The sequence below is a fragment of the Methylobacterium brachiatum genome, assembly GCF_900113845.1.
Lineage (GTDB): Bacteria > Pseudomonadota > Alphaproteobacteria > Rhizobiales > Beijerinckiaceae > Methylobacterium > Methylobacterium brachiatum.
This window is the reverse complement of sequence record NZ_FOQW01000018.1, coordinates 1-110,804: the sequence shown is the minus strand read 5'-3', so window position 1 is coordinate 110,804 and position 110,804 is coordinate 1. Positions and strand designations below refer to the sequence as shown.

Below are 110,804 nucleotides of genomic sequence, written 5' to 3'. Positions count from 1 at the left end.
CGCCGCGAATCCGCCGGCGAGTGATCGTTCCGGCTTTCCCGCGCGGGCTTCGGCCGGTGCGGGTTTGAGATGAGAGGCGCGGTCCTTCGGGGCCGCGCCTTTTTCGTGCGCCGGGTTCGACGGCGTGGAGCAAGAGCTTCGGCTTGCACCCGTTCGGCCGGTCTCCGTCGGTTGCGGCTGCGCAGCGACAGACGTCAGGCGGGTCGCCTGCGCGGCCTGCACGCCTCCACCGTGCGGGACGGTTGGAACGCCCGCCCCGCGCCCGCGTTCGCACCGCGACCTCACAGCGGGAAAGCATTCATGGCCAACGAAATGATCCACGACATCTTCAGCGGGCAGCCGAACCTCACCACCACCGAGCGGGCGGTGTCGGTGGCCCTCGGCCTCGGGATCGCCGCCGCGGCGGCGCAGCCCCGGCCGAACAAGATCCTCAGCCTGCTGGCGCTCGTCGTCGGCGTCGGCCTGGCGGTGCGCGGCGCCACCGGCCACTGCGCCGTGAAGGCGGCGGCGGATCACCTCTGAGGGATCGGCCGCCTCGGCCGGCCATCAACCCATAAAAAAGGGGCGCCCCGCGGGGCGCCCCTTCGCGTTCCGGTTGCCGGAACCGGATTAGATTGTCGTGCGGCGACGGCCGGCGATCATGCCGTAGATGAAGAGCACCACGACGGCGCCCACGACCGCGCCGATGAATCCTGCGCCCTGGTTGGGTCCGTACCAGCCGACAGCCTGGCCGATGAAGGTCGCCACGAAGGCGCCGACGATGCCCAGGATGGTCGTCAGGATGAAGCCCGACGGCTCATTCGGTCCGGGCATCAGGAACTTGGCGATGATTCCGGCGAGGAACCCGATGATGATGGTCCAGAGAATACCCATGACGAACCCCAAGGCGTGACAAGCGATGCCGTGTGAACGCACGGTGGCCGGCCACGGTTGCTCGCAACTGCACACGAGGGGGCGAATTTTCCTGCGGTTCCCGCGGCGCGTCGGCGCGCGGCCCTTTACGGCTGCCCCGGCGCCACGGCAGATACCGGCTTTCATCGGCCGGAGACTGGAATGACCATCGAACGGATTGAACCGGGATCGCGGATGTCGCAGGGCGCGATCCACGGCAACACCATCTACCTCGCCGGCCAGGTGGCGTCCGATCCGGTCGGCACCGGGGTCACGGCGCAGACCCAGAACATCCTGGAGCAGATCGACCGGTTGCTCGCCGGAGCGGGCAGCGACAAGGATCACATCCTGTCGGCCACCATCTATCTGGCCGATATCGGGCACTTCGCCGAGATGAACGCGGCCTGGGACGCCTGGGTGTCCAAGGAGCACCCGCCGGTGCGTGCCACCGTCGAGGCGCGGCTGTGCGATCCGCAATATCTGGTCGAGATCGTGGTCGTCGCCGCGAGGCAGGCATGAGCGGGGCCGGGACGGGCCGGGTCGAACGATCGGTCCGGCGCCCCGTCCCGGGCCGGCGCCGGTCCGCGTCGCGCGCGGGGGCCGGCTTTTCGCTGATCACGGGAATGCTGCTGGCCGCGCTCCTGAGCCTGGCTCTGCCCGCCCGGGCCGCTGAGGAGCGGGTCGTCAACATCTACAACTGGTCGGACTACATCGACCCGAAGGTGCTCGACGCCTTCACCCGGGAGACCGGGATCAAGGTCGTCTACGACACCTACGACAACAACGAGATCCTGGAGACCAAGCTGCTGGCCGGCCGATCCGGTTACGACATCGTCGTGCCGTCCGGCCCCTACCTGCAGCGGCTGATCCGCGCCGGCGCCTTCCTGCCGCTGGACAAATCCAAGCTGAAGAACCTCGGCAACCTCTGGCCTGAAATTTCCAGCCGGCTCGCCGTGTACGACCCCGGCAACACCTACGCGGTCGACTACATGTGGGGCACGACCGGCATCGGCTACAACGTCGCCGCCGTGCGCGAGCGGCTCGGCATCAACGCGGCGCTGAACTCCTGGACCGTGGTCCTCAATCCGGCTTCCGCGAACAAGCTCAAGGATTGCGGGATCATGATGCTCGACAGTCCCGAGGATCTGATCCCCAGCATGCTCCCGGTCTTCGGCGCGAAGGCCGATTCCAAGCGCTGGGACGACCTGACCCTCGTGACCGACGCCCTCTACAAGGTGCGCGGCAGCGTGCGGAAGTTCCACGCTTCGGAATACATCCAGGCGCTCGCCAACGGCGATATCTGCGTAGCGGTCGGCTATTCGGGCGACGTGATGCAGGCCAAGCGTCGGGCCGAGGAGGCCAAGAACGGGATCGAGATCGCCTACGTGGTGCCCAAGGAGGGCGCGCTCATGTGGTTCGACACCTTCGCGATCCCGAAGGATGCGGCCCATCCGGCCGAGGCCCTGGCCTTCATCGACTACATGCTGCGGCCCGAGGTGGCGGCGGCCAACACCAACTTCGTTGCCTATGCCAGCGGCAACCTCGCGGCGAAGAAGTTCGTGAAGCCCGAGATCCTGAGCAATCCCGGCATCTACCCGGACGAGGCGACGATGCAGCGCCTGGCGATCAACACGGCTTGGGACGACCGCACCCAGCGCTACGTCACCCGGCTCTGGACCCGGGTCCGCACCGGGCGGTGAACGTGGAAGGCCCGGCGCAGGTCGCTGCGCCGGGCCGTTGGGCACTCAGTTTTTCAGGTCTTCCGGCACCTTGCCGCCGTTCTCGGCGAGCTTCTTCATCACCTGCTTGTGCAGCCAGATGTTCATCGAAGCCGAGTCTTCCTTGTCGCCGGTATAGTGCAGCTCGTCGGCGAGCTGCTTGCGCGAGGCCAGGCCGGAATCCAGGCCGACCAGCTTCATCAGGTCGACGATGGAATGGCGCCAATCGAGCTTCTGCGGGGTCTTCTCGGCGAGGCTGGTGAGCACGGCCTCGACGTCCACGGCCTCGCCGCTGCCGCTGCCGCCCGCGCTGCCGGGGGCCGAGGCCGGGCTCGAGCCGGCCGAACCGCTCGAGGAGCCCGAGGTGGACGAGGGCGCGGCGTCCGCGGTGCCGCCGCCGAACGGGTGGAGGATCTTGCCGACGATGCTGCCGAGGAGGCTCATAGGTCCGCTCCGATAATCAAGGCCCGACCTGCGCGCCGGGCGGGCTGTCAACCGGTTGTCGGCCCGGGCGTTCCGCGATTCGCGCGCCGGCGCGTCGAAACCTAGCCGCGGGCGCCGTACAGCGCGATTCCCAGCAGGGACAGGCCGAGCACAAGACAGATCCCGCTCCACCGTTCGAGGACGGCCACACGCGCGGGGGCGCGCAGCGAAAGACCCGCCAGACCGACACTGCAGATTAAACAGCTCACACTCATCACGATAACCAGCACGGTCCTTATGATCCGAAATCGACTGAGTCAGCCATAATCTGATTTCGACGCTGTGAGATATCGAAGACCACGTAGCAAACGAAAAATTCACAGGCCTCTCACTGAGGATGGGCGATTAAGGGAGTCCCGTTCCGCATCTCGATTTGCGCGTTCCGGGTGAAATCAATCTTCCCGCGCCAGATCCGACCGTTAACGTGCTTAGTTATTGAGATTTGTCCCGCGTGGCATCGCCCGTTTGACGAATGGAGCCCGGTGCTGTCGCAGCCGGCCACGGCGGGCGGAGACGAGTCGACCGGCTTCCGAAGCGGGACCGACCTCCCGGCTACCGGCAATCGGCACTCAGCCGGCGCGCGACAGGGCGGCGATGAGGGCTGACCGCTCCTCCGCGAGCGAGCCGTGGAACACCGGACGACCGGCACGGTCGTACCAGTAGCGCGCATTGCCGGAATCGCCCTCGATCCGGTGCAGATGGGCGTGCACCCAGGCGGCGTCCGGCCCCGATGCGTCCTGGACCAGGGCATGCGCCCGCGCCCAGGTGGCGTCCGCGGCTTCGGTCGCATCCCTGGCCAGCCACCAGAGGGCGGCGAGCGGAGCGGGCCAGGCGTGTGGCGGCGCGCGCCCGGTCAGCGTCGCCGCGAAGTCGGACGGCAGGTTCTCGGTCATCGCGCCTTCTCCCTGAACCGCGACGGGTCAGCGTCCGGCCGCGCGCTCCGGCTGCCAGCGGCCGCGGCGCTGGCGGGCGGACCACGCGTAGCGGGCATCGCCGTCGAGGCGGTCGAGATGGTCCGAGAGCCGGTTGCGTTCAAGCCAGGCGAGCGCCGCCTCCAGCTCGGGCAGGGTCATGGTCGCGCGGCCCTTGCCGAGCACCCGCTTGAGCACCGCGTTGTAGCGATGCGCAAGGTTGCCGCCCCGGGGCACCCGCAGCGACGCCTCGTCCTCCACGGCCTGGCTCGCCACCGCCACGGCGAGCCGCTGGCGCAGGGTCCGCTCGGTGACCGACGGCGGCTCCGGCGCCGGCGCCACGGGGGCGGGCTCGGCGAGCCGCGGGCGCAGCAGGGCGTAGCGCAGCCCGATCGCGTTGCTCTCCAGCGGCGTGATCCCGCCGGGATCCTCGTCGCGCCACGGGGTCCGCTCCGGGACGATGGCGCTCGCCGGCCGCTCGCGCTTGGGCCGGACGCTGCTCCCCTGCTCGGTCTCCAGTTCCAGGCGGAACCGGGCGAAGAGCGGGTCGTCCGGATGGAAGACCAGCGCCTGCTGGTTGTCGTAGGGGCCGGCATGCGGATCGACCCTTGTGGCCCGGGCGAGCATCTGCTCGAGCCAGGGGCGGGAGCGGATATGCGTGAGGGCCGCCACCACGGCAACCTCGGGGGCATCGAGCCCCTCATAGGCCATCGCCACCGTCACCAGCACCGCCGGCTCCGCGGTCAGGCGGAACGCCGCCAGGGCCGCGTGGGCGTCGCCCTGGCCCGAGGTCGCCAGCCGGACGTCGCGCTCCCCCTGCTGGGCCGGCATCCAGCTCCGCAGGGTCGTCAGGTAGGTGCGGGCGCTCGCCTGATCCGGGGCCACCACGAGGAGCTTGCCGAGGCCCCGGGCCATCTGGCCGGGCGGCAGGCCGAGTTCGGACCGGCGCCGGGCGCGCAGGCGCTTCGTCGCGAAGAAGGATTCGCTCAGGAGATCCCGGGCGAAGCCCGTACGCAGGGCCGTGAACAGGGCCGGCCGGGTCGTGACCCGGACCGATCCGGCGCCCAGCCGGTGCGGCCCGACCCGGGGGCTGTCGCCGGCGATCCGCCCGCCTTCGAGCCAGCTCGCCTCGCCGTCGATCGCCCCGAACGTGACCGGCAGCACGGCCCGCTCGGCCAGCGCCTGCGACCGGGAATAGCCGATCACCGCCAGCCCCAGCGCATCGAGGTCGAGCTCCGGGCCGCGGCCGAGCGCCGCCGGCTTGTAGGGCAGGCCGAGGATGCGTCGGCCGTCGGCCCGCTCCAGGGTGCCGGACAGGAACAGGCCGATCTCGGCCGCCTCCATCACCGGCAACATCGCCCGGGACCACGCCCCCGCCTCGGCCTCCGCCTCCTCGGCAGAGGCCTCGTCCGCCCCCGGACGCCCCGGGACCGGCAGGTGATGGACCTCGTCGACGACCAGCAGGGTCCGGTGCGCCCGCGCCTCGGCGAGGTGTAGCGCCGGGGCGGCGGCCACGGCCTGATAGGTGGTGACGTAGCCGGCGAGCCCCCGGGCCGGATCGCGCTCGTTGTCGGCGGCGCGCACGCTCAGCGCATGGCCGAAAGCCGCGCGCCAGAGCGGATCGGCGAAGGCTTCCTCGGCCTGGAGGCGCAGGGAATCCCGCGGCACCACCCAGACCACGCGATCGACCCGGCCCGCCGCGATCAGCGTGTGCGCCGCGATCACCGGCAGCAGCGACTTGCCGCCGCCCGGCGTCACCGCCGCCAGGATTGTCCGGACATGCGCCGCCTGCCCGCTCGCCATGGCCGCCACGAGGGCCATCAACGTACGCTGGTGGGACCGCAGGGACGGGGCGGGACGGGTCAATGGCCGGCGAAGCAGGGCGACATGCCCGCACCGTGGCCGATCCCGATTCCTTTGTGAATCCCCCGGACCACCACGGTGTTCGTGTTTCTTTCGCGCAATCGGCGTGATTCGTTCGAATGCGGCGGCGCGATTGCCGCATTCTGCGCTCCGAAAGACCGCCTTCCGACGGTCGCGCCTGCGGATCGCTGCACGAGAAGCGTTGACACCCGGCCAGCCCCTCACCATAAGGGCGCCGCGGGCGACAAACCCGCCTTGGGGGAATGTCCCGAGCGGCAAAGGGGGCGGACTGTAAATCCGCTGCGTAAGCTTCGTAGGTTCGAGTCCTACTTCCCCCACCAAGTTTCCTGCCCCACCAAGTTTCCTGACCGATCCCGTCAGCCCTGCCCGATCAGCCCTGCTTAGCCAGGGCCGCCTCGATGCGCGCGGCGGCGGCGGCCGAGAACCCCTTCCCGGCGAGCCCCTGGCCCGCGGCGGCCTGCCCGGTGAGAGTGCGGCGCTTGCCCTCCGGCAGATGCGTCCTGCGCAAGGCATGCGCGTCGCGGTGGCTCGCATGGGTGATCGCGATGGCCAGCGCGTCGGCGGCGTCGGCCACGCGGAACTCCGCCTTCGGCAGGAGGAAGCGGACCATCGCCTGGATCTGCACCTTCTCGGCGTGACCGGAGCCCGCCACGGTCTTCTTGATCAGGTTGGCGGCGTATTCGAACACCGGCAGCCCGGCATTGGCCGGCACCACGAGCGCCATGGCCCGGGCATGGCCGAGCTTGAGCGTCGCCTGGGCGTCCTTGTTGACGAAGGTCTCCTCCACGGCGACCTCGTCGGGCTTCTGCGCCTCGACGATGCGGCCGATCCCCTCGAACAGCTCGCGCAGGCGGAGCGCCAGCGGCAGGTCGCCGTCCGAGGTGACGACGCCGCAATCGCCGTAGGTCAGCTTGCTGCCCTGCGCGGTGATAAGGCCCCAGCCGGTGCGGCGGAGCCCCGGGTCGATCCCCAGGATGCGGACGATGCTGCTCATGACGCTCCAGGGTTATGCTCGGGCCTCGTCGCGGTCCGGAGGCCGGCTGCCCTCGACGATCGGGCCGAGCGTGCCGTACGTATCGTGAACGCTCGGTTTCACCAAGGGACCGGAACCTGGGGAGCCCGACCATGCCCGCGCCAACGCCGATCAGCCGCTTCCCGGTCCCGAAGCTGTCCGAGATGCCCGACGACCTGCGCGCCCGCATCGCCCTCGTGCAGGAGAAGGCGGGCTTCGTGCCCAACATCTTCCTGGCGCTGGCGCACCGCCCGGACGAGTTCCGCGCCTTCATGGCCTATCACGACGCGCTGATGGACCGGCCCGGCGGTCTCACCAAGGCCGAGCGCGAGATGATCGTGGTCGCCACCAGCGCGGCCAACAACTGCCTCTACTGCGTGGTCGCCCATGGCGCGATCCTGCGGGTCCGGGCCAAGAACCCGCTCCTGGCCGACCAGGTCGCCGTCGTCTACGCCAAGGCCGACATCACCCCGCGCCAGCGCGCGATGCTGGCCTTCGCGCTGAAGGTGGCGAAGGAAGCCCATACCGTCGAGGCCGAGGATCACGCGGTGCTCGCGGGCCACGGCTTCAGCCCGGACGACGTCTGGGACATTACCGCGATCACCGCCCTGTTCGCCCTCTCGAACCGCCTGGCCAGCGTCGCCGAGCTGCGGCCGAACGACGAGTTCTACACGCTCGGGCGGTGAGGCCGCCTCACCCGCGCCGCCCGAGCAGGATGATCGCCGCCCCGGCCAGGCACACCAAACCCCCGGCGAGGTCCCACCGGTCGGGCCGCTGCCCCTCGGCGAGCCACAGCCACAGGATCGAGGCGGCGACGTAGACCCCGCCATAGGCCGCGAAGGCGCGTCCCGCCGCCGGGCTGTCCACCAGGGTCAGCAGGCCGGCGAACGCCGCTAGGGAGGCGAGGCCCGGAAGCGCCCACCAGGCCGACCGGCCGAGCCGGAGCCAGGCCCAGAACGCGAAGCATCCGGCGATCTCCGCGATCGCGGCACCGGCATAGGCGAGGAGCGTCATCGCGCGAGCTTGGCACGCGGATCGGCGCCGGGCGAGCCAGGGAAGATAAACCGGTTGAATATGCATCCTGGGAAGATCTGCCCCGGAAGTGCAAGATGCTCATGCGCGCAAGATCGGCTAAGACCGATCCCGATCGCCTCCGCGTGCTTCCCGGGCCCCGCTGCCCGATCCAACGCCCCCGGCCATGTCAGACTCGATCGAGACCGCCCGCCTCCAGGTCCTCCGCAGCTACGGCATCCTCGATACGCCGCGCGAGCCGGCCTTCGACGACATCGTCGCGCTGGCGACGCAGATCTGCGCGGTGCCGGTGGGGCTCGTCAGCCTCGTCGCGGCCGACCGGCAATGGTTCAAGGCCCGGCACGGCTTCCCCTCCTGCGAGACGCCCCTGAGCCAGTCGGTCTGTGCCCACGCACTGGGCGCCGCGGACGGGCTGCTGGTGATCCCCGACCTGACGGCCGACCCGCGCACCTGCGAGAACACCCTGGTGACCGGGCCACCGCATATCCGGTTCTATGCCGGCGCCGTGCTCCGGACCGAAGACGGTGTGTCGTTCGGGACCCTGTGCGTGATCGACACGGAGCCGCGGCCCGACGGCCTGAAGCCGGACCAGGCCTTTGCCCTCCGGGCGCTGGCGCAGCAGGTGATGGCGCAGCTCGAGCTGCGCCGGGCGGTCCGGGAGCGGGAGGCCGCCCTGGCGGCCGAGCGCCAGGCGCGCGACGCCCTGGCGATCTCCGAGGAGCGCTACCGGCTCTCGTCGCGGGCGACCACGGATTTGATCTGGGACTGGAACCCGCAGACCGGCCGGATCCATTGGGACGAGGGCCTGTCCGCGCTCTACGGCTACCGGCCGGCGGAGATCGAGCCGAGCACCGACTGGTGGTACGACCACATCCACCCGGAGGATGGCGACCGCGTCCGCCGCAGCGTCCGCGCCGCCATCGCGGACGCGTCGCTCCGCTGGAGCGAGCGGTACCGCTTCCGGCGGGCGGACGGCACCTACGCCACGGTGCTCAACCGTGCCATCATCGTCCGCACCGCCGACGGCACCGCCACCCGGATGACCGGCGTGATGCTCGACGCGACCCAGCAGGCCGAGGCCGACGCGCATCGGGAGATGCTGAGCCAGGAACTCAGCCACCGGCTGAAGAACACCCTGGCGATGGTCCAGGCGATCGCCTCGCAGACCCTGCGCGATGCGCCCGACGTCGCGTCCGCCCGCGACGCCCTGCTGCAGCGCCTGCTGGCGCTGGGCAAGGCGCACGACATCCTGCTCGCCGGCAATGCCGAGCGGGCCCGCATGGAGGCGGTGATCCGGGGCGCCCTGGCGCTCCATGACAATGCCCGCCCCGGCCGGCTGCGGATCGAGGGGCCGGCTCTCGATATCGGGCCGAAGGCGGCCCTCGCCCTGGCGCTGATGATCCACGAGCTGGCGACCAACGCGGCCAAGTTCGGCGCCCTCTCGGCCGCGGCGGGGCATGTCGGCGTCACCTGGGAGATCGAGGCCCTGGCCGACGGCCCGCAGCTCCGGCTGAGCTGGGCGGAATCCGGCGGTCCCTCGGTGGTGCCGCCCTCGCGCAAGGGGTTCGGCACCCGCCTGATCGAGCGCGCCTTCGCGGGCACCGTGGCCGGGGCGGTCGCCCTGGATTACCGGGAGACCGGGCTGCACTGCATCCTCACCGCGCCGCTGGCCGGGTTCCAGGGCAAGGACGGGATCCTGAACTGAGGTCGTGCCGTCGCGGCGCCTTGCTTCGAACGCTGCGGCGCGCATATTTTCAGCTATGTCCGTCGTCGCTGCCTTCGCACGCTCGTCGCCCGGAAGCCCCGCCGAGATCCGTGAATTGGATCTCGTGAGGCTCGCTGTTCCTGTACGAAGCGATGCAGGACAGGATGTGCCGGCCGGTGCCGTGGGGACGGTGGTTGGCATTTGGGCCGGCGGAAGCGGCTTCGAAGTCGAATTTTCCGAGCTGTTCGAGGCGCTGGCGACCGTTCGGTCGCGCGAAATCTCCGATCATCAGCCTTTCCACGGCTGATGCCCTACGGGCTTTGGCCGGCGGGTTTCGAGGTGGATCGGCGCAAGGTCTGCTTGTACCTCCTGAATTCCAATCACCCGCGCGGCGGCGCCAAGGCGAAATTCTTCATCGGCGTTGGCTTCTAACCCGACGAATTCTGGCATCTGCAGGATGCTTTATGCGGACACGCCGTCATGGCGAATTACCGTGGTATTACCGTCGCTCCGTTCGGTCTGCGGTACCTGTTCGAGGGACCGTTCGCGACCCCCAGAGGTGGTATGCGGAAGCTGTGGAGCGTCTGGCAGCTCGATACCGAGAATGCAGGTGCGGCCAAATTCGTCACGGCCATTCCGCTCTGATCACACAATCGCGTCCCGTCGACCGACACCCACGCTCGTACCGCTTGGCCTTTCCCGCCAGTACCAGCGCTGTAATGCGCCCCTCATCACGGCTGGCAACATTCCGGCCTAGCAGGTTCCCCGGTCGTTGTGCGGCGGGCGCTAACGCCGACCCGCGTTAAGCCCAAGACAACGAAAAAGCGGTCGAGTGGGGCCATGAGCGCGCGCGAGACGGCCGACGACCTGATCCTGATTCCGGGCGATTCGCGCCTGCGCGAGGCGGTCCATGCCTGGGCCGATGGCTTGGCGCGGGAGCGGCGGATGTCGCCCAACACCGTCGAGGCCTACAGCCGCGATGTGCGCCAGTTCCTGCTCCACCTCGCGTTGCGCCAGGGCACGCCGACCATCCCGATGCTGGTGGCCCTGAAGGTGCGCGACATCCGTGCCTTCATGGCCGCGCGCCGGGCCGACGAGGTGTCCGGCCGCTCGCTGATGCGCATGCTCGCCGGGTTGCGCTCGTTCGGGCGGTTCCTGGAGCGCGAGGGTTACGGCAGCGTCTCGGCGCTTGGCGGCGTGCGGGCGCCCAAGGTTCCGCGGCGTCTGCCCCGGCCGCTGCCCGTCGCCGCCGCGGTGGCGCTCACCGACACGGCCATCCGGGCCGGCGAGGAGCGCGAGCCCTGGGTGCTCGCCCGGGATGCCGCGGTCCTGGCCCTGCTCTACGGCGCCGGCCTGCGCATCTCCGAGGCCCTCGGCCTGACCCGCCGCGACGCGCCGCTTCCGGGCAGCGATCAGGTGACGGTGCTGGGCAAGGGCGGCAAGCAGCGGATGGTCCCGATCCTGCCGGTGGTCGCGCAGGCGGTGGCCGATTACGTGGCCGCTTGCCCGCTGCCGCTGCCGCCGGAGGGGCCGCTCTTTGTCGGTGCCCGCGGCGGCGCGCTGTCTCCGCGCATCATCCAGTACACCGTGGCCCGCGCCCGCGGCGCCCTCGGCCTGCCCGAGAGCGCGACCCCGCATGCCCTGCGGCACTCCTTCGCGACGCATCTGCTCGCCCGCCAGGGCGAGCTGCGCGCGATCCAGGAGCTGCTGGGCCACGCCTCCCTGTCGACGACGCAGCTCTACACCCAGGTCGATGCCGCCCGGCTCATGAGCGCCTATACGGCGGCGCATCCCCGCGCCGGCCGCTGAACTCGATTGGCCTATAGCAGTGATAAGGGTGGCTAATACGCGATTGTTGCGCTGAATATGTCTCGAAGCGTCTATTCGAGCGCACGTTTAAGGGCTTCGTCATGATCCGCGTCCATTCTCCTGATCGGGGAATTGGATCTGTCGGGGCGGTGCCATGGAGCTTGATGAGGCCAGGTCGCCCGCCCGTGTCGTGATCGCGGATTGCGATGCCGGGCGACGCGCCGCCCTCAAGGCAATCGTCCAACGCTTCGACCCAACGGCCGTGATCGCCGAGGCGACGTCGGGCCAGGCGCTGTGCGACAACCTTCTCCGGCAACGCCCCAGTCTCGCCTTCGTCGGGCTGCAGCTCGAGGACCTGAGCGGACCCGAGGCCGTCGCGGTGGCACGCCGGGCGGGGGCCGAGCCGCCCTGCCTCGTTCTGGTCGCCACCCGCGTGCTGGCGCATTGGCAGGAGATTGCCCAGAGCCTCGGCGCCTACGAGGTGCTGAAGACGCCGCTCAATCCGAGCCACATCGAGCAGCTCCTCCATGCCGATGCCCGCCGCCGGACCCCGACCCGGGCTTTGCTCGCCTGCTCGTCGGCAGCCGGGCGGACCGCGATCAGCCGGGTGGTGGCGCGCAGCGGCTTCGCGATCGAGCTCGAGGAGACCGATTGCGGCCGCCACGCCCTCAAGCAGCTGAAGCTCGGCGCCTACGACTTCGCGTTCATCGATGTGAAGCTTGGCGGCATCGACGGGATGGAGCTCGCCTGCCAGCTCCAACCGCTCGGCCTGGCGACACGGATCACTCTGCTGACCACCGCCGAACTGGAGCCGATCGCCCAGGCCGGGCGCTATTTCGGGGTGGACGCCGTTTTGCGGATGCCGTTCTACCCCCGCGACATCGACCTGGCGCTGCACAATGCCCTGGGCCTGCGCCGGCCGTATCTTCTGAACGCGCTCACCGCTTCGCCGGCGCCGAGCGCGCTCCTGCGGATCGCCGACCTGCCGAACGCCCGGCGCAAGATCGCTTGATCCCGCGCCGGGTCTTGCCGATCAAACGTGGATGGCGCGCTTGGACACGGCGAGCGCCGCTTCCTTGACCGCCTCGGTCAGGGTCGGGTGCGCGTGGCATGTGCGGGCGATGTCCTCGGAGGAGGCACCGAACTCCATCGCCACCGCGACCTCGGCGATCAGGTTGCCGGCATCCGCCCCGACGATGTGCACGCCGAGCACCCGGTCGGTCTGGGCATCGGCCAGCACCTTCACGAAGCCGTCCGTGGTGCCGTTCGCCTTGGCGCGGCCGTTGGCCGTGAACGGGAACTTGCCGGCATTGTAGGCGATGCCGTCCTTGGTCAGCTCCTCCTCGGTCTTGCCGACGGAAGCGACCTCCGGGAAGGTGTAGACCACGTTCGGGATCACCCCGTAATTGACGTGGCCCGACTGCCCGGCCAGCATCTCGGCGATCGCGACGCCTTCATCCTCGGCCTTGTGGGCGAGCATCGGCCCGGCGATCACGTCGCCGATCGCGTAGATGCCGGTGACGTTGGTGGCGTAGTGCGAATCCGTGAGGATCCGGCCCTTGTCGTCGCGCTGCACGCCGACCGTGTCGAGGCCGAGCCCCTCGGTGTAGGGCACCCGGCCGATCGCCACGAGGACCACATCCGCCTGCAGGATCTCCGCCTCTCCGCCCGCGGCCGGCTCCACGGTGACGTTCGCGCCCTTCTTGCCGACCTCGACGCCGGTCACCTTGGTGGACAGCTTGAACTGGATGCCCTGCTTGGTCAGGATCCGCTGGAACTGCTTGCCGACCTCGCCGTCCATGCCGGGCAGCACCCGGTCGAGATATTCCACGACGGTGACCTCGGCGCCGAGCCGGCGCCAGACCGAGCCGAGCTCCAGCCCGATCACGCCGGCACCGATCACCAGGAGCTTCTTCGGCACGCGGTCGAGCTCGAGCGCGCCCGTGGAGGACACCACCACCTTCTCGTCGATGGTGACGCCCGGCAGGCGCGTCACGTCCGACCCGGTGGCGATGACGATGCTCTTGGTCTCGAGCATCTGGTTGCCGCCATCCTCGGACACGACCTCGACCCGGCCGGCGCCCGCGATCTTGCCGGTGCCGTGGAAGGTGTCGACCTTGTTCTTCTTGAGCAGGAACTCGACGCCCTTTGTGTTGCCGGCCACGCCCTCGGCCTTAAAGCTCATCATCTTCTTGAGGTCGAGCTTAACGCCGCTGACCTCGATGCCGAGATCGGCGAAGTGCTTGTTCGCCTCCTCGAAGGCCTCGGAGGCGTGGAGCAGCGCCTTCGACGGGATGCAGCCGACATTGAGGCAGGTGCCGCCGTGGGTCGCGCGCTTCTCGACCACGGCTGTCCGCAGGCCGAGCTGTGCCGCGCGGATCGCGCAGACATAGCCGCCGGGGCCGGTGCCGATGACGACGAGATCGTAGGACATGGGAGTTCGCTTCCGGTCGGTCATGCCGCCTGGGGCGGTCGGAGAGAAGGGAGATGGAAAGGGTGGGGTCAGCGGCCGCCGCCGACGTCGAGGATGGCGCCCGTGGTGTAGGACGCCTCCTCCGAGATCAGCCACGCGATCGGCGCGGCGACCTCCTCGGCGGTGCCGGCGCGGCCCATCGGGACGCCGGGCCCGAGGCGCTCGACCCGGTCGGGCTCGCCGCCGCTGGCATGGATCTCGGTGGCGATGATGCCGGGCGCCACCGCGTTGACCCGGATGCCCTCCCCGGCGACCTCGCGGGCGAGCCCGATGGTCAGTGTATCGATCGCGCCCTTGGAGGCTGCGTAATCGACGAACTGGCCGGGTCCGCCGAGGCGGGCGGCCACCGAGGACAGGTTGACGATGGCGCCCCCTGCCCCGCCGCGCTTGGTCGACATGCGCCGCACCGCCTCCCGGGCGCACAGGAAGCTGCCGACGACATTGGTGTTCATCATCCGCAGGAGCCGGGCCGCGCTCATGTCGGCCACGTCCGATTTCAGGTCGACCACGCCGGCGTTGTTCACGAGCGCGGCGAGCCGACCGAGCCCGTCGGCGGCCTCGAACAGGGCGAGCACGTCGGCCTCGACGCCGACATCGCTGCGCACCGCCAGCGCCTTGCCGCCCTTGACGGTGATCGCATCCACCACCGCCTGGGCCGCGGCCGAATCGGAGACGTAGCTCAGGCAGATCGCGTAGCCGCGCTCCGCCAGGAGCAGCGACACCGCCCGCCCGATGCCGCGGCTGCCGCCGGTGACGATGGCGACGGAATCAGGCGACGTTGTCAAAGCTCGACTCCCATGGCTTCGCGCGACTGACCGTTGAGCGTTCGGCGGTCGATATAGGCCGGCAATCGCGTGTGCTCGTCGAGGATAGCGGTCGCGAGCTGGGCCTCGGTGAGGTTCTGCGCATCGGTAAGATCCGCGCCCCGCAGAATCGCCCCACTCAAGCGTGCATCGAGGAAATCCGAATTTCGGAACACAGCGCCGCTTGCATCGACGCGTGAAAGATCCGCGTGTCGCAAATCGGAATTGCTGAGGTCCGTGTGGCGAATGAAAGCGCCCTGAAGATTGACGACCGGGTGCATTCTAGGCTTCGCTTGATGAGTCATCAGCGGAAATCCTCATGCGCAGCGTTTCGATAACCGCCTTCACGTCGATGGGCGGCTCCGAATCCTCGTAGCGAGACCGCCGCTCGCGCAGATGCGCCTGCAGGAGTTCGAAGACCGGATCCGCGAGATCGGGAAAGTCGCGCCCGATCTCGCGAAGAACATAGATAGCCGCCAGCCGGACTTCGAGACGCTCGTCGCCCAGTTGCCCGGCCGCGCGGTTGAAGAGTTCCGTGACATGAGCACGGCGTGCCAATTCCGCCTGTGATGCGGCGGACCCAGCTTGCTTCATTTCCGGCGCAAGCTTTCGCCAAGCCAGCGCCGCGCCGACCAAGGCGGCTAGGGCCAGTCCCAGATTTCGAACGATCTCTGAGACGAAAACCCATGTTTGCATTCCGGCGAGTGACCGTCTCGATCACAGATCCAGCACGAGCCGGGCCGGATCCTCCAGGGCCTCCTTGACCCGCACCAGGAAAGTCACGGCCTCCTTACCGTCGACGATCCGGTGATCGTATGACAGCGCGAGGTACATCATCGGCCGCGCCTCGATCTTGCCGGCCCGGACCACCGGGCGCTCCTCGATGCGGTGCATGCCGAGGATGCCCGATTGCGGGGCGTTGAGGATCGGGGTCGACATCAGCGAGCCGTAGATGCCGCCGTTGGTGATCGTGAAGGTGCCGCCCTGCATGTCCTCGATGGACAGCTTGCCGTCGCGGGCCTTCTTGCCGAAGCCGGCGATGGTCTTCTCGATGCCGGCGATGGACAGGTCGTCGGCGTCGCGCACCACCGGCACGACCAGGCCCTTATCGGTGCCGACCGCGATGCCGATGTGGTAGTAGTTCTTGTAGACGAGGTCCTGCCCGTCGATCTCGGCATTGACCGCCGGCACGTCCTTGAGGGCGCCGATCACCGCCTTGGTGAAGAAGCCCATGAAGCCGAGCTTCGTGCCGTGCTTCTTCTCGAAGATGTCCTTGTACTGGCTGCGCAGGGCCATCACGGCCGACATGTCGACGTCGTTGAACGTCGTCAGCATCGCGGCGGTGTCCTGCGCGTCCTTGAGGCGGCGCGCGATGGTCTGGCGCAGCTTCGTCATGCGCACGCGCTCCTCGCGCGCGGCATCGTCCGGCGCCGAAGGCGCGCGCGGCAGGGTCGGGCGAGCCTCCTTGGCGGGGGCGGCGGCCGGGGCCGGGCCCTTCGCGATCGCGCCGAGCATGTCGCCCTTGGTGACGCGGCCGTCCTTGCCGGAGCCGTTGAGGCCGGCCGGGTCGAGACCGCTCTCTCGGGCGAGCTTGGCCACCGCCGGGCCGTTATCGCCGGTCGGGCGCTGCTGGGTCGCGGGGGCGCCCGCATCGCCGTGGTTGCCGTAGCCGGCGGAGGATTCCTGGGCCGGCGCCTCGGCCTTGGCGGACGGGGCGGCCTTGGGCGCCTCGCTGCGGCTCTCGGCCTTGGTCTCGGCAGCCTCCTTCGGGGCCTCCTTCGCGGCGGCCTTCTTGCCGCCGGCCGAAGCGCCGGCCTCGACGATCGAGCCGAGCAGCGCGCCGGGCTCGACGGTCTCGCCGTCCTTGGCCAGGATCTCGCCGAGCTGGCCGGCCGCCGGGGCGTTGACCTCCAGGGTGACCTTGTCGGTCTCGAGTTCGACGATCGGCTCGTCGGCCGCGACCGTGTCGCCGGGCTTCTTGAACCAGCGGCCGATGGTGGCCTCGGTCACGGATTCGCCGAGCGTCGGGACGAGGATGTCGGTAGCCATGGTCTTTCGCACTTCCGGATCGGTTGGGCCGTGCCGGACGGCCTGGAGATTGAGGGCGGCGGCCCGAGCGGGTCGCCGCCAGGTCTCGAAAACTCAGCGGGTCCTAGAGATCAGACCGCGAGCGCCTCGTTGAGGAACGCCTGGAGCTGGGCCTGGTGCTTCGACATCTGGCCCACGGCCGTGGATGCGGAGGCCGGGCGGCCGACGTAACGGGCGCGCTTCACCGCGGAGCCGGCCTGGCCGAGCACCCATTCCAGATAGGGCTCGACGAAGGACCAGGCGCCCATGTTCTTGGGCTCCTCCTGGCACCAGATGACGTCCGCGTTGCGGAACCGGCCCATCTCGGTGGCGAGCGCCTTGAGCGGGAACGGGTAGAGCTGCTCGACGCGCATCAGGTAGATGTCGTTGAGCCCGCGCTTCTCTCGCTCCTCCAGCAGGTCGTAATAGACCTTGCCGGAGCACAGCACGACGCGGCGGATCTTGTCGTCCCGCACCAGCTTGTTGGGGGCGCCCTCCTCCTCGGCATCGTCCCACAGGACGCGGTGGAAGGTGGATCCCTCGGCTAGGGCGTCGAGCGTCGAGACCGCCCGCTTGTGGCGCAGCAGCGATTTCGGCGTCATCAGCACCAGCGGCTTGCGGAAGTCCCGCTTCAGCTGCCGGCGCAGGATGTGGAAGTAGTTCGCCGGGGTGGTGACGTTGGCCACCTGCATGTTGTCCTCGGCGCAGGCCTGGAGGTAGCGCTCCAGGCGGGCGGAGGAATGCTCGGGACCCTGGCCCTCGTAGCCGTGCGGCAGCAGCAGCACGAGGCCGGACATGCGCAGCCACTTGCGCTCGCCGCTCGCGATGAACTGGTCGATCACCACCTGGGCGCCGTTGGCGAAGTCGCCGAACTGGGCTTCCCAGAGGACGAGGGCGTTCGGCTCGGCCAGGGAGTAGCCGTACTCGAAGCCGAGCACCGCCTCCTCGGAGAGCATCGAGTTGACGATCTCGATCGAGGCCTGGCCCTCGCGGATGGCGTTGAGCGGCGTGAAGCGCTGCTCGTTCTCCTGGTCGATCACCACCGCGTGGCGCTGCGAGAAGGTGCCGCGCTCGACATCCTGGCCGGAGAGCCGGACCCGGTTGCCGTCGAGCAGGGTCGCCCCGAAGGCCAGGGCCTCGGCGGTCGCCCAGTCGATCCCGGCGCCGGTCTCGACCGCCTTGGCGCGGTTGTCCATGAACCGCTGGATCGTGCGGTGCAGGTGGAAGCCCGGGGGCGCCTGGGTGATCTTGCGGCCGATCTCCTGCAGGGTCTCGGCCGGCACCGCGGTGCGGCCGCGGCGCGGATCGTCGACATCCTCATGCACCGCCTTGAAGCCGGCCCAGCGGCCGTCCAGCCAGTCGGCCTTGTTGGCCTTGTAGTTGGTGGCGACGTCGAGCTCGCTGTCGAGCATCTGGCGGAACTCGGCCTTGCGGGCGTCCAGCGCCTGCTGGTCGAGGGTACCGTTCTCGACGAGCTTGCGCCCGTAGGTCTCCAGCACCGACGGATGCTTGCGGATCCGCTGGTACATCTTCGGCTGGGTGAAGGCCGGCTCGTCGCCCTCGTTGTGGCCGAAGCGGCGGTAGCACAGCATGTCGATCACGACCGGCTTGCCGAACTTCTGCCGGTACTCGACCGCCACCTTGGCCGCGAAGGTCACGGCCTCGGGATCGTCGCCGTTGCAGTGGAAGATCGGCGCCTCGACCATCTTCGCCACGTCCGACGGATAGGGCGAGGAGCGCGAGAAGCGCGGATCGGTGGTGAAGCCGATCTGGTTGTTGATGATGAAGTGCACCGAGCCGCCGGTGCGGTGGCCCTTCAGGCCCGACAGGCCGAAGCACTCCGCGACCACGCCCTGGCCCGCGAAGGCGGCGTCGCCGTGGATCAGCAACGGCAGCACGGCGGCGCGCTGGATATGCGGCTTGGCCCATTGGTCCTGCTTGGCCCGGACCTTACCGAGCACGACCGGATCGACGATCTCGAGGTGGGACGGGTTGGCGGTGAGCGACAGGTGGACGTTGTTGCCGTCGAAGGCGCGGTCCGAGGAGGCGCCCAGGTGGTACTTCACGTCGCCCGAGCCCTCGACCTCGGCCGGCGAGGCGGAGCCGCCCTTGAACTCGTGGAAGACCGCCCGGAACGGCTTGGCCATCACGTTGGTGAGCACGTTGAGCCGGCCGCGATGGGCCATACCGAGCACGATCTCGCGCACGCCGAGCGCGCCGCCGCGCTTGATGATCTGCTCCAGCGCCGGGATCATCGCCTCGCTGCCGTCGAGGCCGAAGCGCTTGGTGCCGGTATACTTGAGATCCAGAAACTTCTCGAAGCCCTCGGCCTCGATCAGCTTGTTCAGGATGGCCCTGCGGCCTTCAGGAGTAAAAGAAATCTCCTTGTCCTTGCCCTCAATGCGCTCCTGGATCCACGCCTTCTCGGCCGGATCGGAGATATGCATGAACTCGACGCCGAGGGTCTGACAGTAGGTCCGCTCGAGGATGTCGACGATTTCGCGGATCGTCGCGAATTGAAGGCCGAGCACGTTGTCGAGGAAGATCGGGCGGTCCCAATCGGATTCCTCGGTGAAGCCGTAATGCTGCGGGTGCAGCTCCTCGTGGTCGCCGCGCGGGGCCAGCCCCAGCGGGTCGAGCTTGGCGTGCAGGTGGCCGCGCATGCGGTAGGAGCGGATCAGCATGATCGCCCGGACCGAATCCTTGGTCGCCTGCTCCACCGACACGCCGGTGGTGGCGGCGACGCTGTCGACCGGCTTGCCGGGCTTGGCCTCCTTGGCGTCCCGGGCGGCGATCCTGTCGCCGACCGCCTTCTCGAGGGCGCCCCAATTGCCATCGAGCGCCGAGACCAGCTCGCCGTTCAGCGGCACCGGCCAGTTGGGCTTCTCCCAGGACGCGCCCGCGGCGTTCTTCTCGACCAGGGTCTCGTCCTCGCCGAGCCCCTTGAAGAAGGTCTGCCATTCCGGATCGACCGAGGCCGGGTTGCGGGCGTAGGCCGCCTGCAATTCCTCGATGTAGGCGGCGTTGGCGCCGTAGAGGAACGAGGTTTCGAGAAGCGCTTCGTTCACGTCCTGGCGTGCCATGGTCCGTTCATCCTGTCGCGCGGGCAGGCTGGCTGCCCTTACGGCGACCCGCTCGCGGGGCGGATCGCCCTGAAAGTGATCCGGGGCGGTTCACCGCCCCGTCCCGGTCGATATGGGGGTCGCGGCCCTGCGCGGGCCGCGACGCAGGCGCGCGCCTCAGCCCTTGAGGACGTCGACGAGCGTCGAGCCGAGCCGGGCCGGCGACGGCGACACGCGGATGCCCGCGGCCTCCATGGCGGCGATCTTGTCCTCGGCGCCGCCCTTGCCGCCCGAGATGATCGCGCCGGCATGGCCCATGCGGCGGCCCGGAGGCGCCGTGCGGCCCGCGATGAAGCCGACCATCGGCTTCTTGCGCCCGCGCTTGGCCTCGTCCTTCAGGAACTGGGCGGCCTCCTCCTCGGCCGAGCCGCCGATCTCGCCGATCATCACGATCGACTCGGTCTTCGGGTCGGCCAGGAACAGCTCCAGCACGTCGATGAACTCGGTGCCCTTCACCGGGTCGCCGCCGATGCCCACGGCCGTGGTCTGGCCCAGACCGGCATTGGTGGTCTGGAACACCGCCTCGTAGGTCAGCGTGCCCGAGCGCGACACAATCCCGACCGAGCCCTGGCGGAAGATGTTGGCCGGCATGATGCCGATCTTCGACTGGCCGGCGGTGACGATGCCGGGGCAGTTCGGGCCGACGAGGCGCGACTTCGAGCCGGTGAGCGCCCGCTTCACCTTGACCATGTCGAGCACCGGAATGCCCTCGGTGATGCACACGATCAGCGGGATCTCGGCGGCGATCGCCTCGCAGATCGCGTCGGCGGCGCCGGGCGGCGGCACGTAGACCACCGAGGCGTCGGCGCCGGTGGCCTCGCGGGCCTCCGCCACCGTGTCGAAGACCGGCAGGCCGAGATGGGTCGAGCCGCCTTTGCCAGGGCTCGTGCCGCCGACCATCTTGGTCCCGTACGCGAGGGCCTGCTCGGAGTGGAAGGTCCCGTTCTTGCCGGTAAAGCCCTGGCAGATGACCTTGGTGTTCGCGTCGATCATCACCGACATGATCAGGCTCCCTTCACGGCGGCGACGATCTTCTGGGCGGCGTCGTCGAGGTCGTCCGCCGGGATCACGTTGAGGCCGGAGCCCCGGATGATGTCCTTGCCCTCTTCGACGTTGGTGCCTTCGAGGCGCACCACCAGCGGCACCTGCAGGCCCACCGCCTTGACGGCGGCGATGACGCCGCGGGCGATGACGTCGCACTTCATGATCCCGCCGAAGATGTTGACGAGGATCCCCTTCACCTGCGGGTCGGCGGTGATGATCTTGAACGCCGCCGTGACCTTCTCCTCGGAGGCGCCGCCGCCGACATCGAGGAAGTTGGCCGGGCTCTCGCCGTAGAGCTTGATGATGTCGAGCGTCGCCATGGCGAGGCCGGCGCCGTTGACCATGCAGCCGATCGTGCCGTCGAGCGCGATGTAGGCGAGGTCGTATTTGGACGCCTCGATCTCCTTGGCGTCCTCCTCGGTCTCATCCCGCAGCGCGACGATGTCGGCGTGCTTGTAGAGCGCGTTCGAGTCGAACGAGATCTTGGCGTCGAGGCACTTGAGATGGCCGTCGGCGGTGAGCACCAGCGGGTTGATCTCGAGCATGCTCATGTCCTTGGACACGAACGCGGTGTAGAGCTTCTCCGTCAGCGAGGCCGCTTCCTTGGCCTGGGCGCCGGTGAGCCCGAGGGCCTTGGCGACTGCGCGGCCGTGATGGGGCATCACGCCCGTGGCGGGATCGACCGGGATCGTGTGGATCTTCTCGGGCGTGTCGTGGGCGACCGCCTCGATATCCATGCCGCCCTCGGTGGAGACCACGAAGGCGACGCCGCCGGTGGCGCGGTCGACCAGCATCGAGAGGTAGAATTCCTCGGCGATCTGGGCGCCTTCCTCGATGTAGAGGCGGTTGACCTGCTTGCCGGCCGGCCCGGTCTGGATCGTCACCAGGGTCTGGCCGAGCATCTCGCTGGCGTACTGCTTCACCTCGTCGATGGACTTGGTGACCCGCACGCCGCCCTTCGCGCCCTGGGGGGCGTCCTTGAAGGTCCCCTTGCCGCGGCCGCCCGCGTGGATCTGGCTCTTCACGACCCAGACCGGGCCGCCGAGTTCCTTGGCGGCGGCCTCGGCCTCCGACGGGTCGAAGATCGCCACGCCGCGGGAGATCGGCAGGCCGAACTCCTTCAACACGGCCTTGGCCTGGTATTCATGGATGTTCATCGGGGCCTCTTGATGAGGAGCGAGAAGCAAGGAGCGGAGAGCGACGCGACGAGCCGCCTGTGGGGACCGTGACCGGCCCCCGCTTCGGCTGCAACCGCACCGCTCCGGGCCGTATCTTAGGCGAGGTTGCTGTCGACGCCCTTGCAGGCTTCGATCAGGCCGGTCACCGACGCGACGGACTTGTCGAACATCGCCTTCTCGGCCGGATCGAACGTGACTTCGAGGACGCGCTCCACGCCGCCGGAGCCGATGACGATCGGCACGCCGATGAACATGCCCTTCACGCCGTACTGGCCGTCCAGATAGGCGGCGCAGGGCAGGACCCGCTTCTTGTCGCGCAGGTAGCTCTCGGCCATCGCGATGGCGGAGGCGGCGGGCGCGTAGAAGGCCGAGCCGGTCTTGAGCAGGTTGACGATCTCGCCGCCGCCCTTGCGGGTGCGCTCGACCATGGCGTCGAGCTTCTCCTGGGTGGTCCAGCCGAGCTTGACCAGATCGGTCAGCGGCACGCCGGCCACCGTCGAGTAGCGCACCAGCGGGACCATGTCGTCGCCGTGGCCGCCGAGCACGAAGGCGGTGACGTCCTCGACCGAGACCTTGAACTCGTCGGCCAGGAAGTGGCGGAAGCGGGCCGAGTCGAGCACGCCGGCCATGCCGACGATCTTGTTGGTGGGCAGGCCCGAGAACTTCTGCAGGGCCCAGACCATCGCGTCGAGCGGGTTGGTGATGCAGATCACGAAGGCGTCCGGGGCGTAGCTCTTGATGCCCTCGCCCACCGCCTGCATGACCTTGAGGTTGATGCCGATCAGGTCGTCGCGGCTCATGCCGGGCTTGCGCGGCACGCCGGCGGTGACGATCACCACGTCGGCGCCCTTGATGGCGGAATAGTCGCTGGCGCCCGAATAGGTCGCGTCGAAGCCCTCGACCGGGGCGGCCTCGGCGATGTCGAGCGCCTTGCCCTGCGGCACGCCGTCGACGATGTCGAACAGCACCACGTCGCCGAGATCCTTCAGGCCAGCCAGGAGGGCCAGGGTGCCGCCGATCTGGCCGGCACCGATGAGCGCGATCTTGTTGCGAGCCATGTCGGATCAACCTCCGCTGCGTGTCGTCTTCGGTGGGATCGGCGAGGCGTCGGGACCGTCCGGTGGCCGGGTCCGACGCGGGATTCGCCGCTCTGGAATCTGCGCGGCTGTGTGACCGAAAAGCCTCGGCGCTTCAACCCGATGGCCGGTTGCAGCCGGGGTGGTTCGGCTCGCGCCGGCGCTCGCGCGGGGCAGGACACGGCGATGAAACATCAATGGCGGGAGGGTTTTAGGTGCGCCGCACTCTGGCTCGGCCGACCCGGAAAGCCGGGATGACACATCCGAAAGCTTGTCATTTCGCCGATTTCGGCCCGGTTCCACCCTGTGGATCGCGCCCTGATCGCAGGCGCTGAAACGCGAAAGGCCCGGACGCGATGTCCGGGCCTTGAGATGCATCAGCAGGCGCCGAGCCGCGCGCTTGCGGCGTCAGAGAATCCCGGAGCGGAGGACCCGCTGGATCGCGTGGATCACCGCGCCGAACCGGGCCTCGATCAGGTCGCGCGGGACTTCCGCATCGTGCTGGATCGCGAGCGGATGGGTGAAGCGATAGCTCGCATCGAAGATGTAGGCGATCGCCCGCTCCCGGTCCCGGGCGGAGAAGATCCCCGAGGTGATGCCTTCTTCGACCACGCGCTCCACCAGGCTGCGCAGGCGCACCCGGTGCCGTCGGGCGATGGGCCGGGCCGAGACCGTGGCGTCGAGATGGACGGCGAACAGGTTGGGCTCGTCGAACAAGGCGTCGCGCTGAACCGTCGCGAGAGCGGTGAGCAGCCGCTCGATCTTGTCGTCGGCCGGGTCGGGCGCGTCGGCGATGCCGGCGAGCCGCGCCTCGACCTCGCGCAGCCAGCGTCCGGCCACCGCGTCGAGGAGCGCGTCCTTCGACGGGAAATAGCGGTAGACGTTGGCATGCGTCATCCCGGCTTCCGCCGCGACGGCGACCACCGTCACGCGCTTGGGTCCGAGTCGGGACAGGTGCTCGGTGGCGATACCGAGCAACCGTACATCGGCTGCGACCGGCGCGCGGGGACGCGACGGGGCCGCCCCTTCGCCGGTGTCGCGAAGCGCGTCACTGGCATTCGTGTCTGTAGCAGGAATCTTGGACTTTGCGCTGAGCGCCTCTTCCTTAGCCCCGTCGGATTCTGGCTTAAGGAACGGAAGCGGAAGGCGGGAGGTGGACAGGTGGTAGGGCGAGACGGACCCCCATCATACCGGCGGAAGCGTCCCGGCGCTTCGCGTTGACGTTACGGCTTCCCCCCGGGAGCCCGTTGACCGAGCGGATTGGACCGCTTGCACAGGGTATGTGTCAGTTCGGCTTGAGAACGCAACAAAATTTTCTTGGTTATCACCGGTCCTAGAAGCGGTCCTTCCACGCACGCAGCGCAACAAACACCGCTTCCGGATCTGTGCCGGGCGCAAGATCCACTGACTTAGCCAGAGTCGGTAGGCTCGCACGCAGGAACGGATTGGTCGCGCGCTCATCGCCCATTGTCGAGGGAATCAGAAAACGACCTTCGGCCTTGGCCCGCTCGGCCTCGGCCTTGCGCGCCAACAGGTCGCGGTTGTCCGGTTCCGCCGCCAGGGCGAAGCGGGCATTGGACAGGACGTAATCGTGGCCGCTGAACACCCGCGTGGCGTCGGGCAGGTGTTCGAACCGCCGCAGGGACCGCCACAGGGTCTCGGGCGGGCTCTCCATCACCCGGCCGCAGCCGAGGGTGAACAGCGTGTCCCCCGAACAGACCAGGCCGGCCTCCTCGAACCAGTAGGTGACGTGGTCGGCGCAGTGGCCGGGGGTCTCCCAGACCTGGGCCGCGAGCCCGCCGACCTGCACGGTGTCGCCCTCGCCGACCGTCACATCCACGTCCGGGACCGCGTTGCCGGCCTTGGCCGGCGCCACCACCCGGGCCCCGGTGGCGCGCTTCACCGCCGGGATGCCCTCGACATGATCGCCGTGCCGGTGGGTAACCAGGATGTCGGTGAGGCGCCAGCCGGTCTCGTCCAGCGCCTTCAGGACCGGCCCGGCCTCCGGCACGTCGATCGCCGCGCAGGCGCCGCTGACGGGATCGCGAATCAGGACCCCGATATTGTCGCTGCGGCACAGGAAGGTTCGGATCTCGGTCTCGGCAGCCATCGGAGTCCCTCGTCAGGAGGCGCGAAGATTCGCAAGGCGCGGCGACGCGCGAAATCTGCTGCCGTGAACCGGCGGCGATCAAGCCCGGTTCCACCGCCGGAACATCCCGAGATGCTTGCCGCGGGCGGCGCGGCCCACCATTGAGTTAGGATCGTCGTCCCGGCCTCATTCTCCCGTTCCTCCATGCGTCTCGACGTCAACGGCCTGCGGGCCTTCTACGCCAGCCCCCTGGGGGCCGAGACGCACCGCGTCGTCGCCCGCGCCCTCCACGGGTTCCTGGGTTCGGTCTCGGGTCTGCGCGTCCTTGGGATCGGCTACGCGACGCCGTATCTCGGGCCGATCCACTGCATCGCCGAGCGGACCCTGGCCTTCATGCCGGCGACGCAAGGGGTGGTGAACTGGCCGGGCTCCGGCCGCTCCTGCACGGCGCTGGCCGACCCGACCATGATGCCGCTGCCCGAGGCCGCCATCGACCGGGTCGTGCTGGTCCACGCGCTGGAATCGGTCGAGAGCCCGACGGAGCTGCTGCAGGAGGTCTGGCGCACGCTGACGCCGGGTGGCCGCATGATCCTGGTCGTGCCGAACCGGCGCGGGGTCTGGGCCCGGCGCGAGGCGACGCCCTTCGGCCACGGCCAGCCCTACAGCCGGTCGCAGCTCGGCCGGCTGATGCGCGACACGCTGTTCTCGCCCGAGGGCTGGGCCGAGACCCTGTACATGCCGCCGGTGCGCTCGCGGCTGATGCTGCGCACGGGGCCGGCCTGGGAGCGGCTCGGCTCCGGGCTGGCGCTGCCCTTTGCCGGCCTGCACGTGGTCGACGCGACCAAGCAGCTCTACCGCCCGGTGGCGGTCCAGCAGGTCCGCCGCGCCCGCCGCCTGTCGCCGGCCCGGGTGCTGGTGCCGGCGCCCTCCCCGGGCTGATCCGGCCCAAGAGGCTGGCCGTTCCGGGCCGCTTGGTCTAGGCGGCGGCCCTGATGAGCATCGATTTCACAATCCAGCAGTTCCTGCTCGCCCTCTCGGGCCTGATCGCGATCGTGAACCCGATCGGCGGGGCCTTCATCTTCGCCCAGGTGACCAGCGCCTACAGCCATGCCGAGCGGGTGCTGCTGTCGCGCAAGATCGGGGTCTATGCCGCCCTGGTGATGCTCGGCGCCCTCTGGGCCGGAACGCCGATCCTCAACTTCTTCGGCGTGACCCTGGCGGCCCTGCGGATCGCCGGGGGGCTGGTGGTGATGTCCTCGGCCTGGAACCAGCTCAACCGGCCCGAGGCGCGCGAGGCGCGCAAGCAGGCGGAGGCGTCGGGCTCGAAGGATCGCGGCGCGACGACGCTGATCGAGACCGGCGGGGATCCGGCGCCGGCGCCGCTCGCCGAGATCGCGTTCTTCCCCCTGACCCTGCCGTTCACCACCGGGCCCGGCACCATCGCGGTGGCGATCACCCTGGGGTCGAACCGGCCGGCCGCCTACGCTGACCGGTTCGGCTTCTATATCGGCGTCACCCTGGCGGCCCTGGTCGTGGCCCTCGCGGTGGCGCTGATCTACGCCTCGGCCGACCGGGTCGTGGCGCTGATCGGCCCGGCCCGGGCCCGGGTGACCGGGCGCCTGTTCGCCTTCCTGCTGCTCTGCGTCGGCACCCAGATCCTGATCACCGGGCTGACCGACGTGTTCGCGCCGCTGGTCGCGGCGCGCTGAGCGCCCGTCAGATCACCGGCAGCGCCTGAATGCCGCCGAACAGGGCCGCGTGGCCGGCGTAGTAGAGGAAGAGGAACAGCGCCAGGGCGGCCCCGTACCAGGCCGGGGCCAGCACCACGTGCCGGGCGCGGACCGCCATGCGGACATCGTCGGCGGCGATGCCGATCAGCACGACGATGATCCCGGAATGGCCGATCGCGTCGACCTTGCCGAACTCGAACACCGCCGAGATGAAGATCGCGGCCAGGATGATCGCCGCGCAACGCCGGACCAGCGGGGTCCAGATCAGCGCGAAGGCCAGGGTGAACTCGATGACGCCGGCGGCCTGCATGAACAGCTCGGGGGTCGCGCCCAGCGTCATCTGCGGCTTGGCGGCGAGCAGCGGATCGGTCCATTGCGGGTAGGCCCACTTCTCGATCGACGCCCACATCAGCGTGATCGCGGCGGTCCAGCGGACGATGTCGAGCGGACGGAGGCCGAAGGGCGCCAGATCGAGGCCGCGGCAGATCAGGTAGACGGCCACGCCGAGGAAGATCGGGTAGTCGGCGAGGTGGAAGACGCCGTACTGCGCCGTGGCGAAGCTGAACAGGAACACGATCCCCAGGCCCGTGAGCGGCATGGTGCGGCGCCAGATCAGGCAGCCGGCGAGCGCCAGCTGGAACCACGGGATCCAGGCGACATCAGTCTTCAGCTCGGGGGTCAGGATGATGCCGCCGAGTTCCCAGAGCGAGACGAAGAAGAAGCCCAGGGTGGCCCGCACCAGCAGCTCGGTGTCGGTGCGGATCCGGGCGGTCACGCGATCGAGGGCGTTGAGCAGCGCGCCGCCGAGCGGCGTTCCCTCGGCCAGGCACCCGAACATCAGGCAGACCAGGGCGAGCACGGTCAGCCCCTCGAAATTCGCGCAGAGCACCTGTTCGAGGCCCTGCGGCTGCCCGGCGACATCGTAGGCACAAAACCACTTCACATGGGCCTGCGCCTCGCTCGTGGCCGCGAGGCTCGCCGCTCCCGCGGTGGCGAGGGCGTATCCGGTGGAGGTGCGCTTATTCTTGAATGCTGACATCGGAGCCTCGCCGGTGCCTGCCGACACCGTGGTTACCGGGCTATTTAGATAGCTTCATCAGCTCTTCGCCAATAGTTTGTTAACGAATATGAGTGGAAGGTTAACGCTGTGAATTGCACGTGCAACCTAGGCGATGGCCGGTTGCATCGCGGCAGGGACCCGGATCCGGGTCCGGACAGCCGCCCGCCGATCCCCACTCCGCTCAGCAGCATCCCAGGCGTGATGTCTTTGGACGTTGGCGCTGTCGCGGCGGCGTCCTTCCCCGTTCCGGATCGGCTGTTGCTGCACTGCGGTGTGAATTGAGGCGATTTCTGTTTGTCTTCGGCGTAGATACGGCGATTGAATTTGGTTCATAACGGCCATGTACTTGTAGATATGATGATTTTTTTGAAGCATTAGTTTGAAAAATTGCGAAAATTGTGCTGGAATGATTCTTCGGTTTTGGGATCATAACAGCGGATAAGCTGTCAACATCGGAACTTATAGGCTTGCCTTGCGCCGAGAGCTGGGCGAACTCTCTGTCCTGCGCGACGCCGCCCGGACGACGATCGGGCGCGGCCCCGCCGCGGCACCGGACCGGCAATGGAGTGCAAGGCGTGAAGTGGGCGAATATTCCCGGTCTCGACCTGCTCGGCTCGATGCCCCGGTTGGGCCTCAGGCGGCCGCGGCACGCGGCCTCCGCTTCAGCGCCCGACCGGGGACCGGCTGCTTGAGAGCGTCCTTCCTCCTGACGCGCACGGGCGGCGCCGGCCCGCGGTCGGCGCCGATATCCGGCCCATCCGCCACCGGGCCGGGCCCGGATCGACGACACGAACCCTGACACCCCCGCAGGACCGTCTCCGCGCGCCGCAGCCACGCCCGCGCGGACGCAGCCCTGCGCCATTCACCGCAAGGAGACTTCCATGACCGACGCCACGCAGCTCAAGGTTCCGGCCTGGTACACCCCGTCCGAGCTCCAGGACATCCAGCAGGATCTCCTCGGGTCGGGGAATTCGAAGGTCCTGATCCTGTGCCTCGGCGGCAAGGGCGGCGTCGGCAAGACGACCATCGCCCTGCAGATCGCCGATCTCTGCGCCGAGGTCGGCCCCGTCCTGGCGGTCGACACCGATCCGGCCAACCGGCACTTCCACACGGCGCTGATGCGCGAGACCGAGCCGGGCAGCCAGAACTTCGTGCCGCGCCGCCCGGGCGTCTCCTGCTTCCGGCAGCGCCTGCGCGCGGAGGATTCCACCGGCCGCGTCGACCCGACCCTGGTGCAGGACCTGATCGAGCGCGTGTCCGATGCCGCCGAGCGCTTCGTCGTGGTCGATTTCCCGGCGGGCGACACCGAGACGACCCGGCGCAGCACCGAGATCATCGTCGAGAGCTGCCGCGAGGATAAGATCCGCCTCTGCGTGGTCGTGGCCGCCGGCGCCGTCGATCCCACCGCCCTGGACGTGCTGCGGGAGCTCCGGCCGCTGCTGCTCGAATGCGACCGGGCTATCCTGGCCAAGAACACCGCCCAGGCGACCAACTTCGATTATCTGGAAGCCTCCGACGTGTTCCGTCAGCTGAAGGCGCAGCCGAACTTCCGCACCATCGAGATCGAGCGGATCGGCGAGCGCCTGATCGAGGCCCTGCGGATCCAGCACATGACCTGGCTGGAACTGGCGACCACCGCGCCGATGCGCCTGCGCGTCGAGGGACGGCGCCTGCGGCGCAACTTCCACACGGCCTGGCGCGAGGCCTTCCGTCCGTGAACAACCTCGAGCGGTTCTACCGGACGGTTCACGGCCGGGAACTCCTGCCCTGGGAGCGGCAGCTCGCCGTGCGCGTCGCGGCCGCTCTCAACACCACCACGGACGACGATTTCGTCGTCCACCTTCTGCTGCTGTACAACGCCACCCACGTCATCAGCGAGATGCACAACGAGCTGGTTGCCGCGAGAGACGCCCTCTCTCAAGGCAACCGGGAACTCGTCCACGACCTGTCCATCGAGGTTCGGCGCAACACCCGGACGATCTACGTGCTGCTCGGCGTGGTGGTGGCGAGCGTCCTCGGCAGCGTCTGGATCCTTCTCAGCCTGGCGAGCCTGTCCCACCAATACACGGTCGGCGAGGCCCGGTTCGCCGCCGCGCTCGAAGCCTGCGAGCGGCGCGTGACCGGAGCGCCCCAGCCAGGGCTCGCCCGCTGACGAGTGCGGTTGGGATAGAGTGAGGCCCTTCGCACAACGCCCGTTCGGCTGCCCGTCCGGCCGATGCAGCGGGCGTTGTGTGAGCGGCTCGGGAACCACGTTGACGCGGCTTTCCCATCCGCGCCCTTATCCTGAGGTGCCCTGCGATCGAAGACCGCCGGACGGCGAAGGAGCCTCCCGGGGATCGCGTGGCCAGCCGGAGGGCTCGCTTCGCTCCCACCTCAGCATGAAGGCGCGATCGGGATACCCGCCCGGCTTGGGCAGGCCACCCGGCCTTGCGCGCAGCCAAGCAGCCCAATGGTGCGTGGCATTCGCGGATTGGGGTGTCCCTGGATCATCCCTGCGCGCAATGCCCGTCCGGGTCGACCGTGCCGGCCGTTACGGCGCCGGGACCGCGGCGGTGAACGAGGCCGTGGTCAGGTCGCGGCTCCGCTCCGTCGCGAGGGTTCCCAGGAACGCCAGCAGGTCGGCCCGCTCCGTCGCGCTGAGATGGAGCGGCTTGATCGCCCGGGACCGGCTCGGGCGGTCGATGCCGCCGCGGTTGTAGAGATCGATCACCGCCTCCAGGGTCGGGGCCGAGCCGTCGTGCATGTAGGGCGCCCGGCGGCCGATCTCCCGGAGCGTCGGGGTCTTGAAGGCGTAGCGCAGGGCGACCGATGTCGGCTTGAACCGGCCGCGGCCGATGTCGGCCCCGGTGCCGACGCCGATATCGTGGAACGAATTGTCGGTGAACGACCAGCCGGAATGGCAGCTCGCGCAGTCGGCCCGGCCGTTGAACAGGTCGAACCCGCGCTTGGCCGATGCGCCAATGGCCGCCTCATCGCCGGCGATCCAGCGGTCGAACGGGGTCGTGCCGGCGACGATCAGGCGCTCGAAGGTCGCCAGCGCCGCTTCCAGCCGCTCACGGGTGATCGCCGGATCGTCGAAGGCGCTGGCGAAGGCGGAGGCGTAGCGCGCATCGGCGCTGAGCCGGGCCAGTGCGTCGGCCATCGGCAGGTTCATGTTGGACGGCGAGGTCATCGGCATCGCGGCGACGGATTCGAGGGTCGGGAACTTCCCGTCCCAGCCCATCGGGCCGTCCTGCCAGGCGACGTTGATCAGCGTCGGCGTGCGCAGGTCCATGTCGCCCTGCATGCGCGTCGCGGCGCGGGCGCGCCCGTCACCCCAGCCGAGGTCCGGCAGGTGGCAGGTGGCGCAGGTCCGGGTGCCATCGCCGGACAGGATCGGGTCGAAGAACAGCCGTCGGCCCAGCTCGGCCTTGGCGGCCGAGTACGGATTCTCGCTGGGGAACGGGATCTCGGCGGGCGGACGATAGGCCTCGCGCCAGCCGGCCCGGCGCGGATCGGCATCGCTGCCGAGCCCCGCCGCCACGCCGACCAATCCGAGGAGCACCGCGATCCCGGCGCCGACCTTCCAAGCCATCACCGACCTCACCGGCGAGCACTAGACCGGTATTCGTTGATGAGCGATGAATCCGGCGAGGAAGATCTGCGTCCACGAACGTATTGTCGGGTGCAGAGTGACGCACCCCAGGCATTTTCGTCGGCTCAATCTCTGGGCCGGCCGCTCACTCGATCCGGATGGAGACGCTGTCACTCGCGCCCGTTGCATCGAGAACCGAGATTCGCGCGAATCCGGCCCCGCCCGGAACCCACTCGGCCCGGCGCCGGGGCGTCTGTGCCACGGGCTGGCCGTCGACCAGCCAGGTCAGCGGCGGAACCCCGCCGAGCGCCTTCAGGGCGAGACCTTGGCCCGCCGTGTCGCGCTCGTCCCCGCGCTCGCCCGCGAGGCCCAGATCGATCCTTGCGCCGTCCGGGGGATAGGCGATCTTGAGCGCAGGGCCCTGCGTCTCCGCCCCGTCGCGATGCAGGCGCCGCAGCGGCGGCGGCAGGCCGCCGGCCTCGGCGACGCTCAGCACGTTGCGGGGCTGCGGGATCGGCTCGGGCTCGATCCCGAGCCGCGCGAAGGCGTCGAACAGGATCGGGGCGGCGGCCACCCGGCCGACGAGGCCCGGCACCGCCGCGCCGTCGGGCCGGCCGATCCAGGCCACCAAGGTGACGTGCCGGTCGAAGCCGGCGGCCCAGGCGTCGCGGTAGCCGAAGGAGGTGCCGGTCTTGTAGGCGATGCGGTTCGTCAGCGCGTTCTCCGGCGGCGGCGTCCCGCGCAGGATGTCGGCGACGTACCAGGCCGCCACCGGCTCGGTCACCCGGTGCTCCGGGCCGGTCCCGGCGGCGTCTCCGGCCCGGCGCAGGATGTCCGGCACCGACCCGCCGCGGGCCAGTCCCGCATAGAGCCGCGCGAGGTCGGTGAGCGTGATGCCCAGGCCGCCGAGCGCCACCGGCAGGCCCGGCGCCGCCTCGCGCGGGAGCTGGATTCCGGCGCCGGCCGCGCGCAGCCGGGCGATGAAGCGCGCCGGCCCGACCGCCTCCATCAGCGCCACCGCGGGCACGTTGAGCGAGAGCTGCAGGGCACGCCGGGCCGTGACCGTCCCCTGGAAGGTCAGGTCGAAATTCTCCGGTGCGTAGTTCGCCGAGAACCGGGCCGGGCGGTCCTCCAGCAGCGTCTCGGGATGGGCGAGGCCGTTCTCGAAGGCCAGCGCGTAGACGAAGGGCTTCAGGGCCGAGCCCGGCGAGCGCACGGCCAGGGTCATGTCGATCGCCCCGCGCCGGCTCGGGTCCAGGTAGCCGGCGCTGCCGACCTGGGCGAGGACGCGGCCGTCGCGGTTGTCGAGCACCACGATCGCCGCGGAGAGGGCCGGCCCGGCCGCGGCGGCGCGCTCGGCCGCGAGCGTCTCCAGCCGCGCCTGCAGCCGCCCGTCGATGGCGAGGCGGATCACCGGCGTCCCGGGCTCGGCCGCCACCGCCGCCTCGGCGGCGTGGGCTGCCAGCATCGGGAACGGCTGTCGCGCGGTCGGCACCGGCTCCGCCTTGGCGGCGGCGGCCTCGGCGGGGCTGAGGAGGCCCCGACTCGCAGCGAGGTCGAGCACCCGGTCGCGGGCGGCTCGGGCGCGGTCCGGGAACCGGTCGGGCCGGCGGGTCTCGGGGGATTGCGGCAGGGCGACCAGCAGGGCGGCCTGCGCCGTCGTCAGCCGCACCGGCTCCCGGCCGAAATAGGCGAGGCTCGCCGCCCGCACGCCTTCGAGCGGGCCGCCATAGGGGGCGAGCGCCAGGTAGAGGTCGAGCAGGGCCGCCTTGCCGAGCTGCCGCTCCAGCGCGACCGCCCGCACCATCTGCCGGAGCTTGGCCTCCAGCGAGCGCCCGTGGCGCGGCTCGACCAGGCGGGCGACCTGCATCGACAGGGTCGAGCCCCCCGACAGGATCCGCCCGTGCCCCAGCCATTGCGCTGCGGCCCGCAGAATCGCCGCCGGGTCGACCCCCGGATGGGATTCGAAGCGCCGGTCCTCGTAGGCGAGCAGCATCGCCCGGTAGCGCGGATCGACGGTCGCGGCCGTGACCGGCAGCCGCCAGCGGCCGTCCGCGGTGGCGAAGGGGCGCAGCAGCGTGTCGGACCGGTCGAGCACCACGGTGGAGCGCGCCGAGGCCGCCGCGAGGTCGAGGGGCGGCAGCGCCGCGGCGTAGCGCCAGACCATCCCGGCGCCGGCCGCCAGGAGCCCCAGCACGAGCGCCGCGATCGCCAGGCTCACCCTCGCGGCACGGCGCAGGCTGCGCCGGGGCGATGCGGCGGAGCTCGGATCAGGCCCGTGGTCCGGCACGCATCCTCCTGATCCTGAGTCCGCCAGCACGCACAGATTCACCGATCCGGCGGCGCGGGCAAGTCCCGGACGGACGGCTCAGCCGAGGCTGACGCCGCGCAAATCCGGGAAGGCCGGACGTACCGCCTGTCCCACCCGGATCGGGAACGGCACGATGTTGGACGCGGGAGCGGCGGGCTCGGTCTCGAGGATCTGCGGCGCGGCCTTGTGGGCCTTGCCGGGCTTCGTCCAGCGCGCGATCCGCTTGAAATAGGCCCGCCGGGTCAGCCAGATCGGAAATCGCCTGCCCTTGTGCATGTTCAACCCCTCGTCGACACGCGTTTGAATCGCGAAATCCAGTCCACGAACCTCGATCACTGAGGGATGATCGAATCATGACTGTATTCGTGATACGAGGGCATTGGGCCTGCGCCCGCATCCCCCGTTTGGGTGATGCGGGCCGGCCGGGTGGGACAGGCGGTCAGGCGGCGGCAATCTCCTTGGCCCGTTCCTGGGCCAGCTTGACGACGGAGACCTGGTCGACCTTGCCGGTGCCGAGCATCGGGATCGCGTCGAGCACCACCACCTCGGCGGGGATCGCCACGTCGGAGGCGCCGCGTCCCTTGGCGAAGCTCTGGAAGGCCGCGCGGGTCGCACCCTTCTCCTGCGTGAACAGCACCAGCCGCTCGCCCTTGCGCGGATCCGGCACGGCGGCGACCGCGCTCGGCTGGTTCGGCCAGAGTTCGGCGGCGAGGGCCTCGATGCTGGCGAGCGACACCATCTCGCCGGCGATCTTGGCGAAGCGCTTGGCCCGGCCCTTGATCGTCACGAAGCCCATGGCGTCGATCGCGACGATGTCGCCGGTGTCGTGCCAGCCATCCGGCGGCGGCTCCAGCACGCCGGGCTTCTCCGCCCGCAGGTAGCCCAGCATGATGTTGGGCCCCCGCAACGCGAGGCGGCCGCCCTCGTCGATCCCGGGCACCGGCTCCAGGCGGGTCTCGATCCCGGGCAGGATCCGCCCGACCGTGCCGAAGCGGTTGAACATCGGCGTGTTCAGCGCGACCACGGGCCCGCACTCGGTGACGCCGTAGCCCTCGAGGATCCGCAGCCCGAACTTCTCGCCCCAGGTCTTGCGGGTGGATTCCTTAACCGCCTCGGCGCCGGCCACGACGTAGCGGAGCGAGCGCAGATCGTAGGAATGCGCGGCCCGGGCGTAGCCGGACAGGAACGTGTCGGTGCCGAACAGGACCGTGCTGTTCGAGCCGTAGATCAGCTCCGGGACGATCCGGTAGTGCAGCGGCGACGGGTAGAGATAGACCGGCACGCCCGAGACCAGCGGCAGGACCAGCCCGGCGGTCAGCCCGAAGGCGTGGAACACCGGCAGGACGTTGAAGACCTTGTCGGTCGGGCCGAAATCGATCCGGGCGGCGACCTGGGCCACGTTGGCGAGCATGCAGCGGTTGGCCAGCACCACGCCCTTGGGCGTGCCCTCGCTGCCCGAGGTGAACAGGATTGCGGCCGGGTCCTCGCCCAGGCGCTTCACCAGGGGCTTCCGGCCCGCGAGCAGCGCCCGGATCTTGTCCGGCGTCGTGACGGTCGCGCGCAGGTCTTCCAAATAGACCAGCTCGACGGTCCCCTTGATCGCCTCGACGAGGGTTCCGAGCCGTCCCTTCTCGATGAAGGCCCGGGAAGTCAGGATCTTGTCGACCTGTGCCGCCCGGCAGGCGGAGAGGACGTTGGCCGCCCCGGCGGAGAAGTTGATCATCGCGGGCACCCGGCCCGCGGAAGCCAGGGCGAACAGGGTCACGGCCGCGCCGTTGGCGTTGGGCAGCATCACGCCGATCCGCCCGCCCTCGGGGGCGAGGGGCATCAGCTTGCGGCCGAGCACGTTCGCACCGGTCACGAGCCGGCTGTAGGTCAGGCGGCCGGTGACCGGGTCCTCGACCGCGGTGCGGCGCCAGCCGTGGCGCTCCCCGGCATCGATCAGCGCCGCCATCAGGCCGCGGTTCGTGTCGGCGGTGCGGAACAGCAGGTCCGACATGATGCCGTAGAGCGCCGCCCCGGCGGCCTGCCGGCGGGCCTTGCCGCGCAGCGCCGGGTCCACGGTGAGGCGGACCGGCGGCAGCACCGTCACGGTCACCTTCGGCCACCAGCGGCGGCGCACCTGCGAGCGGGACAGGCGCGAGAACGCCGTGCGCTCCAGCCCGTCGATCTTCACGGGCACCACCATGGCCCCCGACTTGTCGGCGATCAGCCCGGCGCCGTCATAGACCTTCATCAGGCTGCCGGTGACCGTGAGACGGCCTTCGGGAAAGATGATCAGCGTTTCGCCGCTCTTGACTGCGTTGATCAGAGTCCGCGTGGCGAGCGGCCGGGTCGGGTCGAGCGGCATCGCCTTGGTGACCCGCAGGAACGGCCGGACCCACCAGCGCTGCGCGATGCCGCTGTCGACCGCGAAGACCGGCTCCTGATCGAGCAGCGACAGGGCCAGCGGCGCGTCGAGGAACGAGACGTGGTTCAGCGCCAGGATGCAGTTCGGTCCGGCCGCCGCGACGTTGTCGAGGCCGCGCACCTCCAGCCGGTAGAAGGCCCGGAACAGGATCGACAGCGCGTCCCGGAACGGGCTGGTCGGCAGGGTCGCGAATACGAGGACGCCGACGACCAGGTTCAGCACCGCCACCAATGCGAGCAGGCTGGCGATCGACAGGTCCATGGCCTGCAGGCCCGCGAGCGCCAGGGTGCCGGCGACCATGAAGGCCGCGGTGACGACGTTGACCGCCCCGATGATGCGGGCGCGCATCGCCTTCTCGGTCCAGGCCTGCACGGCCGCGAAGGAGGGCACGATGTAGAGCCCGCCCGACACGGCCAGCCCGAGGAAGCCGATGGCGGTGCGCAGCCCGTCGCCGCTGCGCAGGAAGTCCAGCGGACCGATCGCCTCCGCGGGCGGCGGCGGCATGGACCCGATCGTCCAGGCGAGGTCGAGGCCGAACAGGCCCATCAGCACCGCCCCGACGGGCGTCGGCAGCAGCACGATCCGGCCGCTGGCGAGCCACGAGGCCAGCCCCGACCCCACGGCGATGCCGATGGAGAACAGAGCCAGCAGCACGGTGATCACCGTCTCGGTGCCGTTGAAGGCGTCGCGCACCAGAACCGGCAGGAGCGACAGCACCACCACGCCGACCAGCCAGAACCAGCTCACCGTCAGCGAGCCGCGCCACAGGCGCGTGTCGGCCCAGAGGTCGCGCAGCAGCGAGACGGTCGAGCGCGCCACGTTGCGGTCGACATGGAGGTCCGGCGCCCCCTCCCCGGTCGGCGGGATCATCCGGGCCGACAGCCAGCACAGAACCGCGAAGCCCATCACCAGGGCGCCGAAGACCAGGCCGGAGCCGCCCATCGCCGAGGCCGCGCCGGCCGCGATCGTGCCGAGCAGGATCGCCAGGAAGGTCGCGGCCTCGACCAGCGCGTTGCCGGCGGGCAGCTCCTCGCGGCGCAGGTGATCCGGCAGGATCCCGTACTTGATCGGGCCGAACAGCGCCGCGATCGTCCCGAACAGGCCGAGCGCCACGAACAGCACCGGCACCGAATGCAGCAGGAAGCCCAGCACCGCGGTGCCGGCGGCGAAGATCTCGGCGAATTTGAGCCGCCGGGCCATCAGCGCCTTGTCGTAGCGGTCGGCCCATTGCCCGCCCAGGCCCGACAGGATGAAGAACGGCCCGATGAACACCGCGCTCGCCAGGGTGACGAGCACGCCCGCATGCGCATAGGCCTGCCCGCCGATCCCGAACAGGATCAGGAATCCCAGCGCGTTCTTCAGGAAGTTGTCGTTGAACGCCGAGAAGAACTGGCACCAGAACAGAGGCGCGAAGCGCCGGGCACTCATCAGGGAACGGAACATGGCGATCTCTCGGTTCCGAACCTGACTGGCCCAGCCGATGCGTCGAGGTCAAATCGGACCTGCGTCGGGCGGCGGCTGCACGGTCGCAATGAACAGGTTTGCGCTTCATTCCGAAGACGGTGCGGGCGGCTCCGCGATATTAGTCCGTGCGTCTTTCCCGACGGCCGCCAGGATCGTTAGGTCGCATGCGGTGCTATCGAAAAAACGTGGCTGCCCCTCGCGGACCGTTCGGCAGGCGCCGTCATTGCGAGCGCAGCGAAGCAACCCAGGGCACCGCGCCATCCCCTGGAAGTGGCGCATCACTGGGTTGCTTCGCTGCGCTCGCAATGACGGTTCGGCGACTGCCAATCCGATCGGCGGACATCCCGATCGTCCTCTCGGCCTGAGGCGCACCTGCCGGTTCGGAAGAGTCCTTCGAGGCCTGCGCTTCGCTTCGCCGCCTCTGGATGCGGCACCCGAAATCGAACCGCCTCGCGTGCAGGAACACGGGTCGAACGGCTGCGGCCGATCAGGCGTCGACGCGCGCCGTCCCTCAAACCTTTCGGACTGCGCGCCCTTGGCCGCCGGCCATCCGGTTGATCTGGCGCTCGACGGCGTCCCGCAGGGATGCGCCGAGGTCGTAGGACCAGGCGATGTAGGCCGCGATCGTCGCGCTTACGACCATCACGGCGCTGGCCGCGCAGAGCGGCACCGCCAGCAGCAGGGTCAGGACCAGACCGACCGACATGCGCTCGCCGAGCGACGCTTGCGGCCAGGGATCGATCGGCAGGGACAAACGTCGTCCGTATCGCATGGCTGCGATCCTCGATGTCCGTGGCGCTTGAACTGTGTGCGACTACCGAGAACCAACAGCGCTCGGCGCCGGATGTTGCGCAAAGGGTTCCGAAAAGACCGGCGGCCGTGACGTTCCGGCACGGTGGTGCGGCGCAACCGGGGGCGGCCACACCCGTTGCCGCAGCGATTCGTCAACGATCGGGTGAGGACAGGATGGCGCGGGTTGCAGTCGTTACCGGAGGGACCGCCGGAATCGGGCTCGCGACCGCGCATCGCCTCGCCGCCGGCGGCTGGTCGGTGGCCGTCGTGGCGCGCGATCCCGGGCGGCTCGCCGCCGCCGAGCGGGCGCTCGCCGCCTACGGCCAGCCGGTCCTGGCGATCGCGGCCGACGTCGCCGACCCGCAGGCCGTGGACGCCGCCGCCGCGCGGATCGAGGCCGAGCTCGGACCGATCCGGGCCTGGGTGAACAACGCCATGTCCACCGTGGTGAGCCCCGCCGACGAGATCACCCCGGACGAGTACCGGCGGGTGACCGAGACCACCTATCTCAGCCAGGTCTACGGCACCCTCGCGGCGCTGCGTTACATGAAGCGGCGTAACCGCGGCGCGATCATCCAGGTCTCGTCCGGCCTCGCGATCCGGGCGGCGCCGCTCCAGGCGCCCTATTGCGCGGCCAAGTTCGCCGTCTCCGGCTTCACCGACGCCCTGCGCTGCGAGCTGCTCCACGACGACGTCGCCGTCAGCCTCAGTGTGGTCTACCTGCCGGCGGTGAACACCCCGCAATTCAACTGGGCGCGCAACCACACCGGTCACCGCCAATACGCCCCGGATCCGGTCTTCGACCCGCGGCTCTGCGCCGAGGCGATCGTCTACGCCGTCGAGCATCCGCGCCGGGAGGTCTGGGTCGGGCGCTCGTCGATGATGATGGCTGCCGCGCAGGCGCTCGCGCCCGCGCTGGCCGACCGCAAGGCCGCGTCGATGTGGTCCGCCCAGCTGTCCGACACGACGATCCCCGAGATGGACGGCAACCTCTACGATCCCGTGCCCGGCGAGGTCGGCATCGATGGGCGGTTCACCGACCGGATGAAGACCACGCGGGGCGAGTTCGTCACGAGCCGCACCCGCGACACGGTGGTCGGCGGCCTCGCCGGGCTGGCGCTGCTGGGGTTCGCCGCCGCGGCCGTGGCGGCCACCCGGCCCCGGCGGGCTGCGCTCCCGGACCGGACTCGCTAGACACGTCCTGGTTTCAAAAGGTCCGAGACCTTTTGCGGGTCCAGGGCGGAGCCCTGATCGTTCGGGGTTCCACCCCCGAACCCCGCCGAAGGGCTGCACTCTTTGGAAACCCGGGGCCATGCGCCAGGAGAGGTTCGAGACGATGCCCGGCTATCTGCCCTTCGCGGGCGCCCTGAAGCTGCCCGCCTATACCTGCGACAATTGTGGGTTCTGGCAGCGCCATTTCGAGGCGCCCCCGTCCTGCCCGATGTGCCTCGACGCTCGGCACGTGGTGCCCCAGGACGGCTGGCGGTTCCGCACCGCCCGGGAGGCGCAGGACGCCTTTCCCTGTCATTGGCAGGAGCTGGAACCCGGCGTCTGGCGGTTCTGGAACGAGCCGGTCTCCGGCATCGGCCCCTCCGCCTATCTGATCCGGACCGAGACCGGGAATATGGGGTTCGAGGGCTGCCCGGTCTTCAGCGAGGCCGCCCTCGACCAGATCGAGACGCTCGGCGGCATGCAGGTGCTCTCGGCCTCGCACCCGCATTCCTACGGCGCCCTAGTGCAGCTCCAGGACCGGTTCGACCCGGAATTGTGCCTGCCCGCGGCCGACTTCACCTGGAGCGCCGCTCTGCAGGTCAGCTGGCCCTACGACGACGTGCTGGAGCCCCTGCCCGGCCTGGAGCTGCACCGCACCGCCGGCCATTTCGACGGCCACGCCGTCCTGTTCGACCGCGCGCGCAAGATCTGCTTCTGCGGCGACGCCTTGAAGTTCGAGCTCGACCCCGCCGACCCGCGTCGGGCCACGACGATCTCGGCGCACAAGGCGTTCGTCCGGGGCGTGCCGCTGACGCCGAAGGAACTCGAACGCTACCGCCAGGTCTTCGCGCAATTCGAATTCGTTCAGACCTGGACGCCGTTCGAAGCGGCGAAGAATTGCGGCCGGCGCGAAGTTCTGGCGCTCCTCGACGCGCTTCTCGCCAGCCGCCCGCACGCCGCCCCGGTGCCCCTCGACAGCCTCCTGGCTCACGGCCGGTAGGGCGTTCAGGCCGCGCGCACCGTCGCGAGAAAGCGGGCGACCTCGGTGGTCAGGTGCTCGGATTGCCGCGACAGCACCGAGGCCGCCCCGAGAACCTGGCTCGCCGCCTTGCCGGTCTGCTCGGCGGCTTCAGCCACGTCGGTGATATGGCTGGTGACCTCGCCGGTGCCCGCCGCAGCCTGACCGACATTGCGCACGATCTCCTGGGTCGCGGCGCCCTGCTCTTCGACGGCTGCTGCGATCGAGGTTGCCACGCCGCTGATCTCCCGGATGCGCGCCGCGATACCGCCGATCGCCGTCACCGCCTGGCCGGTGGCGGCCTGGACTCGAGTGATCTGACCGGAAATCTCCTCGGTCGCCTTCGCGGTCTGTTCGGCGAGCGCCTTCACCTCGGAGGCCACCACCGCGAAGCCCCGGCCGGCATCGCCGGCGCGTGCCGCCTCGATCGTGGCGTTCAAAGCCAGCAGGTTGGTCTGCCCCGCGATCGACGAGATCAGGCCCACCACATCGCCGATGCGGGACACAGTGGTGCTCAGCTCCTGTACCAGGGCGCCGGTCTCCCCGACCTCGGCGACTGCACCCTGCGCGAGCTTGGCCGAGCCATCCACCTGCCGGCCGATCTCCTGCACCGACACGCCCAATTCTTCAGCGGCGGCCGCCACGGTGTTGACGTTGCTGGCGGCTTCCTCGGCCGCGGACGCGACGGTGATGGATTCGCTGGCCGTCTGCGTCGCGCTCGCGGTCATGGTCCGTGCGGTCGTCTGCAGCTCGGTGGCCGAGGACGAGACCTGGCCGACGATGCTGCCGATCGCAGCCTCGAAGCTGTCGGCCATCTGGTGCAAGCCGGTCTTGCGCTCGTTCGCGGCGGCCTGGCGTGCCTCGTCCGCCTCGACTTCCAGCGCCCGGGTGCGGTTCAGGTTATCCTTGAACACCTGAACCGCCGATGCCATCGTGCCGATCTCGTCGCTCCGCCCGGCCCCCGGCACAATCGTCTCCACGGCGCCGCCCGCGATCGCGTGCATGGCGCCCGAAAGGTCGAGGATCCCGCGAACGACGCGGCGATGGATGAGCCAGATGGCGGCGACCGAGACGGCAGTGGCCGCAAGTGCGACGGCCGCGAAGATGAGGAACGCATTCCGAGCGTCCCGAAACTCGAGCTCGGCATGGGAGACGACGGCCTTCATCATACTGGATGCCGTCTCGACCAGCGCGGTCAGGCCCTTGATCTGCTCACGCCGCCACGTCTCCAGATCCCGCTCGTTCGTCGGCATGCCGCCATCGGCGACCGTCCTGGCGATCTCGCTGCGCAGCCGATAGAACGGGCCCTCGAAGAACGCCTCGTTGGCCGCGCGGTAGGCGGCTTTGACCGAAGGGTCGACGTTGGGCAGGGTCATGATGCGGCCCACCATCCCCCAGGCGGTCGACGCCCGTATGCCGCTCGCACGGATCTCCTGGCGCTCGGCCTCCGTCGCGGCCCGGTGATTGACCACGACGTTGTAGATCGCCGCGCCTTCGTTGCCGCTATGCGTCCGTGCCAGCCACACGGCCGCGTTGCCGTCCAGCATCGTTCCCGTGCTCGGATCGAGAGTCCGGATCTCGCGCTCCAGCATCATGGACGATGCCTCCAGCGCCTTGACGATCTCCGGGCCGAGGTCGCGGAGCCGTTTGAGCATGGCGCCGTCGCGTGCCGCGATCGGAATATCGAAGGCCTTGTCGACCTCGGGGCGCATGCGTTTCCAGAGATCCATCAAACGGCCGATTTCCGCGCCGGATGCCTTGAAGTCATCGTTCGGGCTCGTGGACAGGGCCGCCAGGACCGCCGTGATGTTCTGGTCGAGATCCGGGCGAGCGCGGGTCGCGATGTCCCGATACTCGCGGTTCGACGACGGCTCGCCCATGAGGGCGACGTCGCCGTAGGCCCGTTCGAGCCGGAAGCGGATCAGGCTCGAGAACAGATTGCTGTCGATCGTCGCATTCGTCGCGACTGATTCGGCGGCGCTCCGTTTCCGGTTCTGACTGATCATCTCGAATGCCGAGATAGCAATTAGAGACGCGCTAAGCACTAGCGTAATGGCGATCAATATCGTCCGTATTGAGCTGCGAAACATTAGATTGGTCTCGATCTCAAGAATGCGTCGATCAGATCACGCGGAGATGCTTGATGTCAAGAACGGAAGAACTTCAAATGCTAACACTGACTGCCGTCTTGCGATGTGACGGCTGCGCAGGAATTTGACGTCCAGGACTTGTAGAATTGGACTCGATGACGTTGATTGGCGTCGTATCGAATATCGTGGACCGGCGATCGAACATCGTCGGCTTTCGTTGCCCACGCCGATTTTAGAGGGACAGCAGGCCTCGTGCGAGGGGATGCTGCAGCCCTTGCCGGTCATGCCGCCCCGCACGGTAACGGGGTCGTCCATCGCTCGGCGGCCTCCCGGCTCAGTCCTGGTAGAGCGGATCGTTCTCGAGCCGGATCGGCTGGCCGTGCGGCGTCGCCGCGGCGGCGCGCAGGAACGCCGCGGTGCGCGCCGCGACGCTCTCGGAGGCTGTAACCCCACGCTCGGACAGGATAGTTTCCAGCGTGGCGAGCGAGGCGGCGTAATCGGCCGCCCGCTCCGGCCCGTCCGTCGGCCGGATCTCCCGCCCGAGACAATCGGCCCATTCCGTCCAGGTGAACAGCCCGGCCTCCTGCAGGGAGACCACCAGGGCGAAGACCTGGGCCTCCCAGGGGGCCGCGAAGGCCTTGGGCGACGGCGTGCTCACGCCGGCTCCAGATAGGGTTCGAAGGCCGCCACCGTGACGATCCCGCCCGGGTCGCCGCTCGCGCCCCACAATTCCTGAGCGGTGAAGCTGACGGTGTACAACCAGGTCGGGTTCTCGCCCGCCTGGTACGCATTGGTATCGGGGTACACGAACGCGCCCTCGACGCGCTCGACCCGGCCTCGGCGCCCGCGGGCGTAGCGCGGCAGGCGGGTATGCCCGGTGGGATGGGCGTTCCGGGCCAGAACGATGTCGCCGACCGCGAAACGGGCGTGGGCGGCCGGCTCGCGGCTGCTCGGGAAGCCGGCGCGGAACCGGGCTTCCAGCCCGTCCCGGGCGAGCACCCGCGCCACCGGCCTGGCCGGCTCGGACGACCGGCCCGCCGCGATCTCGTCGGGCGTCGCGAGACCCGTGGCGGCGACCTGCTTCTCCAGGGCCGCCAGCCAGATTTCGTAGTAGCTCGACGCCAGATACTGCGCCGGCGGCAGCGACTCGCGGGTGGCGCGGCTGCCGTCGAGGTTCCAGGCACCGGTGAAGCCCATCGCCATCGCCATCGCGAAGACGCGGCGTTCCCAATCGGCGTGGAAGACCGGCTCGTCCGGCTCCGGCACCACGGGCCCGAAGCCGTGCGCGCCGCCGAGGTCCTGGGCTCCGTTCATACCGGCATCTCCGGCGGGGTCGGCGGGACCGTTCCGGGCAGGCCGGTGCCGATCATCGCGTCGCGGGTGACGAGGGCGGCCAGAGCCTCCTCGGAGAACCCCGCGGTGTTCGCGGGGCGCATCGGCAGGACCATGTAGCGGGTCTCGGCGGTGGAATCCCACACGGTGATCCGGGTGGTCTCCGGGATGGTGACCCCGAACTCGGCCAGGACGCCGCGGGGGTCGATCACCGCCCGGGCGCGGTAGGGCGGTGCCTTGTACCAGACCGGCGGCAGGCCGAGCACCGGCCAGGGGTAGCAGGAGCAGAGTGTGCACACGACGAGGTTGTGGGTCTCGGGGGTGTTGGCCACCACCACCATGTGCTCGCCGCCCCGGCCGCCGATGCCGAGTTCGGCGATCGCCGGGGTCGCGTCGGCGAGGAGCCGGGCCCGGTAATCGGGGTCGACCCAGGCCCGGGCCACGACCCGGGCGCCGGCATGCGGCCCGACCTTCGTCTCGTAGAGCTCGACCAGGGCGTCCAGAGCCGCGGGGTCGATATAGCCTTTCTCGGTCAGCAGGGATTCCAGCGCGCGGACCCGCGCCTCGACGGGCGAGAGATCGCTGCCGTGGGGATGGTCGTGTGCGTGGTCGTGGCTCATCCCGCTCTCCTCACGAACGATATTCTGCACCGATGCGGGATTGGGTGCCACACCCAGGAGTCGAACACCATTCATCGCGGCCGCGCCATCCTGCGTAAATTTCCCGATATTGCCGGGAGCGTTTGGCAATGGTTCAGGATTGCTCGGATACCCGGTTAGAGTCATTCCAGATAGCAAGTCAGGGGCCTCAGGGAACGCGCATGATCGATGATGGATCGAACCCGCCGGCCGGCCCCACGCCCGAGAGCGCCGCGCCCCGCTACGCCACGATCCTCGGTCAGCACCTCGCCCTGCCGATCCGCGACTATTTCCAGATCGTCGAGCAGGAGCCGCTCCCGGCCCAGCTCGCCGGCCTCGTGGAGCGGTTCGAAGCCGCCGTGGCAGCCCACGGCCAGGTCGTGGCGTTCGACTTCCGCAGCGACATCATCAAGGCGCTTCCGGCCCTGCGCACCTTCGCGCTGTCCCTGGTCGGCGATGTCAGCCGGGCCGACGACCTCGTGCAGGAGACCTTCGTGAAGGCCTGGGCCAACCAGGCGCGGTTCCGGCCCGGGACGAACTTCACCGCCTGGCTGTTCACGATCCTGCGCAACCAGTTCTACTCGGAGTTGCGCAAGAACCGGCGCGAGGTCGAGGATGTGGACGGCACCCATGCCAGCCAGATGACCAGCCTGTCCGACCAGGAGGATGCCAGCACGCTCAAGGTCGTGTGGAAGCAGCTCGGGACGCTCCCGGCCGCGCAGCGGCAGGCGCTGCTGCTGGTCGGCGCCGAGGGCCATACCTACGAGGAGGCCGCGACCAAGCTCGGCTGCCAGGTCGGCACCGTGAAGAGCCGGGTCAGCCGGGCGCGCTCCTCCCTCCTCGATACGCTGGGCGTGGTGGTGGCGGGGCAGGCCCCGGCGCCGTGACACGACGCCATCGCGCGCGTCCCTGAACGCGACCGGCCCGCGCCCGCGTCCCGGGTGGCGGTGGATCGATGCGCTGTGCCCCCGCTGCGAGAATGACGGTCAAGCGCAGCCTGCTGAGCCCTATGCAGTCCTGCCCTGGGCATCGCATCCGTCATCATCGACGCACGAGAGCAGCGCCCCGGCGGCGTGGGACCTGATCGAGCCCAGAGCTTTGGCGGTCGGTCTGGCCGCTCCGCGGAAACACCGCGCCGCCCCCGTCGTGTCGGGGCTGCCGGATCAGATCCGTCGTTCGCCCGCCCCTCCGCGGCTCTGCCGGACGCGGTACACCGCGACCATCGCGGCGGCCGCGACGCCGGCGAGGATCAGCGAGGGCCGGATGCCGGTCCGCGCGGAGGCCCGGCTCAGAGCGACTTCCAGCGCCCCGGCCGTGTTGACCGCACGCGGCACGACCTGCGTGTGAAGATAATGCTCGGGGGCTGACGGCCCGGAGGGCTTGTGCAGCATGTAATCGCGGCCGATAACCATGTTAACCTCTGTTATTGATGTATGTTGGGTGCGAATAAATTTCCGGGTCCGGGAATTCTTTTAGGAAACACCGGTCGATGGCAGGTGTTTCCCTGCCTTAGAGGTCCGGAGTTCACCTGTTGGAAAAGCCTACCTTTAAGCCGTACCGTCTGCCCTCCGGCGGATGGGGCTCGGCCTTCTCCGTCGGCAACATCCTGCGGCGTGAGGGCGTGCTGGCGAGCGTTCCGGTCGCGCTCACACGCCACAACAAGGTCGACGGCTACCAGTGCAACAGCTGCGCCTGGGTGAAGCCGGCGAGCCCCCTGCCCTTCGAGTTCTGCGAGAACGGGGTGAAAGCGGTGGCCTGGGAGCTGACGGCGCATCGATGCACGCCGGACTTCTTCGCCAAGCACACGGTGAGCGAACTCCTGGGCTGGGACGATTACCATCTCGAGCAGCCCGGCCGCCTGACCCACCCGCTCCGTTACGATGCCGCCAGCGACAAGTACGTGCCGGTCTCCTGGGGCCATGCGATCGAGGAGATCGCCCGCGAGCTGCGCGCCGTCGAGGACCGCAAGAAGGGCACGGTGTTCTACAGCTCCGGCCGCCTGTCGAACGAGGGGAGCTACCTCTACGGGCTGTTCGCCCGCCTCTACGGCAACAACAACCTGCCGGACTCGTCCAACATGTGCCACGAGACCACCTCGGTGGCGCTGCCGGCCAGCATCGGCCAGGGCATCGGCACGGTGGCGCTGGACGATTTCGGCAAGGCCGACTGCCTCCTGTTCTTCGGCCAGAACCCCGGCAGCAACGCGCCGCGCATGCTGCACCCGCTGCAGGAGGCGAGCCAGCGCGGCGTGCCGATCATCACCTACAACCCCCTCCGCGAGCGCGGGCTCGAGCGCTTCCTGAACCCGCAATCGCCCACCGAGATGCTGACCCGCAAGGAGACGCGGATCAGCTCGCAGTACCATCAGGTCAAGGCGGGCGGCGACCTCGCCGCGCTCGCCGGCATCTGCAAGGCGGTGCTGGCGCTCAACGACGCGTCGCTCGTGGCGGGCGGCGAGCCGGTTCTGGATGAGGCCTTCATCCAGGAGCACACCCACGGCTTCGACACCTTCCTCGCCTGGCTGGGGACTCAAGAGTGGGACGAGCTTGAGCGCCGCTCGGGGTTGCACCGGGCCGATATGGAATCCACCGCCAAGGTCTACAGCGTCTCGAAGGCGGTGATCGCCGTCTACGGCATGGGGCTGACCCAGCACCAGGCCGGCGTCGAGACCGTCCAGATGCTGGTGAACCTGCTGCTGATGCGCGGCAATATGGGCCGCGGCGGCGCCGGGATCTGCCCGGTCCGGGGCCATTCGAACGTCCAGGGTCAGCGCACGGTCGGCATCACCGAGAAGCCCGAGCTGTTCCCGCTCGACCGGCTCGGCGCGCAATTCGGCTTCGAGCCGCCGCGCGAGGCAGGCTACAACACGGTCGAGGCCTGCGAGGCGGTCCTCAAGGACGAGGTCCGCGCCTTCTTCATGCTGGGCGGCAACTTCGTCCGGGCGATCCCCGATCACGGCCAGATGGAGCCGGCCTGGCGGCGGATCCGCCTGACCGTCAACGTCATCACCAAGCTCAACCGCAGCGCGCTCCTGCCGGGGGAGATCAGCTACATCCTGCCGGTGATCGGCCGCCTGGAGATCGACGAGACCCAGGCGGGCCCGCAGGTGCTCTCGATGGAGGACACCTCGGCCTGCGTGCACGGCAATCGCGGCCTGCGCAAACCCGCCTCGCCCCATCTGATCAGCGAGATCCGGCTGATCTGCGAGCTCGCCCAGAAGGTGCTCGATCCCAACCCGCGGGTGCGTTGGGACGCGTACAAGCAGGACTATGCCGAGATCCGGAAGGAGATCGGCCATACGCTGCCGGATTCGTTCTGGGACTACGAGCGGCGCATGTGGGAGCCGGGCGGGTTCCAGCGCGACATGCCGGTCAAGCGCCGCGAATGGTGCACCGATACCGGCCGCGCCAACTTCGTCACGCCGAACGCGCTGGACGAGGATGCCGACATGCCGGCGATCGGGCACGACGTGCTGCGCCTCATGACCCTGCGCAGCAACGACCAGTTCAACACCACCGTCTACGGCTACGACGACCGGTTCCGGGGCATCAACAACACCCGCAAGGTCGTGCTGATGAACCGCTCGGACATCGACCGGCTGGGGCTCAAGATCGGCCAGGCGGTGACGCTCAAGACCGTCGCGCATGACGGCATCGACCGCCAGCTCGCGGGTTTGCTGGTCGTGGCCTACGACATCCCGATCGGCTGCATCGGCGGCTATTACCCGGAATGCAACGTCCTGATGCCGATCTGGCACTACGCCACCGGCAGCAAGACGCCGGCGGCCAAGATGATCCCGGTCACGATCCATGCGGAGAGCGACCGCGTGCTCGCGCCACAGCTGGAATACGCCGCCGGCTGAACCCCCCAAGCCTCAGACCGGCGGGCGGCGCCGATGCCAGTCGGTCGCCCGCTGGTAGGCCTGGCCGATCCGCAGGGCCATCGCCTCGTCGTAGCCCCGGCAGGTGATCTGCAGCGACAGGGGCAGCCCGGCGGCTGTGAACCCGTCGGGCAGCGCCAGGGCGCAGAGGTCGAGGAGGTTGCCGAAGCGGGTGAACCGCGACGGCAGATGCGCCTCGTCGACCTCGGCGAGCGCCACGGCGGCGGTCTCTGTGGTCGGCGTCAGCAGGGCGTCGATCCCCTCCAGGGCGGCGGCATAGGCGACCTTCATGGCGGCGCGGCGCTGGAGCGTGCCGAGATACTCCTGCGCCGAGACCTTCGCGCCGGCGAGGATCCGGGCGCGCACGGCGTCGCCGAGCTGCGAGCCCGGGTCCTCGGCCAGCGCGCCGTTGACGAAATAGGCCTCGGCGTTGGTGATCCCGCTCATCGCCACGCAGTCGCTGAACCGGAACGGCAGGGCGACGTCGACGATCTCGGCCCCCTGCTGGGCCAGGAGGTCGAGGGCCGCGTCGTAGGCCGCCAGCATGTCGGCGGCGACGCCCTCGCGCTCGGCATCCGGCATCCGCCCGAGGCGCAGGCCGCGCACGCCCCGGTTCAGGGTCGACCAGGGCGCGTCCGGGGCGATCCCCCGGGTCGTCGGGTCGAGCGGGTCGGGGCCGGAGATCGCCTCGTAGAGGAGCGCGGTATCCTCGACGGTCCGCGCCAGCGGGCCGGGCGTGTCCAGCGTCGTCGAGAGCGGCACGATCCCCCAGGTCGAGACGCGCCCGACCGTGACCTTCAGCCCGGTCAGCCCGCAGAAGGAGGCGGGCAGGCGCACCGAGCCGCCGGTATCGGTGCCGATGCCCCAGGGCGCCATCCGGGCCGCCACCGCGACCCCAGTGCCGCTGCTCGACCCGCCGGGCGTGCGCTGGGTCTCCGGATCCCAGGGGTTCCAGGGGGTGCCGAGATGCTGGTTGGTGCCCCAGCCGCCATAGGCGAACTCCACCGTGTGGGTCTTGCCCAGCACGATCATGCCCTGCGCGATCAGCCGCCGGGCGATGGTCGCGGTGCGCTCGGCCCGCCGCGCCCGGTGGGCGGCCGAGCCGCCCATGGTGATCCGGCCCTCCAGGTCGATCAGGTCCTTCAGCACCACCGGGACGCCGTGGAGCGGCCCGACCGCATGGCCGGCGCGGATCGCCCGGTCGGCGCCCTCGGCGGCCAGGCGCGCATCGGCGGCGAACACCTCCGTGAAGGCCTGGAGCTTCGGCTCCAGCTGCGTGACCCGGCCGAGCAGCGCGTCGACCGCGTCCACCGGCGAGAGTTTCCGCGATCCGATCGCCCGGGCGAGTTCGGCCGCGGAGGCGTCGACGAGTTCAAGATCAGCCATCGGGATCACTTCACGCTGACGAGGGTGAGGTCGACGAACCAGGATTGCGGGGAGACGAAGCCGTGGATCTTCTTCGACATCCCGCGCGGGTTGAGATCATGCACGATGAACAACCACGGCGGGTTGTCTACCAGCCGTTCGTGAGCGAGCGCCGTCTGCGCGTCGATCACCTTGGCATCGTCGGTCTCGGCCAGCGCCTTGAGGGCGGCGTCGAACGCGTCGTCCTTCCAGTTCGGGAAGTTGAAGCCGCCCGGCGGGAACCGGTCGCCCGCGAAGTAGCGCGCCATCACGCTCGGGTCGGACGAGGGCGAGGAGACGTTGAGCGCCATCGAGCCCTGGAGGCTCGGCGCGTCCGGCAGGGCCCGGCTCGAGTTCAGCAGCACCTGCCACTCGACCACGTTGAAGCTCAGCTCGACGTTGCAGGCCTGCTTCAGGTTCTCCTGCAGGTACTCGTTCATCGGCATCGGCAGCATCTGGCCCGAGCCCGAGGACGAGATCATCACCTTGAGGCTGAGCGGCTTCTTGTCCGAGTAGCCCGCCTCGGCCAGCAGCGCCTTGCCCTTGGCGGCGTCGAACCCGTAGCGGTTCTTCGGCGCGCCGAAATTCGGGTCCTTGTCGTTCAGCCAGCCCGAGGCCGGCTCGGCGGTGCCGTTGAGCAGCTCGACGATGGCGGCCCGGTCGACGCAGTAATTCAGCGCCTGGCGGACGCGCACGTCCTTCAGCGGGCTGTCCTTGGCGCCGATATTGAAGATGTACGGCCAGACATGCGGGTAGGAACCCGTGGTGATGGCAAAGCCCGCCTGTTTCAGGGACGGGATCGCGTCGGGCGCCGGCACCTCGATCCAGTCGACCTGCCCCGAGCGCAGGGCCGCGACCCGGGCATTCGCCTCCGGGATCGGCATCAGCCGGACCTTGTCGACCTTGGCCATCCGGCTCGGGTCCCAGTAGCCGTCGAACTTGGCGAGGTCGACCGATTCCCGCGGCGCGACCCGGGTGATCTTGAACGGCCCGGTGCCGGCGGCCGGCAACGAAGCCACCTTGGCCCAGTCGCGCCCGGCCTTCTCGAAGGATTGGGGCGAGGTGAACAGCAGGTAGACCACCATGTCGGGGAAGTACGACGCGACCTGCGTGGTCGTGATCTGCACGGTGGCGTCGTCGATCTTCCTGTAGCTCCCGACCAGCGGCGCCCGGGCCCGGGAGATGCCGGCCCCCTGCGGCTCGAATTGCGGGCTGTCGTTCTTGAAGTAGCGGTCGAGGTTCCAGATCACCGCGTCGGCGTTGAACGGGGTGCCGTCATGGAAGCTCACGCCCCGGCGCAGGTGGAAGGTCCAGATCGTCTTGTCGCTGGGGTCCTGCTCCCAGCGCTCGGCCAGGGCCGGGATGATGCCGGCGAGCTTGTCGGTGCTCTTCAGGTCCCATTGCACCAGCCCCTCGAAGATCGGGTAGCCGAGGAAGCGCATGCCCTCGAAGCCGTTATTGGGCATCCCCGTGGCCGTGGGGATGTCTGAGGCGGTCATGGCGATGCGAAGGACGCTCTCGGCATGGGCCGCGGGAGCCAGCGCCAGGGAACCGGCGAGGGAGTAGGCGAGCAGGCGGCGCAGTTTCATCGGATCCCGTTCGTCGACGTTGCGGGCCGCCACCGGCAAATCCCGCGCCAGATCGTGCGATAGTCCCGGCGTCCGATGACCGGCAGCGGCGCGTTTCGGCCCTTGCGCTCGGCGCGGGCTGCGCCACGATAATAATGAATGCGAGTCGCCGGCCGCACGAGCCGGACCGAGAGGGAGCCGCCCGTGACCGATGGGACGCCAACCACGATGAACGGGGCCGAGAGCCTCGTCCGGACCCTCGTCGCCGGCGGGGTCGAGGTCTGCTTCACCAATCCCGGCACGTCCGAGATGCATTTCGTGGCGGCGCTCGACCGGGTCGAGGGGATGCGCTGCGTGCTGTTCCTGTTCGAGGGCGGGGCCACCGGCGCCGCGGACGGCTATGCCCGCATGGCCGACAAGCCGGCCTCGACCCTGCTGCATCTCGGGCCCGGCCTCGCCAACGGGCTGGCCAACCTGCACAACGCCAAGAAGGCGCGCACCCCCGTCGTCAACATCGTCGGCGAGCACGCCACCTATCACCGCGAGTACAACGCGCCGCTGACCTCGGATATCGAGGGGCTGGCCCGCCCGATGTCGTCCTGGGTGCAGACCGGCATGAGCGCCGCCGAGATCGGATCCGACGGCGCCGCCGCCATCGCGGCCGCCCGCACGGCGCCGGGGCAGGTCGCGACCCTGATCCTGCCGGCCAACACCGCCTGGGACCCGGGCACGGGCGTCGCGCCGGTGCCGCCGATCCCCGAGCGGGCGCGAGCCGAGGATTCGGCGATCGCGGCCGCCGTGGCGGCGCTCGCCAGCGGCGAGCCGGTGCTGCTCCATCTCGGCGACCGGGCGGTGCAGGGCGAGGGCCGGGTGATCGCCGACCGGATCGCGCGCAAGACCGGCGCGACGCTGATGGCCATGACCTCGAACGCCCGGATCGACCGCGGCGCCGGCACGGTGCCGATCGAGCGCCTGCCCTACCCGATCGACCAGGCGATCGCGGCCCTGAAGGGCTTCCGCCACATCATCCTGATCGGCGCGACCCAGCCGGTCGGCTTCTTCGCCTATCCGGGCAAGCCGAGCCTGCTCGCCCCGGAAGGCTGCGCGACCATTACCCTCGCCACCCCCGAGGAGGACCAGATCGACGCGCTGGAGCGGCTGGCCGAGGCGGTCGCCGCCCCGCCGGCCGAGCCCATCGCGGCCGGGCCGCGGCCGAAGCTCCCCGCCTCCGGCCCCCTCGACCAGGACGCGATCGGTCAGGTCCTCGGGGCGCTGATCCCGGAGGGCGCGGTGATCTGCGACGAGTCGATCACCACGGGCCGCAACTTCTTCGCCCTGACTCGGGATGCGGCGCCGCATTCCTGGCTGCAGCTCAGCGGCGGCTCGATCGGGCTCGGCATCCCGATGGCCACCGGGGCGGCCATCGCCTGCCCCGGCCGCAAGGTGATCAATCTCCAGGCCGATGGCAGCGGGCTCTACACCGCCCAGGCCCTCTGGACCCAGGCCCGCGAGCGCCTCGACGTGGTGACGCTGATCTGGTCGAACCGCTCCTACGCGATCCTGCGGGCGGAGCTCGCCAATGTCGGCGCGCACAATCCCGGCCCGAAGGCGCTGGGCATGCTGAGCTTGGACAATCCGGCCATCGATTGGGTCAGCCTCGCCCGCGGTTTCGGCGTGGAGGGCCGCCGTGTCGAGACGCTGGAGGACTTCATCGCGGCGTTCCGGCACGGGCTGGACACACCCGGTCCGCACCTCATCGAAGTCGCCCTGTGAGCGAGGCAGCCTACGCGCTGCCCGGTCTCGAAGGCCCGGCCGAGATCCGCGTCGACCGCTGGGGCCTGGCCCATATCCGCGCCGCGACGGCGCTCGACGCGTTCCGGGTCCAGGGCTTCAACGCCGCCCGGGACCGGCTGTGGCAGCTCGACCTCTGGCGCAAGCGCGGCCTCGGCCTGCTGGCGGCGGATTTCGGGCCGGGCTACCTCGCGCAGGATCGCGCCGCGCGGCTGTTCCTGTATCGCGGGGACATGGCGGCCGAGTGGGCCGCCTACAGGCCGCAGGATACGCAGGCGATCGTCACCGCCTTCGTGGACGGGATCAACGCCTTCGTCGCGCTGACCGAGACGCGGCCGGACTTGCGGCCGCCGGAATTCGCCCTGACGGAGACGCGCCCGGCCCGGTGGCACCCGGAGGACGTCGTCCGGATCCGCAGCCACGGGCTCGTGCGCAACGTCCTGTCCGAGGTCGCCCGCGCCCGGGTGCTCGCCCGGGCCGAGACCCGCGAGGACGGGCTCGCCGCCGACGACCTGCGCAAGCGCATCAGCCCGCCGCATGATCCCGTGCTGCCAGATGGCCTCGACGCCGCCGACTGGCCGGACGACCTCCTCGACGATTTCCGTCTCGCCACCGCCCCGGTCGGGTTCACCCAAGAGCGGATGGCGGCCACGCGCGCGGAGGCCTGGGACTGGACCAAGGTCGACGCCCACGGCGCCGTCACGCGGGGCCCGCGTTCCGCCCCGAAGGAGCCGGTCGAGGGCTCGAACAACTGGGTGGTGGGGCCGGCCCGCACCGAGACCGGCCGCCCGATTCTGGCGAGCGACCCGCACCGGATCTACCTGCAGCCGTCGCTGCGCTACGCCGTCCATCTCACCGCCCCGGGCCTCGACGTGATCGGGGCGGGCGAGCCCGCCCTGCCGGGTATCTCCATCGGCCATAACGGCCATTCCGCCTTCAGCCTGACCATCGCGCCGATGGACCAGGAGGATCTTTTTGTTTGCGAGACCGATCCGGCCGATCCCGATCGGTACCGGTACGGCGACGGTTGGGAGCCGATCCAGCGCGTCACCGAAAGAATCCCGGTGCGCGGCGGGCCGGACGAGACCGTGGTGCTGGGCTTCACCCGGCACGGTCCGGTGCTCCGCGAGGCGGGTGGCCGGGCCTTCGCGCTGCGCACCGTCTGGTCCGAGCCGGGCGCTGCCGCCTATCTCGGCAGCCTCGCTTATCTCGGCGCCACGAGCCCGGAGGCGTTCGGCCAGGCCCTGCACCATTGGTCGGCGCCCTCGGTCAACCAACTCTACGCCGATGTGACCGGGCGGATCGCGTGGTTCATGGCCGGCAAAGCGCCGGTGCGGCCGGCCCATGACGGGTTGCTGCCGGTGCCCGGCGACGGCCGCCATGACTGGGTCGGGTTCCATGATCCGAGCGCCCTGCCCCGTCGCATCGACCCGCCGGAGGGCTACCTCGCCACCGCCAACGAGATGAACCTGCCGCCGGATTTTCCCGCCGAGGATTGCAAGCTCGGCTTCGAATGGGCGGAGCCCTGGCGCGCCCGGCGCATCCGCGCGGTGCTGGACGGCCAGAGCCGGCATACGCTGGACCAATCCCGCGCGCTCCAGGGCGACGATGTTTCGGAGCCGGCTCAGCGTCTCGCCGCCCTGGTGCGGGCGCTGCCCCAGGGGGCGGATGTGGACGTCGAGGCGGCCCGCACCCTGCTGACGCCGTTCGACGGGTCGCTGCACGAGGATTCAGCGGCGGCGGCCCTGATCGAGCTGTTCTGGGTCCGGCATCTGCGCCCGGCCCTGCTCGAAGCCCTCGTGCCCGATCCTGCAACGCGTCGCCTGCTGCCGCCCGGCGACACGCAGAGCCTGATCGAGCAGCTGGAATCTGGCCTCGATCCGGCCGCCCGCGACGCCTTGCTGACGGGGACGTTGGGCGCCGCCTTCCGGGAGTGCCGCACCCGGATGGGGCCGGATTCCGGGACCTGGTCCTGGGGCCGGATGCACCACGCCCTGTTCGCCCACCCGCTCTCGGCCCTGCGGTCGGATTCGGCCTGGGATGTCGGTCCCTTGGCCGTCGGGGGCGCCGCGGCATCAGTCATGCACGCGGAGTACCGGACCGACACGTTCCGGCTGACCCACGGCGCCTCGTTCCGCATGGTCGTGGATGTGGGCGACTGGGACCGATCGGTCTTCATCAACGTGCCGGGCCAGTCGGGGGACCCGGGCAGCCCGCATTACGCCGACCTGGCCCCGATCTGGGGGCGCCGGGACCATGTGCCGATGCTCTACGGCCGCGCCGCCGTCGAGGCGGCCACCGAGACGATCATCACGCTGAGCCCGGCCTCCGCCTGACCGGCGGCCGGCCGAAGACGAGGACCGAAAAACCTTGCAGATCTTCATCGCCGGACTGGCCACCGAGACCAACACCTTCGCACCGCTGCCCACCGGCCGCGCGGCCTTCCTGGCCGATTATGCCCGTCGCGACGGCACCAAGACGGCGCCCCGCCTCAGCAATATCGGTCTCAAGGCCTGGCGCGCGCTGGCCGAGGCGGACGGGCACAAGGTCGTCGAGAGCCTCTCGACCTTCGCGCAGCCGGGCGGGATCACCCTGCGCGCCGTCTACGAGGAGCTGCGCGACGCGCTGCTCGACGACCTCCGGGCCGCCATGCCGGTCGATGCCGTGCTGCTGTTCATGCACGGCGCCATGGTCGCCGAGGGCTATGACGATTGCGAGGGCGACACCCTGGAGCGGGTCCGCGCCATCGTCGGCCCGGACGCGACGATCGGCGTCGAGCTCGACCTGCACTGCCACCTCACCGAGGCGATGCGGCGGAGCGCCGACGTCATCGTGATCTACAAGGAATACCCCCACACCGACATCGTCGACCGCGCCCGCGACCTCTACCCGCTGGTGATGCGCACGGTCGCCAAGGACATCCGGCCCGTGATGGCCTATGCCGATTGCCGGATGATCAACATGTGGCGCACCACCCGCGAGCCGGTCGCGAGCTTCGTGCGCCGGATGGAGGCGCTGGAGGGGCGGGACGGCATCCTGTCGGTCTCCTTCGGGCACGGCTTCCCCTGGGGCGACGTTCCGGATGTCGGCGCGAAGATGCTGGTCGTTGCCGATGGCGACGCCGCCAAGGCCCAGGCCCTGGCGGACGACCTCGCCCGGGAGGTCTGGGCGATGCGCGAGGAGGCGGCGAGCCGCTGCGACAGCATCGATGCCGGCATCGACGCGGCTTTGGCCTCCGACGACCCGCGCCCGATGGTGCTGGCCGACTTCGCCGACAATGCCGGCGCCGGCGCGCCCTCCGACAACACCGCGATCCTGGCGCGTCTGGCCGAACGCGGCATCAGGGACGTGGCGCTCGGTCTGATCTGGGATCCCGGCGCGGTCGGGATCTGCCACGAGGCGGGGCTCGGCGCGACCTTCGTGCTGCGCATCGGCGGCAAGTGCGGCGTCACCTCGGGCGATCCGGTGGACCTGCGCATCACCGTGCGCGGCCTCTCGGAGGATCACAGCCAGGGCGGCCTCAGCGGCGGCCGCGCCCGGCTCGGACCCGCCGCCTGGGTCGAGGCCGACGGGATCCACGTGGTGCTGACCCATATCCGCCAGCAGGCCTTCGCGCCCGACGCCTTCACGGGATTGGGGCTGACCCTCGACGACAAGCGGATCGTGGTGGTGAAGTCGATGCAGCATTTCTACGCCGCCTTCGCGCCGATCGCGAGCGAGGTCCGCTACGTCGCGGCGCCGGGCGCGGTCCCGCCGGATTACGGCGCGATCCCCTACACCAAGCGCTCGGGCCGCTACTGGCCCAAGGTCGCCGATCCCTTCGCCGATCCCTTCGCCGAGTCTTCCGTCGAGAGCGCCCGATGATCCCGGACCTGCCGTTCGACGCGGAGTCCATCCTGGCGACGTTGCGCCCCTGGGTGGAATGCGAGAGCCCGACCCACGATGCCGCCGCGGTCAACCGCATGATGGGCCTGGCCGCCCGCGACCTCGCGGCCGCCGGGGCCGCGGTCGAGACCATTCCGGGGCGGATGGGCCTGAGCGATTGCGTGCGCGCGCGGTTCCCCCATCGGCACCGTGACCAGCCGGGCATCCTGGTGCTCGGGCATCTCGATACCGTGCATCCGGTCGGCACCCTGGCGAGCCTGCCCTGGCGGATCGAGGGCAACCGCGCCTACGGGCCGGGCATCCTCGACATGAAGGGCGGCAACGTGATCGCCCTCGCGGCGATCCGCGCCCTCACGGCCGCCGGCATCGAGACGCCTTTGCCGGTAACCGTCCTGTTCACCGGCGACGAGGAGGTCGGCAGCCCCTCGACCCGGGACCTGATCGAGGCCGAGGCCGCCCGCCACGCCTTTGTGCTGGTGCCCGAGCCCGGCCAAGCCGACAACGGCGTCGTCACCGGCCGCTACGCCATCGCGCGCTTCGACCTCGAAGCCGTCGGCCGCCCGAGCCATGCCGGCGCGGCGCCCCACGAGGGCCGCTCGGCGATCCGCGCCATGGCGCGCATGATCCTGGCGATCGACGGGCTGTCGGACGCGGATTGCACCTTCTCCACCGGGATCGTCTCGGGTGGGCAATGGGTCAATTGCGTCCCGACCCTGTGCCGCGGGCAGGCCCTGAGCATGGCCAAGCGCCAGGCCGATCTCGACCGCGGCGTCGAGCGGATGCTGGCCCTGTCGGGTGAGCAGGACGGCGTCCGCTTCGCCGTGACCCGGGGTGTCACCCGGCCGGTCTGGGAGCCCGATGCCGGCTGCATGGCTCTCTACGAGCAGGCGCGGACCTTGAGCGAGGCGCTCGGCCAGCCCCTGCCCCACCGCAGTGCCGGCGGCGGCTCGGACGGCAACTTCACCGGCGCCAACGGCATCCCGACGCTCGACGGCCTCGGGCCGCTCGGCCAGGGCTACCACACCCTCGACGAGCATGTGCTGATCGAGACGCTGCCTCAGCGGGCGCGGCTCTTCGCGGCCCTGCTCGCCGATCTCGGCGCGGCGGGCCGATCGTGAGCCCGGCCCCCGTGACGATCGCGGTTGCCGGTGCCACCGGCGATCTCGGCCTGCGGATCGTGCGGGCGCTCCGGCGTGAGGGCGCCAGCGTCACCGCCATCGTCCGCCCCGGGACGGATCAGGCCCGGCTCGGGCCGCTCACCGCCCTGGGCGCCCGCGTGGTCGAGGCCGGCCCCGGCCGTCCGGGCAGCTGGCAGGCCGCCTGCGCGGGGTCCGCCTGCGTGGTCTCGGCGTTGAACGGCTTGAGCGCCACCGTCATCGACGCGCAGACCGCACTCCTGGAAGGCGCCGTCCGGGCTGGCGTGCCGCGCTTCATCCCGTCCGATTTCTCGATCGACTACGCCAAGACCGCACCGGGCGGGAACCGCAACCTCGACCTGCGTCGGGCCTTTCAGGCGCGCCTCGATGCGGCGTCAATCCAGGCCACGTCGGTGCTCAACGGCGCGTTCATGGAGCTGCTCGACGGACAGGCCCCGCTGATCCTCCACCGCCCGCGCCGGGTTCTGTACTGGGGCCGTGCCGACCAGATCCTCGACTTCACGACCGAGGACGACACCGCCGCCTTCACGGCCCGGGCCGCCCTGGATCCCACGACCCCGCGCTGGCTGCGCATCGCCGGCGACAGCCTCAGCGCCCGCGATCTCGCCGATGCGGCGACCGCGGCGCGGGGCAGGCGCTACCGGACGCTGCGCGCCGGCGGGCTCGGTTCGCTGGGCTTGATGATCCGCGTCGCGCGGACCCTCGCCCCCGGCCGGGGCGCGGTGTTCCCGCCCTGGCAGGGCATGCAGTATCTGCGCGACATGTTCGAGGGCCGCGCCCGGCTCACGCCCCTCGACAATGACCGTTACCCGGACCTGCGCTGGACCCGGGTCCCGACCTTCCTAGCCCAGGCGGCCGAGGCGCACGGACACAGCTGAGATCAGGCCCGGCCCCAGCCCAGCGCCGCGATCGCCACGGCGCCGATCACGCCGCCGACCGTGCCGCCCCCGAAAAAGCCCGCCAGAGCCAGCAACGGCCCCGAGGAGGCCGTCAGCGCGCAGACCAGTGAACTTCCGACGCAGCCTGCGGTGGCGATCACGGACATGGGGACCTCGCACAACTAACAGTTGTATAAGCGAGGCCATTTCAATCTGGTTCCCCTCGGCCGACCGGCGTCGGCTCAGACGGGATCGACGGGCATTTCCGGCACGCCGGCCGCCTCGATCGCGGCGCCCGCCGCCAGGCACAGGTCTTCCCGGTACCGGGCGGCCACGAGCTGGACGCCGACGGGGGTCCGCCCGACGAGGCCGGTGGTGACGGTGAGCGCCGGCACACCGATCGGCGCCAGGCCCACCTGCAGCAGGTTCGCCTCGAAGGCGCGCTCGATCCCGGCCGTGCCGGTGCGGTCGAGCCCGTCCGGGAACGGCAGCTCTGCGGAGACCGGCACCAGCAGCACCGGATGCTCGGCGAGGAACAGCGACCATTCCCGGGCCAGCGTCGCCCGGCGGACGAGCGCCCTGGCGATGGCGTCCGGCGCCATCGCCTCCGCCCGCCCGCGGAAAGACTCGAGCAGATCGATGGCCGCCGGATCGCCCTCGCGGTCGGCCGCCGCCCGGGCCGCTTCGTAGCCGTCGCCCAGCCAGAGCTGCAGCTGCAGCGCGCTGGCCTCGCGGATCGGCGGCGTGTCGGCGATCTCCTCGACCGCCCAGCCGGCCTCGGTCAGCCGGCGCGCCGCCTCGCGCAATGCGGCCTCGACCTCCGGCACGACCGCGAGGCCCCCGGGCCGCACGCACAGGGCCGCCCGGCACGGTACCGCGGGACCGTCCAGCGGCGCCGGCACCCACCACGGGTCGCGCGGGTCGGCGGCCGCCATCGCGTGGAGGCCGAGACGCAGATCCGCGATGCTGCGGGCGAGCGGGCCCGACACCGCCATGAGCTGCGGCCCGATTCCGCGCTCGGGCGACGAGGCGTTCCAGGCCGGGATCCGGCCGAGGCTCGGACGCAGACCGTGCACGCCGCAGGCATAGGCCGGATAGCGCACCGAGCCGGCGATGTCGGTCCCGTGGGCGATCGCCCCGATCCCGGCGGCCACCGCGGCGCCCGCGCCCCCGGACGAGCCCCCGGGCGTCAGCGCCGGATCGCGCGGGTTCTTGGTCTCCCCGTGCAGCAGGTTGGTGGTGAACCACCGCAGCGAGAAGGCCGGCGTGTTGGTGCGCCCGAGCAGCACCGCCCCGGCCCGGCGCAGGTTGGCCACAACGGGGTTGTCGTCGGCCGCCACGAGGTCGCGCTGGAGGCGCAGCCCGTTCGTGGTCGCGAAGCCGCGCTGGTCGACATTGACCTTGATCGTCACGGGCACGCCGGCGAGCGGCCCCAGGGCGTCACCGCGGGCGCGGGCGGCATCGACCGCGTCGGCCTGCGCCAGCACCTCCTCGGGGCGATGCTCGACCACGGCGTTGATCCGGCCGTTGACCGCATCGAGCCGACCGAGGGCGGATTGCGCAACCTCCCGGGCCGAAACCTGGCCGGTGCGGATCAGGGCCGAGAGGTCGGTCGCGGTCAGACGCCAGAGCTGCATGAGAGGTCCCTTCGCCGAGCCCTGCGGGGGCGGGATTCGCTTTTGATTCGTGTCGCGCGGGGCCGCGGCACGGTCCGGCGTCACCTTATTCTGTATGCAACGGACCGGCCGCATTTTTAAGCACGCATCGATCGCGAGCGATGGCAACGGTTTCCCGCACTGCAGCAGAAGCCGCTAAGCATTTCGCCGTAGCCGACCCTTGCCAGACATAGATCGATTGATAACCTCGTCACTGTTCGCGCGTTCGACCGGCCAGACCAGCAGAAGGATCGCTCTCCTCCGACGAAGACAGGCAACCTCCAGCACAAGGCAGGCTTCCATGGCAGAGATGATTCGCGTCAAGCCGACTCACGACGGCACCTACACTGTCTATCGCGGGACTCTCGCGTTGATCAGCGGCCTGACCCGCCTTCAGGCCGAGCGCTACGAAGCCAGCATCAGCCAGCAGCAACGGGCCGAACTCGCCTCCGCGAGCAATTGAATCCCGCGCCGAGGCCGGCCCCCGAACGGGTGCGGCCGGCCTCGGAACGGACGGCGCTCAGGGACGCGGACGTCAGTCGAGGGCGATCGGTCCGAGGTCGCAGACGGTTCCGCCCGCATCGAGGCCCCGCCGTCGCGCAGTCACCGCGTAGCCGGCACCATTCCGAGTGATCTCGTAGAGCAGGTAGGAGGCGCGGCGTGCCGCCAGGCCGCCATGCCCGTCCGGCCGCGCCGATGCCGAGGGCGCGCCGATCACCGGCACGAAGCGTCCGTCCGGTCCCGGGACCAGGGCGCTGGTGGTGGTGTGGTTGTGGCCATGCAGGATCAGCTCGGCCCCGGCGCGCGCGATCATCGCCGTGAAGGCGGCGGCATCCTTGAGCTCGCGCCCCGATGACGCGCCCCCCGGCTGCGGCGGGTGGTGGATCATCACCACCCGGAACGGCTTTCCGGGCTCCGTGGCCAAGGCCCGCAGCAGGGATTCGGCGGCCGCGAGCTGCGGCGGGCCGAGCCGGCCGGTCGCCACGAAGGGCTTCGTCGGGATGGCGCTCGACAGGCCGACCAGCGCCACAGGCCCACGCCGCCGCAGATAGGGAAACCGGCCGGACGAGCCCGAATCGTCGCCGGTATAGCCGCTGCAGGCCGCCAGCAGGCCTTCCAGGGAGCCGCGGACATAGGCGTCGTGATTGCCGGGGACGAAGCTCACCGTCTCGGGCGAGCCCAGCGCTTCGAGGAATGTGCGCGCGGTCTCCCACTCGCTCGGCAGGCCGATGTTGCACAGGTCGCCCGTGCAGGCGACATGCGCGGCCCCCTGCTGCTTCAGATCCGCCACCAGGGTCTCGAGCACGGTCATGTCGTGGCTGCGCGACCGGCCCCGCCGCCAGTTGGCGTAGCCGGTGGCGCGCTTGCCGATGAGCTGGTGCAAACGCACGCGGCCCAGCGGGCCGACATGCGGGTCACTCAGATGGGCCAGGCGGAAGGTCAAGGCCGACGATCAACGCTCGAGAGGGGCAGGGACGCGCCCCGCATCGCGGTCGCGAGGCCCCGCGTCAAGCGCTGCCGATCAGCATCCCGGCGGCGAGCACCAGCGCGCCCCCGAGCATCACCTGCAGCGCCGCGCGCCAGAACGGCGTCGCCATGAAGCGCGTGCGGATCGCCGCGATCGCGACCAGCTCGACGATCACCACCAGGACGGCGAGGCTGGTGGCGAGGAGGAACGGATCCGGCCAGCCCGGCGGGAGCTGGTCCGGGATCGCGTAGGGCAACGTATGTCCGAGGCCGCCGAGCGTCGTCATCACGCCGCAGACCAGGCCACGCATCCAGGGATCCCCCCGCCCGGTGACGCTGCCGTCATCCGACAGCGCCTCCGTGAAGCCCATGCTGATGCCCGCCCCGACGGAGGCCGCGAGCCCGACCAGGAAGGTCGCGCCGTTATGGCCGGTGGCGAAGGCCGCCGCGAAGATCGGCGCCAGGGTCGAGACGGATCCGTCGATCAGGCCCGCAAGCCCGGGCTGCACATAGCGCAAGGCGAAGACACGCCGGGCTTCGGCGACCTCGGCCGCTGTATCGAGGGCTGCTGCCATGGGCTCGCACTCCTGTTTAGATGAATTCCAATCTATAGTTTGGAACGTATCTAAACAAGGAGGGTTCGATCTTTTGTTGGACGCGGGTCGAGCTTCCGCGGAGCGGGCGCACGACGAAGGGACGATTCGCTATCCCTGGCGGCGCGCGAGTTGCGTTGGCTCGGGCCAGGGGACTAGACCGTGGGCGGACGAATCCCCGCCCGGTCCGTTCGGGCTGCGCCGCTCCGGCTGCCACAAGCGTCTCATGAGTCTCGGCAAGCGCATCCTTCGCCATCCCGCCGTTCAGCGCGTCCTCGGGCGCCTGGCGGCCGGGTATCTGCGGCTCGTGCAGGCCACGAATCGCTTCGAAGTCCATGCCGATGCGGCCGGCCCCGGTGCCGCGGATGGGTGGATCGACGCGCAGGTGCCGCTCATCGCCGGGATGTGGCACGGGCAGCACATCATGATGCCGTTCATGCGCCGGCCGAGCGACCGGGTGGCCACGATCATCTCGAAGAGCCCGGACGGCAACATCAACACGATCGCGCTGGAGCACCTCGGCGTGCGGGTGATCCGGGCCTCCGGCGCCCGGGGCCGGGACCGGGCGACCGATACCCGCGCCAAGGGCGGGGCCGAGGGGTTGCGGGCGATGCTGCGGGCCCTCAAGGCCGGCGAGTCCGTCGCCTTCAGCGCGGACGTGCCGAAGGTCTCACGCCGCTGCGATGCCGGGATCCTGACGCTGGCACGCTTCTCGGGCCGGCCGATCGTCCCGGCCGCCGTGGTGACGAGCCGGCACCTGCGCTTCAAATCCTGGGACCGGGCCTGTCTCGGATTGCCGTTCGGGCGGGGCGCGGTTGTGCTGGGGGAGCCGATCTACGTCGCCCGCGATTGCGCCGGCGATGAGTTCGAGGCGCTGCGGCGGCGCCTCGAAGCCGAGATGAACCGGGTCCATGCCCGCGCCTACGCGCTGGTGGGACGTGCCGACCGCGCAGCGCTCTATCGCAGCACGCCGCCGGCCGCGGCCGTCGATCCGGTCGGAGAATCCGCGTGAAGCTCCCGTCCGTGACCCTGCCGTTGCAGGTCTACCGTGCCGGCCTGTGGGTCGGCGAGCCCGCTCTGGCCGGCCTCCTCGCCTGGCGTGCCCATCGCGGCAAGGAGGATCCGCTGCGGCTGCCCGAGCGGCGCGGCCTGCCCGGCCGGGCCCGCCCGGTCGGGCCGCTCGCCTGGATGCACGGCGCCAGCGTCGGCGAGGTCCTGTCGCTGATCGGTCTGGTGGAGGGCATGATCGCCCGGGGCTTCTCGGTGCTGGTGACCACCGGCACCCGCTCGGCCGCCGAGCTGATCCGGGGCCGCCTGCCGCCCGGGGCGGTGCACCAATACGTGCCGCTCGACGCGCCGCGCTGGGTCGCCCGGTTCCTCGCCCATTGGCAGCCGAACCTCGCCATCGTTGCCGAGTCGGAGATCTGGCCGAACACGATCCTGGAGCTGGACGCCCGCGAGATCCCGCTCATCCTGGTCAACGGCCGGATGTCGGAGCGGTCGTTCAAGGGCTGGGAGCGCTGCCCGCGCACCGCCAAGGCGCTGCTGTCGCGGATCGCGGTCTGCCTGACGCAGACCCAGGAGGACGGCGCGCGCTACGCCAAGCTCGGCGCGCCCCGGGTCAGCATCACCGGCAACCTGAAATTCGACGCCCAGGTCCCGCCGGTCGATCCGCAGCAACGCGCCTATCTGGAGGGCATGATCGCCGGCCGGCCGGTCTGGGTCGCGGCGAGCACCCATCCGGGCGAGGACAGCATGGTGGCCTACGCCCATGCGGTGCTGAAGGCGCAGTTTCCGAAGCTCTTGACGATCCTCGCCCCCCGCCATCCGAGCCGCGGCGCCGAAGCGGCCGAAGCCGCGGCGGCCTACAATCTGCGCAGCGCCAGACGCTCCAGCGGCGGTCGGCCCCATCCGTCCGTGGAGATCTACGTCGCCGACACGATCGGCGAGCTGGGCCTGTTCTACCGGCTCGCACCGCTGGCCTTCCTCGGCGGCTCGCTCGTCCCGCATGGCGGCCAGAACCCGATCGAGCCGGTCCGCCTCGACACCGCGATCTTGCACGGGCCGCACACGGACAATTTCGACGCGGTCTATCGCGCCCTCGACCGGGCCGGCGCCGCCCTGCCGGTCAAGGACGGCGTCGAGCTGGCCGCCATGGTCGGCGAAGTGCTGGGCGATCCGAGGCGTCTCGCCGGCATGGTCCAGGCCGGCCCGGGGGCGCTGCGGCCGTTCGAGGGGGCGGTCGGGCGCACGCTCGCGGTGCTCGAACCCTTCGTGGCGCAGATGAAGCTTCAGCGGCTCGACCGAGGCGATCTCGCGCGGCCGCTCGCGCGGGCCTGATGCGGCCACCGCGCTTCTGGGCGGCGGGGGCCGACCACCCGGCCGCGCGGTGCCTCGCACCCCTCGGCGCGGCCTACGGCGCGCTCACCGCCCGGCGCATGGATCGGCCCGGCGCCAGAGCCGGCTGCCCGGTCCTGTGCCTGGGAAACTTCACCCTCGGCGGGGCCGGCAAGACGCCCGCCGCGATCGCGGTCGCCGCCCTGCTCACGGAGCTCGGCCGGAAACCGGCCTTCCTGTCCCGGGGCTATGGCGGGCGTCTCGCCGGACCGGTCCGGGTCGATCCCGACGGTCATGCCGCCGCGGATGTCGGCGACGAGCCGCTGTTCCTCGCCCGCCACGCGCCGACAATCGTAGCCCGGGACCGCCCGGCCGGGGCGGCGCTGTGCCGGAGCCTCGGCGCCGACGTGATCGTCATGGATGACGGGCTGCAGAACCCGTCGCTCGCCAAGGATCTCGCCTGGGCGGTGGTCGATGGCGGCGGCGGCATCGGCAACGGCCGCCCGTTCCCGGCCGGTCCCCTGCGCGCGCCGCTCGCGCGGCAATGGCCCCATGTCGCGGGCCTGATCCTCGTCGGCGACGGCGCGCAAGGCGCGGGGGTTGCAGAAATCGCGGCGCGCCGCGGGGTGCCGGTCCATCGGGCGCAGCTGATCCCGGAGGGCGCCGGTTTCGCCGGCCGGCGCTGCCTGGCCTTCGCGGGGATCGGCCGGCCCGAAAAGTTTTTCGCGACCCTGCGCGGGACCGGCGCCGTGATCGCGGCCGAGCGGCCCTTCCCGGATCATCACCCCTATCGTGACGCGGATTTCGCCGCGCTCGCCGCGGAGGCGGCCCGGCTCGGTGCGGATCTCGTGACCACCGAGAAGGATGCCGTGCGGCTGCCCGCCGCCTTCGCGGCCCGGGTCGACGTGCTGCGCGTGCGCCTCGTGCCGGGTGATCCGGAGGCGCTGCGCCGCCAGATCCGGCAGGCGCTGCCAGAGGCTACGGACGTCCGGTTTCCTTGAGGCGTTTCATGATCGCCTCGGGCGACACGTAGGCTTCCTGCCGCGTGGCGCTCCAGTAGCGCAACCCGTCCAGCGGGATCGACTCGCCGGTGACCGCGCAGCGCACGAAGCTGCCCGGCTTGACCACCCGCATGGTGCCGTCCCCGTACTCGACGACCGCCTCGCCGTTCTGTCCACGCTCGTAGCGACCCAGCACATCCGCCTCCTGATCAAGCCCGCCTTCTACATCATCTCACGCGATCGGAGAATCAGGCGAGCATCGATGGGGTCCGGTCGGCGGCCAGCAGGGACCGGGCCGTGTCGGCGTCGATATGCATGCGCGCGATCAGCGCCTCGGCGCTGTCGAACCGCTCCTCGCCGCGGATGTAGCCGACGCATTCGACCGCGATCTCCCGCCCGTAGAGGTCGCCCGCGAAATCGAACAGGTAGACTTCCAGCAGCGGCGCGCCGTCGTCGAAGGTCGGGCGGCGCCCGTAGCTCGCGACCCCGTCGCGGATCTCGCCCGGCCCGAGGCGCACGCGCACCGCGTAGATACCGTGCGCCAGCCCGCAATCGGGCAGCATCACGTTGGCGGTCGGGAAGCCGAGCTGGCGCCCGCGCTTGTCGCCGTGGCGGACCTGGCCGAGGACGAACCAGCGATAGCCGAGCAGCGCGTTGGCCCGGGCGACGTCGCCCGAGGCCAGGGCCGCGCGGATCGCGCTCGACGAGACCGGCTCCGTCTCGCCCCCGAGGGCGACCGGCTCCACGATCCGGCAGCCGAGCCCCGCCTCGCGGCAGAGCTCCGCCAGGATTGCCGGCGTGCCTTCGCGGCCACGGCCGAAATGGAAATCGTGGCCGACCACGACCCCGGACAGGCCGAGCGAGCCCTTGAGGAACGCGAGCACGAAGGCGCGCGCGCTCGTGGCGGCCAGCGCGCCGTCGAAGCGACGCACGATCAGCCCGTCAAGGCCAAGACGGGCGAACACGATCTCCTTCGCGGCCAGCGAGGTCAGGCGGAACATCGGCGCGTCGGGTGCGAAATAGGCGCGCGGATGCGGCTCGAAGGTCAGCACCGCCGCCGGCCGGCCGGCCTCGCGCGCCGCCGCGCGCACGTTCTCGACCAGCACCCGGTGACCGCGATGGACGCCGTCGAAATTGCCGATCGCCGCGACCGCGCCGGACAGGGCGGGCGGGACCGGAGCGTCCGCGCCGCAAATCGTGAAGGGCCGCATGGCCGGTTCGTCGCCTGAGGCCATCGATTCGGGGTCGGAGACTCGGAAGGGTCGGATGGAAGCGCCTGAGCTGTCCGCGTCAGGCCCGACGCCGCCGGACCCTGCCGAAACCCGCCCGGAGGGTCAAGCGAAGCGACCGCGCTGCGACATTGCAGGAGCCGGCCGCGAATGACACACCTGCAGATTAACGGCTTCGCAATGCGCGTGCCCTATTTTAAATGCTGTGCAGCGCGGCTATTTTGCGGCGTTAGTGAAGCGTTCATCTTTCCGGGAGCCGCCGCGGCTTCCCGCCGGGCAATACGGAGCAGTTGGTCTATGGCTCTCGATCTGAGCATGCCGATCCTCGTTGTCGACGATTACCAGACGATGGTCCGAATCATTCGGAATCTACTGAAGCAACTCGGCTTCGAGGAGGTCGACGACGCGTCTGACGGTACGGCAGCACTGGCGCGGCTCAAGGACCGCAAGTACGGCCTGGTCATCTCCGACTGGAACATGGAGCCGATGACCGGCTACGAGCTCCTCCGGCACGTGCGGGCGGACGAGAACCTGCGGACCACGCCGTTCATCATGGTCACCGCCGAATCGAAGACTGAAAACGTCATCGCGGCCAAAAAGGCCGGCGTGAACAACTATATCGTGAAGCCCTTCAACGCGGCGACGCTCAAATCCAAGATCGAGGCCGTCTGCGGGAACTAATGAGTTCCCTGGCACGTCCCACGCGCCCTCCGGCGAAGCCCTCGGCACGCCGGAAGACGCCCAAGAGCGATGCCGCCGGCATCGATGGTCGCCGATCCCAGGAGGAGAGCATGGCTTCATCCGCCGCGCGCCAGCCCGATATGCGGTTCCGTGAGCCGCACGCCGTGATCTCCGAGTTGATCGAGATCGCGGATTACATCGCCCATCTGCGCGAGGAGATCGGCGCGCTCCGGGCGAACGAGATGAGCCGCGACCGGATCCCCATGGCCCATGAGGAGCTCGGCAGCGTCGTCGAGGCCACGGCCGGGGCGACCAATACGATCATGGAGGCCGCGGAGGCGATGCTGAGCCTCCCGGACGGGCCGGGCTACCGGGATGCGGTCGAGGAGCGAATCAACACGATCTTCGAGGCCTGCGCGTTCCAGGACATCACCGGCCAGCGCATCGCCAAGGTGGTCGAGGCCCTGCGGTTGTTCGAGCAGCGGCTCGCCCGCTTCGTGGGCGCCGTGAAGGCCCGCGATGCCACCTCCACCGATCCGGCGGAGCTGGCCCGCCGCGCCCGCGCCGAGAACCTGCTCCTCAACGGTCCCCAGGCCCTCGAGGAAACCCCGTCTCAGAACGACATCGACGCCCTCTTCGCCTGACCGGCTCCAGATCGGTCGACCGGCATTCGACGCGGGGCGCTCGGGCGGTATAGATCGCCGTCGGCAACCAGCGCCGAACGGTGGTTTCGAGGGAAGGTCCAGGCCAGGATCATGGTGGCGCGGCTCTGGTCCGATCTGACCACGGACGATCTGGCGCGGCGCGAAATGCGGCGCGCCGTTGCGGTGCTGCCGGTGGCCGCCATCGAGCAGCACGGCCCGCACCTGCCGCTCGGCACGGACGCGATCATCGCCGAGGGCTACCTCGCCCGCGTCCGCGCGCTGGTCCCTGACGACCTCGACGTTCTGCTGCTGCCGGTCCAGACCATCGGCAAATCCGACGAGCACGATGCCTTTCCGGGCACGCTCTCGCTCGATACCGGGACGGCCCTGGCGGCCTGGATCGGGATCGGCGCCGCGATCCGGCGCGCCGGGTGCCGCAAGCTGGTGATCGTCACGAGCCATGGCGGCAACAGCGCCCTGATCGATCTCGTGGCCGGCGACCTGCGGGCGCAGTACGGCCTCGTCGCGGTCACGACATCCTGGGCCCGGTTCGGCTATCCGGACGGACTGTTTCCCGCCGACGAGATCGCGTACGGCATCCATGCCGGCGGCGTCGAGACCGCTTTGATGCTGGCCCTGCGGCCGGATCTGGTGCGGACAGACCGGATCGCCGATTTCCCGCCGCGCAATCGCGCCATGGTCCGGGATTTCACCCATCTGCGCGCCGGCCGGCCCGCCGCTTTCGCCTGGAAGGCCGGCGACCTGCACCCCTCCGGAGCCATGGGCGACGCCCGCTTGGGCTCCGCGTCGGCCGGCCGGACCGCGCTTGATCACGGTGCCGCCGCCTTCGTCGAGCTGCTGCGGGACGTGGATCGGTTCGAGCTCGACGGATCCGATCGGGCGTAACCGGCGCCGGCATCCGGCCGAAAGATCGGTCACGCGCCGGCACTCTCCGCCGGTGTCGGGAGGCCCGGCCATGAAAAGCGTCGCGTTGATCTCCGCTGCCCTGATGCTCGCCGCCGTGCGCCCGGCCGTATCGCTGGAGCGCCCCGTCGTCGTCGAGCTGTTCACCTCGCAGAGCTGCTCGTCTTGCCCGCCCGCGGAGGCGCTGATCGGCCGGCTCGCCCATGAAGGTGCGGAGGTGCTGCCGCTGGCCTTCCACGTCACCTACTGGAACCATCTCGACTGGCGCGACCCCTATTCGCTGCCGGCCGCCACCGCCCGACAGAACGACTACGCCGCCCGGTTCGGCGGCCCGAGCTACACGCCACAGGCGGTGATCGACGGCCAGGCGGGCCTCGTCGGGTCGGACGAGGCCGCGCTGCGGTCGGCAATCGCGCAGGCGCGGAGCGCCGGGACGTCGGTCCCGGTGACGCTGGCGCGTGACGGCGGCCGCCTCACCGCCCGGGTCGGGGCGGGCCGCGGCGCCGGCCGGGTCCTGCTGATCGGCTTCGACCCGAGCCACACCAGCCGGGTCCTGCGCGGCGAGAATGCCGGGCGCACCCTCGAGCAGGCCAACGTCGTCCGGGCGATCCAGGATCTCGGCCCCTGGTCCGGCGCCGCCGCGACCGTCGAGGCCGCCGCGCCCGCCGGCGAGACGGCGGCCCTGCTTCTGCAGGCGGAGGATGGCCGCATCCTGGGCGCGGCCCGCCTCGACGAGCGCCCCGCCGCTGTCGCGGGGGGGCTGCGATGATGCTGTCCATGTCGGGTGGCTTGGCGGGTGGCTTGGCGGGGGGCGGATGGGTGCTGGCGCCGGACGCCAACCCCGGGCTAGACTCGATGCAGGCCGGGGAACGGATCGGCGGCGGGGCCCGCATGGCGCTCGAAGGGGAACTGGCCGCCATGATGGCGGCCGCGCAGGGTGGCGACGCGGCCGCGTATCGCGCCCTGCTGAAGGCCTGCCTGCCCGTCGTCTCGGCGATCGCCCGGGCGCAGGGCGTGCGCGGCGAGGCCGTGGACGACGTCGTCCAGGACACGCTGATGACCGTGCATCGGGCGCGCGCCAGCTACGATCCGGCACGGCCGTTCCTGCCGTGGCTGCGCGCCATCACCCAGCGCCGGGCGATCGACCGCCTGCGCCGGGCCGGCCGGCGGCCGCGGGAGGTTCACGACCCCCTCGCCTACGAGGCCGAGGCCGATCCCGGCCCCGAGCCCGGCCAGGGTCTCGAGGCGCGCGACCGCGCCGCCGCCCTGGCGCGCGCGGTCGCGTCCCTGCCGGACGGTCAGCGGCAGGCCGTGGAACATCTCGGCCTGCGCGAGCTGTCGCTGGACGAGACCGCCGCCCTCACCGGGCGCAGCAAGGGCGCCCTCAAGGTCAACCTGCACCGGGCCCTGAAGGCCCTGCGCGCCAACCTGATGCAGGAGCGGCGCTGATGGCCGATCTGGCCCGTCACGAGCGGCTCGTCGAGGAACTCGCCGGCAACCTGGAGCCGGTCCGGCCGCTGCCTTCTCCCGCTCTTCGCGCCGGTCTGTGGCTCGGCGCGGCCCTGCTCATCGGGCTGATCCTGGCGAGCCGGATCGACACCAGCGGCTTCATGCTGCGCATGGGCGTGCCGGATCTCGCCTGCGCGGCGCTGGGCGCGGCGCTGACCGCCGCGAGCGCGGCCTTCGCGGCTTTCGCGACCAGCGTGCCGGGCCGCTCCAAGCTCTGGGCGCTGCTGCCGCTGCCGCCGCTGGCCCTCTGGATCGGGGCGAGCGGGTTCGGCTGCCTGCGCGACTGGATCGCCCCCGGCACCGGCCAGCCGCATCCGGAAGAGGTCGCCGGCTGCTTCAGCTTCCTGGTCTGCGTCTCGGTGCCGCTCTCGGTGCTGATCGTCGTCATGCTGCGCCGCGCCTGCCCGCTCCGGCCGAACCTGACGGCGGCCCTGGGCGGCCTCGCCGCCGCGGCTGCGGCCGCGACGCTGCTGATGCCGTTCCATCCGCATGATGCCACCGCGGTGGATCTGCTGATCCACGCGGTCGCGGTCGTCGGGGTGATCGGGCTCAACGGCCTCGCGGGCGGCCGGCTGCTCGGCCGCCGGGCCGGGCTCGCCTGAGGATCACGGCGCGTCCGGATCCGCTCCCGGCCAGGCCACGATCCGGTCCGGAAGCTCGTCGTCCGAAAATTCCTCCTCGTTGCCGGCGAGCCGGCCCCGGATGGAGATGCCGGCCTCGTGCACGCTGGAGGCGCGGCCCGAGACCAGGGGATGCCACGGATAGAGCGGCTCGCCGTCCCGGATGAGGCGATAGGCGCAGGTCGGCGGCAGCCAGGGGATGGTGCGCACCGCCTCCGGGGTCAGGCGGACGCAATCGGGCACGCGCTTCTGGCGCCGGGCATAGTCGCGGCACCGGCAGGTCAGGCCGTCGAGCAGGGTGCAGCCGATATCGGTGTGGTGGACTTCGCCGGTCTCGTCGTCCTCGAGCTTGATCAGGCAGCAGCGACCGCACCCGTCGCACAGGCTCTCCCACTCGGACGGCGTCATGGCTTCGAGGGTCTTGGTCCGCCAGAACGGCTCGGCGACCCCGCGGCGCAGCGCCTCGAGCTTGGACATCGGTCAATCTCACGATCGGGAAGAGCGTGTCTCTGCCCGAGCCGACGCCGCGGGGCAAGCGGCCCGGCCTGCGGCGAATCACGAGACCGCGCAGAGCCTCGCCGACCGTTCCGGATCCTGCTAAGGAAGGGCACGCCGCGTGGTGTCTCGGCCGCGGGATCCTGGCCCGCGGCGCGGGCGCTCGATCCTTCGCCGCCAAGATCCGCCGCAGAGGCGCTCGACAAGCCGGGTCCGACAACGTGCGCCTGCCGACGCTCACCGAGATCAAGATCCGCATCGAGCGCGCCGCCCTGGCGTTCGATGCCTGGGTCAATGCCGGCCTGTACGACAGTGGGCGGTCCACCGGCGCGGCCTACGAGCGCTACCAGCGGGTCATGAGCCGGTTCGCGGTGCATGGCTGGAAGCGGTTCGCCCTCGACCTGACCAGCGAGGCCGTCACCCTCGGCGCCGGCGGCGCGGTGCTGCTGCTGGCCTTCGCGCAGCCCGCCTTCCAGCTGACCAGCGAGAACTGGCTGAAGCAGCAGGACCTCGCGGTGACCTTCCTCGACCGCTACGGCACGGAGGTCGGGCGGCGGGGCATCAAGCACGACGACTCGCTCAAGCTCGACGAGTTTCCCGACATCATGATCAAGGCGCTGGTCTCCACTGAGGACCGGCGCTTCTACGAGCATTGGGGCATCGACCCGATCGGCACCCTGCGGGCGCTGGTGAACAACTCGCGCGGCGGCGGCAACACCCAGGGCGGCTCCTCGATCACCCAGCAGCTCGCCAAGAATCTCTTTTTGACGAACGAGCGCTCGCTCGAAAGAAAAATCAACGAGGCGTTCCTGGCCCTGTGGCTGGAGAGCCACCTGACCAAGAACGAGATCCTGAAGCTCTATCTCGACCGGGCCTATATGGGCGGCGGCACCTTCGGCGCCGTGGCGGCGGCGGATTACTATTTCGGCAAGCCGCTCAAGGACATCAGCCTGGCCGAGGCGGCCATGCTGGCCGGCCTGTTCAAGGCGCCGACGAAATACGCGCCGCACGTCAACCTGCCCGCCGCCCGCGCCCGCGCGGCCGACGTGCTGCACAACATGGTCGAGGCCGGCTTCGTCACCGAGGGCCAGATCCAGACGGCGCTGCGCAACCCGGCCACGCCCGTTACCCGCACCCGGGACATCACCGCCGATTACTACCTCGATTGGGCCTTCGGCGAGATCAAGGGCATGGCCGATGCGGGCAAGCTCCGCAGCGACCGGGTGCTCACCGTGAAGACGCCCCTGGACCTCGCGATCCAGAAGCGGGCCGACGACGTGGTCGCCGACATCCTGCGCAAGTCCGGCGACGCCTTCGACGTGGACGAGGCCGCCATGGTCATCCTCGACCCGGACGGGGCGTTGCGCGCCATGGTCGGCGGCGCCGATTACGGCGAGAGCCAGTTCAACCGCGCCACCGACGCGCTGCGTCAGCCCGGCTCCTCATTCAAGCCCTACGTGTATTCCGCCGCCCTCGCCTCGGGCCTCTACAAGCCCGAGACCGTGGTGGTCGATAGCCCGGTCTGCATCGGCAATTGGTGCCCGCAGAATTACGGCCGGTCCTATGCCGGCCGGGTGCCGATGTGGCTCGCGGTGGCGAAGTCGATCAACACGATCCCGATCAAGATCTCGATCGCGCTCGGCAAGGCCATGGGCATCAGCCACGAGGCCCGGGCCGCCAAGGCCGGCCGCGCCAAGATCATCGAGACCGCCCACCGGATGGGCATCACCTCGAACCTGATCGACACCGTCTCGATGCCGATCGGCTCGGACGAGGTGACGGTGATCGACCAGGCGGCCGGCTACGCGGTGTTCGCCAATGGCGGCTTCAAGGCCAAGCCGTATGCGGCCATGGAGGTGAAGAACTCGTCGGGCGAGGTGATCTACCGCCACGCCGACGAGCCGCCGGATCGGGTTCTGTCGCCCCAGGTGGTGGCCGACATGAACTTCATGCTCAACAAGGTCGTCGAGGAGGGCACCGGCAAGCGCGCACAGCTGGAAGGCGTGAAGGTCGCCGGCAAGTCGGGCACCACCAATGCCTACCGGGATGCCTGGTTCGTCGGCTACACCGGCAATTACGTCGGCGCGGTCTGGTTCGGGAACGACGACCACACCTCGACCAACAAGCTCACCGGCGGCTCGCTCCCGGCGCAGCTCTGGCACGACGTGATGGAGCCGGCCCATCAGGGGATCGAGATCAAGGGCCTGCCCGGCCTGAAGGACAATCCCCGCGCCGCCCAGCAGCAGGCGTCCGGCGGGCCCACCGCCCCGCTCGACCCCAATGCCAGCGCCTACGGCAAGCTCTCGCGCCGCTCCTTCGAGGTGATCGGCGGGCTCAACGGCCTGTTCCGCACGGTCGAGCGCGCCCCCGCCGGCGAGGCGCGGCCGGATGCCGGCGGCGCCGACAAGGCCACGCAGAAGACCGACCGGAAACCGGGCGACCGGGCCGCGGCCCCCTCGGCGCAGCCGCGGGAGGTGGCCGAGGGCACCCGATCCGTCGGCGGCCGCATCGAGCTGCGGTGATCCGATGAGGCTCGCGATTCCCGGAGGCCCCGGCCGCAGCGCCGCGGCCGGAGACGATCGACCCGCGTCGAAGGTCCGGTCCCTCGGCGGCGCCGGCCGCTTCCTCGCCCATCTCTGGCGCAAGAGCTCGGTCGCCGGCCTGGCCGTCTATGCGCTAGGGCTCGGCGGGGTGCTCGGCCTCGCCAGCGCCGACTGGGCGACCCGCGGCGGCTACCCGTTCGGCGGCGTTCAGGTCGGCGCCTGGACGGCGTGGCCCAAGGCCGGGGCGGCCAATGCCGATCCCTATACGCGGGCGGTCAACGCCCGCCGGGGCGAGATCCCCCTGGCGGTGGGTGAGGGCCTGCTGCTGACCGCTTCGGTGGACGACCAGGGCCAGGCGCTCGACGCCACCTGCAGCTACCGCGTCGGCGGCGGCACGCCCCCGGCCCGGGCCTGGACCCTCACGGTCGCCGGTCGCGGCCCGCGTGATCCCGGCCGCCCGGCCGTGCGTGAGGGCTTCACCTCGACCGAGGTGCTGCGTGGGGCCGACGGGCGGTTCTCGGTGGTGCTCGCCCCCGACGTCCAACCCGGCAACTGGCTGCCGAGCCCGCGCGACAGCGGCCCGGTGCGTCTGGCGCTGCGGCTCTACGATACCCCGGTTGCCGCCAGCGTCGGCTCGCTCGATCGGGATTCGGTGCCGGCCATCACCCGCCTGGGATGCGCCTCGTGAGCCTGCGCTTCGTCTACGCCACGCTGATCGGCCTGGTGCTCGCCGGGATCGTGCACATCGCCGCGGTGCTGGCGATCCCGGTCCTGTCCGAGAAGGATGCCGTCTCGCGCGCCCGGACCAGCGAGAATCTGGACCACCCGCAGCCGATCTACACCATCGCCACCGGTGACGAGCCCTCCCCGCCCGAGGCGTGGCTGCCGATCCCGGACCCGGCCGTGGCGGTGGGCGTCTGCGCCTACGATCTCGCCGACGGGCCGATGCGCGTCTCCGCGCGAACCGGGCCGCTGTCGCTGTCGCTCGCGGCCCATGCCCGCCGCGGCGCCTTCTACGCAGTGACCGACCAGGCCGCGGTGCGTGGCGCCCTCGACCTCGTGATCCTTACCCGCGCCCAGTACGACGAGGCGCTGGCCGACGACGACGAGAACGATCCGAGCCGCGACGTGCGCATCGTCGCGCCGGACAATCGGGGCTTCGTGGTCGTCCGGGTGATCGCGGGTCTGCCGAGCCAGCGGCCCGGTGCCAACGCCGCGGTCCAGTCCGTCTCCTGCACCACCGACACGCCGACGGACGAGCCCGCCGGCAAGGACGCCAGCGGCAAGCCTGCGGGGCGGTAACGCCGGCTCCGGTCAGTCTTTGACGACGAGCGGCGGAGCCGCGGCGACCGGCGCGATGGCGGCTTCGAGGCCGCAGCGGGCTGCGGCATCCGCCGGGAGCAGCGGCTGGAGGAGGTTGCGGCGGGCGGCGAGCATGGCGATGGCGCGCTCGGCCGAGACCGATTCCTTGGCCGGGGCCGCGGCGAAGAGGTGCTCCAGGGCGTAGCGGTAGCGGGCGAGCCGCAGGCCGCTCTCGATCCGCACCCAGGCGATCAGGCACCGGTTCTCGGCGACATGCTGCGCGGCCTGGCGGATGTCGGCATTGTCCAGGGTCTTGGCGAAGGGCAGGCTGCGCAGCCGCGCGGCATCCGCGTCGATCACCCGCGCGGCGAGCGCCGTGAAGATCGGGATCAGCCGGCCATCGGCCGTGGCGTCGTCGGCGAGCTGGCGGTAGCGGGAGACCGGCGAGCGCGATGCTTCCGCGGTCAGGGTGTCGTAATAGGCGCCGACCTCGTCGAACCGCCAGGTCGGCGTCGCGTGCGCGCTGGCCAGTCCGAGCAGCGCATCGTGGAAGGCCGAGAAGGTGCTGGCCGGCTGCACGAACCGCCAGGCGCGGTCGCGCAGGGCCTGCTCGTCGTCGGTGAGGCCGGAATCGAGGATCAGGCGGCCGCGATCCCGCGCCGAGAAGCTGCCCGTGGTGTCGATCAGCCCGTTCCAGACCCCGGTCCGGGGCCGGCCGAAATCACCGCTCTGCGTGCAGGCGGCGAGCAGCGCCAGCACCGCTCCGGCGGGCAGGAGGGCGGAGGCCCGGCGGCCGCGGTTCACGCGCCGGCCTGCATCCGGTGGGACATTCGGCCGTGGGCGGTCCGGAACAGGCATGATCAAACCGTCGGAAACGTCGCGCGGCCGGGCCGGTCGACCGTCTGGGGCGGGCTCAGGAGGCGAGGCGCTCGTAGCGCACGCCGAGGAAGAACAGGATCTCGCCGCGCTGCTCGTCGGCGCGCGGCAGGCGGCGCGTCCGGCGCGCCTCGGTACCGGGAAACGGGATCAGGAGCGCGGACGCATCCCGGGGCGCGTCGCGCATCGGGTCGTTGGCGGGCACCGGCGCATGAATCTCGCGGATCACCTGCGGTTTGAAAGGGGTCATGGTCTCCGGCTCCTGTCGGCGGCTCGAGCGGCAGCGCCCGGGCCCTGCAGAGGGGGTCGGCAAGGGCTACAGAAACCATTCAGCATGACGTGGTTAACGGAGTCTTGCCGGCCATGGGGCGTATGTGGCGCGCGATTTGCGACGCCGTTTCCGCCCATGGCGGGCGTTTCCTCCCTTTGACTGAGGCCCTGTCCGATCGCGGACGGGGCCTTCTTCTTGTCGGCTGTCTGGTGACGCCCCCGATGCGGCTCCGGTGCCACACCGGGGCGGGGCGGTGGCGCGGCGTTCCGCGCGGGGAACCCATGCGGAGCTGCGGCGCTTGCCTACCGCCCTGCGCGACCGATATGCCGGGCCCAAGCGGACGGGAGACCGCCGCATCGATTTTCCGCGCGATCGAGATTTGAGGACACCGCTGAATGCGACTCGTTCCGGAACGCACCCTGCACGCCTACCGTCGTCGTAGCCTCGCTGCGGCCGCCCTCGCCCTCGTCACGCTCGCCGCAGGACCGGCCTACGCCCAGCGCGAGGACCAGGGGCTGCAGCTCGGCTGCGCCAACGACTATTTCCGACTCTGCGCCGGCGTCGATCCGAACAGCCAGGACGCGGACAAGTGCATGATGCGCAACCGCAAGCGCCTCTCGCCCGAGTGCCGCTCGGCGATCGGCGATTACGACAAGCGCACCGGCAGCAAGTCGCTGTCCGACGATTGAGAACGCCTCCGGTCGAGACAGGCGCCGCAGGCGAAGGGCATTTTCGATGGGCTTGACCGTCGCCGTCCAGATGGACCCGATCCAGAATATCCGGATCGCCGGGGACACCACCTTCGCGCTGCTGCTCGAGGCGCAGCGGCGCGGGCACAGCCTCGTCTATTACACGCCCGACCGGCTCTCGATGCAGGGCCGGCGGGTCACCGCCCGGGTCGAGCGGCTGACGGTCCAGGACGTCGAGGGCGCGCATTTCACCCTCACGCCGCCGGAGCGGATCGACCTCGCCGAGGCGGACGTGGTGCTTATGCGCCAGGATCCGCCCTTCGACATGGCCTACATCACGGCCACCCACATGCTGCAGCGGATCCACCCGGAGACGCTGGTGGTCAACGATCCCTTCGAGGTGCGCAACGCGCCCGAGAAGCTGTTCGTGCTCGACTTCCCCGAATTGATGCCGCCGACCCTGATCAGCCGCGACAAGGCGGAGATTGAGGCGTTCCGGCTGGAGCACGGCACGGTGGCGATGAAGCCGCTGCACGGGCACGGGGGCGCGGCCGTCTTCAAGGTCACCGAGACGGACCCGAATTTCGGCTCGATGTTCGACCTGTTCGCCACCACCTTCCGGGAGGCCTGGGTGATCCAGCGCTATCTCGACCGGGTGACCGAGGGCGACAAGCGCATCATCCTCGTCGACGGCGTGGCGATGGGCGCGGTCAACCGCGTACCGGCGGCCAACGACATCCGCTCGAACATGGTCCGCGGCGGCGCCGCCTCGGCCTCCGAGCTGACCGAGCGCGAGCGCGAGATCTGCGCGACGATCGGACCGGAGCTGGCCCGGCGCGGCCTGATCCTGGTGGGGATCGACGTGATCGACGGTCACCTGACCGAGATCAACGTCACCTCCCCCACGGGCATCCGGGCGATCCAGCGGCTCGGCGGGCCCGACCTGTCCGTGTCGGTGTGGGACGCGATCGAGGCCCGGGTCGCGGCGCGCAAGGGCATATGAACTGGGTTTTTCGCACCGTCTTTATCTATGTGCGGTGACGCGTCGCGTTATGATCTCTGGGACAGATAGTCTATTCTTTTCTGTTTCAAAGTTTCTAGCGCATCGCGTAAGCGGCGTATCGTTTCGCTGAGCGGATCCTTTTCCATGGCATCGTAATCGATGATTGTTTCGGGTTTCTCCATGGGAGGAAGGGCGTCGAACTCATGCTGAGTCATTGCCGTGGATGTCTTGTCGATGCGCCCGCCAAAGAAATCCGCGATTGCATTCGCTCTAAACTGCGCAATCGATGGGCCGGAGCGAAGGCTTTTCTCTTGACCCGATAGCGAGCTAAGGAACTCCTGGATGCGTGTTCCCAACGCACCTCCTTCGGTTTGCAACACCCCTTGATTGTCGATGGTCGCAATGACCTTGCCGCCTGAGGAAACGGTTGCGAATGTCTTCAGCCGTGGATCGTTCGAAAGATCCGGTAAGATTTGTTCCGAGTGCTCTGACTTCAGTATCGACTCGTTCGCGGATATGAGGTCGTTATAAAAATTAACAAAAAACTGAAATTTGTCTTCTGGTAGCGCCCAGACATCAATGGTTTTGATGTCTTTCAAATCCCAGACAAGAACGTCCGATATTTTGCCTTGAAATTTTACCGTCGCCGGGTATGGGCGGATCTCGACTGAGTTTTGAAGGCTGCTGATTTTCTTGGCTCCGATGTCGAAAGCCCCTTTTTCGACATCGCGGCGCTCGTCCTGAATTGTCGGCTTGATTCGATCGGCCGTTCCATCAGTAGCAGGGCGGCGCATCGGCAAATTGGCCATCGATTTTGCGTCAATCGTTGTCATGGCAGTGTCTATTCCAGAATTGGAGATATAAATAGGTCGTATAAATTTGACGGCGTTGGCCAAAACTATACACATCTCGGTCTGCAATGCAACGCATCTGGCCAAATGTAATACTATTAATTACATAATTGATCGAGTATCAAGTAAAGAATGATGTAGTATCCCTACATTATGGAGGTCGTGATTCGATTCGGGAATAAGCGACCGATAAACCGATATTATCTCATCGTTTTGATGTTTGTCTCATCAGTTCAAGGGCATGGATTTTTGAAACGGTTGGCCCTCTGACGCTGCGGCCCCTCAGTGGTCTCGATCTCTCTCAGCGGCGATCTCATTGCGACTGAAGCCCGGGTCGCGGCGCGCAAGGGCGTTTGAGCGCTACGTCTCGGCTTTCGGCGTCGCGTTGAGTTCGGCCCAGTCGAACTCCTCCTCCAGCAGAAAGTAGGCGTCGTCGCCGATCCGGCCCTGGCGGCGCAGGGTCAGGACCGCGTTGCGGGCGGCCTCCACCGAGCGGCGGCGGGCCGCGTCCGAGGGCAGGCTCTCGGGGGCCAGGCCCTCCTCATGGGCCTCGGCCTCTTCGAGCGCCGAGCGGAACTCGGCGCGCAGGGAATCGATCGCCGGCTCGTCGCCGGCTTCCGACAGGCTGTCGAGGGCGGCCTTGTAGGCGGCCGCGCGCGCCCAGCCCACCTCCCGCCCGACCGGATCGTCGTCCTCGAGCTTCAGATGTGCGAGCAGCGGGCGCAGGGTCAGGCCCTGGACGATCAGCGTGCCGAGCACCGTGAAGAAGGCGGTGAACACCACGAGGTCCCGGTGCGGGAACTCCATCGGCAGAGCCAGGGCGGCGGCGACCGTGACGATGCCGCGCATCCCGGCCCAGGACAGAGCGAGCCCCGGCCCGTATTTCGCCCGTTCGCCCGCCTGACGCAGGCCGAGCCCCTTGAGGCCGGTCGTGGGCAGGACCCAGGCCAGACGCGTCACCACCACGGTGGCGAAGATCGCGGCGGCCAGGAACATGGCCTGCCAGGCATCCGCACCGGTCAGCCGGTCCTGGATCGGGTCGATCTGGATGCCGATCAGGATGAAGGCCAGGACGTTGAGCACGAACACGGCCGTGTCCCACACCGCGTAGGAGATCACCCGGGTGCGCGGCGCCGTGATTCCGGGCGCCCGCCGGGCGACCGTGACCGCGAAGGTCACGATGGTCAGCACCCCCGACATCTCCAGCTTTTCGGCGGCGAGCCAGATCCCGAAGGCGGCGACGAACTGCATCACGATCGTGCTCGCCGGGTCGGTGACCCGGCGGGTCAGGGCGACGAAGGCCAGACCGAGGGCGGGCCCGGCCACTAGGCTCGCCACCACGCCGATCAGGAAGGCGGGGGCCACCTCGGCTGGGTGGAAGCCGTCGGACATCGCGGCCGCCACCGCCAGCCGGTAGATGATCAGCGAGGCGGCATCGTTGAGCAGGCTCTCGCCGCGCAGGATCGTGGCGAGCCTATGCGGCATCGGCGCGTGTTTCAGCACCGCGAGAGCCGCCACGGCATCGGGCGGCGCGACCACGGCGCCGAGCACGATGCAGGCGGCGATCGGCATGTCGGGCACGATCAGGTGGGCCACGAACGCGACGGCGAGCGTCGTCACCGCCACCGCGCCGACGGCCAGCCCGAACACCGCGCGCCAGTTCTCCTTCATGTCCCGCACGGAGGCGTCGAAGCCGGCATCGAGCAGGACGGGGGCGAGGAACAGCGCCAGCGCCAGTTCGGGGTCGAGCCGCAGGTTCGGGACGCCGGGCACGAAGGCGAGGCCGACCCCGCCCAAGGCGAGGAACGCCGGGTACGGCGCACCCAGCCGCCGCGCCAGCGCAGCCAACAGGACGGCGCCGAACAGGACGCCGACAACCCACTCGAAGATCACCATAAGTCTGAAAGAGGGCGCGCACCGCGACCGTTCCAGAGTTAGGCCTGAGAGCCCCTCACAAAACTCCCGCCGCACCGTCGCGTGCGAAGGGAGGGGTCCCGGGAACCTGGAGTTTTGTGAGGGGCTCTCAGTACTGCACGGTCGCGCGCACGCCGAGCACCGCCGCGTTGCGCAGCCGGCGACCGTCCGGGCCGGCCACGCCGGCGCCCGGATGGAAGACGTACTGGATATCGGGCTGCACCGTGAAGCCCGGAACCACCACGGCCTGGTAGGTCGCCTCCAGGACCGTCTCGGCCCGGCGCCGCGGCATCGGGATGCCGGTATAGACAATCGTGTCGCGGTCGGCCCGCCGGGCGTCGTCGCTGATCCGGGCATGGGCGAGGCTCACCCCGACCGTGTCGTCGTCGCGGCCTTCGAACAGGCCTTTGTAGGCCAGGCCGGTATCGACATAGGCGTCGACCAGGCTCGATCGGGTCGGCGAGTAGGCGGCGCGCACGAAGAAGCCGAGGCCCTCGTCGTCCTTGCCGGATTCCCGGTACAGGGTCTGGTCGTAGATCGCGTAGAGGCCGGCATTGCCCCGCAGGGGGCGGCCGATGCCGCTGGCGTTCGGGTCGGCCAGCGGCACGCCGGTGATGTCGAAGCGCAGGCTGTCGAACCGGCCGAAATGCTGCCAGCCGCCGAGGGTGATGTCGCCGGGCAGGCCCTTGGCCTCCGGCTCGATGTTGTACGCGTAGGTCGCCTCGGCGACGATCAGGGCCGGATCGTTGGTGCGGAAATTCGTGCCGGTGCGGTTGAGCCGCTGCGCTTCCGGATCCTGGCCCGGACGGTTCGCCCCGGCCGGATCGCCGTCATAGAGCCCGACTTGGAGCGAGAAGCCGTTGCCCGGCGCGTATTTGGCCCGGATCGCGGGGGCCGAGAGCGGATAGGCCGGGCCGCCGCTCGGCAGGTCGAGCCCGGTGATCGCCGGCCAGCCGAAGGTCGAATTCACGAACAGGGTCGCGGTCTGGCTGACGAAGAATTCCGTGTCGGCGGCCTGCTGGCCGATCCGCAGGCCGAGCTGCCCGTCCATCAGGCTCTGGTCGAACCACAGGACGTAGAGGCGGCTCGACGGCAGCGCCTCGATGACGCTCGTGGTCAGAAGGTCGCCGACATAGTAGCGCGACAGGCCGGTGCCGTGGATGAAATAGGCGTTGGCGTGGATGGTCGCGCCCTCCCAGCCCGCAAGCCGGTCGAGATCGAGGTTGAGCCGCAGGTTCAGGCGATCCTCGACGATCGCGCCCTGCCGGATTCCGCCGGTCGGGTTGCCCAGCACGTCGGCGATGTAGGTCAGGCTGTACTCGATGCCGCGCGCCTTCAGCGCCGGGCGGATGCCGAGGGGATCGCCGAGCGGCCCGAGCGAGGGCTCGATCGACCGGACATAGCCGCCGGAAGCCTGGCTGGTGCTTTCCGGCTGCGAGACCGAGATGCGCGGATCGGCGCCCGCGCCCTCGTGGATGGTGCGGACATGCTGCTGGGCCGCGGCGGGTGCGGCGACGAGGGCGAGCCCGACCGTGAGCCGGGGCAGGAGCTTGAGCGACATCAAACGCTTCCGCGCGACAGGCGCCCGTCGTCCTAGCATGGGACGGCCCCCATGGAGCGCGGCACCTTGCGGCGGCCGCGCTCTTGCCTAACGCTGCGACCGGAACACCACAGGACCCCCGATGACCGAGACTCCCGTCTTCTCCGACAGCGCCGTCGCCGCCCCCCATCACCTGGCCGCCTCGGCCGGCCGGACCGTGCTGGCCCAGGGCGGCAACGCCATCGAGGCGATGGTCGCGATGGCGGCCTCGATCGCCGTGGTCTACCCGCACATGAACAGCATCGGCGGCGACGGTTTCTGGCTGGTGCGCGAGCGCGGCGGCCGGGTGCGCGGCATCGAGGCCTGCGGGCCGGCCGGGCGCCTCGCCACGATCCAGCGCTACCGCGAGAAGGGCTACGACGCGATCCCGTCCCGCGGCCCCGACGCGATGGTCACGGTGGCCGGCGCCATCGGCGGCTGGAACCTGGCGCTGGCGCTGTCCAAGGCGCTCGGCGGCCGCCTGCCGCTGGACGTGCTGCTCGCCGACGCGATCAAGCAGGCCCGCGACGGCGTCCCGGTCTCGCCGAGCGAGGAGCGCTACAAGCCGCAACCCGGCGACACCCTGCACGAGGCCCCGAACTTCGCCGCGACCTTCCTGAAGGACGGCAAGCCCTATCAAGCGGGCGAGATCCGGACGCTACCGGCGCTCGGGGCGACCCTGGAGCAACTCGCCCATGCCGGCCTCGACGATTTCTACCGGGGCGATATCGGCCACGAGATCGGCGCCGACCTGGAACGCCTCGGCGCGCCGGTGACCCGGGCCGACCTCGAAGCCTACCGGCCGGCCGAGCGCGCCCCCCTGGCCCTGCGCCGGCGCGACGCCACGCTGTTCAACTTCCCGCCCCCGACCCAGGGGTTGGCAGCGTTGATCATCCTGGGACTGTTCGACCGGCTGAATATCGCCGCCCCGGAGAGCCTCGCGCATTACCACGGGCTGATCGAGGCGACGAAGCGCGCCTTCGCGATCCGCGACCGGGTGGTCACCGATTTCGGACGCCTGCGCCACGACCCGGCCGATTTCCTGGCGCCGGCCTTCCTCGCCACGGAAGCCGCGCGGATCGACATGAAGCGCGCCGCCTCGGTGCCCCTGCGCGATTCCCCCGGCGACACGGTCTGGATGGGGGCGATCGACCGGGACGGGCTGGCCGTCTCCTACATCCAGTCGGTCTACTGGGAATACGGCTCCGGGGTGGTGCTGCCGCGGACCGGGATCGACTGGCTCAACCGCGGCGTCTCGTTCTCCCTGGACCCGAACGCCGTGAACCCGCTGGAGCCGGGCCGGCGCCCGTTCCACACCCTGATCCCGGCGCTGGCCGCCTTCGACGACGGCCGGGTGATGGCCTACGGCGCGATGGGCGGCGACGGCCAGCCGCAATTCCAGGCCCAGATCTTCTGCCGCTACGCCGATTACGGCGTCTCGGTCGCCGACGCGGTCGATGCGCCGCGGCTGCTCTACGGCCGCACTTGGGGAGCGCCGTCGCTCAGCGTGAAGGTCGAGGACCGGTTCGACCCGGCGATCCTGTCGGCTTTGGAGCGCATGGGCCACCAGATCGAGCCGGTCGGCGTGCCCTACAGCGACACGCTGGGCCATGCCGGCATGCTCGTCCGCCGCGCCCGGGACGGGCGGATCGAGGCAATGCACGACCCCCGCTCGGACGGCGGCGCGCTGGGTTTCTGAGGGTGCATCACCGTTGTCCGAAAGCCGGCAACCGGCCTTCGGGATGATGCTCCAAGGACGCCGCTCAGCCCGCCTGGACCAGCCAGCAGGCGGCGCGCAGGCGCACGGTGCCGCCCTCCGCATGCGGCGTCAGGGCCGCGGTGACGGCGGCCTCGGCCTGGGCGCGCAAATCGGGCTCGGCCTCGCGGACGAGATGCGCGGTCGGCCCGAGATTGAGCGCCACATGCGCCGCGGCCTGCGCCGCCTCGGCATCGGTGGCGCCCCGGCCGAGCACCACGTCGCGGTCGACCGCATCGCAGGCCACGGTCCCGAAGCCGGCGCCGCGCAGCAGGGCGACCAGCGGATCGGCCGCGGCGAAGCGGAACGGCCCGGGCGTGTCCGGCTGCGGGGGCGGCGGGATCTCCGGCAGGAGCGGCAGCACCGCCTCGCGGGGCACGGTCACCCAGAGGTTTTCGGGGAGCGCCCGCCAGCACAGGAAGGTCAGCCGGCCCCCGGGGTGCAGCATCCGCCGGATATTGGCGAAGGCCCGGGCCGAGTCCGGAAAGAACATCACCCCGAACCGCGACAGGGCCTGCCCGTAGGCGCCGAGATCCGCGCGCTCGACATCCGCTTCGACGAACCGGATCGGCGCCGCACCGGTCTCCGCCTCGGCGCGGCTTCGGGCCACCGCCAGCAGCGGCGCCGAGATGTCCGCCCCGGTCACGGCGCCCTCGGGCCCGACCCGGCGGGCGGCCTCGAGACTCGTGGCGCCCGAGCCGCAGCCGATATCGAGCACGGACTCGCCGCTGCGCAGAGCGGCGCGGGCGAACAGGGCCTCGGTCAGCGGCGCGAACACCGCATCGAGCACCGCCTGGTTGCGGGCCCAGCGCGCGCCGACCTCGCCATTCCAGTACTCGGCCTGGGTGATGCCGCCGGCCATCGCCGTCCTCCCCTCAGGCCGTCGTGGCCGCGACCGACAATTCGGGCTTGTGGTTCAGGGTCTGGAAGACGACGCAGTAGCGCTCGGTGAGCTTCAGCAATTGCGCGAGTTTGTCCTCCGGCGCGTCGGTGTCCAAAGTGAAGAACAGCCGAATGCTGCGGAAGCCCACCGGCGCTTCCTTATCGACGCCGAGCGTTCCGCGAAAGTCGAGGTCGCCCTCGGCGCTCACCGTGCCGGAGCGCAGCGGGATCTCCAGCGCGGTCGCCACCGCCTTGAGGGTGACGCCCGCGCAGGCGACCAGGGCTTCGAGCAGCATGTCGCCGGAGCAGAGTTCCAGCCCGGACCCGCCTGTGGCCGGGTGCAGCCCGGCTTCCGCGATGGCGCGGCCGGTCTCCACCTTGCAGGCGATCTTGGTGTCGTCGAGCGTACCCCGGGCCTTCAGGGTGATGACCGCCGCATCCGGCGTGGCGCGGTACTGATCCTTGATCGGAGCCTGGAGGGCTCGCAAAGCGGTGGCGTCCATGGGGCGTCGTCCTCTCGGTGTCCCGGGCTCCTCTTGGGCGGGAGCGTCCCGGATGACGTATAGGGGGGCCGCTCAGGGACGGGAAGCGCGGCCCGTCAGCGCCGCCACCGCGTCGGCGAGGGCGTCGACCTGCGCCTCCGCGTGGGCCGCCGAGAACGCCACCCGCAGCCGCGCGGTCCCGGCCGGCACGGTCGGCGGCCGGATCGCCACCACGAGGAAGCCGTCGGCCTCGAGCGCCGCGGAGATGTCGAGGGCCGCCTGCGCGTCGCCGACCAGAACCGGCACCACGGCGCTCTCGGCCTCGGGCAGGCCCAGGCGGGCGGTGAAGCGCCGGGCGAGCGCCAGCGGCCGGGCCCGGCGCGCCGGCTCCGCCTCCAGGATCACCACGGCTTCGAGCGCCGCCGCCGCCGAGGCCGGGGGCAGGCCGGTGGTGTAGACGAAGCTCCGGGCGCGGCTGGTCATCAGGTCGATCACCGGCCGCGACGCGCAGAGATAGCCGCCATAGGAGCCGAGCGCCTTCGACAGGGTGCCCATCTCCAGCGGTGCCCGCGGCCCGTCCTCGACCACGCCGATCCCGTGGGCGTCGTCGACCAGCGTCCAGGCGTCGAAATCCTCGGCGACGCCCAGGAGATCCCCGAGCGGGGCCCGGTCGCCGTCCATGCTGAACACCCGCTCGGTCAGGACCAGGGCGCGGGCGTGGTGCGGGCGGTGCTCCGCCAGCTTTGCCGAGAGGTCGGCCGGATCGTTGTGGCGGAAGGTCAGGACCTTGGCCCCGGACAGCCGCGCCCCGGCCCACATGCAGGCATGGGACAGCTCATCCAGCACCACGAGGTCGCCGCGCCCGGCCAGCGCCGGGGTGATGCCGAGATTGGCGAGATAGCCGCTGCCGAACACCAGGGCGGCCTCGGCGCCCTTGTGCTGCGCCAGCCGCGCCTCCAGCGCCCCGAGCACCGGATGGTCGCCGGTGACCAGCCGCGACCCGCCCGCCCCCGCGCCATAGGTCGCGACCGCCTCCTGAGCGGCGGCGATGACCCGCGGGTGATGCGACAGGCCGAGGTAGTCGTTGCACGAGAACGACACGAGCGCCCTGCCCCGCCGCGCCGCCGCGGCTCCGGTGCCCCGCTCGGTCGGCGTGAGCCGCCGCCGCAGGCTGCCGGCCTCCAAGGCGTCGAGTTTGGTGCGGGCGAAGGTGTCGAGGCTGTCCATCGGGTGGGTGATGGGGCCGCGGGGGTGGTGGATGTCAAGGTGGCGGCCAGTACCGAGCGGTCTTGATCCCTCTAGGGGCGGTCGGGCTGACCCGACGTCGTCCGGTGTCCCTCGCCGGCCCCGAGCGGCTTCTGCACGCGGTTCCCCGGCCCCATCGTCGCCGAAAGGTAGATGAACAGGCCCGCTGCGAGAGCAAGCACCGGCCCGAGGGCCATGAGGTAAAGGTCGCCCCAGCTCATTCCCGCAGGCTCCCGAGCAGTGGTCGTGCTGTCAGACGTGGGATGCTGCCGACGGCAAGCCAAGCGACAGCAAACAGCGTCGCCCTGAGCGCGCCGCGGGCGCCGGGAACCCCGAGCGAGACGGCGGCCAGCGGCGTGATGAAACCAGCCGCGATCGATGCGATCGCCGTCCCGTTCAGCGCCGTGGCCGACAGCTTCGTGCAATCGTTATGGATAAGGCTCATCGTCGGTCGTGCGGATGGGAATCAGCATCTTCACCGGTGAACGGTACCGGTTCCGCGCCGTCCGCGCGCTCTGCCGCGGGCCCGCTTGACCACCCCCGCCCGGCCCCCCATCCCTCATCCATGACGTTCGACCTATCCCGAAAGAACCTCTGGCGGCCCTACACGCAGATGCGGCTGGCGCCGCCGCCCCTGGAGGCGGTGGCGACGCGGGGCAGCCGCATCGTGCTGGCGGATGGCCGCGAATTGGTGGACGGTATCGCCTCCTGGTGGACGGCGGTGCATGGCTACAACCATCCGCACATCGCCCGGGCAGTGGCCGACCAGTTGGCCAGGATGCCCCACGTGATGTTCGGCGGGCTGACCCATGCTCCGGCCGAGCGCCTGGCGACGCGGCTCGCCGCGCTGCTGCCGGGGGATCTCGACCACGTCTTCTTCACCGATTCGGGCTCGGTCGCCGTCGAGGTCGCGCTGAAGATGGCGGCCCAGATGTGGCTCAACCGCGGGGTGAGCGGGCGGACCAGGGTCCTGGCCTTCCGGGGCGGCTATCACGGCGACACGATGGGCGCGATGTCGGTCTGCGATCCCGAGGAGGGCATGCATCGCCGCTTCGGCGCCTACCTGCCCAGCCAGGTTTTCTGTGACTTGCCGCGCAGCCAAGCCGAGACCGAGGCGCTCGATTCGGCCCTCGCCGCCCATCGCGAGACGCTGGCCGCCGTGATCGTCGAGCCTCTGGTCCAGGGCGCGGGCGGCATGATCCTGCACCCGCCGGAGGTGCTGGCCACGGTCGCGCGCCTCGCCCGCCGCCACGGCCTGCCGCTGATCGCCGACGAGATCTTCACCGGGTTCGGCCGCACCGGCAGCCTGTTCGCCTGCCAGCAGGCCGGGATCGTGCCGGACATCATGTGCCTGTCGAAGGCCCTCACCGGCGGCACGATGGCGCTCGCCGCCACGGTCGCCCGGACGGAGGTATTCGAGGCGTTCTGGTCCGAGGATCCGGCGGCGGCGCTGATGCACGGCCCGACCTTCATGGCCAATCCGCTCGCCTGCGCGGCAGCCAATGCCAGCCTCGACCTGTTCGAGTCCGAACCGCGCCTCGATCAGGCCGGCGCCATCGCGCGCCGCCTGACGGAGGGGCTGGCCGAGCTCAAGGGCCTGCCCGGGATCGCCGATATCCGGGCTCTCGGCGCCATCGGGGCGGTGCAGTTCACGACAACGCCCGACCTCGCCGCGCTGAAGGCGGCCTTCCTCGCGCGGGACGTCTGGGTGCGGCCGTTCGGCGACATCGTCTATCTCACCCCCGCCCTGACCATCCCGGAGGCGGATCTCGACCGGCTGATCGCAGCGCTCGTCGCCGTCATCCCCGGGCAGGCTGCGGCTTTGTCCTGACGACATCGGCCTGACGATCCCGGGCGGTGCCGCCGCGACGGCCTGCAACCTGGAACCGTTTCTGCCGTTGGGCTCACGACGGACAATGCGTGCGGTGGCCCCCGCGGCCGGACGCTGCCGGAGGGAGTGCACAGTGGCGAGCGAGCAGACGGTTTCGGGCGGCGATCGGCCGGTGATCCTCCTCGTCGAGGACGAGGCGCTGACGATCATGGACCTCGGGGACGTGCTCGAGGATGGTGGCTACGACACGGTGCAATGCGCCTCCGCCGAGCGGGCGCTCAGCATTCTTCAGGCGCGCCCGGACATCTGCGGGCTCGTGACGGACGTGCAGCTGTCGGGGAAGACCGACGGGTTCGATCTGGCGAGCGCGGTGGCCGAGGCCCGTCCGCAACTGCCGATTCTGATCGTGTCGGGCCGGGCCGCTCCCGATCCGGCCCGGATGCCGGCCCATGCCGACTTCATCGCCCGCCCCTGCACGGGCGAGGACATCCTGGACCGCCTGAAACGCCTGATGTCCTGCTGAGACGGGCGCTTATCCATCCCCGTCATCGCAGCGTCACCGGCCCGCGCCACAGGATCCCGGGCGGCCGTGTGATGGGGGTGGATCGTGCAGCTTCAGGATGGTCCGGCGGCCGCCGGCATAGATGCGGGCGCTCCGGTGGGCGACAAGCAGAAACGCGATCGTGAGATCAAGGATGCGGGCGCCTCGGAAGGGTCGTCCAAGAAGATGCGGCCGCCCGGCGTGCGCAGCGTCGGCTGGGCCCTGGTCCAGGCCGCGCGCCTGCACCGCGCCCGCACCGGCGACCGGCTGGCGAAGCTCGGCCTGTTCGCCGGGCAGGAACAGGTGGTGCAGGCGCTCGCCGCGGCCGGCACCATGACGATGGGCGATCTGGCCGCCCTCCTGCGGGTACGCCCGCCCACCGCCTCCAAGACGGTCACCCGGCTGGCGGCTCTGGGCATCGTCGAGCGCCGGGCCGAATCGGGCGACGGGCGCGTGGTCCGGGTTCAGCTCACCGAGGCCGGCCTGGCCAAGGCCGAGGCGATCGAGCGGATCCAGGAGGAGGTCGAGGCCGAGTTGCTCGACCATCTCGACAAGACCGACCGGCGTCGCCTGCGCAAGCTCCTGCGCAAGGCCGCCCGCGGTCTCGCCGAGGCGGCCGGCGCTTCCGGCCAGATCACCGAGGTCGATGCCGAGATCGAGGCCGAGGACGAGGCCGAGGCGATCGCGGTCTGAGGCGACGCGTCAGGCCGCGCGCCGCCAGGCCGGGAACGGGTCCGGCAGGTGGCGATAGGCTTCGGGGTCGAAGGCCGCATCCTCGCCGGTCTCGACCAGGCAGGCATCCAGGGCGGCGGTGAGGGCCTCCTTGTCCATGCCGGTGCCGATGAAGACCAGTTCCTGGCGGCGGTCGCCCCAGACCTCGCTCCAGACCGTGTCGAGGCGCTGCCGGAACTCGGGCGCCTCCGGCCAGCGCCGGCGCGGCACGGCCGACCACCAGAACCCCATCGCGGAGACCCGCGCCACGGCGCCCGCCAGCGAGAAATCCCCGACCCAATCCGGCCGCGTCGCCAGCCAAAAATGTCCCTTGGCCCGAATCAGGCCCGGCCAGGTCGCGTTGACGAAGGCGTTGAACCGCTCCGGATCGAACGGCCGCCGGGCGCGGTAGACGAAGGATGAGATCCCGTATTCCTCGGTCTCCGGCACGTGGTCGTGGGCGCCGTAGAGCTCCTTGAACCAGAGCGGGTGGGCCTGCGCCTTGTCCTCATCGAACAGCCCGGTATCGAGGATCGCGTCCAGCGGCGCGCGCCCGTGATCGGTCTCCAGGATGCGGGCATCGGCGTTCAGGCCGCGCACCACCGAGCGGACCAGGGCGAGGTGCTCGGCCGAGACGTCCCGGGCCTTGTTGATCACCACCACGTCGGCGAACTCGATCTGCTCCACCAGCAGGTCGACCAGGGTGCGGGTATCCTCGGCCCCGGCGGTCTCGCCGCGCTCGCGCAGGAAGGCGGCCGAGCCGTAATCCTTCAGCAGGTTCACCGCGTCGACAACGGTGACCATGGTGTCGAGGCGGGCGACGTCCGAGAGCGAGCGGCCGGCCTCGTCCCGGAACGCGAAGGTCGAGGCGATCGGCAGCGGCTCGGCGATGCCGGTGCCCTCGATCAGCAGGTAGTCGAACCGCCCCGCCTCCGATAGGCGGCGGACCTCGTCGAGCAGGTCGTCCCGCAGGGTGCAGCAGATGCAGCCGTTGGTCATCTCGACCAGCGTTTCGTCGGTCCGGGACAGGTCGGCGCCGCCGGCCCGCACGAGGTCGGCGTCGATGTTCACCTCGCTCATGTCGTTGACGATCACGGCGACCCGGCGGCCGTCGCGGTTGTTCAGGACATGATTGAGCAGGGTCGTCTTGCCGGCCCCCAGGAAGCCGGAGAGGACGGTGACGGGAAGGCGAAGGTCAGGCTGTGTCATGCCCCCAAGAAAAACGTTATAACGTTACAAAGTCAACGTTGCGGCGGGCGACGCGCGGGCAGCGCTCAGACCGAGTGTTGTAACAATGTAACGTTTCCGGGCGAACGCGACGGCGTGCGTGATCGGCGCTTGCTTCCGTTCCTCGCGGAGCGTGAATGAAACGATATAACACTGTGTGAGTCTCGATGACCCCGACCTTCCGCCACGCCGTCCTGGCCGGCACGATCCTGTCGGCGCCCCTCTCCGCCGGCCTGTTCGCCGCTCCGGCGCAGGCGCAGAAGGCCGTCGCCCTCGACGAGATCAGCGTCACCAGCCCCAGCCCGATCCAGGCCACCAAGCCCGTCGCGGCGCCCGCGGCACCGCTGCAGACCGGCATCCTGCCGGTGGCGACCAACACGTTCTCGCCCGTCACCGTGGTGACGCAGGACCAGATCGCCCGCGACCAGCCCCGGACCCTGGGCGACGCGTTGTTCGACCGGCCCGGCATCTCGTCCACCACCTACGCGCCGGGCGCGGCCTCGCGGCCGATCATCCGCGGCCTCGACAATGCCCGGGTGCGCATCCAGGAGAACGGCATCGTCAACGGCGGCGTCTCGGATCTCGGCGAGGACCACGCGGTCCCGGTGAACCCGCTGGTCGCCGACCGGATCGAGGTGATCCGCGGCCCCGCGACCCTGCGCTACGGCTCCGGTGCCATCGGCGGCGTGGTCTCGGCCGACAACAACCGGGTGCCGACCTTCATCCCGGCGAACGGCGTCCAGGGGCAGGTCACCACCGGCTTCTCCAGCGTCGATAACGGTCGGCTCGGCGCCGCGACCGTGGATGCCGGCGGCGACGGCATCGCGGTCCATGCCGACGGGTTCAGGACCGCCAACGACAGCTACGCGATCCCCGGGGGGATCCAGCGCAACTCCTACAATGAGTCCCAGGGCGGCGCGGTCGGCATCTCGGCGATCGGCGACCGCGGCTTCGTCGGCATCTCGTTCAGCCATTACGACGCGATCTACGCGATCCCGGGCGGCACCGCCGAGCAGGACCGCACCCGCCTCACCCCCAACCAGGACCGGGTCCTGTCGCGGGGCGAGTACCGACCGCTCGACGGGCCGTTCGAGGTGATCCGCTACTGGGCGGGCTACTCGGTCTACCGCCACAACGAGGTCGGGATCGGCGAGGATGGGATCGAGGGCGTCCAGGCGATCTTCAAGAACCGCGAGGCGGAGGGGCGCCTGGAGCTCCAGCACGTCCCGGTCGAGACCCCGTTCGGCGTGCTGACCGGCGCGCTCGGCTTCCAGTCGGACCGGCGGGTGATCAACACGCAGCTCGAATCGTTCCTGCCCAAGACCGAGTCCCGGGCCAACGCGGTCTACCTGTTCGAGGAGCTGGAGCTGCGCCCCGGCACGCGGCTTCAGGCGGCCGGGCGCTACGAGGTCGACCGGCTGTCCAGCACGGCGGCGCAATTCCCGACGGATTTCACCCCGGTCGACGGGCTCGACCCGCTCCAATACGCCCGGACCCGGCGCTTCGCCCCGAAGAGCGCCAGCATCGGCGCCCTCCAGGACCTGCCCTTCGGCTTCGTGGCGAGCCTCAACGGCTCCTATGTCGAGCGCGGACCCACCGGCTACGAGCTGTTCTCGCAGGGGCCGCACGACGCCACCGCGACCTTCGAGATCGGCAATCCGGACCTCAAGAAGGAGCGCGCCCGCACGGTCGAGGCCAGCATCCGCCGGGCCGAGGGCCCGCTGCGCCTCGACGCCACCGGCTACTACACGCGCTATACCGGCTTCATCTACCGCAACTTCACCGGGCTGGCCTGCGACGACGATTTCGCCTCCTGCGGCAGTGGCACCGAGAACCGGCAGGTCGTCTACCAGCAGCAGAACGCCACCTTCTACGGCGCCGAGATCATCGGCCAGTACGACGTCCTGCCGGTGGGCAACGGCTTTGCCGGCATCGAGGCGCAGTTCGACTTCGTGCGCGCCCAGTTCGACAACGGCACCAACGTGCCGCGCATCCCGCCCTACCGGCTCGGCGGCGGCGTCTACCTGCGGGCGGACGGTTGGTTCGCCCGGGTGAACCTGCTCCACGCCTTCGACCACCAGGCGACCGCCCTGTTCGAGACGCCGACCCCGGGCTACGACGACCTGCGCGCCGAGCTGAGCTACACGAAGCTGGTCGATCCGACAGTCTACGGGGCGAGCGCGATCACCCTCGGGGTGCAGGGCCGCAACCTGCTCGACGCCGATATCCGCAACTCGACCTCGTTCAAGAAGGACGAGATCCTGTTGCCGGGCCGGAACGTGCGGTTGTTCCTGACGGCGCGGTTCTAGGGACGGGCCTGGGCAGCGGGCGCACCGGACACGCGTCTCACGCGACGGCCGGTGCGCCGCTCCGTCATTGCGAGCGCGGCGAAGCAACCCAGGGCAGCGCGCGATCCCCGAAGGTGGCGCATCGCGGGGTCACTTCGCTGCGCTCGTGATGACGGTGGGGGATGAGCTGGTGGCGGCCTCCGATGAACGGCCGGACGATGCTCCATGCTTCGGAGGCGGTGAACCCGGGCGGTCGCGCGGCTATCATCGCGCCGTCCCGATGGCCGGGCCGGACGAGACCTGAATGGCGAGCGCACCTGCACCGATCCGCGTCGGCCTGATCGGCTACGGCTATGCCGGCAAGACCTTCCACGCCCCGCTGATCCGGGCGGTTCCGGCGCTCGAACTCCGGGTGGTCGGCTCGCGCGACCCGGCCAAGGTCCGGGCCGACCTGCCCGGTATGACCGTCATCGCCGAGCCCGCCGCGGTCGCGGCGTCGGACGACGTCGATCTCGTGGTGATCGCATCGCCAAATGACACCCACGCGCCCCTGGCCCGGCTGGCCCTGCAAGCCGGCAAGCACGTGATCGTCGACAAGCCCTTCACCCTCGACCTCGCCGAGGCACGGGACCTGGTGGCGCTGGCACGGCGCCGGGGCCGGATGCTGTCCGTGTTCCACAACCGGCGCTGGGACAGCGACTATCTCACCGTCCGGGCAGCCATCGCGGAGGGTCGCGTCGGCAAGGTCCGGCACGTCGAGTCGCATTTCGACCGGTTCCGCCCGCAGGTCCGCGACCGCTGGCGGGAAGGGGCCGGCCCCGGCGGCGGCATCTGGTACGATCTCGGGCCCCATCTCGTGGATCAGGCGCTCCAGCTGTTCGGCCTGCCCGACCGGATCACCGCGAACCTGGCGCGGCTGCGCCAGGGCGCCCTGTCGGATGACTGGGCCCATGTGGTGCTCGACTACCCGGACCTGCGCGTTGTCCTGCAGGCCAGCATGCTGGTCGCCGGCGGATCGCCCCGCTTCCTCGTCCACGGCGAGGCCGGCAGCCTCGTCAAGCAGCGCCTCGACATCCAGGAGCAGCAACTCCTGGCCGGCCTCGCTCCGGGGGCGCCGGGTTGGGGGGAGGATCCGGACGGGATCGCCATCCATGACGGCACCGGCGCCGTGACGCACGCGCCTGCCGTGGCCGGGGATCAGCGGCACTACTACGCGGGCGTCGCCCGGCAAGTCGCGCAAGGCGCCATCGACCACACCGCCGCCCTCGAGGCGCTTCAGGTGATGGCCTGCATCGAGGCGGCGCTGATCTCTGCGCGGACGGGGACGTCCGTGGCGCCCCCGCTCACGCCGGAGGAGCGGGATCCGTCGGGGCTCGCGGGGGACGGCGCGGCTTCGCCCCACGCGTGAGAACGCTGTCGCGCGCCTCCGCTCACCGAGCCCGCGTCGAGAAACTCCGGCCCACCCTTCTCCAGCCCGCGACGAGGCCGGTGAGCGCGATCCCGGCGGCGAGCAGGTTCAGGAGCCATTGCGCGGCGTCGTGCAGAGCGGGGCGGCCGGTCAGGATCGGCAGGTCGAGGCGGTGGAGGGCGTCGAACAGCCAGCGGTTGATGCGGCCCGACCGGTCGAGGCGCTGGAGGATCGTGCCGTCGCGCGGGTCGATGTGGAGCCAGGTGGCGGCCGGGTCGTCGAAGCGCAGGCGCAGGACCGGCAGGGGCCGCGGGTCCACCCCGTGCGGGTACCAGTAGGAATCGTAGGCTTCGAGCTGCCGGGCCGCGCGGAGGTGTCCCGCGGGGATCGCCGCGATGGCGGCTTCCGCCAGGGTGGCCACGTCAGGGCCGGTGCCACCGTCCGAGGCGACGGTGCGCAGGCCGTCCGGCGCCTCGGCGACCAGCCACCAGCGGCCGCCGAGGGCGGTGAACCGCACGGCCCGGGCGTCCGGTCCGGCGAGATCGGGCAGCCGACCGGCATCGACGCCGATGGCGCCGGGCGTCCCGGCATAGGCGGCCCTCAGCTCAGGCTGCGGGGCGCTCGACGTGAACCAGCGGTTCGGGTTCATGGAGATCCAGCCGCTCACGATGAACGTCCCGAGCCCCAGCCCGCCCGCGAGGCCGAACAGGTGGTGCCAGCGCGCCAGCCTGCGATAGGGCGTCACGGCGCCCCTGGCGTAGCGACGGCGCAGGCGCAGGCGCCAGATCCCGATGGCGAGGCCGCTGAGCGCCCCGAGGGCGGCGAGCCCCGAGAGCCAGAGCAGGACCGTGCGCCACAGCTCCGCCCGGGCCCGCAAAGGCGTCAGGTAGATCCAGTGCGGCACCGAGCCGAGCCAGTTCCAGGCGCGCTCGAACCGGGTCGTGTCGAGGGCGATCTCGCCGGTGACCTGCGAGACGTAGAGCTCGGTCCCTGCGGGATCGCCGAGGGCGACCTTGTGGAACGGCCGGAGCGGGTCGTAGCGGGCGGTGACGGTCCACTGGTCCCGCTCCACCGGCTCGACGCGGGCGCCCGGCCGGTCCCCGGCGGCGAGCCGCAGGGCCGCCTCCGCGTCGACCGGGCCGAGCCGCGTGCCAGTCCGGCCCGAGACCGTCGCCCGCGACCCGTCGCGGCCGGTGATCCGGTAGACCGGCTCAACGCCGCGCATCTTCAGGGAAAACGCGGCCGGCACGCCTGCGACGCCGCCGGTCGCGAGCGCCGCATCCGGCGCGACCGCGACCTGGTCCCAGGCGACCGGCGCCAGGCGCGCGAGGCGTTCAGGCGGCGTGAGCGCCGGGAACGGCACGTAGAGCATCACAAGCCCGGAGCCGATCCACAGGACGAAGAACAGGGCCGTGGCGATCCCGGCCCAGCGGTGGAACAGGAGCAGCCAGCGGCGGGCCGCCTTACCGGCCCAGCGCCTCACCAGGTCACCGTGTAGGCGAGCTCCACCGAGCGCGGCCGGCCCAGCAGCCAGTTGGTGCCGACGCCGTTCACGGCGTTGCCGCTGATCGCGTAGACCTTGTCGAACAGGTTGTAGACCCGCAGGCTCAGGCGCGAATCCACCGTCACCTGATGGTCGAGGACGAGGTTGACCAGGTTGTAGGCCGGGCGCCGGGCCGTGTTGGAGAAGTCGCTGTAGACCTGGCCGACGTTCTGGAGCCCGACCCGGGCGGTCCAGTCCCGGGAGACGTCCCAGGTGAGCCAGAGATTGGCGACCCGCTCGGGTACGTCGATCGGCTGGTTGCCGGCATACGAGACGGTGGCGCCGTTCACGCTCTGGTCGAAGGCGTCGTATTGCGCGTGCAGCAGCGCGAGGTTGCCGTCGAGCCGCCAGCCCGGGGCGAAGTGCCAGCCCAGCGCCAGCTCGAAGCCTTGCGAGGATTGGCTCCCGACCTGGGTCGACAGGGTCGGCTGGCCCGGCACGGCCGAGATCAGGTTGTCCTTGACGATCCGGTAGCCGGCCACCGTCCATTCGAGGGCGCCGTCGAAGGCGAGCCCCTTGGCGCCGATCTCGACCTGCGTGCCGGTGGCGAGCTGGAACCCGGCCAGCGACTGATTGAGCGTGATGAGGCTGTTCACCGGGTCGGTGGCGAAGCTGTACTGCGCGTAGAGCGCGCTGTCCGGCGTCGGGTTGTAGACCAGGCCGAACCGGTAACCGAGCGCGCGGTAGGTCTTCTCGAACTGCGATCCGGTCTGCAGGTCCTCGCGCTGGAGCGTCGGCACGTCGAGGCGCATGCCGGTGAGGAACGAGAGCTTGTCCGACAGGATCACCCGGTCCTCGGCGAAGACCGAGGCCTGGCTGGTCTGCGTGGCGTAGGCCGGCCGCGCCCGCCCGTTCTGCGGGAAGAAGCCCGGATCGTAGCCGGTCAGCGGCACGCTGGTGGTCTGGTCGAAATAGAAATTGTTCGTGTGGCGGAAATCGATGTGGTTCACGTCGAACCCGACCGCGAACGCGTTCGGCAGGCCGAACAGGCTGCCCTTGACGCTGGCGTCGAGGCGATTCCCGACCTGTTCCTGGCTGTGATAGATCTCGAGGTAATCGCCGCGATCGACCCGTCCCGTCCCGCGGTTGTAGATGTACTGCTCGACATCGAGCCAGTGCCGCCGGCTGGTGAGCCGATAGGCGGTGTTGCGCACGGTGATGTCGGCCGAGGGCGTCCACTCGGTCTTGAACTGGGTCCAGTTATCCGCCCAGGTGATCTTCGCGTCGCGGACGTTGTAGTTGTTGAACCGGATCAGGTCCGGGATTCTGCCTTCGACCAGGGGCGTGCCCCAGTAGCGCGCCGGCTCCTGGTAGCCGAGATCGTGGCTCACCGTGAAGGCGAGGTCCGGGCTCGGCTGGAACAGCAGGGCGGCCGAGACCGCGAGGTTGCGGAAATCGCCCTCCGGCCGGATCCAGCCGTCGGCGCGGTTACCGCTGACGTTCAGGCGATACGCGAAGGTCTCGCCGAATTCCTCCCGGCCGAGCGCCCCGCCCGAATCCAGTGCGAGCCGCGCGACGCCGTCGGTGCCGATCACCGCGCGGGCCGTGTTGATCGGCACGAAGACCGGCTTCTTGGGCACGACGTTGATGACCCCGCCGATGGCGCCGTCGCCGTAGAGCACCGAGGACGGCCCGCGCAGCACCTCGATGCGCTCGACGTTCCAGGTGTCGAACGGGAACGTCACCGTGTTGGCGCCGACATAGAAGCGGGTGCCGTCGTAGAGCTGCTGAATCGAGTTCGGCCCCGCGAAACCGCGGGACGTGAACGCGCCGTTGCCGTTGCCCGGCGCCGCGATCGTGGTGATGCCGGTGGCGTCCTGGGTCACCGCCTCGGCGATCGTATCCTGGCCGCGCAGCCGCGCGGTCTCGCCGGACACGATGTCGACGCTCGCGGGCGTCTCCAGCGGCGTCAGGCCGAGCCGGCTCGCGGTCCGGTCGGGGGTGCCCAGGTTCAGCCCGGTCGGGGCGGCCCGGGTCAGGCTGACCCCGCCCTCCCCCTCGACGGAGAGCTGGTCGAGGGCGACGCTCTCCTGGGACGCGGCCGGGCTCGCCAGGAGGGTGAGGAGGGCTCCGCAGAGCGGCGCGCGCCGGCTGCGGAGAGGATTTTTCGGTCGGGACATAGCGTGCGTGAATCCGTGCGCGGCGGCCGCCGGCCCGGATGTCCTATAAGCAATGTTATAACATTGCTATCCGTGGTGGCCGGGCCTCGCGCGCGTCGAGCGCAAGGGCTCGGGCGGAGGATCGGGCCGCGCGGAGACGCGGCCGGGATCGGCACGACAAGGGAGGGCATCGGGAACCGGGACGCGGGCGCGCTTGCTGTGGCACGTCACCGCGAACGAGGCCTCGCCATCCGTGCTCACGCACGGGCGTCTCGACACCCGCCAGGACACCCCGCCCGGCGCGTTTCGCGTGTGACCACGGCTGACGGCAGGTCTCCTGGCTCGCGGGTCGCCGCCCTCGCACCGTCTTCCCGGGCCGAAACCCAGTGACGTGGTGGTGAAGGGCTCACCGCTTACAGTTGCGGGGACAGCCGCGGCATCGGGGCAGGCCCCTCACCGCGTTCCCTTTTGATCCCCGAGGGGAACCGTCGGTGATCAGCTTGGCCGTGTGCCGCTGGGACGTCAAGCGTCTGGGTATCTTCGGTTGTGGGCGGGTCCCTTCCGCACCGGCCTGGACGACCGGCTGCACGTCAGGGGCATTGGCGGGCTCGCCGGGCGCGGACGTAATTGCAAGTCTTTTTGCAACTCGGCTTTGTATCGATGGGTAATATTATCAGTCATTCACCCCATGTATTGCAGAAAATGAAACACTTACGAGAAAAATTTCTCGATGATTTGCTCGATATTGAGCATCATCACAGGTTACATAGGGTCGTTGTCGGTGGAACCACTGGTGATCTGCCGCGTATATCGGCCAAGCTGATGAAAGGGGGAGGTAATAAGATCGTCTCACGGGACGTACGAGACATCTCTATAAACCGATGGTCTAGAGCTGACGTAGACAAGGGGGGCGCGATGAGTATCACGTATCAACTGGAAAATCCTGGTCATCCCGGCGGGTTCGTGCGGCGCAATATTTTGGAGGCGCGCAACCTGACCGTCATGGCCGCGGCCAGCTTGCTCGGCGTGACCCGTCAGGCGCTGTCCGACTTCCTCAACGAGAAGACGGCACTCACGGCGGATCTGGCCCTGCGCATCGAGACGGTGTTCGGGTGCAGCATGGAAACGCTGATGGAGCTGCAGACCCGCTTCGAGATCGCCAACGCGCGCAAGCACCAGGCCGAGATCCAGAGCGAACTCGCGGCCGCGCCGCGGGTCCAGGATCCGGCCGATCGGCCCGAACCGATCGTCAAGCGCGCATACGCGATCGGGTGAGATTCGTCCTCGGCGGCGCGGATAACCTGGCCTGAGCCGCAGGGACGATCCCAGTTTCGACGGCGGGCACGCTGCGCGTCGGCCGGGATGTCGAAACGCGCCACCCCATGAAATCTGCGCCGCGCTGGGCCGGACAGTCCGACACGGCGCCGCGCAGCTTGGCGCTCTGGAGGCCAGTGCAGGCCGTTGCGCCCCTCGGCGGCGCGGAATACCGAACCCCATGCATGTCTGGCGCCCCCCTTCGGAGATCCGCGTGAAGGCGCTCGGCCTGCCCTGGCGGGGAGGCCGGCTGCTCGTCGCCGAGGTCTATACCGATGACGGGCGCCTCAAGGGCGTGCGCCCCCTCGGGGGCAGCGTCGGGTTCGGCGAGCCGGCGGAGGCGGCGCTCGTGCGGGAGTTCCGGGAAGAGCTCGGCCTCACCGTGCGGGTTCTCGGTGCCCCGTTCGTGATGGAGAACCTGTACACACACGAGGGCAGTCCGGGGCACGAGGTGCTGTTCCTGTTCCCGGTCGCCCTGCCGCCGAGCGCGCTGGATACGCAGGAGCGGGTGGTCTTCCACGAGGATTGCGGCACGCCCTGCATCGCCCGCTGGTGCGATCTGGAGGAACTGGATCGCGCGGGCGGGCCGGATCTGTACCCGGTCGGGCTCAAGGCGCGGCTTCTCGCCGAGGGGCGGCCGTAGCCGCGAATGCGCGTCCTCGGTTCCGGCCCTGTCGGGGCCCGGAAGCCGCTGCTAGGCTGTGCGGCGTGATCACCCGCGCCGGGGCCGCGTCCGTGCCATCGACCATCGCCGCGTCCGCCCTCGACCTTATTGGCCGCACGCCCCTGATCGCCCTCGACCGGGTCCATCCCGGACCGGGCCGCATCCTGGCGAAAGCCGAGTTCATGCAGCCCGGCGGAAGCGTCAAGGACAGGGCGGCCCGCGCGATCCTGCGCGCCGCCCGGGCGGATGGGCGGCTCGCCCCGGCCGCCCCGGTCGTGGAGATGTCGAGCGGCAATATGGGGACCGGCCTGGCCGTGGCCTGCGCCACGCTGGGTCACCCGCTGGTCGTCACCCTGTCGGCCGGGAACAGCCCGCAGCGGGCGCGGATGCTGGAGGCGCTCGGGGCGGAGGTCGTGCTGGTCCCGCAGGTCGACGGGGTGCCGGGACAGGTGACCGGGGCCGATGTCGCGGCCGCCGCCGAGGCGGCGCGGCACGCCGCCCGGGAGCGCGGCGGTTTCTACGTCGACCAGTTTCACGCCCCGGAAGGCGTCGCGATCCACCGGGATACGACCGGCCCGGAGATCTGGGCGCAATGCGGCGGGCGGATCGAGGCCTGGGTCGCGTCGGTGGGAACGGGTGCGACCTTCCTCGGGGTCGCGGCGGCGCTCCGGGCGCGCAACCCACATGTCCTCTGTGCGGCGGTGGAGCCCGAGGGCTGCCGGCCATTGGCGGGCGAGCCCGTCGCCAAGCCGCGCCATGTCCTGCAGGGGACGGGCTACGGCAGCGTGCCGCCGCATTGGGATCCCGGGCTCATGGATCTGGCCCTCGCGGTGTCCGACGACGAGGCCGCGCGCTGGCGCCGGTTGCTGGCGACGCGGGAGGGCCTGCATGTCGGCTACTCGGCGGCCGCCAATGTCTGCGCCGCCGCATCCCTGCTCGCCTCGGGCCGCCTGCCGGCGGACGCGGTCGCCGTCACGGTACTGTGCGACACCGGTCTCAAGTACTGACGGTTGTGGCGCCGGCCACCACCGCCTTTGCCGCTGCGCCCCCGCGATGCTAGAGCCGGGCGACCCCATCGGTCCGGGTCCTCCGCGACGCCGCGGCCGATGCGCCCGGACGTTCCGTCCGAAGCGGAGACGGGTGCTGGCGGAATCATGACGACACGACCACCCCCACGCGGCGGCCCGAAGGGGCGCAAGCCCCCGGCCGGTAAGTTTCAGCCGTATGGCGAGCGCGCCCGCACCGGCCCGCGCACCAGCGCCCGCGACGCCGCCGAGCGCGCCGCCCGCAACCGCGGCGACGATGCCGGCGCGCGCGATCCCTGGACCGCGGCGGGCACGCCCCACGCCGTCGCCGCGGCCGCGGCGGCTGCCGCCCAGCCGAAGCCCCGGCCGGCCCGGGACGAGCGCAAGGATGCGCCGCCCCCGCGCAAGGCGCCGCCGCGGCCCGGCCCCAGGCCGGCTGCGAAGGCGCAGGCCAGATCCGTCGAGTCGCGGCCCGAGCCCTCGGCGCCGCCGGCCGGCCCGACCCGGCGCGAGCAGCGCGCCGCCGCCTCCGCGACCCTCGCCTCCGGTGTGCAGACCCTGACGGTCGAACCGGACGAGGCGGGCATGCGCATCGACCGCTTCCTCACCGCGCGCTTTCCGCTCCTGCCCTTCACCCGGGTCCAGAGCATCGTCCGCAAGGGCGAGCTGCGGGTCGACGGCAAGCGCGCCAAGCCGAACGACCGGCTGGAGCCGGGCATGAGCGTGCGCGTCCCGCCGCTGCGCCTCGACCAGCCGACCGAGCGGCCGCGCAGCGCCGCCCGGGAGCAGGACGATGCCGAGTTCATCCGCTCGCTGATCCTCTACGAGGACGCCGACATGATGATCCTCAACAAGCCCTTCGGCCTCGCGGTCCAGGGCGGGTCGGGCACGGTCCGCCACGTCGACGGGCTGCTCGCGGCGCTGACCGGGCCGGACGGCCAGAAGCCCCGTCTCGTCCACCGGCTCGACAAGGATACGGCCGGCTGCCTGATCATCGCCAAGACGCGGCTGGCCGCCGCGACGCTCGCCAAGAGCTTCCGCTCGCGGGCGGCGCGAAAGATCTACTGGGCGCTCACCGCGGGCGTGCCGCGGGTGCGGCAGGGGCGGGTCTCGACCTACCTCGCCAAGGACGAGCCGACCGATGCCGACGCGCGCATGCGGGTCGCCAAGCACGGCGACGAGGGCGCGAGCCACGCGCTCACCTATTACGCCATGGTCGATCAGGCCGCCCAGAAGCTCTCCTGGCTGTCGTTCAAGCCGGTCACCGGGCGGACCCACCAGCTGCGCGCCCACGCGGCCCATATCGGCCACCCGATCGTCGGCGACCCGAAATACTTCTCGGTGGAGAACTGGGAGCTGCCCGGCGGCATCCAGAACCGGCTGCACCTGCTCGCCCGCCGTATCGTGATCCCGCATCCGCGCACCGGCCGGCCGGTGGATGTCAGCGCGCCGCTGCCGCCGCACATGGCCCAGAGCTGGAACCTCCTGGGCTTCGACGCCTCCCGCTACGACCCGATCGTCGAGGCGCCGGAGAGCTGAGCCCGGAGCCACGGCACGACGGCCTCCGCCAGGGCGTCGGGGGCCTCCATCGGCAGCATGTGGCCGGAGCCGTCGATCACCGTCAGGGCGGCGCCCGGAATGCCGGCCTGCAGTTCCCGCGCCTCGTCGAGGCTGCGCAGGCCGTCCTGGGCGGCGGCCACCACCCGGGTCGGGCAGGCGATCGCGCCGAGCCGGTCCAGGTCGCTGGTACGGGCCTCACCGGCCTGGCGCAGGAACACGTCGCCGCCGAGCCGGTCGCCCATCGCGCGGATACGGGCGATCAGCGCCGCGTCGCCGGCCCGGTCGGGATGGACCGAGCCGAGGATCGCGGCCCGGCTGAGCCCCGAAAATCCCCGGCGGCGGACGTTCTCCACGGCCGCCGCCTTCCGCCTCGCCTGGGCCGGGGTGTCGGCCCGGGCCGAGGTGGCGATCAGCACGAGCGCCCGGACCCGCTCCGGCGCGAGCCGCGCGATCTCCCGCGCCACGTAGCCGCCCATGGAGAAGCCGATCAGCGCGAATCGCTCGGGCGCCGCCGCGGCGACCCGCCGTGCCATGGCGTCGATGCCGGAATCCCGGGTGAGGTCGCCGTGCAGGACCGGGCCGAGCGGCGCGAGGCGCGGCAGCATGTCCGCCCAGAGGTCGGGATCGGTCATGAAGCCGGGGAGCAGGACGAGGGTCATGGGGCTCTCACGCGTGCCGGCCCCAATATCCCGGTGCAGCGCCGCCCGCGGCCCATAGGTCGCGCGTCCGCCACGCCTTGGCAATCGGCCGACTCGCCTCATATGCTGATCCGTGACCCGCCGTTCCGCCGCGGGGCCGATTTCCCGCGGTTCGAGACCCTGACGCATGAAGCTCGCGACGTTGGCCTGCCTCGCCGCCCTCTGCCTCGTCGGGCCGGCGGCCTATGCCGCGCCGGGCGAGGCGGCCAAGCCGGCCGCGCCGGCGAACCCGGCACCGCCATCCAACGCGCCCCGGCAGACCCAGCCGGCACCGGCCACGCCCGCCCCGGCCCAGACCGCCCCCGCCGCCGAGGCGCCCCAGCAGCCCGCCCCCTCCCCCGCACCGTCGAACGCCCAGCCTCAAGCCGCCCAACGGCCGGCCTCGAGCGCCCGGGCCGAGCGCCGGCGGCGGTCCTACGCGGCCTGCAACCGCGCCTCGCACCAGCGCGGGCTGCGCGGCGGCAAGCGCCGGCGGTTCCTGATCCGCTGCCGCCTCGGCTACGAGCGTACGCATGGCCAGCCGGCGCAGCCGAGCGCCGGCCAGCCGGTGCAGCCGGGCCGCAAGCCGTGACCGGCCGCGCCGCGCCGGGCGCGCCCGGGCGATGAAGCTGATCGTCTTCGACGTCGATGGCACGCTGGTCGACAGCCAGCACCTGATCGTGGCGGCCCAGGGCCTCGCCTTCGCGGAGAACGGCCTGCCGGCCCCGGGCCGGCGCGAGGCGCTCTCGGTGGTCGGCCTGTCGCTGCCGCAGGCGTTCCGCCGCCTCGTGGGCGAGGACGGGCCGATCGTCGAACTCTCGGAGAGCTACAAGCAGGCCTACAACCGCCTGCGGGTCGATCCCGCCTACGAGGAGCCGCTGTTCCCGGGCATGGGCGAGTTGCTGGCGCGGCTGCATGCCCGCGAGGACGTGCTGATCGGCCTCGCCACCGGCAAGTCCCGGCGCGGCGTCGACCGCCTGATCGCGCATCACGGCTGGGCCGACTGGTTCGTGACCACGCAGAGCGCGGACGACGCGCCGTCGAAGCCCGATCCGACCATGCTGCTCCAGGCGATGGCCGAGGCCGGCTGTGCCCCCGAGGCGACCGTCATGGTCGGCGACACCACCTTCGACATTGGCATGGGCGTGTCGGCCGGGGCCGTCGCCGTGGGGGTCGGCTGGGGCTATCACCCGGCCGGCGCCCTCTACGGGGCGGGCGCCGTCACGGTGGTGTCGAGCGCGGGCGCGCTGGAAGGACTGCTGTCCGGGGGGGAGCCGCCGGGCCTGCCCGCTGCGCCGTCATCGCGGGAGTAGCGCAGCGACCCTGGGAATCGCACCGCTCGGAGAACGCGCCCCATCCTGTGTCGCTCCGCGCGCGATAACGGTGCGACTTCCGACGAGGCTCGCCGACGAGCCCGAAAGCTCCTATCTGGCATCCATGAGCGATGTGACGAACGAGTGGCTCGGCGAACCGGGCGACGGGGAGCGACCCGATCCGGTGCGGGCGGCCCGCGGCCATGCCAAGCCCGCCCTCCCACGGCGGTTCTACACGGAGGCCGGCTTTGCCGAGGGCCCGGACGGGTTCCGGCTGACCCTCGACGGCCGTCCGGCGAACACCCCCGCCCGCAACCCGCTGAGCCTGCCGACCCGGGCGCTCGCCGAGAAGGTCGCGGCCGAATGGGCGGCCCAGGACACGGTGATCGATCCGGCCAGGATGCCGCTGACCCGGCTGGCCAATACCAGCATCGACGGCGTCGCCCCCCGGCACGCCGCCGTGGTGGAGGATCTCTCCGCCTATGCCGGCACCGATCTGCTTGCCTATCGCGCCGGGGATCCGGAGCGGCTGGTCTCGGCCCAGGCCGCGTCCTGGGACCCGATCCTCGACTGGGCGCGGGAGACGTTCGGGGCCCGGATCATCCTCAGCGAGGGCGTGATGCATGTGGAGCAGCCGCCCGATACCGTGCGGGCTTTGTCCGACGCGGTCGCCGCGGTCGAGAGCCCGTTTCGGCTGGCCGGCCTGCACACGCTGACCACGCTGACCGGCTCGCTGCTGATCGCGCTCGCGGTCCTGCGCGGCCGCCTCAGCCCGGCCGAGGCCTGGGACGCGGCCCATGTCGACGAGACCTACCAGGCGGCAATCTGGGGCAGCGACGCCGAGGCCGAGGCGCGGCTGGCGATTCGCCGGACGGAATTCGAGGCCGCGGCCGAGCTGATCGCCAGCGTCTGACCATTCCGCTGTGCTCGCCTGGCAGGGTGGATTGCGCAGATGCGCTTGCGCAACATGCCCGGACTCGCTGTCGCGAGGCCGCGTAGCCGGCTGACATGCCGCGAGGATTGACTTAGGGTCGGGCTATTCCAGTCGTCGGATCATCCATGCGCGCCGATCCTTGCCATGACAGTCGTTTCACCGGCGAATTGGCCGCGCTTCTTGCCACCAAGCAGTCTTCCGACGATGAGGCGGCGCGCGAGGCTTTGTTCGCGGCCCTGTCGCGGCTGGAACGTCAGGCGCTGATCGCCGGCGCCGCGGATTCGACCCTGGAGAAGATCGCCGAGGCCCGGTTCCTGGTCGGGATCCTGCGCGACTCGATGCGCCCGTCGCGGATCGCGCCGCTGCGCAGCCTGCTGCGGCTGGCGGCGGAGCCGCGCCGGCTCGCGGAAGCCGATCCGGTCTGAGGCGCCAACCTCCTACCGCGCCGGCTGGGCCAGCGCCGCCCGCACCTTCCCCTCCAGCGAGGCCGGCTTCGCCGACGGCGCGAACCGGGCGATCACCTGACCGTTCCGGCCGACCAGGAACTTGGTGAAGTTCCACTTGATCGCCTTCGTGCCGAACAGGCCCGAGCGGGCCTGTTTGAGGTGGTCGAACAGCGGTTCGGCCTCCGGGCCGTTCACCGCCACCTTGCCGAGCACCGGGAAGCTGACGTCGTAGGTCAGCGAGCAGAACTTGGCGATCTCGGCGGCGTCCCCCGGCTCCTGCGCGCCGAACTGGTTGCAGGGGAAGCCCAGGACCGTCAGGCCCGCGTCGCGATGCGCCCGCCACAGCGTCTCCAGCCCGGCATATTGCGGGGTGAAGCCGCAGCGCGAGGCCGTGTTCACGATGAGCAGCACCTCGCCGCGATGCTGCGCGAGGGGGTACGGGCTCCCGTCGGCCGCGGGAACGGTGAAATCGTGGATCGTCGTCATGCGCGATCACTCGGGCAAACAGGCGATGGCCGCAAGGGTGTTACGCGGCTTTGACCTTCTGCACGTCGAAGCTCGGACCCTGCGGGGTCATCCGGTCGTGCGAGACGATCCGCTCGTCCGGCGCGACCACCCCGAGGCTGACGTCCCGGTCCGGCAGGACCACCGTGGTGGTCTTGTTGACGTGCACGAGCACGTGGCGGCGCAGGGGCACGGAGGCCGCCGCCCAGCGCTTGAGCTGGCCGTAATAGGGCTCCCGGCGCCAGACATTCGCCTGGCCGGGATCGACCTGCACGTTCATGTTGCGCGACAGCGGGTCGAGGGTGAGCACCATCTTGGCGCGGTCGGGCTTCCATTCCGGCCCGAGCCAGCTCTCGGTCATCCAGAGGCAGTGGAACGCCCGGCAATGGTCGGGGCGCGTCGCGTGGATCGCGCAGCCCTGGCCGGCCTTGGTGTGGCGGCACCACTGGCCCGCCACGCTCTCCACCGCCGGCACGTCGTAGACCTTGCAGCACAGGGTGCAGGCGCCGCAGGCGCGCCCGGGGGCCGGCTGCGCCACGAAGGTTTCGGGCGCCAGGACGGGCGAGGGACCGGAAGTAAGCATGAATCGTGCGTCGCGCGGGTCAAACACGGGGGCATGCATCCGGGATGAGCCGGGCGCAGGGCCGCGGGACTACCTGCACGGGCATCGGGTCGGTAGTGTGGCGGATCCCCTGGGCATGAGGACGGTGCGAACGATGCTCTCGAATCTCGCGACCCGCGACGTCGAAACCCTGCTCCACCCCTACACCAACCTGTCGACCCACCGGCATACCGGCCCGCTGGTGCTGGAGCGCGGCGAGGGGGTCCACGTCTACGACACGGAGGGCCGGTCCTATATCGAGGGCATGTCGGGCCTGTGGTGCACGGCGCTCGGCTACTCGAACGCGGAGCTGGTCGAGGCCGCCCGGGTCCAGATGGGAAGGCTGCCCTTCACCCACCTGTTCTCCGGCCGCAGCCACGATCCGGGGATCGAGCTGGCCGAGACCCTCAAGGAGCTGATGCCGGTCCCGACCTCGAAGATCTTCTTCACGTCTTCCGGGTCGGAAGCCAACGACACCCAGGTCAAGCTGACCTGGTACTACAACAACGCGCTGGGCCGGCCGCAGAAGAAAAAGATCATCGCGCGGCAGAAGGGCTATCACGGCGTCACGGTGGCCAGCGCCTCGATGACCGGGCTGACCGCGAACCATGCCGACTGGGACCTGCCGCTGCCGGGCTTCCTGCACGTCGCCTGCCCGCATTTCTATCGGGGCGCCGAGCCGGGCGAGACCGAGGAGGCCTATTCGGCCCGCCTCGCCGCCGATCTGGAGCAGACGATCCTGCGCGAGGGGCCCGAGACCGTCGCGGCCTTCATCGCCGAGCCGGTGATGGGCGCCGGCGGGGCGATCGTGCCGCCGCGGGGCTACTTCGCGGCGATCCAAGCGGTGCTGACGAAATACGAGGTCCGGATGATCGCCGACGAGGTGATCTGCGGCTTCGGCCGGCTCGGCACCTGGTTCGGCAGCGAGGCGCTGGGGATCCGGCCCGACTCGATCTCCTTCGCCAAGGCGCTAACCTCGGCCTACATGCCGCTCGGCGGCGTCAGCATCGACGAGCCGCTCTACGAGGCGATGATCGGCCAGAGCGAGAAGCTCGGCACCTTCGGCCACGGCACCACCTATTCCGGCCATCCCGTGGCGGCCGCGGTGGCGCTGAAGGCGATCGAGATCTACCGGCGCGACCGGGTGATCGAGGGCGCGGCCGAGAAGGCGCCGCACTTCCAGCGCCGGCTCGCGGCGCTGGCCCAGCACGACATCGTCGGCGAGGCCGGGGGCATCGGGCTGATCGGCGGGCTGGAGATCGTCGCCGACAAGGCCAGCAAGCGCCAGTACGAGCCGAAGGCGGGCGTGGCCGCCCGCTGCGTCGCCTTCGCGCAGGCCGAGGGCCTGATCGTGCGCGCGCTCACCGGCGACCGGGTCGCCCTCTGCCCGCCGCTGATCATCACCCCCGACGAGATCGACGCGCTGTTCGACCGGCTCGGCCGGGCGCTCGATCGCACCCGCGACTGGATCCGCGCCGCGGGGCTGGAGGCGATGCCGGGCTGAGGCGAGCCGGGGCGGCCCGCCCCCCTCTCCCGCACGGGCTACGATGGTCAGACAGCGCTGCCGAACGAGAACCAAGGCCAACCCCAAGCGCGCCTCCCTCCCCCCTCTGCGGGGGAGGGTGGGCCTCGCGTGAGCGAGGGTCGGGAGAGGGGAGCCCGGGTTCAGCAGAGAATGCGACCGGCACGACGGGCAACACACTGTTCTGCCGCGTCGCTCCCCTTGTATCTGGCGGTCGGCCCTTTGGGATGGTGAGATGAGGGCTGCGCGAGGGTCGGTGGCCGCCGACCCTCGCGCGCGGTCTCTGACGCCCGTCCCCCCTCAGGCCACAACCGTGGGAGAGCTTTGGGACCGGAGGCCGCCTCGTCACGCACGACCGGACAGTCGCTCGACAGCCCGTCGCATGGACAAGGCAGGTTACCGTGACAGACATCATCTGTGGAGTGGATGTCGGCGCCGCCACGCTGGATGCCCGCATTGGCCGCCACGGTCCGTGGCGACAGGTCGCCAACACCCCGGACGGCCATGCCGAACTCGCGACGTTCTGCCGGGAGCATGGGGTCGGCTTGGTGGTCATG

General features: G+C 70.5%; 105 protein-coding genes, 1 tRNA gene, 1 pseudogene and 1 riboswitch (1 of these 108 running past the window's edge). Of the genes and pseudogenes, 55 read left to right on the top strand and 52 right to left on the bottom strand.

Annotated features, from left to right (window positions below; genetic code table 11):
• Together pnp and BMZ47_RS22150 are read left to right on the top strand one after the other, a co-directional pair.
• On the top strand, positions 1-24 hold the end of the coding sequence (pnp, locus tag BMZ47_RS22155; protein ID WP_091864229.1) for a polyribonucleotide nucleotidyltransferase. 2,199 nt of this gene lie to the left of the window's left edge; 24 of the gene's 2,223 nt are visible here — the last part of the coding sequence; its start codon lies off the left edge, out of view; it ends in the stop codon at positions 22-24.
• A gap of 276 nt (positions 25-300) precedes the next feature.
• On the top strand, positions 301-522 hold the full coding sequence (locus BMZ47_RS22150; RefSeq protein ID WP_007560132.1) for a YgaP-like transmembrane domain: 222 nt from the start codon (positions 301-303) through the stop codon (positions 520-522).
• An 87-nt stretch (positions 523-609) separates the two neighbouring features.
• Here BMZ47_RS22150 and BMZ47_RS22145 read toward each other — a convergent pair whose 3' ends face one another.
• A complete protein-coding gene (locus tag BMZ47_RS22145) occupies positions 610-873 on the bottom strand; it encodes a GlsB/YeaQ/YmgE family stress response membrane protein (protein WP_007560130.1) in 264 nt (87 codons plus the stop codon).
• A 180-nt stretch (positions 874-1,053) separates the two neighbouring features.
• Between BMZ47_RS22145 and BMZ47_RS22140 the strand changes: the two genes are divergently transcribed.
• Together BMZ47_RS22140 and BMZ47_RS22135 are read left to right on the top strand one after the other, a co-directional pair.
• Positions 1,054-1,410: a RidA family protein gene (locus tag BMZ47_RS22140; RefSeq protein ID WP_091864228.1), complete on the top strand. Its 357-nt coding sequence runs from the start codon at positions 1,054-1,056 to the stop codon at positions 1,408-1,410.
• 104 nt (positions 1,411-1,514) lie between these two features.
• The gene (locus BMZ47_RS22135) at positions 1,515-2,591 is read left to right on the top strand and encodes a polyamine ABC transporter substrate-binding protein (RefSeq protein WP_244536905.1); all 1,077 of its coding nucleotides are present in this window, start codon (positions 1,515-1,517) and stop codon (positions 2,589-2,591) included.
• A 45-nt stretch (positions 2,592-2,636) separates the two neighbouring features.
• Here BMZ47_RS22135 and BMZ47_RS22130 read toward each other — a convergent pair whose 3' ends face one another.
• From BMZ47_RS22130 to BMZ47_RS22120, 3 genes are all read right to left on the bottom strand, one after another.
• Positions 2,637-3,053, bottom strand: a complete 417-nt coding sequence (locus tag BMZ47_RS22130) for a DUF3597 domain-containing protein (RefSeq protein ID WP_091864227.1) — start codon at positions 3,051-3,053, stop codon at positions 2,637-2,639.
• Between the two features lie 608 nt (positions 3,054-3,661).
• Complete coding sequence (locus BMZ47_RS22125; protein ID WP_091864226.1) at positions 3,662-3,985, bottom strand: hypothetical protein; 324 nt, start codon at positions 3,983-3,985, stop codon at positions 3,662-3,664.
• A 27-nt stretch (positions 3,986-4,012) separates the two neighbouring features.
• On the bottom strand, positions 4,013-5,869 hold the full coding sequence (locus tag BMZ47_RS22120) for a DEAD/DEAH box helicase (RefSeq protein ID WP_091864225.1): 1,857 nt from the start codon (positions 5,867-5,869) through the stop codon (positions 4,013-4,015).
• A 254-nt stretch (positions 5,870-6,123) separates the two neighbouring features.
• On the opposite strand from BMZ47_RS22120, the gene BMZ47_RS22115 reads away from it, so the two are divergent.
• Positions 6,124-6,207, top strand: a tRNA-Tyr gene (locus tag BMZ47_RS22115).
• A gap of 50 nt (positions 6,208-6,257) precedes the next feature.
• Here BMZ47_RS22115 and ruvC read toward each other — a convergent pair.
• Positions 6,258-6,881 (bottom strand): crossover junction endodeoxyribonuclease RuvC, encoded by a 624-nt coding sequence (gene ruvC / locus BMZ47_RS22110; protein ID WP_091864224.1) that lies wholly within the window; start codon positions 6,879-6,881, stop codon positions 6,258-6,260.
• 131 nt (positions 6,882-7,012) lie between these two features.
• Between ruvC and BMZ47_RS22105 the strand changes: the two genes are divergently transcribed.
• Complete coding sequence (locus tag BMZ47_RS22105; RefSeq protein ID WP_091864223.1) at positions 7,013-7,585, top strand: peroxidase-related enzyme; 573 nt, start codon at positions 7,013-7,015, stop codon at positions 7,583-7,585.
• Between the two features lie 7 nt (positions 7,586-7,592).
• Here BMZ47_RS22105 and BMZ47_RS22100 read toward each other — a convergent pair whose 3' ends face one another.
• On the bottom strand, positions 7,593-7,913 hold the full coding sequence (locus BMZ47_RS22100; protein ID WP_091864222.1) for a YnfA family protein: 321 nt from the start codon (positions 7,911-7,913) through the stop codon (positions 7,593-7,595).
• A gap of 184 nt (positions 7,914-8,097) precedes the next feature.
• Here BMZ47_RS22100 and BMZ47_RS22095 point away from each other — a divergent pair, with 184 nt between their 5' ends.
• The 6 genes from BMZ47_RS22095 (at position 8,098) to BMZ47_RS22080 (ending at position 12,457) form a co-directional block, all read left to right on the top strand.
• Positions 8,098-9,636, top strand: a complete 1,539-nt coding sequence (locus tag BMZ47_RS22095; RefSeq protein WP_091864221.1) for a PAS domain-containing protein — start codon at positions 8,098-8,100, stop codon at positions 9,634-9,636.
• A 55-nt stretch (positions 9,637-9,691) separates the two neighbouring features.
• Positions 9,692-9,943 (top strand): DUF4926 domain-containing protein, encoded by a 252-nt coding sequence (locus BMZ47_RS22090; protein WP_091864220.1) that lies wholly within the window; start codon positions 9,692-9,694, stop codon positions 9,941-9,943.
• Complete coding sequence (locus BMZ47_RS29365) at positions 9,943-10,068, top strand: DUF6883 domain-containing protein (RefSeq protein WP_483129552.1); 126 nt, start codon at positions 9,943-9,945, stop codon at positions 10,066-10,068. The genes BMZ47_RS22090 and BMZ47_RS29365 overlap by 1 nt, the downstream gene beginning before the upstream one ends.
• A 48-nt stretch (positions 10,069-10,116) precedes the next feature.
• Positions 10,117-10,281: a hypothetical protein gene (locus BMZ47_RS28680; protein ID WP_167369083.1), complete on the top strand. Its 165-nt coding sequence runs from the start codon at positions 10,117-10,119 to the stop codon at positions 10,279-10,281.
• A 195-nt stretch (positions 10,282-10,476) separates the two neighbouring features.
• Positions 10,477-11,445: a tyrosine recombinase XerC gene (locus BMZ47_RS22085; RefSeq protein WP_091864219.1), complete on the top strand. Its 969-nt coding sequence runs from the start codon at positions 10,477-10,479 to the stop codon at positions 11,443-11,445.
• A 154-nt stretch (positions 11,446-11,599) separates the two neighbouring features.
• Entirely contained in the window at positions 11,600-12,457 is an 858-nt protein-coding gene (locus BMZ47_RS22080; RefSeq protein ID WP_091864218.1) for a response regulator, read from the top strand.
• 21 nt (positions 12,458-12,478) lie between these two features.
• On the opposite strand, the gene lpdA is transcribed toward BMZ47_RS22080, so the two are convergent.
• The 11 genes from lpdA to gloB form a co-directional block, all read right to left on the bottom strand.
• On the bottom strand, positions 12,479-13,879 hold the full coding sequence (gene lpdA / locus BMZ47_RS22075) for a dihydrolipoyl dehydrogenase (protein WP_091864217.1): 1,401 nt from the start codon (positions 13,877-13,879) through the stop codon (positions 12,479-12,481).
• A gap of 68 nt (positions 13,880-13,947) precedes the next feature.
• Complete coding sequence (locus BMZ47_RS22070; protein ID WP_091864216.1) at positions 13,948-14,703, bottom strand: SDR family oxidoreductase; 756 nt, start codon at positions 14,701-14,703, stop codon at positions 13,948-13,950.
• On the bottom strand, positions 14,700-15,002 hold the full coding sequence (locus tag BMZ47_RS22065) for a pentapeptide repeat-containing protein (protein WP_244536903.1): 303 nt from the start codon (positions 15,000-15,002) through the stop codon (positions 14,700-14,702). Before BMZ47_RS22065 ends, BMZ47_RS22070 begins: the two co-directional genes overlap by 4 nt.
• A 1-nt stretch (position 15,003) precedes the next feature.
• Positions 15,004-15,417 carry a hypothetical protein gene (locus BMZ47_RS22060; protein WP_244536902.1) on the bottom strand — a complete coding sequence of 138 codons (414 nt, stop codon included), beginning with the start codon at positions 15,415-15,417 and terminating at the stop codon, positions 15,004-15,006.
• 21 nt (positions 15,418-15,438) lie between these two features.
• Entirely contained in the window at positions 15,439-16,770 is a 1,332-nt protein-coding gene (gene odhB / locus BMZ47_RS22055; protein ID WP_091864213.1) for a 2-oxoglutarate dehydrogenase complex dihydrolipoyllysine-residue succinyltransferase, read from the bottom strand.
• Between the two features lie 110 nt (positions 16,771-16,880).
• Complete coding sequence (locus tag BMZ47_RS22050) at positions 16,881-19,871, bottom strand: 2-oxoglutarate dehydrogenase E1 component (RefSeq protein ID WP_091864212.1); 2,991 nt, start codon at positions 19,869-19,871, stop codon at positions 16,881-16,883.
• Between the two features lie 156 nt (positions 19,872-20,027).
• On the bottom strand, positions 20,028-20,912 hold the full coding sequence (sucD, locus tag BMZ47_RS22045; RefSeq protein ID WP_007560100.1) for a succinate--CoA ligase subunit alpha: 885 nt from the start codon (positions 20,910-20,912) through the stop codon (positions 20,028-20,030).
• A gap of 2 nt (positions 20,913-20,914) precedes the next feature.
• Positions 20,915-22,111, bottom strand: coding sequence for an ADP-forming succinate--CoA ligase subunit beta (sucC, locus tag BMZ47_RS22040; protein WP_007560098.1), 1,197 nt, complete (start codon positions 22,109-22,111; stop codon positions 20,915-20,917).
• A 116-nt stretch (positions 22,112-22,227) separates the two neighbouring features.
• A complete protein-coding gene (mdh, locus tag BMZ47_RS22035) occupies positions 22,228-23,190 on the bottom strand; it encodes a malate dehydrogenase (RefSeq protein ID WP_091864211.1) in 963 nt (320 codons plus the stop codon).
• 426 nt (positions 23,191-23,616) lie between these two features.
• Positions 23,617-24,186, bottom strand: coding sequence for a TetR family transcriptional regulator (locus tag BMZ47_RS22030; RefSeq protein ID WP_007560094.1), 570 nt, complete (start codon positions 24,184-24,186; stop codon positions 23,617-23,619).
• Positions 24,187-24,541: 355 nt separating this feature from the next.
• Positions 24,542-25,318 (bottom strand): hydroxyacylglutathione hydrolase, encoded by a 777-nt coding sequence (gene gloB / locus BMZ47_RS22025; RefSeq protein ID WP_091864210.1) that lies wholly within the window; start codon positions 25,316-25,318, stop codon positions 24,542-24,544.
• Positions 25,319-25,501: 183 nt separating this feature from the next.
• Here gloB and BMZ47_RS22020 point away from each other — a divergent pair, with 183 nt between their 5' ends.
• Positions 25,502-26,236 (top strand): methyltransferase domain-containing protein, encoded by a 735-nt coding sequence (locus BMZ47_RS22020; protein WP_007560090.1) that lies wholly within the window; start codon positions 25,502-25,504, stop codon positions 26,234-26,236.
• 53 nt (positions 26,237-26,289) lie between these two features.
• Entirely contained in the window at positions 26,290-27,006 is a 717-nt protein-coding gene (locus tag BMZ47_RS22015) for a MarC family protein (protein WP_007560087.1), read from the top strand.
• Positions 27,007-27,013: 7 nt separating this feature from the next.
• Here BMZ47_RS22015 and BMZ47_RS22010 read toward each other — a convergent pair whose 3' ends face one another.
• Entirely contained in the window at positions 27,014-28,066 is a 1,053-nt protein-coding gene (locus BMZ47_RS22010; RefSeq protein WP_208601085.1) for a hypothetical protein, read from the bottom strand.
• Between the two features lie 902 nt (positions 28,067-28,968).
• Between BMZ47_RS22010 and BMZ47_RS22005 the strand changes: the two genes are divergently transcribed.
• Complete coding sequence (locus BMZ47_RS22005; RefSeq protein ID WP_007560082.1) at positions 28,969-29,805, top strand: nucleotide-binding protein; 837 nt, start codon at positions 28,969-28,971, stop codon at positions 29,803-29,805.
• Positions 29,802-30,239: a hypothetical protein gene (locus tag BMZ47_RS22000; protein WP_091864209.1), complete on the top strand. Its 438-nt coding sequence runs from the start codon at positions 29,802-29,804 to the stop codon at positions 30,237-30,239. Before BMZ47_RS22005 ends, BMZ47_RS22000 begins: the two co-directional genes overlap by 4 nt.
• Positions 30,240-30,617: 378 nt before the next feature.
• Here the strand turns inward: BMZ47_RS22000 and BMZ47_RS21995 are convergent, their stop codons facing one another.
• The 5 genes from BMZ47_RS21995 to BMZ47_RS21975 all read right to left on the bottom strand — a co-directional run bounded on the left by BMZ47_RS21995 (position 30,618) and on the right by BMZ47_RS21975 (position 38,618).
• Positions 30,618-31,661, bottom strand: coding sequence for a cytochrome-c peroxidase (locus BMZ47_RS21995; protein WP_091864208.1), 1,044 nt, complete (start codon positions 31,659-31,661; stop codon positions 30,618-30,620).
• A gap of 145 nt (positions 31,662-31,806) precedes the next feature.
• On the bottom strand, positions 31,807-33,951 hold the full coding sequence (pbpC, locus tag BMZ47_RS21990; RefSeq protein ID WP_091864207.1) for a penicillin-binding protein 1C: 2,145 nt from the start codon (positions 33,949-33,951) through the stop codon (positions 31,807-31,809).
• A 78-nt stretch (positions 33,952-34,029) separates the two neighbouring features.
• On the bottom strand, positions 34,030-34,248 hold the full coding sequence (locus tag BMZ47_RS21985) for a hypothetical protein (protein WP_091864244.1): 219 nt from the start codon (positions 34,246-34,248) through the stop codon (positions 34,030-34,032).
• 163 nt (positions 34,249-34,411) lie between these two features.
• Positions 34,412-37,825: an acyl-[ACP]--phospholipid O-acyltransferase gene (locus tag BMZ47_RS21980; RefSeq protein WP_091864206.1), complete on the bottom strand. Its 3,414-nt coding sequence runs from the start codon at positions 37,823-37,825 to the stop codon at positions 34,412-34,414.
• Between the two features lie 532 nt (positions 37,826-38,357).
• On the bottom strand, positions 38,358-38,618 hold the full coding sequence (locus BMZ47_RS21975) for a hypothetical protein (RefSeq protein ID WP_091864205.1): 261 nt from the start codon (positions 38,616-38,618) through the stop codon (positions 38,358-38,360).
• Positions 38,619-38,812: 194 nt separating this feature from the next.
• On the opposite strand from BMZ47_RS21975, the gene BMZ47_RS21970 reads away from it, so the two are divergent.
• Together BMZ47_RS21970 and BMZ47_RS21965 are read left to right on the top strand one after the other, a co-directional pair.
• Entirely contained in the window at positions 38,813-39,832 is a 1,020-nt protein-coding gene (locus BMZ47_RS21970) for an SDR family oxidoreductase (RefSeq protein WP_091864204.1), read from the top strand.
• A 142-nt stretch (positions 39,833-39,974) separates the two neighbouring features.
• Complete coding sequence (locus tag BMZ47_RS21965; RefSeq protein WP_091864243.1) at positions 39,975-40,850, top strand: MBL fold metallo-hydrolase; 876 nt, start codon at positions 39,975-39,977, stop codon at positions 40,848-40,850.
• A gap of 5 nt (positions 40,851-40,855) precedes the next feature.
• Here BMZ47_RS21965 and BMZ47_RS21960 read toward each other — a convergent pair whose 3' ends face one another.
• From BMZ47_RS21960 to nthA, 4 genes are all read right to left on the bottom strand, one after another.
• The gene (locus BMZ47_RS21960; RefSeq protein ID WP_091864203.1) at positions 40,856-42,958 is read right to left on the bottom strand and encodes a methyl-accepting chemotaxis protein; all 2,103 of its coding nucleotides are present in this window, start codon (positions 42,956-42,958) and stop codon (positions 40,856-40,858) included.
• Between the two features lie 334 nt (positions 42,959-43,292).
• On the bottom strand, positions 43,293-43,616 hold the full coding sequence (locus BMZ47_RS21955; protein WP_091864202.1) for a nitrile hydratase accessory protein: 324 nt from the start codon (positions 43,614-43,616) through the stop codon (positions 43,293-43,295).
• Positions 43,613-44,272 carry a nitrile hydratase subunit beta gene (gene nthB, locus BMZ47_RS21950; RefSeq protein WP_091864201.1) on the bottom strand — a complete coding sequence of 220 codons (660 nt, stop codon included), beginning with the start codon at positions 44,270-44,272 and terminating at the stop codon, positions 43,613-43,615. Before nthB ends, BMZ47_RS21955 begins: the two co-directional genes overlap by 4 nt.
• Positions 44,269-44,910: a nitrile hydratase subunit alpha gene (nthA, locus tag BMZ47_RS21945; protein ID WP_091864200.1), complete on the bottom strand. Its 642-nt coding sequence runs from the start codon at positions 44,908-44,910 to the stop codon at positions 44,269-44,271. The genes nthB and nthA overlap by 4 nt, the downstream gene beginning before the upstream one ends.
• A 200-nt stretch (positions 44,911-45,110) precedes the next feature.
• On the opposite strand from nthA, the gene BMZ47_RS21940 reads away from it, so the two are divergent.
• Positions 45,111-45,815, top strand: coding sequence for a sigma-70 family RNA polymerase sigma factor (locus BMZ47_RS21940; RefSeq protein WP_039902324.1), 705 nt, complete (start codon positions 45,111-45,113; stop codon positions 45,813-45,815).
• Between the two features lie 276 nt (positions 45,816-46,091).
• Here BMZ47_RS21940 and BMZ47_RS21935 read toward each other — a convergent pair whose 3' ends face one another.
• On the bottom strand, positions 46,092-46,340 hold the full coding sequence (locus BMZ47_RS21935) for a hypothetical protein (RefSeq protein WP_091864199.1): 249 nt from the start codon (positions 46,338-46,340) through the stop codon (positions 46,092-46,094).
• 119 nt (positions 46,341-46,459) lie between these two features.
• On the opposite strand from BMZ47_RS21935, the gene BMZ47_RS21930 reads away from it, so the two are divergent.
• Entirely contained in the window at positions 46,460-48,790 is a 2,331-nt protein-coding gene (locus BMZ47_RS21930) for an FdhF/YdeP family oxidoreductase (RefSeq protein WP_091864198.1), read from the top strand.
• 12 nt (positions 48,791-48,802) lie between these two features.
• On the opposite strand, the gene BMZ47_RS21925 is transcribed toward BMZ47_RS21930, so the two are convergent.
• Together BMZ47_RS21925 and BMZ47_RS21920 are read right to left on the bottom strand one after the other, a co-directional pair.
• Entirely contained in the window at positions 48,803-50,194 is a 1,392-nt protein-coding gene (locus BMZ47_RS21925) for an amidase (RefSeq protein ID WP_091864197.1), read from the bottom strand.
• A gap of 5 nt (positions 50,195-50,199) precedes the next feature.
• Positions 50,200-51,801: an ABC transporter substrate-binding protein gene (locus BMZ47_RS21920; protein ID WP_091864242.1), complete on the bottom strand. Its 1,602-nt coding sequence runs from the start codon at positions 51,799-51,801 to the stop codon at positions 50,200-50,202.
• A 207-nt stretch (positions 51,802-52,008) separates the two neighbouring features.
• On the opposite strand from BMZ47_RS21920, the gene BMZ47_RS21915 reads away from it, so the two are divergent.
• The 5 genes from BMZ47_RS21915 to BMZ47_RS21895 are packed head-to-tail and all read left to right on the top strand — an operon-like array spanning position 52,009 to position 59,491.
• Positions 52,009-53,553, top strand: coding sequence for an acetolactate synthase large subunit (locus BMZ47_RS21915; protein WP_091864196.1), 1,545 nt, complete (start codon positions 52,009-52,011; stop codon positions 53,551-53,553).
• Positions 53,550-55,907: a penicillin acylase family protein gene (locus BMZ47_RS21910; protein WP_091864195.1), complete on the top strand. Its 2,358-nt coding sequence runs from the start codon at positions 53,550-53,552 to the stop codon at positions 55,905-55,907. The genes BMZ47_RS21915 and BMZ47_RS21910 overlap by 4 nt, the downstream gene beginning before the upstream one ends.
• 34 nt (positions 55,908-55,941) lie before the next feature.
• Positions 55,942-57,435 carry a M81 family metallopeptidase gene (locus BMZ47_RS21905; RefSeq protein ID WP_091864194.1) on the top strand — a complete coding sequence of 498 codons (1,494 nt, stop codon included), beginning with the start codon at positions 55,942-55,944 and terminating at the stop codon, positions 57,433-57,435.
• Positions 57,432-58,574, top strand: a complete 1,143-nt coding sequence (locus BMZ47_RS21900; protein ID WP_091864193.1) for a M20/M25/M40 family metallo-hydrolase — start codon at positions 57,432-57,434, stop codon at positions 58,572-58,574. Before BMZ47_RS21905 ends, BMZ47_RS21900 begins: the two co-directional genes overlap by 4 nt.
• Positions 58,575-58,585: 11 nt before the next feature.
• Positions 58,586-59,491: an NmrA family NAD(P)-binding protein gene (locus BMZ47_RS21895; RefSeq protein WP_091864241.1), complete on the top strand. Its 906-nt coding sequence runs from the start codon at positions 58,586-58,588 to the stop codon at positions 59,489-59,491.
• A 2-nt stretch (positions 59,492-59,493) separates the two neighbouring features.
• Here BMZ47_RS21895 and BMZ47_RS28675 read toward each other — a convergent pair whose 3' ends face one another.
• Positions 59,494-59,658, bottom strand: coding sequence for a hypothetical protein (locus BMZ47_RS28675; protein ID WP_167369082.1), 165 nt, complete (start codon positions 59,656-59,658; stop codon positions 59,494-59,496).
• A 75-nt stretch (positions 59,659-59,733) separates the two neighbouring features.
• Positions 59,734-61,128, bottom strand: a complete 1,395-nt coding sequence (locus BMZ47_RS21890; RefSeq protein WP_091864192.1) for an amidase family protein — start codon at positions 61,126-61,128, stop codon at positions 59,734-59,736.
• Positions 61,129-61,447: 319 nt separating this feature from the next.
• On the opposite strand from BMZ47_RS21890, the gene BMZ47_RS28670 reads away from it, so the two are divergent.
• Positions 61,448-61,609: a hypothetical protein gene (locus BMZ47_RS28670; protein WP_007560031.1), complete on the top strand. Its 162-nt coding sequence runs from the start codon at positions 61,448-61,450 to the stop codon at positions 61,607-61,609.
• Between the two features lie 72 nt (positions 61,610-61,681).
• Here the strand turns inward: BMZ47_RS28670 and BMZ47_RS21885 are convergent, their stop codons facing one another.
• Together BMZ47_RS21885 and BMZ47_RS21880 are read right to left on the bottom strand one after the other, a co-directional pair.
• Entirely contained in the window at positions 61,682-62,590 is a 909-nt protein-coding gene (locus BMZ47_RS21885; RefSeq protein WP_007560029.1) for a metallophosphoesterase family protein, read from the bottom strand.
• A gap of 64 nt (positions 62,591-62,654) precedes the next feature.
• Positions 62,655-63,146: pseudogene (locus BMZ47_RS21880) on the bottom strand (VIT1/CCC1 transporter family protein); the annotation flags it as partial.
• A 286-nt stretch (positions 63,147-63,432) separates the two neighbouring features.
• Here BMZ47_RS21880 and BMZ47_RS21875 point away from each other — a divergent pair.
• Genes BMZ47_RS21875 through lpxK form a run of 3 tightly spaced genes read left to right on the top strand, consistent with a single transcriptional unit; the run spans position 63,433 to position 66,544 of the window.
• Entirely contained in the window at positions 63,433-64,218 is a 786-nt protein-coding gene (locus BMZ47_RS21875; RefSeq protein WP_091864191.1) for a lysophospholipid acyltransferase family protein, read from the top strand.
• Entirely contained in the window at positions 64,215-65,546 is a 1,332-nt protein-coding gene (locus BMZ47_RS21870; protein ID WP_007560024.1) for a 3-deoxy-D-manno-octulosonic acid transferase, read from the top strand. Before BMZ47_RS21875 ends, BMZ47_RS21870 begins: the two co-directional genes overlap by 4 nt.
• On the top strand, positions 65,546-66,544 hold the full coding sequence (gene lpxK, locus BMZ47_RS21865; protein WP_091864190.1) for a tetraacyldisaccharide 4'-kinase: 999 nt from the start codon (positions 65,546-65,548) through the stop codon (positions 66,542-66,544). The genes BMZ47_RS21870 and lpxK overlap by 1 nt, the downstream gene beginning before the upstream one ends.
• Here the strand turns inward: lpxK and BMZ47_RS21860 are convergent.
• Together BMZ47_RS21860 and BMZ47_RS21855 are read right to left on the bottom strand one after the other, a co-directional pair.
• Positions 66,522-66,740, bottom strand: coding sequence for a DUF2093 domain-containing protein (locus BMZ47_RS21860; protein ID WP_007560020.1), 219 nt, complete (start codon positions 66,738-66,740; stop codon positions 66,522-66,524). The two genes, lpxK and BMZ47_RS21860, sit on opposite strands and share 23 nt — an antisense overlap.
• Positions 66,741-66,792: 52 nt before the next feature.
• The gene (locus tag BMZ47_RS21855) at positions 66,793-67,779 is read right to left on the bottom strand and encodes a bifunctional riboflavin kinase/FAD synthetase (protein ID WP_039902322.1); all 987 of its coding nucleotides are present in this window, start codon (positions 67,777-67,779) and stop codon (positions 66,793-66,795) included.
• Positions 67,780-68,070: 291 nt separating this feature from the next.
• Between BMZ47_RS21855 and BMZ47_RS21850 the strand changes: the two genes are divergently transcribed.
• From BMZ47_RS21850 to BMZ47_RS21825, 6 genes are all read left to right on the top strand, one after another.
• Positions 68,071-68,454 (top strand): response regulator, encoded by a 384-nt coding sequence (locus BMZ47_RS21850; protein WP_007560016.1) that lies wholly within the window; start codon positions 68,071-68,073, stop codon positions 68,452-68,454.
• 110 nt (positions 68,455-68,564) lie between these two features.
• Positions 68,565-69,098: a protein phosphatase CheZ gene (locus BMZ47_RS21845; RefSeq protein WP_091864189.1), complete on the top strand. Its 534-nt coding sequence runs from the start codon at positions 68,565-68,567 to the stop codon at positions 69,096-69,098.
• A 111-nt stretch (positions 69,099-69,209) separates the two neighbouring features.
• Positions 69,210-70,004, top strand: coding sequence for a creatininase family protein (locus tag BMZ47_RS21840; RefSeq protein ID WP_091864188.1), 795 nt, complete (start codon positions 69,210-69,212; stop codon positions 70,002-70,004).
• A gap of 70 nt (positions 70,005-70,074) precedes the next feature.
• Positions 70,075-70,791 (top strand): DUF1223 domain-containing protein, encoded by a 717-nt coding sequence (locus BMZ47_RS21835; RefSeq protein ID WP_091864187.1) that lies wholly within the window; start codon positions 70,075-70,077, stop codon positions 70,789-70,791.
• 122 nt (positions 70,792-70,913) lie between these two features.
• Positions 70,914-71,471: an RNA polymerase sigma factor gene (locus BMZ47_RS21830; RefSeq protein WP_039902353.1), complete on the top strand. Its 558-nt coding sequence runs from the start codon at positions 70,914-70,916 to the stop codon at positions 71,469-71,471.
• The gene (locus BMZ47_RS21825; protein ID WP_091864186.1) at positions 71,471-72,133 is read left to right on the top strand and encodes an NrsF family protein; all 663 of its coding nucleotides are present in this window, start codon (positions 71,471-71,473) and stop codon (positions 72,131-72,133) included. Before BMZ47_RS21830 ends, BMZ47_RS21825 begins: the two co-directional genes overlap by 1 nt.
• Before the next feature lie 3 nt (positions 72,134-72,136).
• Here the strand turns inward: BMZ47_RS21825 and BMZ47_RS21820 are convergent, their stop codons facing one another.
• Entirely contained in the window at positions 72,137-72,628 is a 492-nt protein-coding gene (locus BMZ47_RS21820) for a YcgN family cysteine cluster protein (RefSeq protein ID WP_091864185.1), read from the bottom strand.
• 239 nt (positions 72,629-72,867) lie between these two features.
• On the opposite strand from BMZ47_RS21820, the gene BMZ47_RS21815 reads away from it, so the two are divergent.
• The 3 genes from BMZ47_RS21815 to BMZ47_RS21805 are packed head-to-tail and all read left to right on the top strand — an operon-like array spanning position 72,868 to position 76,491.
• Positions 72,868-75,168: a transglycosylase domain-containing protein gene (locus tag BMZ47_RS21815; RefSeq protein ID WP_091864184.1), complete on the top strand. Its 2,301-nt coding sequence runs from the start codon at positions 72,868-72,870 to the stop codon at positions 75,166-75,168.
• A gap of 4 nt (positions 75,169-75,172) precedes the next feature.
• A complete protein-coding gene (locus BMZ47_RS21810) occupies positions 75,173-75,877 on the top strand; it encodes a DUF1214 domain-containing protein (protein WP_091864183.1) in 705 nt (234 codons plus the stop codon).
• Positions 75,865-76,491 carry a DUF1254 domain-containing protein gene (locus BMZ47_RS21805; protein WP_091864182.1) on the top strand — a complete coding sequence of 209 codons (627 nt, stop codon included), beginning with the start codon at positions 75,865-75,867 and terminating at the stop codon, positions 76,489-76,491. Before BMZ47_RS21810 ends, BMZ47_RS21805 begins: the two co-directional genes overlap by 13 nt.
• 12 nt (positions 76,492-76,503) lie before the next feature.
• On the opposite strand, the gene BMZ47_RS21800 is transcribed toward BMZ47_RS21805, so the two are convergent.
• Together BMZ47_RS21800 and BMZ47_RS21795 are read right to left on the bottom strand one after the other, a co-directional pair.
• A complete protein-coding gene (locus BMZ47_RS21800; RefSeq protein WP_425285077.1) occupies positions 76,504-77,349 on the bottom strand; it encodes a hypothetical protein in 846 nt (281 codons plus the stop codon).
• Between the two features lie 55 nt (positions 77,350-77,404).
• Positions 77,405-77,617 carry a hypothetical protein gene (locus tag BMZ47_RS21795; RefSeq protein WP_007560004.1) on the bottom strand — a complete coding sequence of 71 codons (213 nt, stop codon included), beginning with the start codon at positions 77,615-77,617 and terminating at the stop codon, positions 77,405-77,407.
• Between the two features lie 416 nt (positions 77,618-78,033).
• Here BMZ47_RS21795 and BMZ47_RS21790 point away from each other — a divergent pair, with 416 nt between their 5' ends.
• Together BMZ47_RS21790 and gshB are read left to right on the top strand one after the other, a co-directional pair.
• Positions 78,034-78,327, top strand: a complete 294-nt coding sequence (locus BMZ47_RS21790) for a hypothetical protein (RefSeq protein ID WP_007560002.1) — start codon at positions 78,034-78,036, stop codon at positions 78,325-78,327.
• A gap of 46 nt (positions 78,328-78,373) precedes the next feature.
• Positions 78,374-79,330 carry a glutathione synthase gene (gene gshB, locus BMZ47_RS21785; protein ID WP_091864180.1) on the top strand — a complete coding sequence of 319 codons (957 nt, stop codon included), beginning with the start codon at positions 78,374-78,376 and terminating at the stop codon, positions 79,328-79,330.
• Positions 79,331-79,377: 47 nt separating this feature from the next.
• On the opposite strand, the gene BMZ47_RS28190 is transcribed toward gshB, so the two are convergent.
• From BMZ47_RS28190 to BMZ47_RS21775, 3 genes are all read right to left on the bottom strand, one after another.
• The gene (locus BMZ47_RS28190) at positions 79,378-80,163 is read right to left on the bottom strand and encodes a hypothetical protein (protein ID WP_139221041.1); all 786 of its coding nucleotides are present in this window, start codon (positions 80,161-80,163) and stop codon (positions 79,378-79,380) included.
• A 378-nt stretch (positions 80,164-80,541) separates the two neighbouring features.
• Complete coding sequence (locus BMZ47_RS21780; RefSeq protein ID WP_007559998.1) at positions 80,542-82,077, bottom strand: cation:proton antiporter; 1,536 nt, start codon at positions 82,075-82,077, stop codon at positions 80,542-80,544.
• Between the two features lie 127 nt (positions 82,078-82,204).
• Positions 82,205-83,656, bottom strand: coding sequence for a carbohydrate porin (locus BMZ47_RS21775; RefSeq protein ID WP_091864179.1), 1,452 nt, complete (start codon positions 83,654-83,656; stop codon positions 82,205-82,207).
• A gap of 121 nt (positions 83,657-83,777) precedes the next feature.
• On the opposite strand from BMZ47_RS21775, the gene BMZ47_RS21770 reads away from it, so the two are divergent.
• Complete coding sequence (locus tag BMZ47_RS21770) at positions 83,778-85,373, top strand: gamma-glutamyltransferase family protein (protein WP_091864178.1); 1,596 nt, start codon at positions 83,778-83,780, stop codon at positions 85,371-85,373.
• A 64-nt stretch (positions 85,374-85,437) separates the two neighbouring features.
• On the opposite strand, the gene BMZ47_RS21765 is transcribed toward BMZ47_RS21770, so the two are convergent.
• The 4 genes from BMZ47_RS21765 to BMZ47_RS21750 form a co-directional block, all read right to left on the bottom strand.
• Positions 85,438-86,292: a class I SAM-dependent methyltransferase gene (locus tag BMZ47_RS21765; protein WP_091864177.1), complete on the bottom strand. Its 855-nt coding sequence runs from the start codon at positions 86,290-86,292 to the stop codon at positions 85,438-85,440.
• Positions 86,293-86,305: 13 nt separating this feature from the next.
• Entirely contained in the window at positions 86,306-86,815 is a 510-nt protein-coding gene (locus tag BMZ47_RS21760; RefSeq protein WP_091864176.1) for an OsmC family protein, read from the bottom strand.
• Positions 86,816-86,887: 72 nt separating this feature from the next.
• Positions 86,888-88,021 carry an aminotransferase class I/II-fold pyridoxal phosphate-dependent enzyme gene (locus BMZ47_RS21755; RefSeq protein ID WP_091864175.1) on the bottom strand — a complete coding sequence of 378 codons (1,134 nt, stop codon included), beginning with the start codon at positions 88,019-88,021 and terminating at the stop codon, positions 86,888-86,890.
• Positions 88,022-88,256: 235 nt separating this feature from the next.
• The gene (locus BMZ47_RS21750; RefSeq protein ID WP_091864174.1) at positions 88,257-88,484 is read right to left on the bottom strand and encodes a hypothetical protein; all 228 of its coding nucleotides are present in this window, start codon (positions 88,482-88,484) and stop codon (positions 88,257-88,259) included.
• 120 nt (positions 88,485-88,604) lie between these two features.
• Here BMZ47_RS21750 and BMZ47_RS21745 point away from each other — a divergent pair, with 120 nt between their 5' ends.
• The 3 genes from BMZ47_RS21745 (at position 88,605) to BMZ47_RS21735 (ending at position 91,104) form a co-directional block, all read left to right on the top strand.
• Entirely contained in the window at positions 88,605-89,870 is a 1,266-nt protein-coding gene (locus tag BMZ47_RS21745) for an adenosylmethionine--8-amino-7-oxononanoate transaminase (RefSeq protein WP_091864173.1), read from the top strand.
• A gap of 133 nt (positions 89,871-90,003) precedes the next feature.
• The gene (locus BMZ47_RS21740) at positions 90,004-90,393 is read left to right on the top strand and encodes a response regulator (protein ID WP_007559982.1); all 390 of its coding nucleotides are present in this window, start codon (positions 90,004-90,006) and stop codon (positions 90,391-90,393) included.
• Between the two features lie 84 nt (positions 90,394-90,477).
• Entirely contained in the window at positions 90,478-91,104 is a 627-nt protein-coding gene (locus BMZ47_RS21735) for a MarR family winged helix-turn-helix transcriptional regulator (protein WP_007559981.1), read from the top strand.
• Between the two features lie 9 nt (positions 91,105-91,113).
• Here BMZ47_RS21735 and zigA read toward each other — a convergent pair whose 3' ends face one another.
• On the bottom strand, positions 91,114-92,331 hold the full coding sequence (gene zigA / locus BMZ47_RS21730) for a zinc metallochaperone GTPase ZigA (protein WP_091864172.1): 1,218 nt from the start codon (positions 92,329-92,331) through the stop codon (positions 91,114-91,116).
• A gap of 185 nt (positions 92,332-92,516) precedes the next feature.
• On the opposite strand from zigA, the gene BMZ47_RS21725 reads away from it, so the two are divergent.
• Positions 92,517-94,658, top strand: coding sequence for a TonB-dependent receptor (locus BMZ47_RS21725; RefSeq protein ID WP_208601084.1), 2,142 nt, complete (start codon positions 92,517-92,519; stop codon positions 94,656-94,658).
• Positions 94,659-94,941: 283 nt separating this feature from the next.
• Entirely contained in the window at positions 94,942-96,045 is a 1,104-nt protein-coding gene (locus BMZ47_RS21720) for an oxidoreductase (protein ID WP_091864171.1), read from the top strand.
• Between the two features lie 22 nt (positions 96,046-96,067).
• On the opposite strand, the gene BMZ47_RS21715 is transcribed toward BMZ47_RS21720, so the two are convergent.
• Together BMZ47_RS21715 and BMZ47_RS21710 are read right to left on the bottom strand one after the other, a co-directional pair.
• Positions 96,068-97,528: a peptidase gene (locus BMZ47_RS21715; protein ID WP_091864170.1), complete on the bottom strand. Its 1,461-nt coding sequence runs from the start codon at positions 97,526-97,528 to the stop codon at positions 96,068-96,070.
• Positions 97,525-99,708 carry a TonB-dependent receptor gene (locus BMZ47_RS21710; protein ID WP_091864169.1) on the bottom strand — a complete coding sequence of 728 codons (2,184 nt, stop codon included), beginning with the start codon at positions 99,706-99,708 and terminating at the stop codon, positions 97,525-97,527. Before BMZ47_RS21710 ends, BMZ47_RS21715 begins: the two co-directional genes overlap by 4 nt.
• A 289-nt stretch (positions 99,709-99,997) precedes the next feature.
• A riboswitch (cobalamin riboswitch) is annotated at positions 99,998-100,192 on the bottom strand.
• A 122-nt stretch (positions 100,193-100,314) separates the two neighbouring features.
• Here BMZ47_RS21710 and BMZ47_RS29275 point away from each other — a divergent pair.
• From BMZ47_RS29275 to BMZ47_RS21690, 4 genes are all read left to right on the top strand, one after another.
• A complete protein-coding gene (locus tag BMZ47_RS29275; RefSeq protein ID WP_342029073.1) occupies positions 100,315-100,962 on the top strand; it encodes a HigA family addiction module antitoxin in 648 nt (215 codons plus the stop codon).
• Positions 100,963-101,182: 220 nt separating this feature from the next.
• The gene (locus tag BMZ47_RS21700; protein ID WP_091864167.1) at positions 101,183-101,644 is read left to right on the top strand and encodes an NUDIX hydrolase; all 462 of its coding nucleotides are present in this window, start codon (positions 101,183-101,185) and stop codon (positions 101,642-101,644) included.
• Between the two features lie 65 nt (positions 101,645-101,709).
• Positions 101,710-102,672 (top strand): PLP-dependent cysteine synthase family protein, encoded by a 963-nt coding sequence (locus BMZ47_RS21695; RefSeq protein WP_091864166.1) that lies wholly within the window; start codon positions 101,710-101,712, stop codon positions 102,670-102,672.
• A gap of 147 nt (positions 102,673-102,819) precedes the next feature.
• Positions 102,820-104,229 carry an RluA family pseudouridine synthase gene (locus BMZ47_RS21690; RefSeq protein WP_091864165.1) on the top strand — a complete coding sequence of 470 codons (1,410 nt, stop codon included), beginning with the start codon at positions 102,820-102,822 and terminating at the stop codon, positions 104,227-104,229.
• Here BMZ47_RS21690 and BMZ47_RS21685 read toward each other — a convergent pair.
• Complete coding sequence (locus BMZ47_RS21685) at positions 104,196-104,909, bottom strand: alpha/beta fold hydrolase (protein WP_091864164.1); 714 nt, start codon at positions 104,907-104,909, stop codon at positions 104,196-104,198. The two genes, BMZ47_RS21690 and BMZ47_RS21685, sit on opposite strands and share 34 nt — an antisense overlap.
• Positions 104,910-105,075: 166 nt before the next feature.
• On the opposite strand from BMZ47_RS21685, the gene BMZ47_RS21680 reads away from it, so the two are divergent.
• The 4 genes from BMZ47_RS21680 (at position 105,076) to BMZ47_RS21665 (ending at position 107,599) form a co-directional block, all read left to right on the top strand.
• Positions 105,076-105,519, top strand: a complete 444-nt coding sequence (locus BMZ47_RS21680; protein ID WP_091864163.1) for a hypothetical protein — start codon at positions 105,076-105,078, stop codon at positions 105,517-105,519.
• 31 nt (positions 105,520-105,550) lie between these two features.
• Positions 105,551-106,240: an HAD-IA family hydrolase gene (locus BMZ47_RS21675; protein WP_091864162.1), complete on the top strand. Its 690-nt coding sequence runs from the start codon at positions 105,551-105,553 to the stop codon at positions 106,238-106,240.
• Positions 106,241-106,364: 124 nt separating this feature from the next.
• Positions 106,365-107,153: an ATP12 family chaperone protein gene (locus BMZ47_RS21670; RefSeq protein WP_091864161.1), complete on the top strand. Its 789-nt coding sequence runs from the start codon at positions 106,365-106,367 to the stop codon at positions 107,151-107,153.
• Between the two features lie 146 nt (positions 107,154-107,299).
• Complete coding sequence (locus BMZ47_RS21665; RefSeq protein WP_091864160.1) at positions 107,300-107,599, top strand: hypothetical protein; 300 nt, start codon at positions 107,300-107,302, stop codon at positions 107,597-107,599.
• Positions 107,600-107,611: 12 nt separating this feature from the next.
• Here BMZ47_RS21665 and BMZ47_RS21660 read toward each other — a convergent pair whose 3' ends face one another.
• Together BMZ47_RS21660 and BMZ47_RS21655 are read right to left on the bottom strand one after the other, a co-directional pair.
• Positions 107,612-108,106, bottom strand: a complete 495-nt coding sequence (locus tag BMZ47_RS21660) for a glutathione peroxidase (protein ID WP_091864159.1) — start codon at positions 108,104-108,106, stop codon at positions 107,612-107,614.
• 40 nt (positions 108,107-108,146) lie between these two features.
• Entirely contained in the window at positions 108,147-108,707 is a 561-nt protein-coding gene (locus BMZ47_RS21655) for a hypothetical protein (protein ID WP_039903197.1), read from the bottom strand.
• A 133-nt stretch (positions 108,708-108,840) separates the two neighbouring features.
• Here BMZ47_RS21655 and BMZ47_RS21650 point away from each other — a divergent pair, with 133 nt between their 5' ends.
• Positions 108,841-110,229, top strand: coding sequence for an aminotransferase (locus BMZ47_RS21650; protein WP_091864158.1), 1,389 nt, complete (start codon positions 108,841-108,843; stop codon positions 110,227-110,229).
• Positions 110,230-110,804: the final 575 nt, after the last annotated feature.

Bases quoted from the DNA above. Each gene is read 5' to 3' on its own strand.
- BMZ47_RS22150 (WP_007560132.1), top strand. From the start codon at position 301: ATGGCCAACGAAATGATCCACGACATCTTCAGCGGGCAGCCGAACCTC.
- BMZ47_RS22145 (WP_007560130.1), bottom strand. From the start codon at position 873: ATGGGTATTCTCTGGACCATCATCATCGGGTTCCTCGCCGGAATCATC.
- BMZ47_RS22140 (WP_091864228.1), top strand. From the start codon at position 1,054: ATGACCATCGAACGGATTGAACCGGGATCGCGGATGTCGCAGGGCGCG.
- BMZ47_RS22135 (WP_244536905.1), top strand. From the start codon at position 1,515: ATGCTGCTGGCCGCGCTCCTGAGCCTGGCTCTGCCCGCCCGGGCCGCT.
- BMZ47_RS22130 (WP_091864227.1), bottom strand. From the start codon at position 3,053: ATGAGCCTCCTCGGCAGCATCGTCGGCAAGATCCTCCACCCGTTCGGC.
- BMZ47_RS22125 (WP_091864226.1), bottom strand. From the start codon at position 3,985: ATGACCGAGAACCTGCCGTCCGACTTCGCGGCGACGCTGACCGGGCGC.
- ruvC (WP_091864224.1), bottom strand. From the start codon at position 6,881: ATGAGCAGCATCGTCCGCATCCTGGGGATCGACCCGGGGCTCCGCCGC.
- BMZ47_RS22105 (WP_091864223.1), top strand. From the start codon at position 7,013: ATGCCCGCGCCAACGCCGATCAGCCGCTTCCCGGTCCCGAAGCTGTCC.
- BMZ47_RS22100 (WP_091864222.1), bottom strand. From the start codon at position 7,913: ATGACGCTCCTCGCCTATGCCGGTGCCGCGATCGCGGAGATCGCCGGA.
- BMZ47_RS22095 (WP_091864221.1), top strand. From the start codon at position 8,098: ATGTCAGACTCGATCGAGACCGCCCGCCTCCAGGTCCTCCGCAGCTAC.
- BMZ47_RS22090 (WP_091864220.1), top strand. From the start codon at position 9,692: ATGTCCGTCGTCGCTGCCTTCGCACGCTCGTCGCCCGGAAGCCCCGCC.
- BMZ47_RS29365 (WP_483129552.1), top strand. From the start codon at position 9,943: ATGCCCTACGGGCTTTGGCCGGCGGGTTTCGAGGTGGATCGGCGCAAG.
- BMZ47_RS28680 (WP_167369083.1), top strand. From the start codon at position 10,117: ATGGCGAATTACCGTGGTATTACCGTCGCTCCGTTCGGTCTGCGGTAC.
- BMZ47_RS22085 (WP_091864219.1), top strand. From the start codon at position 10,477: ATGAGCGCGCGCGAGACGGCCGACGACCTGATCCTGATTCCGGGCGAT.
- BMZ47_RS22080 (WP_091864218.1), top strand. From the start codon at position 11,600: ATGGAGCTTGATGAGGCCAGGTCGCCCGCCCGTGTCGTGATCGCGGAT.
- lpdA (WP_091864217.1), bottom strand. From the start codon at position 13,879: ATGTCCTACGATCTCGTCGTCATCGGCACCGGCCCCGGCGGCTATGTC.
- BMZ47_RS22065 (WP_244536903.1), bottom strand. From the start codon at position 15,002: ATGCACCCGGTCGTCAATCTTCAGGGCGCTTTCATTCGCCACACGGAC.
- BMZ47_RS22060 (WP_244536902.1), bottom strand. From the start codon at position 15,417: ATGCAAACATGGGTTTTCGTCTCAGAGATCGTTCGAAATCTGGGACTG.
- odhB (WP_091864213.1), bottom strand. From the start codon at position 16,770: ATGGCTACCGACATCCTCGTCCCGACGCTCGGCGAATCCGTGACCGAG.
- BMZ47_RS22050 (WP_091864212.1), bottom strand. From the start codon at position 19,871: ATGGCACGCCAGGACGTGAACGAAGCGCTTCTCGAAACCTCGTTCCTC.
- sucD (WP_007560100.1), bottom strand. From the start codon at position 20,912: ATGTCGGTGATGATCGACGCGAACACCAAGGTCATCTGCCAGGGCTTT.
- sucC (WP_007560098.1), bottom strand. From the start codon at position 22,111: ATGAACATCCATGAATACCAGGCCAAGGCCGTGTTGAAGGAGTTCGGC.
- mdh (WP_091864211.1), bottom strand. From the start codon at position 23,190: ATGGCTCGCAACAAGATCGCGCTCATCGGTGCCGGCCAGATCGGCGGC.
- gloB (WP_091864210.1), bottom strand. From the start codon at position 25,318: ATGGCTGCCGAGACCGAGATCCGAACCTTCCTGTGCCGCAGCGACAAT.
- BMZ47_RS22020 (WP_007560090.1), top strand. From the start codon at position 25,502: ATGCGTCTCGACGTCAACGGCCTGCGGGCCTTCTACGCCAGCCCCCTG.
- BMZ47_RS22015 (WP_007560087.1), top strand. From the start codon at position 26,290: ATGAGCATCGATTTCACAATCCAGCAGTTCCTGCTCGCCCTCTCGGGC.
- BMZ47_RS22010 (WP_208601085.1), bottom strand. From the start codon at position 28,066: ATGTCAGCATTCAAGAATAAGCGCACCTCCACCGGATACGCCCTCGCC.
- BMZ47_RS22005 (WP_007560082.1), top strand. From the start codon at position 28,969: ATGACCGACGCCACGCAGCTCAAGGTTCCGGCCTGGTACACCCCGTCC.
- BMZ47_RS21995 (WP_091864208.1), bottom strand. From the start codon at position 31,661: ATGGCTTGGAAGGTCGGCGCCGGGATCGCGGTGCTCCTCGGATTGGTC.
- BMZ47_RS21985 (WP_091864244.1), bottom strand. From the start codon at position 34,248: ATGCACAAGGGCAGGCGATTTCCGATCTGGCTGACCCGGCGGGCCTAT.
- BMZ47_RS21980 (WP_091864206.1), bottom strand. From the start codon at position 37,825: ATGTTCCGTTCCCTGATGAGTGCCCGGCGCTTCGCGCCTCTGTTCTGG.
- BMZ47_RS21975 (WP_091864205.1), bottom strand. From the start codon at position 38,618: ATGCGATACGGACGACGTTTGTCCCTGCCGATCGATCCCTGGCCGCAA.
- BMZ47_RS21970 (WP_091864204.1), top strand. From the start codon at position 38,813: ATGGCGCGGGTTGCAGTCGTTACCGGAGGGACCGCCGGAATCGGGCTC.
- BMZ47_RS21965 (WP_091864243.1), top strand. From the start codon at position 39,975: ATGCCCGGCTATCTGCCCTTCGCGGGCGCCCTGAAGCTGCCCGCCTAT.
- BMZ47_RS21960 (WP_091864203.1), bottom strand. From the start codon at position 42,958: ATGTTTCGCAGCTCAATACGGACGATATTGATCGCCATTACGCTAGTG.
- nthB (WP_091864201.1), bottom strand. From the start codon at position 44,272: ATGAACGGAGCCCAGGACCTCGGCGGCGCGCACGGCTTCGGGCCCGTG.
- nthA (WP_091864200.1), bottom strand. From the start codon at position 44,910: ATGAGCCACGACCACGCACACGACCATCCCCACGGCAGCGATCTCTCG.
- BMZ47_RS21940 (WP_039902324.1), top strand. From the start codon at position 45,111: ATGATCGATGATGGATCGAACCCGCCGGCCGGCCCCACGCCCGAGAGC.
- BMZ47_RS21935 (WP_091864199.1), bottom strand. From the start codon at position 46,340: ATGGTTATCGGCCGCGATTACATGCTGCACAAGCCCTCCGGGCCGTCA.
- BMZ47_RS21925 (WP_091864197.1), bottom strand. From the start codon at position 50,194: ATGGCTGATCTTGAACTCGTCGACGCCTCCGCGGCCGAACTCGCCCGG.
- BMZ47_RS21920 (WP_091864242.1), bottom strand. From the start codon at position 51,801: ATGAAACTGCGCCGCCTGCTCGCCTACTCCCTCGCCGGTTCCCTGGCG.
- BMZ47_RS21915 (WP_091864196.1), top strand. From the start codon at position 52,009: ATGAACGGGGCCGAGAGCCTCGTCCGGACCCTCGTCGCCGGCGGGGTC.
- BMZ47_RS21900 (WP_091864193.1), top strand. From the start codon at position 57,432: ATGATCCCGGACCTGCCGTTCGACGCGGAGTCCATCCTGGCGACGTTG.
- BMZ47_RS28675 (WP_167369082.1), bottom strand. From the start codon at position 59,658: ATGTCCGTGATCGCCACCGCAGGCTGCGTCGGAAGTTCACTGGTCTGC.
- BMZ47_RS21890 (WP_091864192.1), bottom strand. From the start codon at position 61,128: ATGCAGCTCTGGCGTCTGACCGCGACCGACCTCTCGGCCCTGATCCGC.
- BMZ47_RS28670 (WP_007560031.1), top strand. From the start codon at position 61,448: ATGGCAGAGATGATTCGCGTCAAGCCGACTCACGACGGCACCTACACT.
- BMZ47_RS21875 (WP_091864191.1), top strand. From the start codon at position 63,433: ATGAGTCTCGGCAAGCGCATCCTTCGCCATCCCGCCGTTCAGCGCGTC.
- lpxK (WP_091864190.1), top strand. From the start codon at position 65,546: ATGCGGCCACCGCGCTTCTGGGCGGCGGGGGCCGACCACCCGGCCGCG.
- BMZ47_RS21855 (WP_039902322.1), bottom strand. From the start codon at position 67,779: ATGGCCTCAGGCGACGAACCGGCCATGCGGCCCTTCACGATTTGCGGC.
- BMZ47_RS21850 (WP_007560016.1), top strand. From the start codon at position 68,071: ATGGCTCTCGATCTGAGCATGCCGATCCTCGTTGTCGACGATTACCAG.
- BMZ47_RS21845 (WP_091864189.1), top strand. From the start codon at position 68,565: ATGGCTTCATCCGCCGCGCGCCAGCCCGATATGCGGTTCCGTGAGCCG.
- BMZ47_RS21840 (WP_091864188.1), top strand. From the start codon at position 69,210: ATGGTGGCGCGGCTCTGGTCCGATCTGACCACGGACGATCTGGCGCGG.
- BMZ47_RS21835 (WP_091864187.1), top strand. From the start codon at position 70,075: ATGAAAAGCGTCGCGTTGATCTCCGCTGCCCTGATGCTCGCCGCCGTG.
- BMZ47_RS21830 (WP_039902353.1), top strand. From the start codon at position 70,914: ATGGCGCTCGAAGGGGAACTGGCCGCCATGATGGCGGCCGCGCAGGGT.
- BMZ47_RS21825 (WP_091864186.1), top strand. From the start codon at position 71,471: ATGGCCGATCTGGCCCGTCACGAGCGGCTCGTCGAGGAACTCGCCGGC.
- BMZ47_RS21820 (WP_091864185.1), bottom strand. From the start codon at position 72,628: ATGTCCAAGCTCGAGGCGCTGCGCCGCGGGGTCGCCGAGCCGTTCTGG.
- BMZ47_RS21810 (WP_091864183.1), top strand. From the start codon at position 75,173: ATGAGGCTCGCGATTCCCGGAGGCCCCGGCCGCAGCGCCGCGGCCGGA.
- BMZ47_RS21805 (WP_091864182.1), top strand. From the start codon at position 75,865: ATGCGCCTCGTGAGCCTGCGCTTCGTCTACGCCACGCTGATCGGCCTG.
- BMZ47_RS21800 (WP_425285077.1), bottom strand. From the start codon at position 77,349: ATGCCTGTTCCGGACCGCCCACGGCCGAATGTCCCACCGGATGCAGGC.
- BMZ47_RS21795 (WP_007560004.1), bottom strand. From the start codon at position 77,617: ATGACCCCTTTCAAACCGCAGGTGATCCGCGAGATTCATGCGCCGGTG.
- BMZ47_RS21790 (WP_007560002.1), top strand. From the start codon at position 78,034: ATGCGACTCGTTCCGGAACGCACCCTGCACGCCTACCGTCGTCGTAGC.
- gshB (WP_091864180.1), top strand. From the start codon at position 78,374: ATGGGCTTGACCGTCGCCGTCCAGATGGACCCGATCCAGAATATCCGG.
- BMZ47_RS28190 (WP_139221041.1), bottom strand. From the start codon at position 80,163: ATGACAACGATTGACGCAAAATCGATGGCCAATTTGCCGATGCGCCGC.
- BMZ47_RS21780 (WP_007559998.1), bottom strand. From the start codon at position 82,077: ATGGTGATCTTCGAGTGGGTTGTCGGCGTCCTGTTCGGCGCCGTCCTG.
- BMZ47_RS21775 (WP_091864179.1), bottom strand. From the start codon at position 83,656: ATGTCGCTCAAGCTCCTGCCCCGGCTCACGGTCGGGCTCGCCCTCGTC.
- BMZ47_RS21770 (WP_091864178.1), top strand. From the start codon at position 83,778: ATGACCGAGACTCCCGTCTTCTCCGACAGCGCCGTCGCCGCCCCCCAT.
- BMZ47_RS21765 (WP_091864177.1), bottom strand. From the start codon at position 86,292: ATGGCCGGCGGCATCACCCAGGCCGAGTACTGGAATGGCGAGGTCGGC.
- BMZ47_RS21760 (WP_091864176.1), bottom strand. From the start codon at position 86,815: ATGGACGCCACCGCTTTGCGAGCCCTCCAGGCTCCGATCAAGGATCAG.
- BMZ47_RS21755 (WP_091864175.1), bottom strand. From the start codon at position 88,021: ATGGACAGCCTCGACACCTTCGCCCGCACCAAACTCGACGCCTTGGAG.
- BMZ47_RS21750 (WP_091864174.1), bottom strand. From the start codon at position 88,484: ATGAGCCTTATCCATAACGATTGCACGAAGCTGTCGGCCACGGCGCTG.
- BMZ47_RS21745 (WP_091864173.1), top strand. From the start codon at position 88,605: ATGACGTTCGACCTATCCCGAAAGAACCTCTGGCGGCCCTACACGCAG.
- zigA (WP_091864172.1), bottom strand. From the start codon at position 92,331: ATGACACAGCCTGACCTTCGCCTTCCCGTCACCGTCCTCTCCGGCTTC.
- BMZ47_RS21725 (WP_208601084.1), top strand. From the start codon at position 92,517: ATGACCCCGACCTTCCGCCACGCCGTCCTGGCCGGCACGATCCTGTCG.
- BMZ47_RS21720 (WP_091864171.1), top strand. From the start codon at position 94,942: ATGGCGAGCGCACCTGCACCGATCCGCGTCGGCCTGATCGGCTACGGC.
- BMZ47_RS21710 (WP_091864169.1), bottom strand. From the start codon at position 99,708: ATGTCCCGACCGAAAAATCCTCTCCGCAGCCGGCGCGCGCCGCTCTGC.
- BMZ47_RS21700 (WP_091864167.1), top strand. From the start codon at position 101,183: ATGCATGTCTGGCGCCCCCCTTCGGAGATCCGCGTGAAGGCGCTCGGC.
- BMZ47_RS21690 (WP_091864165.1), top strand. From the start codon at position 102,820: ATGACGACACGACCACCCCCACGCGGCGGCCCGAAGGGGCGCAAGCCC.
- BMZ47_RS21685 (WP_091864164.1), bottom strand. From the start codon at position 104,909: ATGACCCTCGTCCTGCTCCCCGGCTTCATGACCGATCCCGACCTCTGG.
- BMZ47_RS21680 (WP_091864163.1), top strand. From the start codon at position 105,076: ATGAAGCTCGCGACGTTGGCCTGCCTCGCCGCCCTCTGCCTCGTCGGG.
- BMZ47_RS21675 (WP_091864162.1), top strand. From the start codon at position 105,551: ATGAAGCTGATCGTCTTCGACGTCGATGGCACGCTGGTCGACAGCCAG.
- BMZ47_RS21670 (WP_091864161.1), top strand. From the start codon at position 106,365: ATGAGCGATGTGACGAACGAGTGGCTCGGCGAACCGGGCGACGGGGAG.
- BMZ47_RS21665 (WP_091864160.1), top strand. From the start codon at position 107,300: ATGCGCGCCGATCCTTGCCATGACAGTCGTTTCACCGGCGAATTGGCC.
- BMZ47_RS21660 (WP_091864159.1), bottom strand. From the start codon at position 108,106: ATGACGACGATCCACGATTTCACCGTTCCCGCGGCCGACGGGAGCCCG.
- BMZ47_RS21655 (WP_039903197.1), bottom strand. From the start codon at position 108,707: ATGCTTACTTCCGGTCCCTCGCCCGTCCTGGCGCCCGAAACCTTCGTG.
- BMZ47_RS21650 (WP_091864158.1), top strand. From the start codon at position 108,841: ATGCTCTCGAATCTCGCGACCCGCGACGTCGAAACCCTGCTCCACCCC.